Genomic DNA, 113,961 nt, shown 5'->3' with positions numbered 1-113,961 from the left:
TAGGTCAGGTCGGGACGATCGGGCAAATGGCCGGCAAACGGTGCGGCCGCGTCGAGCACGATGACCATCGTGCCCGGCGCGAGCTTGCTCTCGATGCTTGTCGCGACCTTGCCGATATGGGTGTCCGGCACGGCCAGGATCACCACGTCGGCGCCTTTCAGCGCCTCGTCGGCGCTGACCGTGTCGAAGCCCAGTCCGGTCTTCAGTCGATCACGCCCGGCCTCGCTGACCTCGACATGGCGGATCGTATAGGGCGAGCCGCGGAAATTGGTCGAAAGGCGGTAGCCCATTTTCCCGCCGGCACCGAACAGCGCAATCGTCGTCATCTAGCCCTTGCTCCCTGGTCGTGGACGATGGCGTTGCCGATCGTCACCTTATCTACTGGTATGATCACTCTACCACAACTTGGCAAGAAGAATCATCATCCGCTTGTCATTCCGGTCGGGCTGCCGTCGAGCTTGGCCCGGATTTCACCGTGCCGTCGTCGTCCGTGCGGTCGACGGCGGCTCGGCGCGACAGCACCTGCCGGCCGGCCAGCGCCAGAACGAAAATGACGACGATGCCTTGCACGATGTCCTGCGCACCCGGCGGCAGGCCGACGATCTGCATGGTGGTGACGATGAGGATCAAAAGGATGCTGGCGAACAGCGTGCCGACGGCGCTCGCCGAGCCGCCGAAGATCAGCGTGCCGCCCAGCACCACCGCGGCGATCGACTGCAAGAGATAGGGCTGGCCCATTTCGAGGAAGGCGCCGCCTATATAGGCGCCGAGCAGCAGCCCGTTGAGCGAAGCGAGCACAGACGAGATGACGAACGCCGACGCTATGACACGGTTGTTGCGGATCGCCGCCAGCCGCGCGGCGGTGCGGTTCTGGCCGACCGCCGACAGCAATTGTCCGAACACCGTGTAGCGCAGCACGAAGGCGGTCGCGGCCACGCCAACGATGGCGATGATGGCCATGATCGGCATGCCGGAGACGCGGCCCGTCGCTAGCGTCTTCAGCAGCGGGCTGACGGCAAAACCCGATATGGCGCGGTTCGATAGCAGTGTCGCGGTCGCGAGAACGTAGCCTGTCGCCAGCGTGGCGATGATGGCCGGTATGTTCAGCCCGACGACGAGCAGCGAATTCAAGCCGCCGACCGCGAGGCCGAGCAGGATCGCCGCACCCACGCCGATGGCAAGGTTGGCGTCCTGGCCCTTGATGGTGAGCAGCGCCACGAAGGCGCTGAGCGTGATCACCGACGCCACCGAAAGGTCGATATTGCCGCGCCCGGTGGTGACGACGAACATCTGGCCGATGCCGACGACGGTCAGGAACGAGGCCGACAGCATGATGCCCGACAGGCTGGAGAGGCTGAAGCGGTTGGTGACCACCGAGAGCACCAGCCAAAGCACAAGCACGCCGATCGCCGACCAGCCCCAGCGGTTCTTCTGCGCCCAGAGGCTGAAGGCGGCGAGGCCGTTCATTGTTCGCTCCTGCGGTCTGCGGTCAGGCTGCGCAGCGTCAGCAGGGCGATGAGGATCAGCCCTTGCGTTGCCGCGTTGAAGTCGCTGCTCACGTTCAGCGTGCCGAGCAGGGCGCCGATCAAGGCCAGCGTGACCGCGCCGGCGATGGCGCCGATCGGCGAAATGACGCCGCCCAGCAGCGAGCAGCCGCCCATGACCACGGCGGCGACGCTGAGCAGCGTGAACGAGTTGCCGGAATTGATGTCGCTTGCCGTGTTGATCGCCGTCAGCGACAGGCCGGCGGCAGCCGCGAACAGTCCGGCGACCAGGTAGCGCACCAGCGCATAGCGCGTCGGCGACCAGCCGGAGCGGATCATGGCGGTCGGATTGTTGCCGAAGCCGCGCAGCACCACGCCGAGCGGCAGCCGGTCGATCACCAACACCATCAGTGCGACCGTGGCGATGAGGATGACGGAGGTGGGCAGGAAGCCTAGCGACCAGCTGAACATCGCCGACAGCCATTCGGGGCTGGCGCCGCCCGGTGTCGGCTGCAGCGCGTAGCCCAGTCCCATCCAGATGAAGGAGGCGCCGAGCGTGACGACGATGGCCGGGATCTTGCGTGCCTGGATCAGGCCGCCGAGCCCGGCATAGGCGGCGACCGCCGCCGCCAGCGCCAGCGCGCCGAGCCATGGCTGATCGTAGAGCAGCGTGGCGGAGAGCACGCTGACGAGGCCGGCAAAGGCGCCGACGCCGAGGTCGATCTCGCTGCCGCCGACGATGAACATCTGCGCCGCCGTCACCAGCACCAGCGACAGCGCCGGCATCAACAGCAGATCCAGCCCGAAGATCGAGGCGACCGCCGGGTTGGCCGAGATCATCACCGCCAGCACGGCGGCGAGGCCGATGAAGGGAGCCGCGTTCACCAAGCGGCGGGCAAGCCCGGCGCTGGCGGTGCTGTGCCGCGCGTCGGCGCGGGTGTCCGCCTGCTGGGTGAAGGATGCGCCGACGACGGCCGATTCCGTGATCGCCTCGCCGCTCAATTCCTTGACGATGCGCCCGCCCGAAAACACCAGCACGCGGTCGCAGGCCAAAAGCTCGGCATCTTCGGTCGTGTGCCAGACCAGTGTGCGCCCGCTGCGCGCGATCTCGTTGCAGAGCTTGTAGAAGTCCTGCTTGGTGGCGATGTCGACGCCGCGCGTCGGATCGTCGAGCAGCAGGATCGGCGTGTCGGCGACGAGGGCGCGGGCGACCAGCGCCTTCTGCTGGTTGCCGCCGCTGAGTTCGAGGATGTTGGAGCCGAAGCGTTTGTCGTCGAGCCGCAGCCGGCTGCCCGCATCGGCCGCCGCCTTGCGGCTGGCGCGCTCCGAAACCAGCCCCAGTGCCGGACGGCGGGCAAGGCTGCCTATGCTGATGTTTCCAAGCACACTCCACAGCGGGAACACGCCTTCCTTCTGGCGGTCGCCGGCAATGAAACCGGCATCGCCGCTCCTGATGACCGCGGTTCCCCTGGCAGAATCCGGCTCGAAAATGGCGTGCAGCAAGTCCTTCTGGCCGCTGCCCTCGAGCCCCGCCAGTCCGATGATCTCGCCGCGGCCGATCGCGATGTCGCGGCCGAGGCCGGCGGTCAGAAAGCCGGACAATTTGACCAGCGCCTCGCCGCTGCTGGCGACGGCGGCGCTGTGCTGGTGGATTGAATTGGCGTCGCCGCCCATGAGCTGCACCAACTGGCCGATCGAAGTGTCGGCGACATCTCCGCGCCAGGCGGTACGTCCGTTGCGCAGCACCATCACCTGCGTGGCGATGTCGATGATTTCCTGCAGCTTGTGGCTGATGAAGATGAAGGCGAGGCCGTATCTGGCTCGTTCGCGGATGAACGACCGCAACTGCCTGGAGCGGTCGAGGTCGAGCGAGGAGGTCGGCTCGTCGAGCACGATCAGCTTGACGTCGGGCGTTGCGGCGGCGCGCGCGATCTCGACCATCTGCCGCTCGGCGATGGAAAGGTGGCCGACTTCGGCATTCACATCGATGCCGTTGGTGGGAAAGACGGCGTCCAGCGCTGCGCGGGCGCGGGTCCGGTAGAGTGCGCGCCAGCCCGGCCGGTTGGTCGCTTCGCCGGGCGTCTCCAGGAAGAAATTCTCGGCGACGGAAAGATTGGCGCACAGCGACAGTTCCTGATGCACCATGCTGGATGCCGCGCCTTTGCGCCTCGGCTGTGCCGTAGTCGGCGAAGCTCACGCCTTGTCCGGCGAACGAAATCGAGCCGAGGGTCGGCGACGTTGCCCCGCACAGGATGCGCATCAGCGTCGACTTGCCGGCGCCGTTGCCGCCGACCAGGCCGATGATTTCGCCGGCCGAGACGGCGAGGTCGATCTGCGCATTCGCCAACGTCGGGCCGAAACTCTTGGTGATCTGCGACAGCGAGACGACGTTGGGCCTGATGTCGGGCATCGTAGCGGCTGCGCCTTCCGGATCGGCTACGGCGAGATGGGACATTCGTCCTCCGTTTCTTTACGGACAAGGACCGGGCGCGGCGTTTGGCTGCGTCCGGTCCCTGGCAATGGCAGCCTTACTTGCTGAGCAGGTTCTGCTTGACCCAGTTGAGCGAATAGCTGGGGCTGATGATCTGGCCGCCCGGCAGCTTCGCATACTCCTTGAGATTGTTGGCATCGACGGTCGCTACCGGCATGATCATCAGCTTCGGTGCCTTGCCGCCCTTGAGCAGCGAAAGGCCGAGCCAGAGTGCGGCGCCGCCAATGCCCGGTGTGGTGTTCATCGAGACCGTCTGGTAGCCGTTCTTGGCATTCTCGTCGGCCCACCATTTGACGAAGTCGGTGCCGCCGCCGCCTTCGATGATCGGCATCTTGCCGGCATAATCGCCGCCATATTGGACGAAGGCCTGGGCAATGCCGACATCGTCGCTGCCGCCCTGGCCGAGCACGGCGTCGACATGCGGCAGCGAGGGCAGGACGTTGGCGATCGCCGCTTGCGCGACCGAGGCGGTCGCCTGGCCATAGACGGTGGCGACAACCTTGATGTCGGGATATTTCGCCAGCACCGACTGCTGCGCGTTGAACATGTCGTTGTCGGGCGCCGAGCCCTTCACGCCGCGCACCTGGATGACGTTGCCCTTGCCGCCGATCATCTTGAAGACGGCTTCGGCCTGGGCCGCCTTGTAGCCCTTGAAGTCGAAGTTGAGCTGGTAATTGCAGGGCGCCGAAGCAACCGAATCGAAGGAAACGACGATGATGCCGGCCTTGCAGGCCTTTTCGATGATGCCGTTGACCGCGGTTTCCGAAGCCGCGTCGACGGCGAGCACGTCGACCTTCTTGAGGATGAGTTCGGCGATCTGGCTGTTCTGTTGCGCCACCGAGCCGTCACCGTTCATGACGATATAGTCGGCGATCTGACCGGCAGCCTTGGCTTCCTTGGCCGAGGCCTCGAAAGCCTCCACCATCTGATGCCGCCAGGTGTTGCCGTAATAGGCGTTGGCGAGCGCGATTACCGGTGCGTCCGGCGACGCCATCGCCGGCAAGACCGAAACACTGGCGAACGCGGCGCCGGCAAGCGCCGCCACAATTGAAAACTTCATGATTTCTCCTCCCAAAAAACCCGGCCGACCTGATCGGCTCGTCCGTCATTTCGTGTCTCTTCCGAAAGACACCATACCAGCTGCATGTTATACCAGCATACCAAATAGGCAAGCCGGTCGGAACTCATTTGATTGCGTCGACGGAACCACGGCCTGCCGGGTTCTTCTGTGTCACCCTTGGCCAGTTGGGCCGGTCCGTTGCGGCATGTGCCGCGCTGACGTTGGCTATGGCTGGACGTTATGTCATCATATATGTAATGTCAAATAAATGCCGGGACCTTGCCTGTCGGTGCGACTCGGGATCGATTATGCCTGGGAACGATCAGGGGAGATGCGGATGGAGCCGGTCCAGAAGAAGAAGTTGTATGTCGAGGTGCTCGACCGCCTGATGGCGGCGATCTCGACGTCCGAATTCCCGCCCGGTTCCCAATTGCCGTCGGAAAAGGAGCTGATGACGATGATCGGCGTCGGGCGGCCGTCGATCAGGGAAGCGATGCTGACGCTGCAGCAGATGGGGCTCATCAGGATCTCGCACGGCGAACGTGCGCGTGTCATCAATCCGACGCCCGAAGTGATCGTCGACCAGGTCTCCGCGGCAATGGTCATGATGCTGGCGACGAACTCTCGTGGTCTCGAAGAACTCAAGGAAGTCAGGCTCTTGCTGGAAACCGGGCTGGTCCGGATAGCCACGCGGCGGGCCACCGCCAAGAGCCTGGAACGGCTTGCCGAGACCTTGCGCCACTTGCGCGACGCAAAGGGCGACCAGGCACGATTTGTCATTGCCGACATGGAATTCCACGCCGTCATAGCGGAGATGAGCGGCAATTCGATGATTGCTGCCGTGGCCAAGGGCATGCTCGAATGGCTGTCCCGCTTCAAGCGCGATCTCGTCGCCGTGAAAGGCGCCGAGCGCCTGACGGTCGAGGAGCACGAACGGATATACAAGGCAATCGCCAGCGGCGATGCGGAAGGCGCGAGCGCCGCCATGGCCGACCATATCGGTCGTGCCAATGAACTCTATTCGAAACTGGCCGATGGCGGTGGGGGCTGACGGCGGCCAAAATTTTTTGATCAGAAAACTCATGTGATGACATGATGTCTTTTTAGTGGTATCGCTCGCCGCCATGAAGTTCATTCCAGCCGGGAAACCTGCATTGACCGGTCGCCTCCGCGCCACCTACCTGATCGAAACCCGCTACCCGCCGGAGATTGCAGCGGCCGCGATGGCGGGCGAGCAATCGAGCGGGACGTTCCGCGCCATACCCGGGGAAACGCCGGAACTGTTGCGCCGGTTCGGAGCGCGCGTCGAATTCGTCGAGGATGTTGTCGAGGTTGACGGCGAGGCGCTGCCGTTTTCGCGTTCGCCCAAGAATGCCGCCGCCGCCATACCGCGCCGGGCCAAGGTGGGTCTTTCCTGGAACATCGAGAATACAGGCACCGTGCTGGCTTCGGTCTGGTCGACGGTCCTCGGCAATCTGTTCGAGCTGCATCATTTCTCGGCCATGCGCCTGCTCGACGTCACCTTTCCCGATGTCTTCGCGGATGCCTATCCGGGACCGGCTTTCGCCGTCGAAGGGACGCGTCGCCTGACCGGAGTCGAGGGACGCCCGCTGATCGGCACGATCGTCAAGCCGAGCGTTGGCCTTACGCCCGAAGAGACGGCGGGTCTTGCCGATACGCTGATCGCCGCCGGTCTCGATTTCATCAAGGACGACGAACTGATGGGAGATCCCCCGCATTCGCCGTTTGAACAGCGGCTCGAGGCGGTCATGGCGGTGATAGACAGGCACGCGGACAGAACCGGCCGCAAGGTCATGTATGCTGCCAACATTTCCGGCGACATCGACGCCATGCGCCGCCAGCTGGATCTGATCGAGCGCCGCAGCGGCACCTGCGCGATGCTCGTCCTGAATTCCGTCGGCCTGTCGGGTGTCGTCGAGATGCGTCGTCATTCCGGCGTTGCGCTACACGGCCACCGGGCAGGCTGGGGCCTCTTCAGCCGTTCCCCTGATCTGGGCATGAGCTATATCGCGTACCAGAAATTCTGGCGCCTGGCAGGCATCGACCACATGCACGTCAACGGGCTGTCCAACAAATTCTGCGAACCCGACGAATCGGTGATGGCCTCGGCCCATGCCTGCCTGACTCCGATGCTCGGACGGGCTGACCGCCCCGATACGGTCATGCCGGTGTTTTCGTCCGGACAGACAGCGGTGCAGGCGGGCGAGACCTACGAAAGGCTCGGCTCGAACGATTTCATCTATTGCTGCGGCGGCGGGATCATGGCGCATCCCGGCGGACCGGCCGCGGGCGTTCGAAGCCTGCATGATGCTTTCGAAGCCGCGGCGGTCGGCATTCCCGCGCGCGACTATGCCGCCACGCATCCGGACCTCGAGGCCGCGCTGCGGGCGTTCGGCTGAACCTGCGCCAACCGCGCCATCAAGATGAAATGGGAGAAGAGCAAATGTCGATATCGGTAGCGGTGCTTGGAGCCGGCGGGAAAATGGGCTTCCGCGTAACCGGAAAGCTGATCGGCGCTGGCTATGGTGTCCGTGCCGTGGAGGTCGGCGAGGCGGGCCGCAAACGATTGGCTGAATCAGGCATCGCCGCCGTTGCCATGGAGGAAGGTATTCCCGGCGCCAAGGTCGTGGTGATGGCCTTGCCGGACAACATCATCGGCCAGGTGACGCGGCAGATCTCGCCCATGCTTGCCAAGGGCACCATGATCCTCGTTCTGGATGCGGCCGCACCCTATGCCGGCGACCTGCCGAAGGACCGGCCGGACCTCACTTATTTCGTCGGCCACCCCTGCCATCCACCCTTGTTCGGCGACGAAACGGAGTGGGCCGCGCGTCGCGACTATCATGGCGGCATCGCCAAGCAATCGATCGTCTGCGCCCTGATGCAAGGTCCCGAAGAGCACTACGCGCTTGGCGAGGAAGTGTGCAAAGCGATGTGGTCGCCGATCATCGACAGCCACCGCGTCACGGTCGAACAGCTGGCGATCCTGGAGCCCGGCCTGTCCGAAATGGTCGCCATGCCTTTCGTCGACACGATGGTCGAGGCGGTCGAGGAGTGCGAGCGCAAATACGGTATTCCCAGGCAGGCCGCGCTCGATTTTCTGATCGGCCATTTGAACGTCGAGATCGCCATGTGGTTCGGCTTCTCGCCGAAAGTGCCGTCCGACGCGGCGCTGCGCTTGATGCGGTTCGCCAAGGGCGTCGTGGTCCGCGACGACTGGCGCGAAGCGCTGTCGCCGGCCAAGGTGAAGGAAGCCTCCGAATTGATCGTCTACGGCAAGGGGGCCTGAGCCCTGCCTTCGCGGATCATATCGGTATCGACCGCGCTCTTCGACGGCTACTCCATGGACCTGGCCGTCGAAGAGATTGCCGCTGTGGGTGCTGCCCATGTCGAGCCGGCCTTCATTCGCGGCTATGTCGATTTCGATGAAGGCATGTTTGCCGACGCGAACGCGTCGCGGTTGCGCCGGACGGCGAAACATGCCGGGCTTGGCATCAATGCCGTGTCGGCTCATCTCGACCTGTCTGGGCCTGATGCCATCGAGGCGTTGTCCCGGCGCATCGGCTTTGCCGCCGGCCTTGGCGCATCCTTCCTGATCACCAATGCCGGCCCGATGACGGACAGCGCGGCGATCCGCACGACGATCGATGCCGTTCTGCCGAGGCTGGAACAGGCTGACATCGTTCTGGCGCTCGAGAACCCCGGACATGGCTGCGGCAATCTGCTCGGCAGCGCGCGATCAGGGGCAAGCTTCGTCCGCGCCATCGGATCGCCGCACATCCGCCTGAACCACGACGCCGGCAACATTTTCACCTACAGCGGCGAGACGATGCAGCCGTCGCAAGATATCGCCGATGCCATCGACATGGTCGGCCATGCTCATCTGAAGGATGTCGTCAGCACCGGGGCAGGATGGGCGTTCTGCGCCATCGGCGACGGCTCGGTCGGCTATGAACCCTATTGGGCGATGCTTCCCGCGATGCTGCCGGTCAGCATCGAACTGCCATTGCGATTGGAGCGCCCGGGACGCCGTGATCCTGAGCGACGCAACACGCCCGTCGACATCGCCGCCATTCGCGGCGCCTTGCGGCGCTCGCTGGATTTCGTGAACGCGTTGGAGATCCCGGACGTCGAGTTCTGAGCGCGTCCCGACTATCCGCGTTCGGGGAACATGGCCTTCAGCCCTTCGCGCGAAGCCTTGGCGATGCCGCGCTCGGTGATCAGTCCGGTCACCAGCCGAGCCGGCGTCACGTCGAAGGCGGGGTTCCTTGCCGGCGTCGCTTCGGGCGATACACGCACCTGGGCGATCTCGCCCTCGGCGGTCTTGCCCCAGACCAGCGACACCTCGTCGCCCGAGCGCTCCTCGATCGGGATCTCGGCGAGGCCGTCGCCCACGGTCCAGTCGATGGTGGGCGAGGGCAGCGCGACGTAGAACGGCACGTCATTGTCGGCGGCGGCGAGCGCCTTCAGATAGGTGCCGATCTTGTTGCAGACATCGCCATCGGCTGTCGTGCGGTCGGTGCCGACGATGACCATGTCGATCGCGCCACGCTGCATCAGATGGCCGCCGGCATTGTCGACGATCAGCGTGTGCGGCACGCCGTGGCCAGCCATCTCCCAGGCGGTCAGCTGGGCGCCCTGGTTGCGCGGCCGTGTTTCATCGACATAGACATGGACGGGAATGCCGGCTTCGACGGCGAGGTAGATCGGTGAAGTCGCTGTGCCGTAGTCGACTGTCGCCAGCCAGCCGGCGTTGCAGTGGGTGAGGATATTGACCGCCTCGCCCGGCTGCTTGCGCGCCGCGATCGCCTTGATGATGGCGAGACCGTTCTCGCCGATGGCGCGGTTCAGCCCGACATCCTCGTCGGCGATTTCACTGGCGCGCCGATAGGCGGCCGCGGCGCGTTGTCCGGCCGGCAGCGGTCGCAGGAAACGCCGCATCTCGTCCAGAGCCCAGCGCAGGTTGATCGCCGTCGGCCGTGTCTCGTGCAGAGTTTCCCACACAGTGTCGAGCGCTTCGTCGGACGGATCGTGCGCCATCTGCATGGCGACGCCATAGGCCGCGGTGACCCCGATCAACGGTGCGCCGCGCACCCACATGTCGCGGATCGCGGTGGCGATGTCGGCGACCGTGCCGAGCTTCTCGATGCGGAATTCATGCGGCAGCCAGCGCTGGTCGATGATCTCCACCGAGCGGCCGTCGTCGCTGAGCCAGATGGTCCGATAGTGGCGGTCGCCGACGTTCAAATGCTGTTCTCCCGTTCGATCAGCGCGGCCAGTGTGTTGACCTCGTCGATGCTGTGAATCTGGCGCCGGTTGACGGCGATGTGACGACCGAATTTCAGCGCCTTCGACTCACAACTGGCGCGCAGATCTTCATCGGCAATGGTCTCGAAGTCGGCATTGTGGGCGAGGCCGAGGATGCGCCTGTGCACCTCGATGCCGGCAAAACCGAGCAGATCGTCCCAGATCTGGTGCAGGACATTATCGAGCGCCTGCTCGGCGCCCAGCCTGTCGCCCTGATCCTCGAACAGGCTTTTTTGATAGAGCATGCCGGCGCGCTCGGTGCGCCACAGATGCGAGAACTCGGCGCGGAACACCGCCCATGTCTCGACGACGACATCGAGCAGATAGGCGCGCATGGCGTCGCGCTTGCCCTTCTGCTCATGCCCGCGTTGCGAGAAGAACGACATCCAGAAATTGGCGAGCAGCATGCCGACATCGAAGGCCATCGGACCGTAGAAGGCGAACTCCGGATCGATCATCCGCGTTTCCTGGTCCGTGACCATGATCGAGCCGGAATGCAGGTCGCCATGCAGCAGCGTCTCGGCATTGGCGGCGAAGATCTGCTTCAGCCGCTGCGCCTCCACCTTGAGGTCACGGTCGGCCCGCAGTTCGGCCACCAGCCCGTCGAGCTGCGGACTGGTGTGGCGGTTCATCTTGGCGTCGAAATAGGGGTCTGAGAACACCAGGTTCTCGGTGATGTCGCAAAGTTCGACATTGTCGGCGAACAACGCCAGGTCCGCCTTGCGATCCTTGGTCGCCATCGACAGATCGGAACCGCGAAACAGCGTGCGGGCCATGAACAGGCCGATATCCCTGGCAATGTTGGGCAATTGGCGGCCGTCGATCAGGGCGCGCCTCAGAATGATGTGTGGCGGCGCCAGATACTCCATGATGATCAGCGCCTGGACTTCGTCGAAGTAGTAGATCGCCGGCACCGAGCCCGGCGCGCGCGCCTCCTGGCGGGTCAGCGCGTGATACTCGAAGAAGGAGCGTTTGAGCGGCAGCGGCCAGCTGTCGCCGACGAGGCGGACATAAGGCAGGGCTTGCTTGACGATGGCACCGCCACTGGCACCTTCGACGATGAACACCAGGTTCAGATTGCCGTCCCCGACCTCGCGGACCTTCCAGGCGCTAGCATCCTTGCCGATCTTCGCGCACAGCGCCTCGTTCGTACCGAGACGTGTTGCGAGGGTCTCCACTGACAATGCTTCGAACGGCAATTTCCCAGTCATCCTTGTCCCTCCCGCCGATGTGCTCCGATCATAAGGGAGCCTTGGCGGCGAGGCCAAGCTAGGAAGCTGTCTGGCAATTGTCAATCGTGTTGACAATTGCCGACATTGACCATAGCGTCATGGTCAGGGAGGAACGCATGGTCGGCAATGCCGTGTTCCGCGTAGAGGGACTGAGGAAATCCTTTGGCCGCAACGAGGTGCTTGGCGGCATCGCGCTGGACCTCCATGCCGGTGAAGTGACCGTGCTGATGGGCGCCAACGGCGCCGGTAAATCCACCCTCGTCAAGATCGTCAGTGGCGTCTACGAGCGTGGCGGCGGCAGCATGACGCTTGCCGGGCAGGATTTTACGCCGAACACGCCGGCGGAAGCGATCCGCGCCGGCGTCGTCACCGTGCACCAGAACATCAATGACGGCGTCGTCGCCGACCTCGATGTCGCCACCAATCTCACGCTCGACAGGCTGAGCGGCCGGGGCGTGCCGACCCTGTTCAATCCCGCTCGCGTGCGCCGTGAGGCCAAGGCGGTCGCAGACCGCATGGGGCTGGCCATTGATCTCAAGGCCCGCGTCAGCGACCTTTCGCTCGCCGATCGCCAGATGGTGGCGATTGCCCGAGCGCTCGCCCATCAGCCGAAGGTGCTGATCCTCGATGAGCCGACCTCGTCGCTCTCCAGTGCCGAAGCCGACAGGCTGTTCGCGCTGGTCGACCGGCTGCGCGAGCAAGGCGTGGCGATCCTCTACATCTCGCACCGCATGTCGGACATCAGGCGGCTCGCGGACCGCATCGTCTCGATGCGCGACGGTGTCGTCTCCGGCGCCTTCGACACCAAGCCGCTCGACTATGAGGGTGCGGTCAACGCCATGCTCGGCCGCAAGATCCATCTCGACCGGATCGTCGCCAGAAGTTCGGCCAGGGCGGTCCTGAGCGTCGAAGAGCTGCGCATCGCGCAGGGTGCCCGGCCGATCTCCCTGACGCTTGGCGATGGCGAAGTCGTCGCCATCACCGGTCTCGTCGGTGTCGGCAAGACCGCTCTTGCCGAGACGCTGTTCGGTGTGCGCCGACCGCTCGCCGGCACCATGACGATGAACGGCAAGCCTTACGCGCCGCGCTCGACGGGCGACGCGATCGCCGCCGGCGTGTTCCTCGTCGCCAAGGATCGCGCCACCAGCGGCATTGTCGGCGGCTTCAACATAGAGCGCAATGTCAGCCTGCCCTTCCTCAAGCGGATGTCCAGTCTGAGTGTCCTCAAACGCCGCCTCGAACGCGCCACCGCACGCCGGCAGATCGAGCAACTCGGCATCGTCTGCCGCTCGGAGAAGGATGAGATGTCGGCCTTGTCCGGCGGCAACCAGCAGAAGGTGATGGTCGCCCGCTGGATGGCGCAGAATGCCGCGCTATTCATCCTCGACGAGCCGTTCCAGGGCGTCGACATTTCGGCCCGGCGCGATATCGCAGCCAAGCTGAGGGCAAGCGCCAATGGCCGCGCCACGCTTTTGTTCGTCACCGAACTCGACGAAGCGCTGGAGACGGCCGACCGCATCCTGGTGATGTCGGAGCACACAATCGTCGGCGAACACCGCAACGCCGATGTCGATCTAGATCGCCTGCTGGCCGAGGTCGCGGGCGGGCCGCTGCACAGCGCCGCCTGAGCGTGGCGGACGATGGAATTGGAATGGAGAGATCATGGGTTGGAGTTGGGACGGCAGCGGCGCCGGGGTGCGCGCAATGACGCTGCGCGACTACGCCATCCGCTATGGGTTCATAGTGCTGTTGTTCGGATTGGTCGCTTATTTCGCGATCGCCGCCGACGGGTTCGTCTCGCCGCAAAGCGCCGTCTTCATCTTCCAGTCGGTCGCCATCACCGGCGTGCTGGCGCTCGGCGTTACCGCAACTTTGGTTGTCGGCGGCTTCGATCTGTCGATCGGTTCGGTCGCGACCTCGGCCATGATGGCGGCGGCCTATGTCATGGTGGTGCTGGAGCAGAACGCTTTCGTGGCGGTCATCGTCTGCCTGCTGATCGGCGCCATTGTCGGCCTGATCAATGGCTGGCTGATCGTCTACATGCGCGTGCCGGACCTGCTGGCGACGCTCGGCATGATGTTCCTGCTCGTCGGCCTGCAGCGCATCCCGACAGAAGGCCGCTCGATCGCCACCGGCATGACCATGCCCGACGGCTCGGTCGCCAACGGCAAGTTCTCCGATTCCTTCCTGGCGCTTGGCCGCCACCGCTTCGACTTCTTCATCCCGAACCTCATCCCGGTGTCGGTCGTCGTGCTTCTGGTGCTGGCCGTGCTGATCTGGTTCTTCCTCGAATATACCCGCTTCGGCCGCATGATGTATGCCGTTGGCTCCAATGAGCGCGCCGCCGAACTCGCCGGCGCGCCTGTCAAGGCATACAAGATCTGGGCCTACGTCATTTCAGGAGTTTTTGCCTCGATCGGCGGCATTTTGCTCGCCGCCCGGCTTGGACGCGGCGACATCGCCTCGGGTAATAATCTGCTGCTCGATGCGGTTGCCGCGGCGCTGATCGGCTACGCGGTGCTCGGCGCCGCCAAGCCGAACGCCTTCGGCACCGCCGTCGGCGCGCTGTTCGTCGGCATCTTGCTGCAAGGCCTGACGATGATGAACGCGCCTTACTACACGCAGGATTTCGTCAAGGGCGTGGTTCTGGTCGTCGCCCTTGTCTTCACCTTTGCCCTTTCGGGCAGGGGCAGGAGCTAGCATTCGGCCGGATAGGATTTTGGGTTCAACAAAAGTGGAGGAAAACAAGGTGAACATCACAAGAAGACTTCTGGGGAAGGTGGCGCTCGGGCTGGCCGGCGCAACCATGCTGATGCAGGTCCCGGCATTGGCCGCGGACAAGCCGGCGCCATTCGACAAGCCCGGCGTCAAGATCGCGCTGGTGCGCTATCTCTCGACCGGCGACTTCTTCCAGGCCTACCTGTCGGGCGTCGAGGCGCAGTCGAAGGCGCTCGGCATCGATCTGCGCGTGCTCGACAGCCGCCAGGACGCCGCCCTTCAGTCCGACATGGTCGACCAGGCCATCGCGCTCGGTGTGCAGGGCATCATCATCCAGCACGGCCTGACGGAATCGATGAAGGACGCCGCCCAGCGCGCCGTCGACGCCGGCATCAAGGTGGTGGCATTCGACGTCAATGTCGAAAACCCCAAGATCCCGCAGATCGAACAGTCGGACAAGGACCTGGCGCGTCTGGCCCTCGAGCAGGCGGTCAAGGATAATGGCGAAAGCTGGAACGCCGGCTATGTCTACGTCGCCGGCATCGCGCCGCTCGACCGCCGCAACGAAACCTGGGTCGACGTGAAGAAGAAATATGCCGGCATCAAGGAAGCCGCCATGTTTGGCACGCTCGACAATCCGATCGCCAACTCGGTCGCCAACCAGGCGCGCTCGGTGCTGTCGGCGCACCCCGACATCAACGTGATGTTCGCCCCTTATGACGAATTCGCCAAGGGCGTGAAGATCGCCGTCGACGAAGCGAGCCTGAACAAGAAGATCAAGATCTATTCGGCCGACATTTCGACGTCCGACATCGCGGCGATGCGCGAGCCTGACAGTGCGTGGGCGGCGACCGCGGCGACCAACCCGGCCGTCGTCGGCCAGGTCTCGGTGCGCGCCCTGGCGCAACTGCTCGCCGGCGAAGATCCCGGCCACAACGTCATCGTGCCGCCGACGCTGATCACCCAGAAGGAGCTGATCGACAAGGACATCAAGAACATGGAAGACCTGTCGGCCAAGCTGCCGCAGTTCGCCCATGCCGATGTCGCCATGCCTGCCTGGATGCCGAACCCGAACGCGAAGTAGCTTTCGGCACAAAACTCTTGCTGGTTGCTGAGTTGAGACGAAATGAAAGCCGCCCTGCAGCAAATCGCTGCGGGCGGCTTTTTCGATGACGTTCACTCGTTGAACAGGAACCGGTACGGGCAAGCTGCAATTCGTCGCCGACAACGCGGTAGATCAGGAGCCAGTCTGGTTCGATATGCGCGTCACGAAAGCCTTTCCAATCCCCTTTCAGAGGATGATCCTTATACATCGCCGGCAGTTCATGTCCGGCGATGAGCAGGCCTAACAGATCGCGCAACTTGCCCAGGTTCTTGCCACGTTTTTCCATACGCTTCACGTCCCGGCGAAATTGCCCGGAGTGAATGGGCACTGGCACGCTTAGATTCCCAAATCCTTGAACAACTCATCAGCCGAGGCAAAGCGCTTGCCTTTGCCTTTTTCCAACTCGGCCATGGCCTTTTGAGTGGTGGCGTTCGGCACTTTCACTGGGAAAGGGAATTCCTTGTCGGCGGCGACGCGCACCAGAAGCAGGCGAATGGCATCGGAGACCGACAAGCCCATGGCTGCCAAGGCCTCCGTTGCCTGATCTTTCGTAGCGCTGTCGATGCGAGCGCGGACCACTGAATCCGTTGCCATATCGTGGCTCCTTCATGTTGAGCCACAATGTAGCTACGATTCGCAACTCTTACAAGCGGATCGCTGCGAACGTTCAGGCAGCAAGCCTATCGCAGCGCCGCCGCGATGTTGCCGCCGTCGACCGTCGTCACATCGGCGGTCGTCCGGTCGGCCAGGGCATGGTGCAGGAAGGCCTGTGCCACATCCTGTGCCGTTACCTCCTGGCCGAGCAGATTGCCGGACATGTATTCCTTCTCCGACACGCCGCGCGCGCCCGAGCGGCTGGCGATCATGGCGTCGGTCAACAGCCCGGAGCGGATGCGGTCGGCGTTGACGGCGTTCGAACGGATGCCATGGGCGCCGTAGTCGAGCGCGTATTGCCTGGAGAGGAACAGTGTCGCCGCTTTCGGCACGCCATAGGCGCCGAATTTCGGGCCGGGGTTGACCGCCTGCTTGGAGGTGTTGAACAGGAGAGCGCCGCCGGTGCCCTGTTCGAGCATGATGCGCACGGCGTTCTGCGCCGCCGACTGGTGGGCGAAGAAATTGAGCTCGAAGCTCTTGCGCAGCAGCGCATCGTCAAGCTCGCCGATGCGGCCTTCCCAGGCAGCACCCGCATTGGACACCAATATGTCGACGCCGCCGAACACGGCCACCGCCTTGTCGAAGGCGGCGCGCATCTGAGCCGGGTCGGTGATGTCGGCGCCAACGCCGATCGAATTGTTGCCGGCCTTCCTGGCGGCGTCAGCGGCCTTTTCGGCGTCGAGATCGACGACGACGGCATGAGCGCCATTGTCGGCGAACAGTTTTGCCGTCGCCGCACCGATCGCGCCGGCGCCGCCGGTGATCAGCACCACCTGTCCGGTCAGCGGCTTCGGCTTGTTGGAAGCGAGCTTGGCCTGTTCAAGCGACCAGTATTCGAGCGGGAACAGGTCGGCCTTGGACAATGGGTGGAAGCGCCCGACCGCCTCCGCACCGCGCACTGCCTCGATCCACATCTCGCCGACGTCCGATGCGATCCTGGCATCCTTCAGCGTGCGGCCGTGGCCGAACATGCCGAGCCCCGGCACCAGCGTCAGCCGGGGCATCGGGTCGAGCATGGTGCGCTTGACGTCGTCGAGCGCGTCATTGGTCTCGAAATAGGCGCGATAATCGCTGGCGAAGCCGTCGACATGGCTCTCGATCACCACCTTGTAGTCACCGATTTTGTCAGCATCGGGCGCAGGCACGGCCATCGGCCCGGTCTTGATGCGGATCGACAGATCCGGCGTCGACACGCCACGTCCGGCATAGTCGGCGATCTCTGCCGAATTGATGAAATCGACGATCGCGTCCGAGGTGCGGAAATCGCTGATCATGCGGTCGAAGCGGCCTTCGCCGCGTGGCGCCGCGACAGCGCCGCGCAGCATCGGCGCGATCTCCGCCGGTGACGCGAGCCTTGCCGGCAATGCCGCCTTTGCAGCCTTGGGCTTGGCATGCTTGGCCACATAGTCCTCGGCGACGTTCACATAGTGGATCATCCGGTTATAGGCTTGCCTGGCGTCGTCGCCGAAGGTGAAGATGCCATGCTTGTCGAGGATCAGGCCTTCTACCGTTGGGTCGGCGTCGAAGACATCGGCCGCTGCCTTGGCGAGGTCGAAGCCCGGCATGATGTAGGGCACGTAGCCCATCTTTGTTCCGAACACCTTTGCCACCAGCGGCTTGCTGTCTTCCTGGTCGACAATGGCCAGGATGGCGGTCGAATGGGTGTGGTCGACGAATTTGTGCGGCAGGAACGCATGCAGCAGGGTCTCGACCGAAGGGTTGGGCGAGGCGGGGTCGATCAGGTTTGCCCGCTGCAGGGCGACCATGTCCTCGTCGGAAAGCCTGTCCAGCTTGCGCGCCTTGAGCAGGGCGCCCATCTTGACGGCGGGCAGACCCTGCGGCTCGATGACGGCCATGTCCCAGCCGCTGCCCTTGACGCACAGCACGTCCCACTCGTCGCCGACGAGGTCGGTCGCCTTGATCTTGCAGGAGGTGTTGCCGCCGCCATGCAGGACCAGCTGTGGCACGCCGCCCAGAAGCCGCGTCGTGTAGACACGCAAGGCCAAGTCGCGACCGACGCCCTTCTTCGCATAGTCGGCAACGAGTTTTTCGGCCGCGTCGTCGTTCCACAAATTCTTCATGTTCGCTTCGTCCAGTTGCTGTCTTTGATGGTGAAACAGGAATGCCACGACGCCTTGATGACGATGCGTCGGCAAAGGATTGGTTTTCAGGATGCCTTTTCTGCTGACGTTCCGGCATGATCGAGCAGCCGCTGCGCCATGCGTGCGCCGACCACCAGATGCGTGCAGAGGCCGCCGGCGATGGCCGCGAGCAGCGGCTCGAACTTACTGTCTTCCTGCACGACCATCAGCCGCTTCTCGATGACGCGCAGTGAGGCAAGCCCAGCCGAGATGACCCGCCGGTTGTAGCTGCAGTCGAGCAACTCGCCACCGGCGTCGATGATCTGCCCGGCAATGACACCGGCGGCACCTTCCCCGCGCAGTGCCGCCATCTCGGCTGCCGTCAGCGCGCCGCACTTCACCAGATGGCTGTCGGCATCGACCGCGCCGATGGAGTAGAGCGCAAGATCGCAGTCGCTGATCCCGGCAAGCTGATCGCGGATCACCGGCTCGGCGCGCAGGCCTTGCGCCAGTTCCTCGGTCGACAGCACCAGAGGCGCGTAGAAGTTGAGGCCCTTGGCATTGAGCCGCCGCGCGATTTCCATGGTGCACTGGTCGGGCCGGTAGGAATACGGCGCGCCGAGATTGCCGCAGAGCTGCACCACGGTGACGTCCTGCAGGTCGGCATAGGACATGATGTCGGCGATCGTGTAGACGGTGCGGCCCCAGGCGACGCCGATGCGATCGCCTTTCCTGACGAGTTCCAGGAAGACGCTTGCCGCCAGCACCGCGATATCGGTCGAGGGGTCGGCGAGATAGGCGCTTTCCGGCGCTATCCAGACGGCGTCGAGCTTCAGGGCGTCTTCCAGCCTGCGCGCCATGACGTCGTCGGTGAAGAGCTGCGTCGAGGTCGAGATGTTGACGATCCCCGTCTCGCGCGCCTTGCGCAGATACATGGCGACGGAAGCGCGTGAAATGTTGAGCTGATTGGCCACTTCGTCCTGGCGAAGCCCATGGGCATAGTAAAGCCAGGCCGCCTTGTGGATGAGCTGTTCTGCCGGTCGGATCGCCATGCCGCCTCCTTGGCTGACATTAGTCACGGCTCTCGACAAAAGTCAAATTCGGATGAACGGGAAGGGATCTTCTGCCGTCGTGGCACAATCGAGATCACCATTCCAGCAAGTCGGCGCAGTATAGCATTCTCAGCCCTTCAGGGGGGATAGCGTGACGACGAGCCCGGGGTTAGAAAGCTCGAAAAGACTTTGGGGAGGACGGGATGGCCAATCCCTACGAACAGGATCTCGACAGGAACGCCGCCAACCACCAGCCGCTGACGCCGCTCACCTATCTGGAGCGCGCGGCGAAAACCTATCCCGACCACATTGCCATCATCCATGGCGGCCAGCGCATCAGCTACCGCGATTTCTGGCGCCGCTCGCTGAAGCTCGCCTCGGCCCTTTCCAAGCACGGCATCGGCAAGTGCGATACGGTGACGGTCATGCTGTCGAACACGCCGCCGATGCTGGAGGCGCATTTCGGCGTGCCGATGACCAAGGCGGTGCTGCACTCGCTCAACACGCGCCTCGACGCCGCGGTCATCGCCTTCCAACTCGACCACGCCGAGACCAAGGTGCTCATCGTCGATCGCGAGTTTTCCGGAGTCGTGCGGGAGGCGCTCGGTCTGGCCAAGGTCAAGCCGCTGGTTATCGATTACGACGATCCCGATTACGCCGCTGACGCGCCCTATCCGAAAGGCGAGCGGGTCGGCACGTCGGACTATGAGGATTTTGTCGCTGGCGGCGACGAGGATTTCACGTGGTCGATGCCCGACGACGAATGGGACGCCATCTCGCTCAACTACACGTCGGGCACGACGGGCAATCCCAAGGGCGTCGTCTACCATCACCGTGGTGCGGCGCTGATGGCCTACACCAACACCATCCATGCCGGCATGGCCAAGCACGCGGTCTATCTCTGGACCTTGCCGATGTTCCATTGCAATGGCTGGTGTTTTCCTTGGACGCTCGCCGTCCAGGCCGGCACGCATGTCTGCTTGCGCTGGGTACGGCCGAAGCCGATCTATGACGCCATCGCGGACCACGGCGTCACGCATCTGTGCGGGGCGCCGGTTGTCATGTCGGTGCTGATCAACGCCAGGGAGGAAGACAAGCGCGCGTTTGCGCAGACGGTCACCTTCAACACAGCCGCCGCCCCTCCGCCCGAAGCCGTGCTGTCGGGCATGGCGGACGCAGGCTTTGCCGTCACCCATCTCTACGGTCTGACCGAAACCTATGGTCCCGCCGTGGTCAACGAATGGCACAATGCTTGGGACGCGCTCGACAAAGGGGCGAGGGCGGGCAAGAAGGCACGGCAGGGCGTGCGCTATGCCGCGCTCGAAGGCCTGACGGTGATGGATCCCGAAACCATGGCCGAAACACCCGCCGACGGTGAGACCATCGGCGAAGTCATGTTCCGGGGCAACATCGTCATGAAGGGCTATCTGAAGAACCGCAAGGCGACGGACGAGGCTTTCGCCGGCGGCTGGTTCCACTCCGGCGATCTTGGTGTCATGCACCCCGACGGCTACATCCAGCTCAAGGATCGCTCCAAGGACATCATCATCTCCGGTGGCGAGAACATTTCCTCGATCGAGGTCGAGGACGCGCTCTACAAGCATCCCGCCATCGCCTCCTGCGGCGTCGTCGCACGTCATGACGACAAATGGGGCGAGGTGCCTGTCGCCTATGTCGAACTGAAGCCGGGCAAGGAGGCGAGCGAGGCCGAGATCATCGAGCACTGCCGCGGTCTGCTCGCCCGCTTCAAGGTGCCGAAAGCGGTGATCTTCGCCGAGATACCGAAGACCTCGACCGGCAAGATCCAGAAATTCCGGCTGCGGGAAATGGCCAAGGTCGCCTGAATCCGTCCGGCGGCCTTTCGAGAGAATATTTTCAGAGGCCCGCATCCTGAGGGCGCCTTGTGACGTCTATTGGATGTCACCATCTGTCACCTATCGTACGCGTACATCGAATCTGCGTTGACACAGTGCTCTTTTCGATTTACGAGTGATGAAAATCGAAATTCGTCACTCGTTATTTGACAGAGAGCTATGTCCGAAGCCGCCAACATCGTCGCCGACGTCGCCCGACAGGAAAATGTGACGCGCATTCTCGATTGCGCCGAGCGCCTGTTCCGGCACTATGGCTACGGCAAGACCAACGTCGCAGACATTGCCCGCGAACTCGGCATGTCGCCGGCCAACATCTATCGTTTCTTTGCCTCCAAGGTTGAAATCCACCAGGCCGTCTGTGGCCGGATGCTCGGCGCCAGCTACAACATGGCCTACGAGATCATGCACCTGCCGGTCAGCGCCGAGGAGAGGCTGCGGCGCTACGTGCATGCACAGTACAAGATGACGATGGAGGTGATGCTCGACGACCAGAAGGTGCACGAGATGGTCATCGTCGCCCTTGAGCGCGATTGGGGCGTCATCGACAAGCATGTCGACAGCATCCACGATCTCTTCGCCGAGGTGATCCGCGAGGGTATCGAGGCCGGCGAGTTCAGGAAACAGGACCCGGTGACCGCGTCGCGCTGTTTCGGTGCCGCCACCGTCATCCTGTGCCATCCGCAGATGGTGGCGCAGTGCCTCGCCAAGACCAATCGGGCGATGCCCGACGACCTCATCGATTACGCAATCAGAGCCTTGAAATAGCCGCCGCCAGCCGGTGCCGGTGTCGACAGTCCGTCTCCAGTCGGGAGTATCACGATGTTTTTGCCCAGTTCCATCCTTCGCAAGCTGCCAGTTGCCGGCCTGATCGTCGCATCGCTTGGGCTCGCCGGCTGCTCGCAGGAAAAAGCGGAGGTGAAGGACATCATCCGCCCGGTCAAGGTCGTCGAGATCGCCCAGGCGCATGATACCCGCACGCTGTCCTATTCCGGATCGGTGCGCGCCCGCACCGAGAGCACGCTGGGTTTCCGCGTCAACGGCAAGATCACCGAGCGTCTCGTCGACATCGGCCAGCGCGTGGCGCCTGGCGATGTTCTCGCCCGCATCGATCCGTCAGACTACGACCTGTCGGTCAAGAGCGCGCAGGCCGCGCTGGATGCCGCCGAACGGCAGGTTGAAACCGTCGAACTCGCCCGCAAGCGCGCCGAGCAGCTATTCGCCAAGAACTTCGCGCCGAAATCGCAGCTCGAACAGGCGACGCTGACCTATGACCAGGCCGTCGCCACACGCGACTCCGCCCGCTCGACCCTTGCCCAGGCCAGGAACCAGGTCGGCTATACAGACCTCAAGGCCGACAGGGACGGCATCGTCACGGCGGTCAACGCCGATGTCGGCCAAGTGGTCGGGTCGGGCACGCCAGTGGTTACCGTCGCGGTCGATGGCGAAAAGGAAGTTCTGATCGCGGTTCCGGAAATGGAGATCGCGCAGTTCAAGCCGGGCAAGGACGTCAAGGCCGGTTTCTGGTCAGACGATGGGCTGAAGCTCGACGGCAAGGTTCGCGAGGTCGCCGGCAGCGCCGACCCGCAGTCGCGCACCTTTGCCGTCCGCGTCAGCCTGCCCAACGACCCGCGCGTGCTGCTCGGCATGACCGCCAATATCGAGGCGTCGGCAGCCAACGAAAAGCAGCTCGTGTCCATCCCGCTCAGTGCGCTCGCCGAGAAAGACAGCCAATCGATCGTCTGGACCGTCGATCGTGGCGCCGACACCGTTCATGCCCGTCCGGTCAAGGTCGCCGAGTTCGCCGCCGACGGCGTGCGTGTCGCGGAGGGATTGAAACCGGGCGATATCGTGGTCGCCGCCGGTACGCAGTTCATGACCGAGGACCTGAAGGTGAAGCTCGCCGGCGGCATCACACAGCAGTCCGCCTCGGCCGAGGGCGGGGAAGCCAGCCAGTTGCGCTGACGACAGACAGGTCGGCCGCGCGTTCCCGCGGCCGCAGGTTTCCGGGCGGCGTGCCCGAAAGGTCGAGACGTCAAGACCGATGTACCCCCGCATCGATCCTCGCGTCCCACCGCGATGAGTGTCTCTCCGCTCGAAGAGCGACGCCGCCCGGAAACCAGTACCGAACGCAGATGATTTCGTTTCGCGCGCCGCGCTTCTTCGGAGCACCTTCCTCGAAGCACAATGGCGCCGGCAACCAAGCAAAGTGGACCAGCACCGATGACGACCTCCACTGAAGAAAAGCGGCCCTTCAATCTCTCTCGTTGGGCAATTGGCCATCCCTCGATTGCGCGCTTCCTGTTCGGGCTGATCATCATCGCCGGCGCGCTCGGCCTGATGCGCATGGGCCAGAAGGAGGATCCCGACTTCACCTTCCGCGTCATGGTCGTGCAGGCGATCTGGCCGGGCTCCTCGATCCAGGAGATGGAAGACCAGGTCGTCAACAAGATCGAGCGCAAATTGCAGGAGACGCCGCATCTCGACTTCGTGCGTTCCTTCACCCGGGCCGGCAGCGCCATCATCACCGTGCAGATCAAGGGCGACACCAATGCCGAAGAAGTCAAGGACGCCTTCTATCAGGTGCGCAAGAAGGTCAGCGATATCCAAGGCGATCTGCCGCAGGGCCTGCTCGGTCCGTATTTCAACGACGAGTTCGGTGACACCTTCATCACGCTGCATTCGATCAGCGGCGACGGCTTCTCCTATCCGGAGCTGAAGAAGTTCGCCATCCAGGCGCGCGATATGCTGTTGACGACGCCCGGCGTCGAAAAGGCCGTCATCATCGGCGACCAGCCGGAAAAACTCTACATCGATGTCTCGTCCAAGGCGCTGGCCGAACGCGGACTGACGCTGACCGACCTGCAGAATGCGATCAAGGGCCAGAACAACGTCGACCCCGCGGGCTCCGTCGACACCGGCGCCAATTCGGTGCGCATCTCCGTCGAAGGCGACGTCGCCAAGGCCGCCGACATCCGCGAACTGCGCCTGCGCGCCGGCGGCCAGGTCACCCGGTTGGGCGACATCGCCACCGTGACTTCGGGGCTGGAAGACCCCTTCCAGCGCAAATACCGCTTCAATGGTCACGACAGCGTGCAGCTTGGCGTCGTCATGGCCAAGGGTTTCAAAGTCACCGACGTCGGCAAGGATGTCGAGGCGACCTACAAGCGCTTCGAGGAAGCGCTGCCCTATGGCGTTTCGGTCGACCAGATTTCCGACCAGCCTGAAGTCGTCAGGGATGCCGTCAGCGAATTCATGCATGCGCTCGGCGAAGCGCTGCTGATCGTGCTTGTCGTCTCGTTCCTGTCGATCGGCTGGCGCTCGGGCCTGGTGATCGCCATCGCCATACCGCTGGTGCTCGCCGCCACCTTCGCCATCATGTACGAGATCGGCATCGACCTGCAGCGCATTTCGCTGGGCGCGCTGATCATCGCGCTCGGCCTGCTCGTCGACGATGCCATGATCGTCGTCGAGATGATGGAGCGGAAGCTCGAGGAGGGGCTGGTCAAGATCGAGGCGGCGAGCTTCGCCTATTCCTCGACCGCCTTCCCGATGCTGACCGGCACGCTGATCACCACCGCCGGCTTCATCCCGGTCGGCTTCGCCGCTTCGACGGCTGGCGAATATGTGCGCACCCTGTTCTATGTCGTCGGCATCGCGCTGATCGTGTCGTGGTTCGTGGCCGTCTATTTCACGCCGTGGCTGGGGCATATGATCCTGAAGCAGCGCAAGCATGCCGGCAGCCATCACGACGCCTTCGACACGAGCTTCTATCGTCGGCTGCGCGCCACGGTCGGCTGGGCCGTGCGCCACCGCATCATCGTCCTGGTGATGACGCTGGTGACTTTCGGCACCAGTCTGTGGGCGTTCCAGTTCATCCCGCAGAATTTCTTCCCGCAATCGTCTCGGCCCGAAATCCTCGTCGACCTCTGGCTGCCGGAAGGCACCAGCATCAAGGAGGTCGAGGCACAGGCCAAGGCCCTGGAAGCCAAGATGATGGACGACAAGGACAAGCGTTTCATCGCCACCTACATCGGCGAGGGCGCCCCGCGCTTCTTCCTGCCGCTCGACCAGCAGCTGCGCAATCCGAACTTCGCCCAGATGCTTGTCATGGCCAATGACGAGCCGGCGCGCGAGCGGCTGATCGTCAAGCTGCGCACGGTTCTGGCGCAGGATTTCCCGTCGATCCGTGCCAAGGTCGACCGCCTGTTCCTCGGACCGCCGACCGGCTGGCCCGTGCAGATGCGCGTCATGGGTCCGGACCGCCAGGAGGTGCGCCGCATCGCCGACCAGGTGAAGGCGAAGTTCCGGCAGAATCCGCTGCTCGGCGCGGTGCATGACGACTGGCTGGAGCCTGTTCCGGCGATGAAACTGGTCATCGACCAGGATCGCGCCCGTGCGCTCGGCGTCACCTCGCAGCGCATCCGCCAGATGCTGCAGGCCGCGATGTCCGGCGCGCCGCTCGACGATTTCCGCGATGGCGAGGAGACGGTGTCCATCGTCGCCCGCGAGCCGGATGCCAGCCGCAGCCTGCTGTCGTCGGTCGACTCGGTCTATATCCCCACCGATTTCGGCGGCTTCGTGCCGCTGTCGCAGGTCGCCAAGGTGGTGCCGGTGATGGAGCAGGGCATAGAGTGGCGCCGCGACCGCCTGCCGACGATCAGCGTGCGCGCCACATTGCCCGACGGCGTGCAGTCCAACGACGTCGTCACCAAGATGTACAAGGACATGCAGGGCCTGCGTGACGGCCTGGCGCCTGGTTACAAGATCGAGATCCAGGGCGGGGCCGAGGATTCGGCCGAAAGCCAGGCTTCGATCGCCGCCAAGGCGCCGATCATGCTGGCCATCATCGTCGTGCTCCTGATGATCCAGCTGCAGAACTTCGGCAAGGCGATGCTGGTGCTGGCCACCGGTCCGCTCGGCATCATCGGTGCCGCCGCCGCTCTGCTGATCAGCGGCGCGCCGTTCGGCTTCGTCGCCATCCTCGGCGTCATCGCGCTGCTCGGCATCATCATGCGCAACTCGATCATCCTGGTCGACCAGATCGATCAGGACATTGCCAGGGGCATGGACCGTTCCGAGGCGATCATCGGCTCGGCGGTGCGCCGCTTCAGGCCGATAGTGCTGACGGCGATGACCGCGGTGCTGGCGCTGATCCCGATCTCGCGTGCCGTGTTCTGGGGGCCGCTCGCCTACGCCATGATGGGCGGCATCATGGTCGCCACCGTGCTGACCATCCTGGTGCTGCCGGCGGGGTATGCGCTCTTCTTCGGCCGCGAGCCCAAGAAGGCCAAGACCGACGAACATGCGCCGGAGCCAGGGGAGATCGAAGGCATCGAACGTCCGCAACTGGCATTGGCGGCCGAATAAGAAAAAAACCGGCCGGTCGATTTGCGACCGGCCGGTTTTTCTTGATGCAACAGCTTGGCCCGCCTGGCGGTCAGACCATCAGATGACGAACACCCAATTGGCGATGAGCATGACCGCCACGCCGGCGACCAGCGTCAGATAGGGCAGCATGCCCGCCTTTTTGATCGAAAGGTCGGCTCCCGCCATGCCGAGGTCGGCCAGCATGTGGTCGGGGAATTTGCCCTTGTCCTGGATGTAGTGGCGGAAGCAGAACACCGGGATGATCAGCGCGGCCGTGATCAGCCCCGCCCACAGCGCCATCGGGTTCCACACCTTGGCGCCTGCGCCCATGAAGATGGCGTTGACATAGGCGAAGATCGCCCCGATCCCCAAGAGCCAGCTCGGCGCTTTCCACGGCCGTGCGATATGGCCGTTGTCGATGCGATGGATCCAGCCGGCGTTGAGGTTGAGGAAGTTGAAGATGATGTAGCCGCAGTTCGACACGGCGAGGATGAAGAAGAAGCTCGTCGCGTCGGCCGACGCAATGGCCAGCACGATCAGGTTGAAGCAGAGGTCGGTCCACATGGCCCGCGTCGGCGCGCCGTGCTCGTTGACGTGGCTGAGATAACGCGGCAGCCAGCCGTCGACCGAGCCCTGGTAGAGCGTGCGCGACGAGCCGGCCATCGCCGTCATGATGCAGAGCACCAGCGCCAGGATCATCAGCATCACCAGAAGACTGTGGATCAGCCTGCCGCCGCCGACCATGCCGGCCAGCGCATCGGCCACGCCGGAGCCGTCGACGATCGGCGTTGCCAGCATGCCGTTCAGGCCCAGCACGCCCTGGAAGGTGAAGGGCACCAGGATGAACAAAAGCATGCACAGCAGGCCGGAATAGAAGATCGCCTTGAACGTATCGGTGCCGGGGTTCTTGAATTCCGACGTGTAGCAGACGGCCGTTTCGAAACCATAGGTCGACCACGCGGCGATGAACATGCCGCCGAGCGCCAATGTCCAGCCGGCGATGTTCCAGGAACCGGGCTCGGGTGCGTAGGCTGCGGCGAGCGGCACCAGCGGCGAAAAGTTCGACCAGTCGATCTGGCCGGTGAAGATCGGCACCACCCCGACGATCAGCATCGGGATGATGACCAGCAGTCCGATATATTTCTGCACGCTGGCGGTGCCCAGGATGCCGCGATGCTGGATCGAGAAGATGATCAACATCAGTACCGCGCCGATGAAGAAGGTGGCGTTGAGCGTGAACGAGACCGGACCCAGCGTGTGGCTCCACAGCGTCCAGTTACGGATCGCCGGCGTCGCGGCGGCCGTCACCGCAGTGATCGCATCGGCGGCACTCGTTCCGGCATGCGCGGCGATGTAGGCGACGACATCGGGCGAGGTTTCGGTGAACAGCGGCACCGGCGCCAGGGCGTTTAGGATGTAGGCGGCGGCGATCGAGCAGCCGAGCGAAAGGACCGGCGACCAGGCAAACCAGTTGCACCACACCGACAGCGGCGCGATGAACTTGGAATAGCGCAGCCAGGCCGTGGCGCCGTAGATCGAGGCGCCGCCGGACTTGTTCGGAAATAGGCCGGCGATCTCGGCATAGGTGAAGGACTGCAGGAAGCCCATGATCATGGACACCGTCCAGATCAGGAAGGCCAGCTTTCCCGTCGTGCCGGCAATGCCGCCGATCGAGAACAGGACCAGCGCCGGAACGCCGCTCGCCACCCAGAAGGCGCCGCGCCAGTCGATATGCCTGAGCAGCTTGCTTTCGGCAGGCTGGTCCAGGACCGTACTTATCGTGCTCATGTCGATGAGTTCCCCTTTTTCGATGCTCCCCGCCAGCGATGCCTCGGCTACGCGAAGCTTGCTCCCCGGCAAATGATCGTTCCGGCCGCAGTGTTTCCACTCAGTCGTATTTTTTTCTTAGGAGTGAAGATCGATCCGGCGCGCTTTCACGTCAAGCGATTTGTGAAGCCGTGCACATCACGCTTGCGCGCGTGGATGAAAAAGTGTCCGGCGGCGTGGCCGGCGGGCGTTTTGCGAACCCAAAAAGGGCAGGTCAGGAGCGCGGCTTGGTCTTCTGCGGATCGTAGTGGGCAAAGGCCACGACCCGCGCCGGCAGCCGCTTGGCATGGCCGTCGAGCTTGCCGATCTCGACCTCCGTGCCGACTGCCGCATGGGTGACGTCGAGCCGCGCCAGCGCGATGGTCTTGCCGAGCACCGGCGAGCGCATGCCCGACGTGACCACGCCGATCTGGGCGCGGCCGATATGGACGCAATCGCCATGGCCGACGGCGACATTGCTGTCTATGTCGAGGCCGACCAGTTTCGTCTGCGGGTGGTCCTTGCGCCGGATCAGCGCCTCGCGGCCGATGAAATCGTCGGTCTTGGTCTTCAGCGGCACGGTGAAGCCGATGCCGGCCTCGAACGGGTCGGTCTGGTCGGAAAATTCGTAACCGGCGAAGATCAGCCCGGCCTCGATGCGCACCATGTCGAGCGCCTGCAGGCCCATCGGCTTCAGCCCGTGCGGCTGGCCGGCTTCCCAGATGGCGTCGAACACCTTTTCGGCGTCGCGCGGATGGCACCAGATCTCGTAGCCGAGTTCGCCGGTATAGCCGGTGCGTGAAACCACGATGGGAATGCCGTTGCCACCGCCGATGCGCGCCACGGCGAAGCGGAACCATTCGAGTTCCTCGATCGATGGCTGCAGCGGCGAGGTCCAGATCACCTGTTTGAGGATGTCGCGGCTCTTTGGCCCTTGCACGGCGATGTTGTGCATCTGGTCGGTGGACGAGCGCACCAACACGTTGAGGCCGAGCTTCGTCGCCGTCTCGCGCAGCCATTCGCCGGATAGATCGTCGCCGCCGACCCAGCGGAAATTGTCCTTGCCGAGCCGCAGCAGCGTGCCGTCGTCGATCATGCCTCCATGCTCGTAGCACATGGCGGAGTAGACGACCTGGCCGACGCCGAGCTTCTTGACGTCACGCGTCAGCGTGTATTGCAGTAGCGCTTCGCCATCCGGACCGGTGACCTCGAATTTGCGCAGCGGCGACAGGTCCATGATCACCGCGTCCTGCCGGCAGGCCCAGTATTCGGCGATAGCCCCTTCTTTGGCGAACGAGTTGGCTAGCCAATAGCCCCTGTACTCGACGAAGTCGCGCGTGTGTTTGGCAAAGCTCGAATGAAAAGCTGTCTCGCGGGTCATTTTCGGTTCCGAATCGGGCGTCATGCGTCTGGCGATCGCTCGCGAGAATTCGTGCTGGCCGGAATAGGTCCGCACATGGATGTCGGTCAGGTCCCAGCCATTGGCCGGCGTCGTGTCGTCAGGACAGGCGGAGGAGACGCAGACGATGTCGGTCAGGGCCCTGAGCAGAACATAGTCGCCGGCCCGGGACCATGGCTCGTCCGACACCATCACGCCATGCGCGTCGATCGCCGTGTTGAAGAAGAAGTTGATCGCCATCCAGCCGGCGCGGGGATTGACGCCCTTGCCGGTAAGCGCGCGGTTGAAATTCTCCGAGCAGTTGGTGTGGCCGGGATAGCCGATGTCGTCGTAATATTTCGCCGCACAGGCGAGCGCGAAGGCGTCGTGCCGGCCGCACGTGTCCTGCACCACTTCGACCAGCGGCTCCATGTCCTGGTCGTAGTATCTGGAATGCAGGCCGGGCATCGGATAGCTCGCGCCCATCAGCGTGCGCGTCGTCGTGACGTCGAGCGGATGGTCGAGCCCCTTGTCCAGTTTGCGTGCCGAGAAACACTGGAAGTCGGTGCACTGGCGCCCGTCGACATCGATGATCTGCAGATAGTCGCCCGCCTTGACGAAATAGGATTCGGCCGTCGCCGAATGGACGCGCAGATCGAGCACCGGATCGACCAGTGGATCGGCAAGCCGGGATTTTGTTTTCGGGCGGATCGTGTTGCGCCGCACGATGGCGCTGAGCGGCGTCGCCGTGTCGTGGCCGTCGACCAGCATAGGCCCGCCGGGCGCGGCAATCAGCATCGCACCATCGCGCGCTATCGCGAATGCCTGCTCGGCACCGGCCGGAGTGGTGCCGCCAAACACGCGCACAGCCTTGGCCTGGTCGAGCTGAACCTGGCGACGCTCGAGGCCACGGCGCAGTGTGCCGAGACTGTCGTCGCCGTCGGCGAGCAGCGCCTTGATGCCGGCGGCATTGCTGTTTGATTTTTCGCCGAGAATGCCGGGATCGGTGACGCCCGACTCGTCCCAGGCCAGCAACTCGCAAGCCTGGCCGCCCTCGACATTGCGAACCGTGATCGTATCGCCGGCCTCGACCTCGATCAGCACCGCGCCGTTGCCCGGTACGGTATAGCGCTCCATGCCGGCCGGCAGTGCGATCTGGCCGGGCCGCAGGATCAGGCTTGGCCGGGGCGGTCCGGCTGTCACGGCGGGGTAGGGCGACTGGCTCATCTCAGCCTTGCGGTTCGAGAAACAAGTTTGCCTGTGCGTGAAATTATTTTAGCACCAAGAATAGCAGCGGAGCGGAGTTTGGCAAGGCGGCGGTAGAAGCGCGGTGCTACGCCAAGTCCTCCGAATGCCCGATCTCGATTCCATACTCGACAGCCGAGTCCAGCATCGTGTGCCACAGGCTTTCGGCGAAGGTCGCGAACACCAGGACGTTGAACACGGCCTGGCCGTCCGGCGCATCGTTGCCGCGCCACAGCGTGACGCTGGTGTGGTCCATCGAGGTGGCTGCCGCGGCTCCGACCGGGAACGTCGCCGGATACAGATCTATCGACGACAGCTTGGCGAGCAGGGCGCGCGCCTTGGCGCCGGAAATTCTGATCAACACCCGCGCATGTGACTGGTCCGACAGCGAAGCCGAGGCCGCGAAAACCGGGGACAGCGACGCCGCCTGATGTCTGCCGCCTTTCGACAGCACGAAGAACTGATCCGGTCCCGACCAGATGAGCGTGGCTTCGGCTGCTCCAGCCGTCTTCGGTGTTTCCGGCGCAGCAAGCCCAAAGCGCGCCTTGGCGGCCTTGGCCATCTCGGCCGCCTTGCCGCGTCGCGCCATCACCTGGACGAGATCGAAATTGCGGATTTCGGTCAGGGTGACGCCGGCCTCGCCTTGCGCGCCATACGGTCCCGAAACCAGCGCGCGGTCAAGCGGACTGCGGGTTTCCCAGAAAAACTCAGCCACGCTGGCGCCCTCCATCTGGATCGTAGAAGACGGGGTTGCAAATCTCGACGTCATAGTCTTCGCCGCGCAGCGGATCGTGCGCATGCACGATCTCGCCGATACGCTCGCGGCCGCGCTCGACGAGGGCAAGCCCGATCCATTGGTCTGATGTCGGCGAGAAGCAGACCGAGGTGACGTAGCCCTGGTCATTGCCGGGCCCGGGTGTCTGCCCCTTCGGAATGATGTGCGCGCCCGAACGCAGGCGCCGCGCCTTGTCGGTCGGCTTGATGCCGACGACGACCTGCCGATCCGGTGCGACCAGCGCCTCGCGGCCGGCCATGACGCGACCGATGAAATCCTTCTTGGTCGACATCATCTTGCCAAGGCCAAGGTCGGTGGCGGTTGTCGTGCCGCTGAGTTCCGGTCCGGCGACATGGCCTTTTTCGATGCGCATGACGCCGAGCGCTTCGGTGCCGTAAGGCGTCACGCCGAACGGCTGGCCCGCAATCATCAGATTGCGCGCGATCGCCTCGCCATAGCGCGCCGGCACCGAAATCTCGAACGCCATTTCGCCGGAGAAGGAGATGCGGAACAGCCGCGCCCTGACGCCGCCGCGCAACGCAACTTCGCGTGCGCCCATGAACGGAAAAGCCTCGTTGGAAAGATCTTCCGAAGGATCGACGATCTCTTTCAACAGGTCACGCGTTTTGGGTCCGGCGATCGAGAATTGGGCCCATTGGTCGGAAACCGAGGTCAGCTGCACATCGAGTTCGGGGAACAGCACTTGCCGGCAGAATTCGAGGTGCTGCATCACCAGCCCGGCCTTGGCCGTGGTGGTGGTCAGGAAATAGTGGTCCTCGGCCAGCCGCGACGTGGTGCCGTCATCGTAGACGATGCCGTCCTCGCGCAGCATCAGCCCGTAGCGCGCTTTTCCCACCGCAAGGTTGGAGAAAGTGTTGATGTAGACGCGGTCGAGGAAGGCGCCGGCGTCCGCGCCGTGCACGTCGATCTTGCCCAGCGTCGAGACATCGCAGAAGCCGACGCCGCTGCGCACTGCCTTGACCTCGCGGGTCACGGATTCCAGCCAGTCCTTCTCGCCAGCGCGCGGATACCATTGCGCGCGCTTCCACAGCCCGGTGTCGACGAAGATCGCACCCTGCTCGGCCGCCCAATGATGCGACGGCGTCAGCCGCGTCGCGTGAAAAGTCTCGTCGCGATGATGGCCGGCGAAGGCGCCGATGGCTACCGGCACATAGGGCGGCCGGTAGATTGTCGTACCAGTCTCTGGAATGGATTTGCCGGTGACCGCCGCCATGATCGCGAGGCCAGCGACGTTCGAGGTCTTGCCCTGGTCGGTCGCCATGCCGAGCGTGGTGTAGCGCTTCAGGTGCTCGACCGATTCAAAACCTTCGCGCTGCGCCAGCTCGATATCCGATGCGGTGACGTCGTGCTGCTGGTCGACGAAAGCTTTGCCCTTGCCGGCGACATGCCACAGCGGTGTGAGCGAAAAGGCCTCGTCATCGGCGACCGGCGTGGAACCTGAACCATTGCCGTGTCCGGCATCGCGTGCCGCCGCCGCGCCCGCCGCAAATCCTTCGCGCAGGCAGGCGCCAAGTCCGAAGGCACCGTTGGCGGCACCAGCCGCGACCATTCCCGGAGGCGCGCCGTCGGGCACGAAGGCGGCGATGTCATCGCGCCATTTCGGCCGGCCGCGATGATAGGAGGTGAGCCCGACAGCCGGGTTCCAGCCGCCGGAAACGGCAAGCCCGTCGGCTTCCACTTCGGCGCGCGCGCCGCCGGTGAGCGAGACGGAAATCTTGCGCACGCCATTCTTGCCGCCATCGATGCCGCTGACGGAGCCATGCAGGATGGGAAAGCCGCCCTTGGTGGCAAGCGAGCGGTGCTCGGGCGAGATTTCCGCGCGCGCATCGATCACGGCGGCGACCTGCAGCCCGGCGCCGAGTGCCGCCTCGACCGTGCGCCAGCCATCCTCGTTGTTGGTGAACAGCGCGATGCGCTTGGCCGGTGCCGCGGCGTAACGGGTGATATAGCTGCGCATGGCGGACGCCATCATCACGCCTGGCGTGTCGTTGCCGGCAAAGACGATTGGCCGTTCGAGCGCGCCTGCCGCGACGACGCAGCGCTTGGCCACGATCCGCCACAGTCGTTGGCGCACCTGGTGCTCCGGCGGCGAGGGCAGGTGGTCGTTGACACGCTCGATCGCGCCATAGGTGCCGCCGTCATAGACGCCGAACAGCGTCGTGCGGGTCATGATGCGCACGTCGGGCAGGGAGCCGAGTTCAGCCAGCGTCCGTGAAAGCCATTCGGCCGCCGGCATGCCGTCGATCGTGCCGCCATCGGCGAGCAGGCGGCCGCCGAGGACAAAATCCTCTTCGCACAGGATGACGCGGGCGCCGCTGCGGCCTGCTGCGAGGGCGGCCGCGAGGCCGGTCGGGCCTGAGCCGGCGATCAGCACGTCGCAATGCGCCCACGCCTTGTCGTAATGGTCGGGATCCGCGATGCCCGCGGCGCGGCCGAGGCCAGCGGCGCGGCGGATTGCCGGCTCATAGATCGCTTCCCAGAACTTCGCCGGCCACATGAAGGTCTTGTAGTAGAAGCCGGCGACGAAGATCGGCGCGAATAGTTGGTTGACCGACATCACGTCGAAGCCGAGCGACGGCCAGCGGTTCTGGCTGGCGGCGTCGAGCCCTTCATAGAGCTCCGCCGTCGTCGCCTTGGTGTTCGGCTCGCGCCGTGCACCGCTGCGCAGTTCGACCAGTGCGTTGGGCTCTTCGGACCCCGCGGTCAGGATGCCGCGCGGGCGATGATATTTGAACGAGCGGCCAACCAGCTTGACGCCGTTGGCAACCAGTGCCGAGGCAAGCGTGTCGCCCTTGAAACCGGAGAAGCTCTTGCCGTCGAAACTGAAATTCAGCGGCGCCGAACGGTCGACGAGACCGCCGGACGTGAGGCGATTGGGTTGAAAGGAAGTCACGATGCACGCCTCACAATCGGAAGGTCGGCGCTGCCCCTCATCGCCCTGCCGGGCACTTCTCCCCGTATAGTGACGGGGAGAAGGACGTCTTCGTCGGTGGTTTCGCCGATCATCGACGCTGCAGAATGGGCGCCGAAGTAGCAGCCAGCTCCCTTCTCCCCGTCACTATACGGGGAGAAGGTGCCGGCAGGCGGATGAGGGGCAGCGCCAACCTGACAGAAGATATTCATTTCGCAACCTGCCTCGCCCCAGCACCAGCGGCCGGTTCGACCGCCGAAATCTCGTGTTTCAGCGTGTTGCGAGTGACCTTCAGCCAGGCTCGGCAGCCGCCGCCGTGATACCAGTTCTCGTCCATCACGCCGGCGATATTGTCGCGCAGATAGACGTAATCGTAGACCTCGTCTTCCGATGCTCCAGGTGCCGGCCGCACCGGCTTGGCGTCGCCGAGGTAGGTGAATTCGCCGAGTTCGCGTTCGCCGCAGAAGGGACAGGTGATGCGCATGGTTCCAGCCGCCTTCAGTGCAGGTTCGGTTGGGCGCCCTGGCCCTTTTCGTCGATGACAGCGCCAGACCGGAACCGGTCGAGTCGGAAGCGGGCGGCCTCCTCATGCGATTCATCGCGGGCGAGCAGATGGGCGAAGACAAAGCCTGAGCCGGGTGTCGCCTTGAAGCCGCCATAGCACCAGCCGGCGTTGAGGTAGAGCCCGTCGACCGGGGTCTTGTCGATGATCGGCGAGCCGTCCATCGACATGTCCATGATGCCGCCCCACTGGCGCAGCAGGCGCACGCGGCCGATCATCGGCATCAGCGCCATGCCGCCCTCGCAGACATCTTCCATGACAGGCATGTTGCCGCGCTGGGCATAGGAATTGTAGCCGTCGATGTCCCCGCCGAAGACAAGCCCACCCTTGTCAGACTGGCTGACATAGAAATGGCCGGCGCCGAACGTCATGACGCCGGGAATGAGCGGCTTGATCGCCTCCGAGACGAAGGCCTGCAGCACATGGCTTTCGATCGGCAGCCGCAGGCCGGCCATCGCCGCGACGCGCGACGAAGAGCCGGCCACCGCCAGGCCAACCTTGCCGGCGCCGATCCTGCCGCGCGAGGTCTCGACACCGGTCACCTTGCCGTTGGCGTCCCTGACAAAGCCGGTGACTTCGCAATTCTGGATGATGTCGACGCCGAGTTCGCTGGCAGCGTGGGCGTAGCCCCAGGCCACCGCGTCGTGCCGCGCCGTGCCGCCGCGGCGTTGCAGCAGCCCGCCCTGCACGGGAAAGCGCGCATTGTCGAAATTCAGGAACGGGATCATCTTCTTGACCGCCGCCAGGTCGAGCAGTTCGGCGTCGATGCCGTTGATGCGCATGGTGTTGCCGCGCCGCGCATAGGCGTCGCGCTGCGCGTCGGAGTGGTAGAGGTTGATGACGCCGCGCTGGCTGACCATCGCGTTGTAGTTGAGGTCCTGCTCCATCCGCTCCCACAGCTTCATCGACAATTCGTAGAAGCCGGTGTTGCCGGGCAGGCCGTAATTGGAGCGGATGATGGTGGTGTTGCGGCCGGCATTGCCTGAGCCGATCCAGCCCTTTTCCAGCACCGCGACATTTTTGATGCCGAACTCGCTGGCCAGGAACCAGGCGGTGGCGAGCCCATGGCCGCCGCCGCCGATGACCACCACGTCGTAGCGATCCTTCGGGGCGGCGTCGCGCCAGGTGCGTTGCCAGTTCTTGTGGCCGGAAAGAGCGGCGCGGGCGAGCGAGAAAATCGAATATTTCATAAGATCATTCCAAGGCCACTCGCCCTACGCGTTGGAGGTCAGATGTCCAGCGTGTGGTCGCGCTCCCATTGCGTGAAGTGCGAAGCATAGGAATTCCATTCCTGTTGCTTCAGCTTTAGGTATGCCGACGAAAATTCCTCACCCAGCGCCGCCTTGAGCGATTTGTCGTGGTCGAACTCGCGCAGCGCGTCGAGCAGGTTGAGCGGCAGTTTCGGCGCATCCGTGACGGTATGGCCGAGCTGGTACATGTCGATGTCGTAGCGCTTGCCGGGATCGGCCTTGGAGCGGATGCCGTCGAGGCCGGCGGCGATGATGACGGCCTGCAGCAAATACGGGTTGGCCGCGCCGTCGGGCAGGCGCAGCTCGAAGCGGCCCGGCCCCGGCACGCGCACCATGTGGGTGCGGTTGTTGCCGGTCCAGGTCACCGTGTTCGGCGCCCAGGTCGCGCCCGAAATGGTGCGCGGCGCGTTGATGCGCTTGTAGGAATTCACCGTCGGATTGGTGATCGCGGCGAGCGCCGAAGCGTGCTTCATGATGCCGCCGAGGAAGTTCTTGCCCTTGGCCGAGAGGCCGAGTTCCATCGAGTTGTCGGCAAACACATTGGTCTTGCCCGTCTCGTCCCACACCGAGATATGGGCGTGGCAGCCATTGCCGGTCAGGCCCTGGAAGGGTTTGGGCATGAAAGTCGCGCGCAGCCCATGCTTTTCCGCGATCGACTTGACCATGAACTTGAAGAAGGAGTGCTTGTCGGCGGTCGGCAGCGCGTGGTCGAAGGCCCAGTTCATCTCGAACTGGCCGTTGGCGTCCTCATGGTCGTTCTGGTAGGCGCCCCAGCCGAGCGCCAGCATGTGGTCGCAGATCTCGGCGATGACATCGTAACGGCGCATCACCGCCTGCTGGTCATAGCAAGGCTTCGATGCCGTGTCGTATTCATCGGAGATCGCCTTGCCGTCCGGCGAGATCAGGAAGAACTCGGCCTCGACGCCGGTCTTGACATGCATGCCGTCGGCGGCTGCCTCGGCGATCAGCCGCTTCAGCGTGTTGCGCGGCGCCTGGCCGACCTCCTTGTCGTCCATGATGCAGTTGGCGGCGACCCAGGCGACTTCCGGTTTCCACGGCAGTTGGATGACCGAGGTCGGATCCGGCACCGCCAGCATGTCGGGATGCGCCGGCGTCAGATCGAGCCAGGTGGCAAAGCCGGCGAAGCCGGCACCATCCTTCTGCATGTCTGATATCGCCTGCGCCGGCACCAGCTTGGCACGCTGGCCACTGAACAGGTCCGTATAGGAAATCATGAAATATTTGACGCCGTTCTCTTTGGCGAATGCGGCGAGATCGTTCCCCATTATAGTTCCTCGCTATGTCTTTGGGTGTGTTCTAGAAGCCGTTCTTCCCCGGTATCCAGTTGGTGCCGGCCAGCGGTACGCCGGCCATGGCGGCTGCCTCGATCGTCAATGCGACGAGGTCCTCGGGTTCGAGATTGTGCAGGCTGTTCTTGCCGCAAGCGCGGGCGATGGTCTGCGCCTCCAGCGTCATCACCTTCAAATAGTTCGCCAGCCGGCGTCCGGCGGCCACGGGGTCGACCCGCTTCATCAGTTCCGGATCCTGCGTGGTGATGCCGGCAGGGTCTTTGCCCTCATGCCAGTCGTCATAGGCGCCTGACGTGGTGCCGAGTTCGTTGTACTCCGCCTCCCAGCGGGGATCATTGTCGCCGAGCGCCACGAGTGCCGCCGTGCCGATCGACACCGCGTCGACGCCGAGCGCCAGCGCCTTGGCGACATCGGCGCCGTTGCGGATGCCGCCGGAGACGATGAGCTGAACCTTGCGATGCATGCCAAGATCCTGCAGCGCCTGCACGGCTGGCCTGATACAGGCGAGCGTCGGCTGGCCGACATTTTCGATGAACACTTCCTGCGTCGCCGCCGTGCCGCCCTGCATGCCGTCGACGACGACGACGTCGGCGCCGGCTTTCACCGCAAGCGCCGTGTCGTAATAGGGGCGGGCGCCGCCGACCTTGACGTAGATCGGCTTTTCCCAGTCGGTGATCTCGCGCAGTTCGAGGATCTTGATCTCGAGATCGTCCGGGCCGGTCCAGTCGGGATGGCGCGAGGCCGAGCGCTGGTCGATGCCCTTCGGCAGCGTCCGCATCTCGGCGACGCGGTCGGAAATCTTCTGGCCGAGCAGCATGCCGCCACCGCCGGGCTTGGCGCCCTGGCCGACGACCACTTCGATCGCATCGGCACGGCGCAGGTCTCGCAGGTTCATGCCGTAGCGCGACGGCAGGTATTGATAGACCAGTTGCTTGGAATGGCCGCGTTCTTCCTCGGTCATGCCGCCATCGCCGGTCGTGGTCGAGGTGCCCGCCAGCGTCGCGCCGCGCCCGAGCGCTTCTTTCGCCGGGCCGGACAGCGAGCCGAAGCTCATGCCGGCGATAGTGATCGGAATTTTCAGCTCGATCGGCTTCTTGGCATGGCGCGACCCCAGCACGACTGACGTGTCGCAGCGCTCACGGTAGCCTTCCAGCGGATAGCGCGAGATCGAGGCGCCGAGGAACAGAAGATCATCGAAATGCGGCAGCTTGCGCTTGGCGCCGGCACCTCTGATATCGTAGATGCCGGTCGCAGCGGCACGGCGGATTTCGGAAAGCGTGTAGTCGTCGAAAGTCGCGGATTTGCGCGGCGTCGTCGGCGGGTTGCGATAGGTCATGCTGCCTCAATACGCGTCGGCGTTGTCGATATTGAAATTGTAGAGCGTGCGCGCCGAGCCGTAGCGCTTGAACTCCGACGGCTTGACGCCGGTCACGCCGGCGCGATCGAGCAGGCCCTGCAGCAACTCCAGATGCTCGGGCCGCATCTCCTTGGCAATGCAGTCGGCGCCCAGGCTGTCGACCTTGCCGCGTACGAAGAGCCGCGCCTCGTAGATGGAATCGCCCAGCGCGTCGCCGGCATCGCCCAGCACCACGAGGTTGCCGGACTGCGCCATGAAGGCCGACATATGGCCGATATTGCCGTGCACGACGATGTCGATGCCCTTCATCGAGATGCCGCAGCGCGAGGAGGCATTGCCCTCGATGACCAGCAGCCCGCCCTTGCCGGTGGCGCCGGCATATTGGCTGGCGTCGCCCTTGATGACGATCGAACCCGCCATCATGTTCTCGCCGACGCCCGGGCCGGCCGAGCCGTGCACGGTGATCGTGCTGCCCGAATTCATGCCGCCGCAGTAATAGCCGACGCTGCCGCGCACATCGATGCTGACGGGCTGGTCGACGCCGACGGCGACCGAATGGTTGCCTTTCGGGTTGAGAACTTCCCACGCCGTCTCGTTCGAACCGGGAGCCAGATTGTGCAGCGCCTGGTTGAGTTCGCGCAGCGACAGGATGTCGAGGTCGAAGACGCGCGCATGGCTGTCGCGCATTGCCTTGGAGGTTGCCGGCATGAACTCAATGCTCCCAGAAATAGACGGTTGCGGGCTCCGGTTCCCAGACCCTCGCATTGTCTATGCCGGGCAGTTTGGTCAGCGCGCGATATTCCGAGCCGAAGGCGACATACTGGTCGGTCTCGGCCATCACGGCGGGCTTGCAGGCGATCGGATCGCGCACCACGCCAAAACCATTCTTGGTACCGACGACGAAGGTGAAGAAACCGTCCAGGTCGGAGAGCGTGCCTTTCAGCGCCTCGCCGAGGTTCTTGCCATGCGCCATTTGCGAGGAAAGGTAGGCGGCCGCCACTTCGGTATCGTTCTCGGTTTCGAATTTCATGCCCTCGCGCACCAGTTCGCGGCGGACATTGTTGTGATTGGACAACGAACCATTGTGCACCAGGCACTGGTCGGCGCCGGTCGAGAAGGGATGTGCGCCCATCGTCGTCACCGCCGATTCCGTCGCCATGCGAGTGTGGCCGATGCCATGCGTACCGGTCATCTTGCGCACGTCGAAGCGATCGACGACGGCTTCGGGCAGGCCGACCTCCTTGTAGATCTCCACCGCTTCGCCGGCGCCCATGATGCGGATGTCGGGTCTCAGCGACTGGAGGGCTTCACGCGCCGCGTCGACCTTGTCGGGCGCGGTCCTGACCACCGCGTGGGTCGATTTCACCGCAATGCTGACTGGCGCTCCGAGAGCCCTGGCGAGTTCGGCGTCCAGGCCGCGGAAATCGCGTTCCGGCTTCGGCGACTGGATGGTGATCTTGGCCTCGTTGCCTGACGTCGCGCCATAGATGGCGATGCCGGCGCTGTCAGGGCCGCGGTCGCTGAGCGATACCAGCATCTCCGACAGCATCGCGCCGAGCTTCGGCTCCAACGCCTTGTCCTTCAGGAAAAGTCCAACGATTCCGCACATGTCAGCCTCCCGACGTTTGTGACTAGAGATGATGTACCGAATGAAATCCTTGAATTCAATGGGATGAAAAAAATTTTCCTCTGGTTACGCGTGCGGCTCGATGTCGCTCGGCACATCATCGCCCTCCGGTCGGGCATTGTGAGCCCATTTGGCGGTACGAATACGAGCGATCTTGTAGGCGTCGAGGATCGACAGCGCATAGATCAGGAAGCCGCCGGCGTGACGGCCGACGAAGCTGGCATCCGGCGGCGAAATCTTGGCGGTCACCCACGCGAGGATCACCATGAAGAAAAGGAACTGCAATCCGCGCACCGGCACGCCAAGAATGACATGACCGCTTGCCGGCAGCACGATTGCGGCGCCCAGGACGAGATAAGGGCTCACTGGTGCCGGCGAAGTGTTTGAAGTGCTCATGCGGCCTGCCGTTCGCTTCGGTTGATGGCGTCGCGCAGCTTCGAGAGAGAGACGAGCAGCCGCTCGATCAGCGTCGCATCGATCCGCGTGTCACCGAACGCGGCTTGCCGGAAGACACCGTAGCGTGCCCGCTCGGCCTCGGCTAGCAGCCACACGATGCGCACTCCGTTTGGCGTGATCAGCAGTTCCTTGGCGCGGCCATCCCCAAAGGCTTCGAGATGACCGGCGATGATGCCTTGGGGGAAGCGCGTGCCTCGGCGGTCCGTCCGCAGCACCGCCTCGGCTGGAAATCCCGGAGCTTTCGGCAGCGTATGGTCCAGATGATCGAAATTCGAGAACGTCGTCGGCGAGCCCGGCCGCATCATCATGTCGAAAATGGCTGACACCGCGACCTTCTCGGTGATCGAAACACTAAGCCAGCGCGCCGGCAGTTTCCGCGTCGCCAGCGTGTCGACGATGGTGCGCACCTGCACGCGTTGGCTGTTCCACGATCCTTCCCAGGTGATGACGCCGGCGGTGCCGTCAGAGACATTGGCCGCGTCCGCGACGACAGTGCGAATGCTGGCCTCGTCGGCGGCGAGCGCTGCCGAGGCCCTGTCGCGGCTGCGGCGTGCCAGCCACACAAAATGAAGGGCGAGAGCCAGGACGATTGCCCCGGCAAGCAGTGCTGATGTCACCTCGGACATTTTATTGTTCAAGGCCCGTCCAGATCCTGGGCGGGCCTACTCCCATCAATAGCCCTGCGGTTTCGGCCACGGCATGGTGAACTGGTCGCCGCGCCGCACGAATTTGTAGCGGTAGAAATGGAACCACAGCGAGATCAGGAAATAGAAGGCGACCATGGCGATCAACTGCGAGCCGAAGCCGAGGAAGATGGCGAAGAAGGTCACCACGCACAGGCAGAACAGGACGATTGCCGGCAGCGGATGGAAGGGGTGCGTGTAGCCGCGGCGGATCGAGCCCAGCGGCCACTTCTTCCTGAACATCATGATGTTGATGCTCATGAAAGTGTATTGCAGCACGCCCGACAGGATCGAGAAGGTGATCGCCTGGTTGAGATCGGCGATGAAGGCGAAAGCCAGCGCGATCGGCAGCAGGAACAGGATCGAGCGGTAGGGCGTGCGATATTTCGGATGCACCGCCGAAAACCAGCTCGGCAGATAGCGGTCGCGGCCGAGCGAGAACCAGGCGCGCGCCGCGTCGTTGATGCAGCCATTGGCGGAGGCAAGCGCGGCGAGCAGTGTCGCTATGAACAGAAGGTTCTCGAGCAGCGGGCTTCCGGTCAGCTTGCCGGCATCCCACAGCGGATAATAGGTGATGCCGAGATATTCCCAGGGCATCAGCGAGGCGCAGACATACCAGGTCATGGCGGCGGCGATCAGAAGCGTGATCATGCCGGCCATGGTGCCGTAGGGCAGCGAGCGTGCCGGCGAGCGCACTTCCTCGGCCGCCTGCGTGGTGCCTTCGATGCCGAGATAATACCAGATGCCGAACTGGAAGGCGGCGATGACACCGATCCAGCCATAGGGCAGCGCATTGCCTGGAGTGACCAGTTCGTTGAGCTTCAGCACCGCGCCTTGCGTCCACGGGCTGACCGAGAAGAACAGGACGACGATCGAGACATAGGCGATGGCCGTGATGACGAAGTTGACGTTGAGCGTCATCAGCACGCCGCGATAGTTGAGCCAGGCCAGGACCACTATGGTGGCGGCGATGAAGGAATTGTGGGTCAGCCCTTCGACTCCCGCCTTGGCGACGATGGTGTCGCCGAGCAGGATGGCGTCGGATACTTCCAGCATCGTATAGGCAAAGACCAGGAACAGCGCGACGTTGAAGGCCATCAGCGGGCCGACGATGTGCTTGGCCTGCGCATACTGGCCGCCGGCGGCGGCCACCGTCGACGTCACCTCGGAATCGATCATGGCCACGGAGGTGTAGAGCAGCCCGACGACCCAGCACACGATCAGGGCCGCCAGCGCGCCGCCCTTGTCGGCCGAGAAATTCCAGCCGGTGAACTCGCCGACCAGAACGATGCCGACACCGAGCGCCCAGACATGGGCCGGGCCAAGCACCCGAAGCAGCGATACACGGTCGCCGTGAATTGTGGTGGTGGTGGTGTTTTCAAGCGCGACCGTCATCGATCAATCCCCACTCAGATCCGGTGTTTTTCGGAAACAGCTTCGAGCTCGCCTTCACGCGACGAGGTCAGAACGTCCTCGGAGTAGTTCGTATCGACCTTGAACCAGTCGTAGAGCATCCACAGCGCGAGCACGATCGAGATGCCCCAGCATGCGTAAGAGAGTGCCACCCACATGATCGTGTCCCCAAATTCTTCGTCGCCAGACTTTATTTGTCGTCGAACTTTTCGTTGATGACATCGCGATATTCGCGGTCGGATGCCCGGAACAGGAACACGAAATAACCGATCAGCACGGCCGCCATGATGATCAGCGTCGGCCAGTCGATGATGTAGTGAAACCGGTTCTGGATGACGTCGTGCGCGGTCTCCGGCGTATAGCCGAGCTTTTCCCAGATCGACGCCATGGTCGGATTCTGCCCGAGCGCTTCCCAGGTCTTGGCATCGAGCGCGTCGATGGATTTCGCGGCACCGGCAAGACCAAGCTTCAGCGGTAGCCACAGCGCCACGAAAATGGCGACCACGACAACGGCGATGTCGAAGACTTGCCCGGCCTTGCTCTGTTCCGGCGGCGTATAGCGGGACATTGTTTCTCCCCTCAGGACTTGCGGTTGCGGGACGCGTCGGCGTTCTTGATGTCGAGCCCGTAGATGAACTCCTTGTCTTCCTTGTAGTGTTTGACCATCGCCAGGATGGCTGCCGTGTTGAAGATGAGCACCGCGGCGGCGGCCATGGCGACGACGGCCTTGATGCCGCCCTGCGGAATGTATGGCCATGTCATGAAGAGGACGAAGAGGATCGTCGCCCACAGGCAGACGATCAGGAGCGCGGATCCGCGCAAATCGGAGCGATACAGCGCCTCGATGCGCTGATGCAGGTCTGACATCGGTTTTCCCCTTCTTCGCCGGCGCCCGGTTCCGAATCCACCGCCCGCCGCTCTCTTTCAAGAGAGTGAAATTTGTTTCATAAACTCCGCCCGAATCCCGGACTTGTCAAGACGAATTTACGTGGCGTTAACCGCTCGTTTCGAGTGAACAATTTTGCCTGACAATGAAATTATTTGCTTCAAGGGGATTGCAGGCTTCCCGCGTTTGCGGTCAATATTCAATCCAAAGCTCCGGCCTTGGGCAAAGGAGCAGGGAACATCAGGATTTTCGAACGGAGGACGAGCGGATGACGGCATCCTGGAGATTTTCAACCCTGGCGGACCGCCATCGCGCTCTGGGGTCGAAACTCGAAGACTGGAGCGGCATGGGCACCGCCTGGACCTACGACAAGGATGCCGATGAGGAATATACCGCCATCCGCACCAAGGCCGGGCTTATGGATGTTTCCGGCTTGAAGAAGGTGCACATCACAGGGCCGCACGCCTCGCATCTCATCGACCTCGCCACAACGCGCGACGTCGAAAAAATCTATCCCGGCAAGTCGGCCTATGCCTGCATGCTGAACGAAGCAGGAAAATTCACCGACGACTGCATCCTCTACCGCACGGGACCAAATTCCTGGATGGTGGTGCACGGCTCGGGCACCGGCCACGAGGAATTGCAGCGAGCGGCGATGGGCCGGGACGTGTCGCTGCGCTTCGACGACAATCTGCACGATTTGTCGCTGCAGGGGCCGACTGCGGTCGACTATCTGGCCAAGCACGTGCCCGGCATTCGCGACCTCAACTATTTCCACCACATGCAGACGCAACTGTTCGGTTTTCCGGTGATGATCTCGCGCACCGGCTATACCGGCGAGCGCGGCTACGAGATCTTCTGCCGCGGCCAGGATGCCGGCACGATCTGGGACAGGATCCTCGACGAGGGCAAGAGCGCCGGCATCATTCCGTGCCGCTTTACCACCCTCGATATGCTGCGCGTCGAGAGCTACCTCTTGTTCTATCCCTATGACAATTCGCAGAAATACCCGTTCGAGAATGAAGGTCCCGGCGACACGCTATGGGAACTCGGCCTCGACTTCACCGTCAGCCCCGGCAAGACCGGTTTCCGCGGCGCCGAAGAGCACTATCGCCTGAAAGGCAAGGAGCGCTTCAAGATCTACGGCGTCCTGCTCGACGGCAAGGAGCCGGCCGACGAGGGCGCTCCGGTCTATCGCGACGGCAGACAAGTCGGCGTTGTCACCTGCGCCATGTATTCGCCGCTGGTCGAGAAATCGATGGGCATCGCCCGGCTCGACGTCGACTGCGCGGTCAAGGACACCAAGCTCGAAATCCGCAACAAGAGCGGGTCGATCAAGGCGACGGCGCAGCCCTTGCCGTTCGACGATCCCAAGAAGACCAAGCGCACGACGAAAGGCTGAGGCATAATCGACAGCGAGGGGTTTCGAGGCACAAAGACAGAATGGCAGCCAAGACCATCATCAGCCGGCCTATTTACGGGACCCTGTCTCCGCAACCCGGCAAGCATCATCTTTTCGTGGCGGATGCGGAAGGCGCGCTCGCGATAACGGACATGGCCGCGGAGGCTCCGGCCGGGTTCTTCGACGGCGCCGAAATCGTCTTCATTGCCGGTCCTGACGGCAAATATGGTGCCGCTCTCGAAGCGTTGAAGCCGGCGCAACTGCACATCGCGCCGTCCTTCGCCAGTCTGCTGCCGCGTCTGAAGCAGACGCTGGCCAACGCGCATATGGGTCTGCGCCTCTATCTCGCCGGCACCGAAGGGCTGATCGGCCAGGCCATGCAGGTGGCGCTCGAAGCCGGCATCGACCACACCTCCATGCAGACCGAGCATCGCGGCTCGCTGGCGCGGCGCATGCAGTGCGTGCACTGCAAGGGCATCACCGAGAACGTGACGACGCAGCCGGCGACCTGCTCGCATTGTGGCCTGCTTCTCCTGGTACGCGATCACTACTCCCGGCGCCTCGCCGCCTTCCAGGGCGTCTGCATCAATGCCGAAGACCGCAGTGAAATTCCTCCGATGGAGGAGATCTTCCGATGAGCACCGGAACCACCAAGCTCGACGTCGTCGTCAGCGATGTCGTCCCGGTCAACGAACTGGTCACCCGGTTCCATTTTCGCCGGCGTGACGGCGAGCTGTTGCCGACCTTTTCCGGCGGCGCCCATGTCGTGGTCGAGATGCGCGATGGCGAGCGCACCAGGCTCAATCCCTATTCGCTGATGGGCTCGCCGCTCGACACGCGCGAATACACGATCTCGGTGCGGCGCGACGATGTCGGCCGTGGCGGCTCGCTGTTCATGCACAACCAGGTCCGGCCGGGGCTGGAGATGGTGGTGAGCTATCCCGTCAATCTGTTCTCACTCGACCTGCGCGCCAAAAAGCACCTGATGCTCGCCGGCGGCATCGGCATCACGCCCTTCATGGCGCAGACCGCGCAACTGGCAGGCGAAGGCGGCAATTTCGAACTGCATTACACCTGCCGCACCGCTTCGCTCGGCACCTATGCCGATGTGCTGAGCGAACGCTACGGCCGTCGCGTCCGGCTCTATCATGACGACCGCGAGGAGCGTATCGAGCTCGACCGCCTGCTGTCCTCGCAGCCGCTGGGCACTCATCTCTATGTCTGCGGCCCCGCCGGCATGATCAACTGGGTGCGCGACCGTGCCGCCGCGCTCGGCTGGCCGCCGGAGACCGTGCATTTCGAGCATTTCGCGGCGCCGCAGCCCGGTTTGCCATTCGACGTGACGCTTGCCGTCAGCGGCAAGATCATCCGCGTCGGCGAGCAGCAGAGCCTGCTCGAAGCCATCGAGGCGGCCGGCGTCGATCCGCCTTATCTCTGTCGTGGCGGCGTCTGCGGCCAGTGCGAGACCAACGTCATCTCTTGTGACGGCAAGTTCATCCACAACGACCATTGGCTGAGCGAGGAAGACCACCGTTCCGGCAGGAAGATCATGCCGTGCGTCTCGCGCTTCGAGGGCAAATCGTTGGTCTTGGAAAGATAGGAGGCGAGCTTGGGCATCACCTTTCGCAAGGAAACGTTCCGCGACGACTTCACCTTCAGGAACAGCCCTGAGCACATCAGGCGGTTCCCGTTTCCGTTCCACGAAGACAGCTACATGTATGCGGTCAACATAGAGCCGCATGTCGTCGGCCCGAAAGGCTCGGTGCTGGAGAACCTGATCGACGTCGACGAGCACTATGTCGCCGAGATGCAGGACCGCGCGATGGTGCTGGCTGAGGATCCGCTGCGCTGCCAGTCGCTGCCGCACATGACGCTCGCCGGCTGGGACCTGCTCGAACTTTTGATGGAGCAGCAGGCGCTGGGCTATCCCGAGCATTTCACGCTGACGCGGGACGGCGATCGCTGGCGCTGGATCAACCGGCCGCTCGGCATCGACGACACCTTCACCTTCGGTGACACCTCGACTTTGCCTTACGGGCCGATGGAATACATTACCCGCCAGAGCCAGGGCGATTTCTGCATCCTCGACCAGCGCGACGGCAATCTGTGGATGGATGCCGGCATGGTCACCACCCAGGCCGACTGGTCGCTCGATTTCGACATCGGCATGAATTTCTTCGAGTGGCACGCGCCGGTGCCGCTGGCGCACGAGAAGGGGATTTTCGTCAGGGCGCTGAAATTCCTCACCAATATCCAGCAGGGCAAACCGGCGCGGCGGCTGAACTGGACGATGACCATCAATCCGCGCCTCGACACCAGCCCCGAAAATTATCACAAGTGGGGACCGGATCGTACGACCGTGACGCCCGAAAACGTCGGCGACAAGGTGCATCTGCGGGTCGAGTTGCAAAGCTTCTGGCGGCTGCCGCGTTCCAACGGCATCGTCTTCCCGATCCGCTGTTACCTGATCAAGATGGACGAGCTGGTGACGCAGCCGAAATGGGCACGGCGCCTGCACCGCGTGATCCGCGACCTGCCCGAGGAACTCGCCAATTATAAGGGGCTCACGCGTTACCGGCCGACGCTGGTGGAATGGCTGTCGAAGCTGGATGACGGCAGCCCGACATCAGCGGGATTTGGGCCGGATTGAAAGCAAGGCCCCCTCATCCGGCCCTTCGGGCCACCTTCTCCCCGAGGGGAGAAGAGACTTGGCGCCGGCGCACTCCTCTCCCCTAGGTCGGATTGCCCCGAATTGCTCTTCGCAATTCGGTTGGCAATCCGGGTGAGGGAGGCTGCGGCGGCCCGCCTAACCCGCACTGTTCTGCGGATAACAAATAATCGACAAATAGCGCATCGGCAGTTTCGTCAGTTGCTCCGGCCCATGCGGCGCGTCGGCGTCGAAGAACAGGCTGTCGCCGGGCTTCATCGGGTAGAGATTGCTGCCGTGCCGGTAAACGACCTCGCCCTCGAGCATGTAGAGGAACTCCATGCCCTCGTGCTGGAAGGTCGGGAACACGTCCGAATCCTCGGTCAGCGTGATCAGATAGGGTTCGACGACGACGCCGCTGGTGTTGGAACCGATATGGCCGAGCAGGTTGTACTGGTGGCCGGCGCGCGTGCCGCGGCGCTCGACATCGAGGCCTTGGCCGGCCTTGACAAAGACAGCACTTCGCTCCTCCTCGAAGCGGCGAAAGAAGGCGGTGACGGGAACGCCCAGCGCCCGCGACAGTGCCTGCAAGGTGGTGAGCGACGGCGAGGTGATGCCGTTCTCGATCTTCGACAGCATGCCCAGCGAAATGTCGGTGGCGACCGCGAGATCCGCGACGGTGATGCCGAGCTTCTTGCGGAAGGCCCGCACCTCGCGGCCGATCGCGACCTCCAGCACTTTTTCGCGGGTGTCGCGAATGGCGTGCGGGTTTTGTGTCAGCGGCGCGCGGATGGTCCTGCCGTCCGCCGACACCTTCGGCGACGGTTTTGCCTTTGCGCTCGCGGGAGCCTTGGTATCCGAAATTGCCTTTGCCATGTCGCCCCCCAATCGTCAGGATTTATTTCACTCAAGGTGAACATGTCAGGTGCCGATACGGAGCGCAACCGCAACGGCAAGCCATCTTATGTCGCACGCGGCAGTGCGGCCATCGCGGCCGCCGTGGGTTTTTCGCCAGGAATCCGCTGCGCGTAAACGCCGTTCCCGCAGATGTCTGTTGACAGCACCAAGCGGCCAATTACTGTCACTGCCAGTGAAATTTGTTTCGCTGGGGAAATCAAAAAAATGGAGGCCCGGAAATGAAAACTCGCGTTGCCGTCATCGGAGCCGGACCGTCCGGTCTGGCCCAGCTCAGGGCCTTCAAATCGGCGGCCGACAAGGGCGCCGACATTCCCGAGATCGTCTGCTTTGAAAAGCAGTCCGATTGGGGTGGCCTGTGGAACTACACCTGGCGCACCGGCCTCGACGAGCACGGTGATCCCGTGCACGGCTCGATGTACCGCTATCTCTGGTCGAACGGTCCGAAGGAGTGTCTCGAATTCGCCGACTACACCTTCGAGGAGCATTTCGGCCGTCCGATCGGCTCCTATCCGCCGCGCGCCGTGCTGTGGGATTACATCAAGGGCCGCGTCGAAAAATCGGGCTTGCGCAAATGGGTGCGCTTCAACAGCCCGGTGCGCATGGTCACCTTCTCCGACGAGACGAAGAAATTCACCGTCACCGCGCATGATCGCACCAACGACGTCACCTATTCGGAAGAGTTCGATAATGTCGTCGTCGCCTCAGGGCACTTCTCCGTGCCCAACGTGCCCTATTTCGAGGGCTTCTCGACGTTCAACGGCCGCATCCTGCACAGCCATGATTTCCGCGACGCCATGGAGTTCAAGGGCAAGGACATCCTGATCATCGGCCGCTCCTATTCGGCCGAGGACATCGGTTCGCAATGTTACAAATACGGTGCCAAATCGATCACCTCCAGCTATCGCTCGAAGCCGATGGGCTTCAAATGGCCCGAGAATTGGAAAGAGGTGCCGCTGCTGCAGAAGGTCGTCGGCAAGACCGCGCATTTCAAGGACGGCACGACCAAGGATGTCGACGCCATCATCCTGTGCACCGGCTACCTCCATTCCTTCCCCTTCCTCACCGACGATCTCAAGCTCAAGACCGCCAACCGCATGTGGCCGGACTCGCTCTACGAGGGCGTGGTCTGGGAGAAGAACCCGAAGCTTTCCTACATCGGCATGCAGGACCAGTTCTACACCTTCAACATGTTTGACGCGCAGGCCTGGTTCGCGCGCGACGTTATCATGGGCCGCATCAAGCTGCCCTCGGCCGAGGCGATGGCGGCGCACGGCGCGAAATGGCGCGCCCGCGAGGAAACGCTTGAGGACGCCGAGCAGATGATCTGGTTCCAGGGCGACTACACCAAGGAATTGATGGACCAGACCGATTATCCCGGCTTCGACGTCGAGGCGGTCAACCAGACCTTCATGGAGTGGGAGCATCACAAGGCGGATGACATTATGAGCTTCCGCGACCACGCCTACCGCTCGCTGATGACCGGCACCATGGCGCCGCTGCACCACACGCCCTGGCTACAGGCGCTGGACGACTCCATGGAGAGTTATCTCGAGGTGAAGGGCGTCGCGGCGGAGTAGCCGCGGCGCATCTTGCTGACTATCCCAGCCTTGCCCGGGCCTTCGCCGTCCACGCATTGAACAGCCGGTCGGCGACGATGCCGATGAAAGCGATGGCCAGGCCCGCGACGATGCCGCGGCCGGAATCGGCCTTCGATAATGCGATGAACACTTCCTGGCCGAGATCGCGCGTGCCGACCATGGCGCAGATGATGATCATCGCCAGCGCCATCAGGATGGTCTGGTTCACGCCCAGCATGATCTCCGGCAGCGCCAGCGGCAGCTGCACCCGAAAGAAGGTCTGGCGCGGCGTGCAGCCCGAAACCTTCGCCGCCTCGATCAGCGCCGGCGGCACCTGCCGGATGCCGTGATTGGTGTAGCGGATTGCCGGCACCACGGCGAAGGCGACCGTGGCGATCATCGCGGTGACGTCGCCGACACGGAACAGCATCACCACCGGAATGATGAAGCAGAAGGATGGCAGCACCTGCAACGTGTCGATGATGGGCGTGACGATCTTTTCGAAACGGTCGCTGCGCGCCTGCGCAAGCCCGATCGGAATGCCGACCAGGCAAGCGATGAAGGCCGAGATGCCGCAGAGATAGACCGTCGCCATGGTCTTCTCCCAAAGGCCTGTGATGGCGCAGAAGGCGGTGAGTGCCGCGACAAGTGCGGCCAGCCGCAAACCTGACAGCTGGTAGCCGGCAAGGCCGAGCAGGAACACCGCGCCCAGCCACGGAAATCCCTCGCAAAAGGCGCGCAGCGGATTGAGTACATTGAGGATCAGCGCTACCCGAAACGCTTCGATGACGTCGAAGAAGTTGATCGTCACCCAGTTCACAGCCGCTTTCCACAATGGCGCGGTGGTGAAGGTGATCGTCTTCGGCACGGCCGCGAAGGCCGGCACGAACAGGCCGAGCAGCGTAGTGACGACAAGGATGGCGATGGCCAGCGTCAGATTGGGGTAGCGCCGCGAGAAACCCGGGCTCGCGGACGACCGGTGGACATTGCCTGCTGCCTGCTTGTGGGCGATGGCCTGGCTCAGCCGGTCGAGCGCGATGGCGAGCGCGACGATGGCAAGACCGGCCTCCATCGCCTCGCCAACCTTCAGCGCGCGCAGGGCGAGCAGCACGTCGTAGCCAAGCCCGCCGGCGCCGATCATCGAGGCGATGATCACCATGTTCAGCGCCAGCATGATCACCTGGTTGACGCCGACCATCAGTGTCGGCCGCGCCGACGGCAGCAGCACGCGCCACAATTTCTGCCGCGCCGTGCAGCCGGCCATTTCGCTGAAATCATCGATCTCGGACGGCACCCGCGATAGCCCGAGCATGGTTGCCCGCACCATCGGCGGCGTGGCGAAGATGGCGGTGGCGATCATCGCCGAAACGGGGCTGTTGCCGAACAGCAGCAGCATCGGGATGAGATAGGCGAAGGTCGGGATCGTCTGCATCAGGTCGAGGGCAGGGGAGACGATGAACCGCTCCGCCCACGGCTTGCGCCACGCCCAGATGCCGAGGAATAGCCCGGTGACGATGCAGAACGGCACGGCGATCGAGATCAGCGCCAGCGTCAGCATGGCGCTGGTCCATTGGCCGAATAGCGCGATGTAGAGAAAGCAGCCGCCAACCAGCATGCCGAGTTTTCTGCCACCGGCCGCATAGCCGGCAAGGAACGCCGCCGCGCAGACGCCAACCCAGGACAAGCGCGGCAACACGAAAGCGTCGGCGCCATGGCCGAACTTGAAATTCTTGGCCAAGAGATCGAGCGCGAAGTCGAGCGACACGCCGAGCACCGCGGTGACCGAGCGGGTCAGCCAGGACAGGTTCGACTTGATCCAGCCCATCAGCGCGCTGACCCAGTCGGCGACGGGAACGACCGCCTCGACCGGATAGTTGACGGCCCATGGCAGTTTGTCCTGCAGCAGGAACACCACCAGCACGGCGGCAAGCGCGAGCACCCAGATCACCAGCCACCGCTGAATCGGCGGCCTTGCCTGGCTGGCGCTTGCCGTTACCGTCATGCGCCGGCTCGCTCGATGCCGGCCAGCAGATCGATCACCGCTTGCGGCGTCACTTCGCCGATCGGCTTGCCGGTGCCGTTGATCACCGCGAAAGGCTTGCCTGCGGCGACGATGCTGGCCGAGAAACTCGCTATCTTGGCCTCCGGCGCCACCGTGCCGCCATGCTCGGCGCCGTCGCAGGCACGCATCAGGCTGCGCGCCGAAATCACCTTGGCGCGGTCGACGTCGCGGGTGAACTCGGCGACATAGTCGGTCGCCGGATTGACCACGAGTTCCTCCGGCGTGCCGATCTGGATGACTTCCCCGTCCTTCATGATGGCGATGCGGTCGGCGAGCCTTATAGCCTCGTCGAAATCGTGGGTGATGAAGACGATGGTCTTGTGCAGCATGGTCTGCAGCCGCATCAGCTCGTCCTGCATTTCGCGGCGGATCAATGGGTCCAGCGCCGAGAAGGGCTCGTCGAGAAACCAGATCTCGGGTTTCGTCGCCAGGCTGCGGGCGATACCGACACGCTGCTGCTGGCCGCCGGACAATTCGCGCGGATAGAAATGCTCGCGCCCGCGCAGGCCGACGAGTTCGATGACTTCGCGGGCGCGCGCCTCGCGTGTCGAACGATCCTGTCCCTGGATGCTGAGCGGGAAGGCGATGTTGTCGAGCACGTTGAGATGCGGCAGCAGGGCAAAGTTCTGGAACACCATGCCCATGCGGTGGCGCCTGAGTTCTATCAGCGCGGCATCGGAAATCTTGAGCAGATCCTTGCCTTCGAACTCGACCTTGCCATGTGTCGGTTCGACCAGCCGCGACATGCAGCGCACCAGCGTCGACTTGCCGGACCCCGACAGACCCATGATGATGAAAATCTCGCCCTGCCGGATCTCCAGATCGACGGCGCGCACCGCGCCGACTAGCCCCGCCGCGGCTATGTCGGTCGTGCTGGCCTTGCCGTTACGCTCGCGGATGAAGTTGGCGGCGTTCGCCCCAAACAGTTTCCAGACATTATGGCAGGCAAGTTTTATCGGGCGGGGATCCTTTCCCGTCGCGTTTGATGCCTGTTCAATAGCTTCCGTCATTCAGTCGTCCTTCTGGAACACTAGGAATTGAGACCTAGCTAGTACCAGCCAGGTCTCCCTTTTCCAGTCGGAGCGATCACTGCGCCCAGGCTTTCCAGTCGGCCTCGTGGGCGGCGATCCAGGCGGCGGCGACGTCTTCCGGCGTCTTGCCGTCGAGGTCGATCTCGCCGCTCATCTTGTTCAACTCATCGGTATCGACCGTGTAGGCCTTGGCCACCTTGTAGGCGACCGGCCATTTGTCCTTCATGCCGTTCCAGGAGTATTTCCAGATCTCGCCATGCGGCTTGCCGCAGTCGTATTTGGCGTCCGGGTTCACGCCCCATTTCCGGTCGTTGTAGCATTCGGGAGTATATTCCGGGAATTGCACCCATTCGCCCTTGTATTTTGCGGGCGCCCAATGCGGCGAATAAATCCACAGCATGATCGGCGCCTTGCGCTGATAGGCGGAATCGAGTTCGGCGAACATCGCGGCATCGGTGCCGGCATGGATGACCGTGAAGGGCAGTTTCAGCGCCGCGACGCGTTCGTCGTCAAAACCTTCCCAGGTCACCGGGCCGCCGAGATAGCGCCCCTTCGGCGCCGTCTCGGCGGTCGAGAACGATGCCGCGCAGGTGGCGTCGAGCAGTGCATGCCAATCTGGCAAAGTCGGGCACTTTTCCTTCATATATTCGGGAAACCACCACTCTTCCTTTGCCTTCGGGCCGAGCTTGCCGAGCCGTTCGGTCTGGCCGGTGGCATCGGAGGCCTTCATGGCTTCGCCGGCCGTGGTGTCCCAGTACTCCAGGCCGACATCGAGGTCGCCATTGGTGAGGCCGGTGGTCAGGCTGGAGAGATAATCGGCGGTCGGGTATTCGACGGTGTAGCCGAGCTTTTCCAGGATGCCGCCGAGAATCTTGGCGTTGAGGTTGACGCTGGTCCAGTCGAACAGCGCGATTTTGATCGGGTCGTTGGATTCCGGTGCCGCTGCCTGCGCTGTTGGCGTCAGGACACTTGCCGCGGCAAATGCAAAAGCTCCCATTGAGAATTTCGAAATCACACTGCGAAGTGGCATTGCTTGGTTCTCCTTCAAGCTGTGACGGTTATCGGTCGTTCCCTTCTTGCGTCTTTTCTTGATTGTGTTGGAAAGGCTGGCTGTTGCGCAAGGCCGTTGTCGCCATGTCGCGGCCAAGGACGGCGCAGGCGTGATGATGCTCGATTTCGGTGATGACGGACGCTGCCGAGGCGGGCAGTCTCATGGCCGATCGATCGCCGCGATGGCGATCATCCGCGGATCAATTGCCAGTCCTGCGGCGCCCTGCAAGCTGCGAGCCATCAAGGTCCCATGATCCCAAGCATTCCGGCGGAATTGCTCTCGGCTATAGCCCCAGCAAGCCCCATCTCGCCAGCGCCGTTTCATAGGATGAAATTATATATACCAACGTTCATGCCGCGCAACGACTAACGCTATGTTCGCGGCGGAATTTCAGACTGCAAGCGAAGCCGGCCGACGCAGGCGGGACATGGCTGGCATGCCCTGTTTACCAGCAGACGTAGCCGCCATCGACGATCAGGTCGAGGCCGGTGACGAAGCTCGACGCGCGGCTGGCCAGGAACACTGTCGGCCCGACCATTTCCTCGGGCGCCGCCATGCGTCCCATCGGCGTGTCGCGTTTGAAGATCTTAACCTCTTCGGCCACCTCGGGGCGCTTGTTCATCGGCGTCAGCGTGTAGCCCGGGCTGACGACATTGACGCGCAGCCCGCGATCGGCCCACTCCATGGCGAGGCTCTTCGACATATGGATGACGGCGGCCTTCGAGGAATTGTAGTGCGCCTGCGTCAACCCGCGATTGACGATGGTGCCCGACATCGAGGCGATGTTGATGATCGAGCCCTTGCCCCGCGCCAGCATCTTGCGCGCTTCGGCCTGGCAGGACAGGAATACGCCCGCGACGTTGACCTCGTGCACTTTTCGCCACTTTTCCAGCGGCAGTGTCTCGGCTGGTTCCGAGCCGGCAATGCCGGCATTGTTGACGCCGACCGTCAACGCACCGAGTTCGGCTTCTACGCGATCGATGGCCGCCGCGAGATCGCTATCCGAGGTCACGGTGCCGGTCAGCACCAGCGCCCGGCGGCCGAGTGCCGTGATCCGGTGAGCGGTTTCGTCCAACCCGCCCTTCGACGTATAGCCGAAACAGGCGACATCGGCGCCTGCCTCGGCCAGCCCGATCGCGATTGCCTGGCCAATGCCGCTGCCGGCACCGGTGACCAGCGCGACATCGCCTTCCAGTTTGAAAAGATCCATTGGTAGCCCTCCCTTGTTGAGAGAGGTTATGCGCGTTGCCGTACTTTGATCAATCTCAGAAGTCGCAAGCCTTTGGGCGCCGGTCACCGGACCAGGCCTTGAGCGGGTGCGGTCATTGATCGACTGCACGCCGGTCCAGAAGGGCAGGCACATATGTTCGGCGCCGGCAATGTCGAAGGCGTCGCGGCCGACCAGCCGTTGGGCGAGAACATCATTGATGATGGCGGCGGCGGCCGGCGTCGGCGGCGTTGCCTTGGTGCTGCGGATCGTCAGCGGCCGATCTCGAAGAAGGGCTTGCCCAGCAGGCCGGGATCCACATCGATGCCGAGGCCCGGGCCGTCTGGAATGCCCATGCGGCTGCCGGTGACCGGCGGCGCATTCGACGCGGTGCGCACCGTGACCCATTCATGGAAGGCGATGGCGTGCAGCCGGCGCTCCTCTGGCGTCGACAGCGACAGATGCGCCATGGCTGATGTGTCGATCTCGGCGCCGCCGGTGTCTTCCACCGTGATCATGAAGCCGAGATCGACGGCGACGTCGCGGATCAGCCGCGTCTGCGTCACGCCGCCCAGCCGCGAGATCTTCAGCGTCAGCCCGTCGGCCGCGCCCCTGCGGTGGATTTCCAGCATCGCCTCAAGCGAGGTGACGGATTCGTCGAGCACCATCGGCTTGTCGAGCATGCGGCGCACCGACATGTTCTCGTCGATCGTCGTGCAGGGCTGCTCGAACGTATAGTCGATCGCCCGCGTCGCATCGGCGAACCGGCGCGCCTGGTACGGCGTCCAGCCGGCATTGGCGTCGCAGAAAATGACAGTGCCTTTCGGCACCGAGGCGGCGACCGCGGTGACGCGTTCGATATCGTCATTGACATTGCCGCCGACCTTGACCTGCAGCCGGTGAAAGCCGTCCTTGACGATGCGCCCGGCAAGTGCGGCCATTTGATCGACCGTGCCATGGGTGACGACCTTATAGAGTTCGGCCGTGTCGCTTTCCTTGCCGCCGAGCAGCGTCACCAGCGGCACGCCGGCCGCGCGGGCGGCGAGATCCCAGCACGCCATGTCCAGCGCGGACTTGATGTAGGGGTGGCCCTTGAACACGGTGTCCATCAGCCTGCCGATGCCGGCAAGTCCACGCGGGTCCTGGCCGATGAGATGCGGCGCGATTTCCGGCACGCCGGCACGCGTGCCGGCCGGGAACGCGGCCGAGTAGAAATTGCCGAGCGGCGCCATCTCGCCCCAACCGGTCACGCCGCTGTCCGAGGTGATGGCGACGATCACCGCGTCGAAGCAGTCGGCGACCCGCCCCTTGGACATGCGGTAGGGGCCGTCCACGAAGGGCTGCACGACGCGATAGGCTTTGATGGTTTCGATCTTCACTTTGCTGTCCGTTGTCCGCAGGGGTGTCAGTTCTTCGACGCGCGCTTTTCAAGGCTGCGCGCATAGGCGAGAAGCTCTTCGAAATCGAGGTCGATATGCTCGCGCGCATGGCGCTGGGCGGCGCGAATGTCCGAGCCCTTGAGCAGCGCCACATAGGTCTCGTGCAGGTCCTCTGCAGGCACCGGCTCGTTGCGGGCGCGCTGATGCAGGGCGAAATACATCTGCAGCCGGCTCGCCAGCCTTTGCCAGGTTTCCAGGAGCACCGAATTGTCGGCCCATTCATGGATCAGACCATGCAGTTGCAGCGCGGTTTCGATCTGCCTTGTGGTGTCGCGGTCGCGCGTCGCCTGCTTCACCGCCTCGTGGCGCCGGTCGAGTTCGTCGAAGAAACGCTGGTCGCGCTGCTTCCACATCCGCTCGATGGCGAACTCGTCCAGCACCTTGTTGAGCGAATAGGCGTCGTCGATGTCCTTGGCGGTGACATTGATGACGAAGGTGCCAGCATAGGGGACGCTCGTCAGGATGCCTTCCTGCGCCAGCTCGCGCATCGCTTCGCGCAGCGGCGCGCGGCTGACCCGCATCTGTTCGGAAATCCTGAGCTCGTTGAGCTTCTGGCCGGGCTCAAGCTGACCGGTCAGGATCGCGCGCCGCAGCAGTGCCACGATTTCGGCACGGCGTGTCGTGTCGGCAATCGGACCGAACTCCGTCTTCACCATCCGGCCCACTCCAGCGAGAACAGATGGCAAGACAATCAGATTGTCGACAATCTAACAAGAGGTCGTGGTCTGATTTCTCAGTTTCCGACGGCCGGCCGCGCAGACGTCGCCGCTCCGGGGCTTGCTCGTGAAAACGGCGCCCTCGGCCTGAGAAAAGGTCGAGGGCGCCGCGCGGAAACCGGGCCTGCGGGGGAGTCAGGTAGCCGGTTTCTGTGGGAGAGGCGAAATCGGCATTCCGGGGCCGATCTTCTGCAGATTGCCTGTGATCACTTGGTCGCCTTCGGCGACGCCGCTAAGGATGGCGACCATGTCGCCGCTGGTCGGCCCCAGCGAAACCAGCCGCTGGTCGACCGTATTGCCCTTGCCGACAACGTAGAGATATTTGCCGAGCTGGCTTGATCCCAGTGCGACCTGCGGCACCATCAGCGCATCGGGCTGTTGTTTGACGTGCAGCCGCACGCGAACATACTGGCCAGGCAAGAGCGTGAACTTGGCGTTGCCGATGGTGGCGCGTGCGGTGATCGTGCCGGTCGAGTGATCGATCGTGTTGTCGATAAAGGTGAGCTCGCCCTTCTGGTGGGCTTCGGTCTCACCCGGAAGCAGGACCTCGACCTCGATCGGGCCGGCAGCGCGCGCTTCCTCGATCTGCGCCAGATCCGTCTCGCTCGGATTGAAGGTGACGTAGATCGGATCGAGCTGGACCAGCGTGTTGAGCACGGTGCCGGCTACGCTGACCAGCGTTCCCGCGGAAGCCTGGTTGCGGCCCAGGCGTCCGGGGAACGGCGCGTGGATTTCAGCGTAGCTCAGATTGAGCTCGGCCGTGCGCTCGGCAGCCTGGTTGAGCGCCAGCGACGCCTGCGCCTCGCGCAAGGTGCTGGTGCGCTGGTCGAAGCTGTCCTTGTCCAGGTAACCGCTCTTGGCGAGCTCGGTACCGCGGCCGAGATTGGAACGCGCATAATCGAGCGTCGCCGTATCGCGCTGAACCTGTGCCTTCGCCTGGTCGAGCGCGGCCTGGAAATCGTCAGGCGAGATCTTGTAGAGCAGGTCGCCCTGCCGCACGTCGGCGCCGTCTTGCGCCGTCTGTTCCTGCAGGTAGCCGGGGACGCGCGCCTGCAGCGTGATGCTGCGGATCGGCTCGGTCCGCGCGGCATAGTCGAGATAGATCGGGATCGTCTTCTTGACCACGCTCGCCACCGGCACCGGCATGACGAACGCCGCTGGAGCGGGCGCCGCCCCGGCCGTGCCGGCATTCAGGCTGAGATTGCCCATGTCCAGCAGGTGGACGCTGGCCACCGAGATCGCACCCAGCGCGACTGCCGTTCCCAACGCGATTTTCCATTTACGCATAGTGAGTCTCCAATCTTATTCAGCCGCTTCCGCCAGGGGAGGGAAGGCGGGTTTGGCCGTTGGTTCAGTGTGTTGAGAGGCGGGCTCGTCGCCGCCGCGCCGTTCGCGCAGCTGCTCGATGACCGCGTAGAAGACCGGCACGAACACCAGCGACAGGATGGTCGCCGCGACCATGCCGCCGAACACGGTGGTGCCGATCGATTGACGGCTTGCGGCACCCGCGCCGGTGGCGATCATCAGTGGCACCACGCCGAGGATGAAGGCAAACGCGGTCATCAGGATCGGCCGTAGTCTCAGCCGCGCGGCCTCCATCGACGCCTCGATGATGCTGAGGCCTTCCTCGCGCCGCCGTCTTGCGAACTCGACGATCAGGATCGCGTTCTTGGCCGCCAGGCCGATCAGCATGACGAAGCCGATCTGCGAATAGACGTCGATCTGCATGCCGCGCGCCCAAAGTGCGGCGAACGCGCCGAACAGGGCGAGCGGCACCGCCAGCAGCACCATGAACGGCATCGCCCAGCTCTCGTACTGTGCTGCCAGGATCAGGAAGACGAAGACGATGGCCAGCGCAAAGACCACCGACGCGATCGATCCTGCCTTGAGCTCCTGGAAGGTGATGCCGGTCCATTCGAAGCCGAAATCCCTGGGCAGTGCTGTCGCCGCGGCCCGTTCCATGGCGGCGACTGCCTGGCCCGACGAATAACCGGGAGCAGCGCCGCCATTGATGGTGGCCGAGGCGTTGTTGTTGTAATGCGGCACGGTTTCCGGGCCGACGAACGGCACCAGCTTGCCCAGCGTGCTGAGCGGCACCATGCCACCGGAAGCATTGCGCACATAAAGCCGTGAAATATCAGCCGCACCCGCACGTGAATCCTTGTCGGCCTGGATGGTCACCCGGAAGGTGCGGCCGAACAGGTTGAAGTCGTTCACGTAGAGCGAGCCGAGATAGATCTGCAGCGTGTTGAAGACGTCGGGCAGGTTGAGGCCGAGCAGCTTCGCCTTGGCGCGGTCGAGATCGTAGTTGAACTGCGGCGTCGAGGTCGAGAAAGGCGAGAACAGCTGCTGCGGATTGATTTCCGGCTGCTTTCGCGCCTCGGCGATCACCGCTTGCGTGGCATCGTTGAGGGCCGTGCTGCCGCGGCCGGTGAGGTCCTCGACGACGAATTCGAAGCCGCCCGTGGTGCCTATGCCAGGGATGGAGGGCGGATCGAACGAGAGCGCGAAGGCCTCCGGAATCTGCATCAGCTTGCCGCGCACGTCGGCGACGAGCTTGGAGGCACTCTGGTCGGGGCCACGCTCCTCCCACGGCTTGAGGATGGCGAACTCGACCGCCGAGTTCGACTGTGCCGCGCTGGTCAGGAAGTTCAGGCCGCTGATCGAACCGACGATGTCGACGCCGGGCGTCGCCTGCAGGATGTCGCGCGCCTTCTGGGCCACCGCGTCGGTGCGCTCCAGCGAAGCGCCGTCCGGCAGCTGGATGACGACGAAGAAATAGCCCTGGTCCTCGACCGGGAGGAAGGTCGAGGGCAGCTTCTGCCAGACGAAGTAGGTGGCGACGAGGCCGGCAGCGAATAGGCCAAGCATGATCCAGCGCAGCCGGATAAGGATACGCACTCCGTGGGCGTAGGCATGCGACAGTCTGTCGAAGCCTGTGTTGAACCAACGGAACAGGAAGAATTGCGTCTCGCCGCGATGGCGCAGGAAGGCCGCACTGAGCGCCGGGCTGAGCGTCAGCGAGTTGAAGGCCGAAATGCCGACGGAGATCGCCACCGTCAGTGCGAACTGGTTATAGAGCTTGCCGGAGACGCCGGGAATGAATGCAACCGGCACGAACACGGCCATCAGCACCGCCGTGGTCGCAATGATGGGGCCTGTCACCTCGGCCATGGCGGCTTTTGTCGCCGCCAGTGGTTTCAGTCCGGCCTCGAGCTGTCGCTCGACATTCTCGACCACGACGATGGCGTCGTCGACGACAAGGCCGATGGCCAGCACCATGCCGAGCAGCGAGAGCATGTTGAGCGAGAAACCCATCATCTCCATGATGACAAGTGTCGCCACCAGCGACACCGGAATGGCGATGGTCGGAATGATGGTCGTGCGCCAGCTCTGCAGGAAGATGAACACCACCGCCACGACGAGCACCAGGGCTTCGCCGAGCGTGATCAGCACGTCATGCATCGAGGCCGAGACGAAGCGCGTCGTGTCGTAGTGCATCGCATAGTCGACGCCCTTGGGGAAACGGGCCGACAGTTCCTGCATCTTGTCCTTGACGCGCTGCTGCAGATCGAGCGCGTTGGAACCGGGCATCTGATAGACGGCGAGCACCACGGTCGGGTCCTTGCCGAAGAAGGCCGACGACGAATATTGCAGGGCGCCGAGCTCGATACGAGCAACGTCGCGCAGCCGCACCAGCGAACCCGTATCGGTGTTGGCACGCACGACGATGTCGCCGAATTCCTTGGGGTCGCTCAACCGGCCGACGGCGTTGACCTGCATCTCGAAGGCGGTGCCGGCGGGCGCCGGCGATTGGCCGATCTTGCCGGCCGCCACCTGGACGTTTTGTTCGGCGATGGCGTTCTGGACGTCGACGGCGGTGATGCCGAGATTGGCGAGCTTGTCCGGGTCGAGCCAGACACGCATCGAATAGCGCCGTTCGCCGAAGATCTGCACGTCGCCGACACCGGGCAGCCGCTTCAGCGGATCCACCACCTGCAGATAGGCAAGGTTGGAGAGCGCCACCGGATCGACGGAATGGTCGGGCGAGGTCAGGTTGACGATCAGGACGAAATTCGGGTTCTGCTTCTTGATCGTCACGCCGCCCTGGTTGACGATCGCCGGCAGCGACGAGGCCGCCTGCGAGACGCGGTTCTGCACGTCGACGGCGGCGGTGCTGAGCGAATAGCCGACATCGAAGGTGATGGTGATGGTCGACGAGCCGTCATTGGAGCTCGTCGACGACATGTAGGTCATGCCTTGCACGCCGTTGATCTGCTGCTCCAGCGGCGTCGTCACCGTGTCTGCCACCACCTGCGCACTGGCGCCCGGATAGTGGGCGCTGACCACGACTTGCGGCGGTGTGATGTCGGGAAACTGCGAAACGGGCAGCAGGAAATAACAAATCGTCCCGGCGAGCACCATGATGATGGCGATGGCCGAGGCGAAGATCGGACGATGGATGAAGAAGTTTACCACGACACGCACGCCTCTCCAGCCGCTCTTGCCCGCCCGAAGGCGCTGGCGACCTTGGACAACTGGCCGTGCCGTTCACGGGACCCTTCCCGTGAACGCAGCAACGGCACCTCGCGATGCTGCCCATCGGCGAGCGAGCGCAACATGTTCTCGAAGGCGCGGGGGTCTACCCCGTCTGCTTTCATGACCAGCCGGATCATCGGATCCCGGACGGCCTCATCTATGGTAAGATCGCGGCGCTGTGGCATTGGCCGGCTCCTTGTCTGTCGATTCGCAGCCCATGCTCGCGAATCGTTTTTCATCTCTTCACCGGCCGAAGCCGCATGATTGGCAGTCTTTTCGTCCATCTCGATCTGGTAGGACCAGTTCACGACCTTGTTATTGACGACGGACGTTATAGGTGTTACCAGTAAGTAACATTCTGGAAGTTACAGACCGGTAACACCCTAGTCAAGAGGTGGCCGAGGGTTTTTTGGAAACGAAAGGAGATCATGATGACAGACGGCGTCGTGGAGCGCTCTCGTCCCCGGGATCGGATTCTGGAGACGGCGCGTGACATGTTCCACAAGCACGGCATCAAGGGCGTCGGCGTCGACGCCATCACCGAGGCTGCCGGCACGAACAAGATGACGCTCTATCGTCACTTCGAGTCCAAGGACGAACTGATCGTCGAATGCCTGCGCGCCAACGCGTTGAAGGCTGGCGCGATGTGGGAAACGTTCGAGGCCGAGCATCCGGGCGACAAACTCGCCCAGCTTCACGCCTGGGTTCGCAAGGCCGCCGCCATGCTCAACACCGACGGCCGCGGCTGCGACATGGCCAACGCCGCCGCCGAACTGACCGAACCCGATCATCCGGCAAGGCGCGTGATCAAGGAACTCAAGGAAGCCCAGCGCGAACGCCTGGTCGGGCTCTGCCGGGATGCCGGCATCGGCCAGGCCGAACTTCTGGCCGATACGCTGTCGCTGCTGTTTGAAGGCGCGCGCGTCAGCGTGCAGACCGTCGGTGCCGAGGGCCCCAGCACGCAGTTCGTGCGCATGGCGGAAGGGCTGATCGTTTCCTTCCGGGGCACTGCCGCCGGTTAAAGTTTTGCCGTGGCTGTCGGTGATTTTGCCGGTCGCATGACCGAGGTGATGCCTGCTGCCCTGGCAGGCTGCGCAGCATTCCCGTTGACTGAACGAAAAAAGCCCGCTGCCGGGAGGAGGTGGCAGCGGGCTCGATTTCGAATGTGGTGCGGGAGGAGGTGCACCCCATTCAGCGTCGGCATCGCATCTGGGAGGAGTAGATGGCCGACAACCAGAAACTACGAATTGCCCAATGATTCGGCAACAATGAATTGTGCATAGCTGCTGTGCAGATTCGCCGTAACGCTGCGTGAATTCAGGAAGTGCGACCTCACTGCACCGGCACGTTTTCCCTGAAAATCAGTCGCGGCTCAATGAATTTGCGCGTGAGATAAGGCGCCGACGATGCGATCGAGCCGAGCAGTTGGATCACCGACTGCTCCGCGATCAGCCTGGCGTTCTGGTCGATCACGACGTCGGCGAGGTCGTCGACGAGATAGCCGCGTGTTTCCCTTGTCAGGTCGTGGCAGATGAACACCGGCTTGCGGTTGGGCCTGGCTTCCCGGATCGCTTTGGCAATTCCGGAGCGCCCGGCGCCGGCGCAATAGTTGCCGAGCAGTTCCGGTTCGTTGTGCAGCGCCTTCATGGTCTCGGCATAGCTTGCGTCCGGCTCGTCGTTGATCTCGACGGCGCTGCTTACGGTGAGGTTGGGAAACTCCTCGCCAAGCACGGAGCGGAAGCCCATTTCGCGCTCTTCATGGCCGCGATAGGAGCGCGAGCCGACGACCATCGCCAGCTGCCCCTCGCGGCCGCCGAGAAAGCGTCCCATCAAAAGTGCTGCCGTCCGTCCCGCCACGCGGTTGTCGATCCCGACATAGGCCGAGCGGGGTGCGGCCGGAATATCGGACACCAGGGTCACCAGGCGGATGCCGGCCTCGACCATGTCGCGCAGGATGTTGCGTGTCCTGGGGTGATCGACCGCGATGACGCCGACGCCGTTGGCGCGCAGCGACAGTCTTTCGGCCGCTGTCCGCAGCGCATTGGGCGAGATGCCGGCAAGATTGTGGATCCGGCAGGACGCCACAAGCGGCAGGCGCGAGGCGTAGTCCTCGATATGCTTTGCCAGGTCCTGCATGAAGGCGTTGCTGCCGATCGGCAGGAGGAATTCTAGAGCGGGATGAGATTAGTTTCGGTCATATCCGGAGTTTTCGAAGTAGTGTGAGCATTCTGTCGGTGTGATGCGGTTGAGAATTTGGCCGATCGCGTCGCAAACGGTTTGGACGGTGCGGCTTGCTGCCTTTCTCAGCCAGTGCTTGAGTTTTGAAAAGAGCTGTTCGATCGGATTAAGATCGGGCGAGTATTTCGGCAGGAAGAAGAGCCTGGCGCCGGCGGCGCGTATGGCGCGGCGCACCGCCTTGCCTTTGTGCGAGCCGAGATTGTCCATGATGACGATGTCGCCCGGCTGGAGGGTCGGAGCGAGAACCTTCTCGACATAGAGAAGAAATCTCTCGCCGTTGATAGGTCCGTCGATCAGCCAGGGCGCCTCGACGCGATCGTGGCGCAGCGCGGCCAGGAAGGTCATGGTCTTCCAGTGGCCATGCGGCACTTTGGCCTTGATGCGCTGTCCAACCGGCGCCCAGCCCCTTAGCGGCGACATGTTGGTCTTGGTCCAGGTCTCGTCGATGAAGACCAGTCGCGTCGGATCAATCCGGTCCCGATACTTCGTCCACTGCATGCGCCGTCGCGCGATATCGGGACGATCCTGTTCGACGGCGATCAGCGTCTTTTTTTGTGACTGAGCTTCTCGGCATGCACGAACTCCCACACCGAACGGTAGTCGACCCTCAGGCCACGCTCGCCAAGTTCGGCCACAAGCCCGCGCAAGGTGAAGTCCCTGTCGTGACAGCGTTCGATCAGCCAGTCGCGCCACGCTCCCGAGAGCTTCTTCGGTTTGTAGCCGCCGACCTGGCGAGGCGCAGCACTGCCAGTCTCTTCGACGCGCTTAAGCCACGCGATGGCCGCGCTGTAGCTGACGCCAAATCGAGCCGCCGCCGCGCGTCGCGAGAGCCCTTCCGTCTTGACCGCGGCGCTCGCACCGGGCCGATTGTTGAGCACCCTGTCGACCGTTGCGGTCGACAGCCCACAGTTCCTGGCAATGTCGGAAACGGTGGCCTTCATGCCGCGACCCTATGCGTCGATGCTCCTCAGTGCCCCGGCTTGCCGTCGGCGAGAGCGTCGCGGATGTCCTTGTCCGACATGCCGGTAATGATGCGCTCGACTTCCGTCACGGTCGTCGTCTTCGGATCGATGTCGTCGGCGACCACCTTGCCCCTGCGCATGACGACGATGCGGTCGACCACCTGGAAGACATGGTGGATGTTGTGCGCGATGAAGATGCAGGAGTGGCCGGAATCGCGGGCGTTGCGCACGAAGCTCAGCACCCCTTGTGTTTCGGCGACGCCGAGATTGTTGGTCGGCTCGTCGAGAATGATCAGGTCGCTGTCGAAATGCATGGCGCGCGCGATCGCGACCGCCTGGCGCTCGCCGCCGGAGAGCGAACCGATCGGCGTCGTCGGCGGGATGTTCTTGGAGATGCCTACTTGTTTGAGCAGATCGCGGGCGACCGTGTTCATGGCGTCCTGGTCCATGCGGTTGAGGAAACGCGGCGGTTTGATCGGCTCACGCCCCAGGAACAGGTTGCGCGCGATCGACAATTGCGTGACCAGGGCCGAGTCTTGGTAGATGGTCTCGATGCCATGCGCGATGGCGTCGCTGGTGCTGCGCAAGATGACCTTCTTGCCGCGGATGAAGATGTCGCCGCTGGTCAGCGGCACCGCGCCCGAGAGAACCTTGATCAGCGTCGATTTGCCGGCGCCATTGTCGCCCAGCAAGCCGACGATCTCACGCTCGTTGACATGGAAATTGGCGTCCACCAGCGCCTGCACGCGCCCATAGGACTTGCGGATGTTCTGCATGCGGATCAATGGCTCGGCCATGGTTCAAGTCCCCGCTTGGTGCCGGCGTTCCAGCCATGAGTGCAACGCCATCATGCCAAGGATGATCGCGCCGATGAAGATGTTGTAGGCAAGGCCGGGCACGCCGATAAGCACGATGCCGTTGCGCATGACGCGCAGGATCAGGATGCCGAGCACGGTGCCGATGATGGTGCCGCGCCCGCCGGTCAGCGCCGTGCCGCCGATCACCACCATGGCGATCACCTCGAGCTCGTAGCCGGTGCCGCTGTTGGGGTTGGCGGCGGATGTGCGCAGCGACGAGATGACGCCGGCAAGCGAGGCCATGAGCGACGATAGGACGAACAGGCCGACCTTGACGCGGTTGACATTGACGCCGCGTGCGCGCGCCGCGTTGGGATTGCCGCCCGCCGCCTGGATCCAGTTGCCGGTCCGGCTTTGCGTCAAGACATAGCCGAGCGCGATCGCCGCGGCGATGAACCAGAACAGCGACATGTAGATGCGGAACGGCCCGATGAAGAAGTCGCCGACCAGCGCCTCGGCCAGCCAACTGCCCTCGGCGCTCCAGGTGCGCTGCGGAAACCCGTCGGTGATGAAAAGCGCACTGCCGCGCACCACCAGGAGCATGCCGAGCGTCACCAGGAAGGACGGGATCTTGAGCTGCGTGACGAACCAGCCATTGACCAGGCCGATAAAGGCGGCAATCACCAGCGCGATGACGAAGCCCATCTCCAGCGAGGTGACGCCGGCATTGAACAGCGTCCACATCAGCACCGGCGAGAAGCCGAACAGGGACCCGACGGAAAGGTCGAATTCGCCCGACGTCATCAGCAGCGTCATCGCCAGCGCGATCAGGCCGAGCTCGACGGTGAAGGCCAGCGTGTTGGAGATGTTTTGCGGTGACAGGAAGTCGTGGTTGAAACCCCAGAAAACGGCGATCTCTACGATGAGCAGAACGAAGGGGCCGAATTCCGGCCGCGCGATCAGGCGTTGGGTGAGCGAATGATTTTCCACTGGGAACCCGCGACATGGTTGGAACGGGCAGCGACCTCCACCGCATCGGGTGGATATAGCCGCGGCACAGGAAGATGTCTGGCGCCGTGCGAGATGCGCGGCGCCAGGGATCGCGGACTATTTGCCGGACAGGATCTTGTCGTAGACCGCCGCGGTGTCCTTCTCATAGAGCGCGCCGGTGATGACGTTGAAGCCCGGAGGAATGCCGCTGGCCGCCATGTTGGCGAGCGATAGCGCCACATAGCTGGTCGCCTGCGGGTCCTGCCACTGGCCGGCATTGACGTAGCCGTTCAGCACTTCCTGGGTGGTGTCGAGCGAGTTGCCCCAGCCGACGACCGGGATTTCGCCCGGCTTGACGCCGACCTGGTCGAACACGCGCTTGATCGAACCGGTGACGAGGTCGCCCAGGCCGATGATGGCTTTGACCTTGCCCTTGTGGGCGGTGAGGTAGTCGACCATGCGGTTGATCACCTCGGCCTGGTCGAGCGTCGCTTCGGTTACTTCATAGGTGATGCCGAGCGGGCCGAAGACGCTCTTGATGCCCTCTTCTTCCTGCACGCCGTAGGTGGCGCCGGGGATCTCGACCGGCATCCAGACGAAGTCGCCCTTCTTCACCAGGCCCTTGTCGACCAGATACTGCGCCCAGTGCTTGCCGAAGGTGACGTTGTCGCCGCCGACATAGGCGTTGAAATTGGCCTTGGGATCGGGCGTGTTGAAGTTGATGATCGGGACGTTGGCCGCGCGCGCTTCCTTGACGATCTCGACCAGGCTGCCCGGATCGGGGCTGGTGGTGACGATGCCGTCGGCCTTGGCGGAGAGGGCGGCGCGGACCGCTTCCTGCTGCGAGGCGACGTCGCCATTGTGGAACGAGGTGTTGACGGTGTTGCCGGTGTCCTTGGCCCATTGCTTGGCGCCGGCGAGGAAGTAGGTCCAGACCGGGTCGGCCGGCCCGCCATGTGAAATCCAGTAGAACGTCTTGGCCTGCGCGGCTGCCGGAATGACCGTCAGCGCGATCAGCAGACCGTAGAGCATAAGTCTTAATCTCGTCAGCATTTGATTTCCTCCCGGTTGAAGATGATCCGTCCCTTGTTCCGGCTTCAGCCGGATTGCGTCTTTTGCCAGCGCCGCTCGGATGCCTAAGAGCATTCCCTTTTTCGGCGGATGGCAAGCCTCCATCTGCAGATGTAGTTGGCGCCTGACGGGGCGCCATCAACGACCCCATCAGATCGCATCAGTTGGGATCATTTTTTCCAGGCGGTCGGATGATTGGCGCCGAGGGCTCAGCCGGGCGGACTGTGCCGATCATGTTCGGGCAATCAGTTGGGGCGAAAGCCCCCGAAGAGCCGGTTAGAGCAGACCGGCCTTGGCGAGGTCGCGCATCAAATGGCTGGCTCCGTAGGTCCAGTGCGGGCAATCGGGCGATAGTCGCACACGGTTGACCAGCGCGCCGAATTTTTCAGACGAGATGGTGACGATGTCGCCGACCTTGTGCGTGAACCCCTTGCCCTTTTCGCCGCGATCCTTCGAAGGCACGAACATCGTGCCGAGATAGAGCGCCAGTCCGTCCGGATACTGGTGGTGCGGCCCCATGGCCGCGGCAACCAGTTCTTCCGGCGTGCGGCTGATCTCGGCCATCGAGCTTGCCCCCTCCAGCGAGAATCCATCGTCTCCCTCGACCTTCAGGCGCACGACGGCCCGCTTCACATCGGCGATGGAGAACGTGTCGTCGAACAACCGGATGAATGGGCCAAGCGAGGCCGAGGCATTGTTGTCCTTGGCCTTGCCGAGCAGCAGCGCCGAGCGCCCTTCGACGTCGCGCAGATTGACGTCGTTGCCGATGGTGGCGCCGACGATCCTGCCGCTCGAGGCGGCGATCATGGCGATCTCCGGCTCCGGATTGTTCCAGGTCGATACCGGGTGGAGACCGACATCGGCGCCGAAGCCGACCGAGGCCATCGGCTGGCACTTGGTGAAGATCTCGGCATCCGGGCCGATGCCCACTTCCAGATATTGCGACCAGGCGCCGCGCGAAATCAGCTTGGCCTTGATCTCCATCGCCTCGGGCGAACCGGGCTTGAGCTTCGAAAGGTCATGGCCGATCAGGCCGGCAATGTCGGCGCGGATGGCGTCGGCCTTTTCCGCCGAGCCGCGCGCCTGTTCCTCGATCACCCGTTCGAGCAGGCTGACCACGAAAGTGACGCCGGATGCCTTGATCGCCTGCAGGTCGACCGGGGACAGCAGGGAGGGTTTTGCCGGATCACGCGTGGCTTCGAAACTGTTGGCCGCAATATCGTTGAGCGGGCCGATCGGCGTACCCTTGGCCGAGCGCACATGGCCGGCAGGATCGGTCATTTCGCAGACGTCACGGGCGGTTGGCGCCGCGTTCGACGTGATGTCGAAGACGGTGCCGTCGCGCACCGTGACCACCATGGGATGCGAGACGGCCGGCAGTCGAGCGCGGCCGAGAAAGACACCGTCGCTAGGGAGGTTAATCGTGTTCGTCATCGTTCTCTCGTTGTTGGGCGGGACAATCCGGATTGTGAAATTCCGACGGCCTCTCTTCAAGTCAAATCGTGCCGAACGCTACACGCTTCTCCGGCATCAAAGCTCATGCCAGCGTAGTCGCATCCGCGAAGCCATCGATTCCCTCGGCTCGAGTGTCCTCAGGCCGCCGATGTGATGAGCATCCACCGTATGCGAGACAGGTTCGAAACAGAAGAAATCGGCGTTTCGCGCCGGCGAATAGAGAATGAAGACGCCGAGAGGCGGCGGCGCTTCGATCGAGACGACTATGGCATCATCGGGTTGGACGATCGAGGCGCGTCCATTCCATCCCTCAAACGCATTGTTTACCCAGGTATCGGGAAGCGGAGCACGTTTCGAGAAATCCCAGTTGTGGTGGTCGATGAGCGACACCATCCTGGTCGGCAGGTGGCGTTCATCCTCGAGCCAGACGCTCTTGGCCGATGCCTGGAGCGATGTGCGCGCGTTGCGCGGAAACCATGGATGGAAGCCAATGCCATAAGGCAGCCGGATCGCGGCCCGGTTCTCAATGGTCAAAGCAGCGCTCAACGCGCCGTTCTCCAGTGCGTAGAGCACGCTCGCATGATAGCGATAGGGTCCGATCGCCCCATCGCTCAGAACGAACTCCGCCTCGGTCCCCGTCCGCTGCGTCAGACGCCAAGGCTTTTGAAAGGCGTCGCCATGAAGCGGGAAGGGCTCGCCCTCGACGTTGGGTTCTATCGCATGGAAACGCTCGTCGAACTCGAAGCCGCCGCCGGAAATCCTGTTCGACCACGGCGCCAGCAACTGGGAGCCGAATTTCATCAATCCTTCCGACGGCTTTATCACAGGTGTGAACACGCCGTGGGAGCGAAGCGCGTCGTAGCGCAGGATCGCCGCGCCCTGGCGAGGGCTGACAACCACCCTGGCGCGTTCGTCGGCAAGTTCGATCGTGTCGATGTTCGTCATCGACGGAACGCTACCAACCACCGTCGACGTGGATGTCCTGACCGCTGATCATGTCCGCGGCAGGCGAAACAAGAAACAGCACGAGATCGGCGACGTGATGCGGTTCGATGCGGCGCTTCAGGCTCTGGTTGGCCATGATCCAATCACTGTATTCCTTGAGCCGCTCGCCGAACACGCGTTCTTCTGCTTCGGAAACGACGGCGCCCGGCGACACTGCGTTTACGGTGATGCCATGCGGCCCCAGTTCCCGTGCCAGCGATTTCGTGAGGCCCAGCATCGCGCCTTTCGATGCGACATAAGGTACATAGCCGTCCCACCGGCCATTGAGTGTGATCGAGCAGAAGTTCACGATCTTGCCATACGCCTTCGCCTTCATGCCCGGCGCGCAGGCGCGCACAAGCGCAAAGGCGGCCGAGGAATTGACCCTGATCTGATCCTCGTATTCGGACAGCGAGAATTCCTCGAACGGCCGGTTGATGATCAGGGCCGCGTTGTTGATCAGGATATCGATCCCCCCTTCCTTTTCCGCCAAGGCCGCGACAACCTCTTCCGCCCCGGCAAGCTTGTTGAGATCGCAGCCGACGAAGGCAATGTCGCCTTCGGCCTGCCCGGCGAGCGTCGCCGCGGTCTCCGGCCCGTCTTCGATATCGGGCCGGTCGAGCACCAGCACACGCGCACCGGCCCGCGCCAGCGTGACGGCCTGGGCCCGGCCGAGGGAGCCAAGGCCGCCGGTCAAAAGCACGACCCGATCGGCAAGAACCTTCATTGCCGCCACTCCTTACAAAACGCCGTGGACTTCATCGATCGAGGTATCCTCGATCCGTTTGTCCAGCACGACCTCGCCGCGCGCCATCGCCACCACACGGTCGCAGCATTCGAACACATGATGCATGTTGTGGCTGATGAAGACGCCGGTGACGCCCTGTTTCTTCAGGCTGCGTACGAACCCGATCACCTTCTTCGTCTCCTTGACCGAGAGATGGTTGGTCGGCTCGTCGAGGATCATCACCTTCGACTTGAAATGCATGGCACGCGCGATGGCGACGCCTTGCCGCTGTCCGCCGGAAAGTTCGCCGACAAGCGCGTCGGGAGAGCGCAGATGCAAGTCGACATTGGCGATGGCGCGAATGCTTTCGCTTGCCATCTTGTTCTGGTCGAGCAGGCCGACGCCAAGGACCGAGAACCGGATCGGTTCGCGCCCGATGAACAGGTTCCTGGCGATCGACATGGTCGGAACCATGGAATTGTACTGGTATATCGTCTCGATACCGAGATCCATCGCATCGCGCGGCTTGGTGATGCTGACTGGCCTGCCTTCGACCTGGATCTCGCCTTGATCCGCCGTGTGGACCCCGGAGAGGATGTTGATGAGGGTGGATTTGCCGGCGCCATTGTCGCCGACCAGTCCAAGTGCCTCGCCACGTGTGAAGTCGAGCGTCACGCCCTTCAGGGCATGGACGCCGGAATACCATTTGTGGAGGTTGCGGACCGAGATGATCGCGTCGGTCATCGTTCAGCCCTCCATCTTGATGGCCTTGGCGCGCTTGCGCATCCAGGCATTGGCGACGACGGCGAATATGGTCAGGAAGCCGATGGCGAACTTGAACCAGTTGGCATCGACATGGCTGAGCACGAGGCCATTGTCGATGACCCGGATGAGCGTGGTGCCGATGATGCCGCCCATGACGGTGCCGATGCCGCCGGCGAGCGAAGCGCCGCCGATGACGGCGGAGGCCACCGCCTGAAGCTCCATTCCCTCGCCGATCGAGGGCAGGGGCGAGCCCAGCCGCAGCACCTGCAGCATGCCGGCAAAGCCGGCGAGCATCGAACAGAGCATGAAGCAGGCGAGCTTGACCCTGGCGGTCGGGATACCCATCGAAGCGGCCGCGGGCAGGAAGCCGCCTGTGGCCTTGATCCAGTTGCCGAAATTGGTGTGCGACAGCATCAACGAGGTCAAAAGGGCAATGCCGGCAAACCAGACGAACGACATGCGGAACATGTTGCCCGGGCCAACGAAGGAGGTGAACAGCCATGTCGGCAGGTCCGCGGGCAGCAGCGGCGGGAAGCCGCCCGAGACGACAACGGTGAGCGAGCGCGCCATGAACAGCATGCCGAGCGTGGTGATGAAGCTCGGTATGGCAAAGCGGATGGTGACGTAGCCGTTGATGAAGCCGATCGCCGCCGAGACGAGCAGCCCGGCAAGCAGCGCCAGCGGGAACGGCCAACCATGCACCATCAGGACCGCCATCGTCATCGGCATCAGCGCGAAGACCGAGCCGACGGACAGGTCGAACTCGCCGCTGATCATCAGGATGGTAACGCCGATGGCGACGAGGCCGGCCTCCGGCAGGATGCCGAGGATGCCGCGCAGGTTATCCTGGTTGAGGAACACGCCTTGCGAGCGGATCTGGAACAGGACGATGAGCAGCACCAGCAGGATGAGGCCCGCCAGTTCCGGTTTTTCGAGATAGGTCTTGAACAGGCGCTTCAACTTAGGCTCCGGCATTTTGAGATTTCAGGCAGATCGGCGGCGCCGGGCGCCGCCGATCCAAACGGTTCGAAGCCGGAGTTCAGCGCAGACCCTGAGCGGAGAGCGCCATGATCCCATCGGCCTCCTTTGGCCGCACGATGCCCTGACCGGTGTCGATGTCCGATGGGGCAAGGCCGATCTTCTTGTTGAGATAAGCCTCCATCACCGGCATGAAGCCCTGCATGTAAGGCTGCTGGTCGACCAGCGCCTGAACATAGCCTTTCTGCATCTGCTGCAGCACCTCGGGCACCAGGTCGAAGCCGCCGAGCAAGACCTTGCCCGGCGCCACGCCGCGATCGGCCAGCACGCGTGCGACGCCGGCACACCAGAAGCCGGTGTCGAAATAGGCTGTCGTGTCGGGATGGGCGTTGAGATAGGCGCCGACACGGTCGGAGGTGATGGCGAGGTCTGTGCCGCTGTCGATGCGCTCCCACGACACCTGCCGGTCTGAATGGGCGGCCTTGTATTCTTCGAGGAATTGCATCACGCCGGCGCCACGGCTTTCCGACCAGTTCTGGCCGGGAGCAGAAATGCCTACCAGCACCTTGATCGGGCCGTCCTTCGGGAAGCTCTCGGAAATGGCCTTGGCGAGCGAATAGCCGGCGGGCTTGAAGCCTTGGCCGACGAAGGCCTGCCGGGCATTGCCCTTGGCGCCTTCGGTGTCGTCGACATTGACGGCGATCACCAGCACGCCGGCATCGCGCGCCGCCTTGATGACGTCGTCGAAAGCATGGTCGTCGACGATGGAGGTCAAGAGCGCGTCGGGCTTGGCGGCGAGCGCGGCCCGCATATTGGCGACCTGCTGCTCGACCGAGCCCTCGGTCTGCGTGAAGACCATGTTGCAGGTCGCCTCGACCTTGGCGCAGGCGTCGTCATAGCCCTTCTTAACGGCCTGCCAAAACGTGTTCGATGCGGACGAATGATGCGTGAAGACGATGTTGAGCCCGTCGGCGCGGGCGGATTGCACGCCGACAAGAGCGACGCCAAGCAGAAGCATTGCAGTCAGTTTTTTCATCGTAGTTCCTCCCTTTGGATTTCTCAGATGTCCGCCTTGTCGGTAACGCGGCGATGGACGGTGTAGGCGCGGCCGAGGTCCGGATTGAGCGCCAGCCCCAGCCCCGGTCCCGGCGGCACGGTGATCATCCCGTCCTTGACCTCCGGCAGCGCGGTCACCAGGTCGCGGTACCAGGTGCGGTAGAAGGCGCGCACGCTTTCCTGGACGAGCGCGTTGGGGGCGTTGAGCGACAGGTGCGTCGAAGCGGCGAGCACGACGGGACCGGTGCAGTCATGCGGCGCCACCGGTAGCCGCCAGGCTTCGGCCATCGAGGCGATCTTGCGGGCCTCCGACAGCCCACCGCACCACGAAATATCCAGCATGACGATGCCGGCAGCTCCGGTTTCCAGGAGGTCGCGGAAGGCCCAGCGGCTGCCAAGCGTCTCGGACGCCGAGATGGGCGCGGGACTGGCGGCCTCGTAGCGCTTGAGGTCGCCGAGGCTGTCCATGCGGATGGGATCTTCGTGCCAGTAGGTGCCGAAGGGCGTCAGCGCACGAGCTATCTTCATGGCGGGCAGGAGCTGCCACATCGAATGGAACTCGACCATGATGTCGATCTTGTCGCCGACGGCGTTGCGTATCTTTTCAAAAGGTTCGAGCGCGGCCTTGAGGTCTGTCGCCGAAATGTCGTTGCCGCGGGTCTTTTCGGCCGCGTGGTCGAACGGCCAGATCTTCATGGCGGTGATGCCGTCCTCGAGCAGCTCTTGCGCCAGTTCGCCGGCGCGCGTGAGGAAACCGTTGAGGTCATCATTGTCCCGCCTGGCCCCGATGCCGTAATTGGCGGTTGTCTGGCCCTTCGCGTCCTTGATGTATTCGGTGCCGGCGCAGGTATTGTAGGTGCGGATCGACTGGCGGCTGAAGCCGCCGAGCAGTTGCGCGACCGGCTGGCCGGTGGCCTTGCCGAAAATGTCCCACAGCGCGATGTCGAAAGCGGAGTTGCCGCGCACCTCGGCGCCGCTGGAGCGAAACCCGAGATAGCCGACCAGGTCGGCGGCCAGGAGATCGATCTGCAGCGGATCGCGGCCTATGACGCGTGGCGCGACATATTCGTGCAGGTATTCCTCGACGGTGCGCGACAGGAAGAAGGTCTCGCCGAGTCCGGTGATGCCTTCGTCGGTATGGACCTCGACCCAGAGCAGGTTGGGCCGTTCCTCGATCCGGATGGTTTCGATTGCAGCGATCTTCATGTCAGGCAATTCCCGCGTCGAGGAGCGCCTTGACGCTCTTGTCGAAATGTTGCGCCATATGTTCGGCGGCGAGCCGCGGATCCCCCTTGAGGATGGCTTCGGCTATGTCCTCGTGCCCCTTGATCATCTTGATCTGGTCCTCTTTCGACGAGCGGGTTCGCCAGCCGATCACCCAGGTGTTGCGTGTCACGCCGCTAAAGGCGGTGACGATCAGCGAGAAGACCGGGTTGTGCGAGGCAGCCGCAATCGCCTCGTGGAAAGCAATGTCGTGCTCCATGACAATTTCGGGGTTCAGGAAATTCTCGCGCATCGACCGAGCGGATTGCGCGATCGCGGCGGCTTCCGCCTCGGTGCGCCGGAGTGCTGCAAGCGCCACCGTGCGCATCTCGATCGTGCGCCTGACGTCATAGACCTGGTGAACGCTGATCTGCTGCGTGGTGATGCCGTGCTCGATCACCATCGACATCGCGCCGGTGTCCAGCTTGGCGACCGTGGCCCGGCGCCCGGCGCTCATGTCGATCAGGCGCATCGCCGAAAGCGAGCGGAAGGCCTCGCGCACGACGGTGCGGGAGACGTTGAGCTGGCGCGTCATGGCGGCTTCGCTGGGCAGGGGATCACCGGGCGCAAGACCTTCGGAGCGGATATGCCGGGTAATCGCCTGGATCGCCGTGCTCACCAGGCCGGGGCTCGGCTCACCCGCTGTGTCCATTGGATCCTGCATCTCACTCCCTCAAAACCTGTATGACAGGTTATTGTCTAATTGCTCATATGTCAGCTAGAAGATATATGTCAAGTCGATTTCTGGATGACCTGGCTGGAGGACCTCATGAGCGAAACGCAAGCTGCCCTGATCTTCGACGCGCGCGACGTGGTCGGTGAAAGCCTCGTCTGGGACGATCGCCGCGGCAGGTTGGTCTGGGTCGACATCATCGGTCGCCGGATCCACGGGCTCGATCCGTTGACCGGAGACCATGAAAGCTGGCCGACGCCGGATCTGGTCACCTCGGTCGGCCTGCGCAAGGACGGCGGCGCGATCGTCGGTCTGCGCAAGGAGGTCGCCTTGTGGGATTTCGATGGAGCATTCCGAACGATCGCCACGATTGAGCCGGATCGGCGAGCGACGCGGCTCAACGAAGGCGCCGTGGCGCCGGACGGTTCGTTCTGGGTCGGCACAATGGCCGACAATATTGGACCGGACGACGCACCGGTCGCCATTGCGCGGGACGAAGGCCGGCTCTATCGCATCGGTCCGGATGGCGAGGTTACAAGCCTGAGCGAGGACCGGTTCGGCATCACCAACACGATGGTGTGGGCAATTGACGGCCGCTTCATCACCGCCGATACGACGAAGAACGCGCTCTACAGCTATGCCTGGGACAGGAGTGCGTCGCAGCTTGGCAAACCACGACCCTTCTTCACCAATTTCGGCCGCGGCCTGCCGGACGGCTCCTGCCTGGACGCTGAAGGCTATATCTGGAACTGCCGGGTGGTGGGAGGAAGCTGCCTTGCCCGCATCGCGCTCGACGGCAGGCTGGACCGCATCGCGGAACTGCCTTGCAGTTGGCCAACGAGCTGCGCTTTCGGTGGCGAGAATCTTGACACGCTGTTTGTAACTTCAGCCCGATTTACCATGAGCTCGGATCATCTTGAGGCGAACCCGCAAGAAGGCGGCCTGTTCGCACTCCGTCCGGATGTCCAGGGCGCTCCAGCCAACAGGTTTGGATAAGTTCAACGACCCGTGGCGGCCGGGCGGGCGTCTCGGGCTTCAATGCCGGCTAGGTCATCCCTGGTCGAAATACGATCTGGAATGGCTGATCGCGCATGTTCGGCCGCGTAGCGATGACGCTGGATCATCTGCCGCACATCCGTGAACCGGAGCATGGGCTTCTAGCGGCGCCGATCAGGCGGGAGGTCGTGATTCAACTTGACAGTTTCATGAATATGAAAAAGGCTAAGGCGATTTCATAATCTTACAGGCAGGTCGATGTCGACCCTTGCAGCAAATCAGCCGTTGCCGGAATTCCGCTCTTCTCCGGTGTTCCGCCTCACCATGTTGCTGCCCGGTGCATTGGTCACCTTCCTGCTGATACTGTTCGCCCTTGGCCTCGTGCTTTTCCTTGCCTTACGCGGCAATGACGGCTCATTGCTCGGCGCCGGTTTCAGTCTGTCGAATTTCATCACCGTGGTCTCGGACCCACTCTATTGGACGGTGACGCTGCGCTCGCTGGTCATCGCCGGCCTGGTAACCATGGCGACCGTCGTCACAGCCTATCCCGTCGCTTACTATCTGGCCTTCCATGCCGGTCGCAGGCGCGGGCTGCTGCTGTTCCTGGTAACGCTGCCATTCTGGACCAGCTATCTCCTGCGCGTCTTCGCCTGGAAGATCGTTCTGGCCTACAATGGCGTGTTGAATTCGGCGCTGATCGAAAGTGGCATCTGGTCCGAGCCGACATTGGCCTTCCTCAACACGCCGGCCGCTGTCGTGGTCACGCTCGCCCATGCCTACGCGCCTTTCGCCATACTGCCGATCTATGTGGCGCTGGATACCATTCCGAAATCGCTGCTCGAAGCCGCTTCCGATCTTGGTGCAAGGCCATTCACCTCGTTCCGCCGTGTCATCTTGCCCAATTCGATGCCGGGCGTCCTGGCGGCGGCCCTCGTCGTTTTCGTGCCGACCGTCGGCGACTATGTCACGCCGGCCATGGTCGGCGGGCCGGCCAGCACCATGATCGGCTCGCTGATCCAGTCGCAGTTCGGCAAGGCCAATGACTGGCCATTTGGCGCCGCGCTTTCGGTCTGCGTCATGCTGGTCATCCTGCTCGTGGTGTTGGTCGCGCGTGGCGCCGACCGCCGGTTTGGCAGCCGCACATGAAAGCAGCGCGCGCCGGCATGAAACGGGACGGCCGCTGGCTCGGCCTCTATGTGCTTGCCTATCTGGTCTTCCTTTATCTGCCGGTCCTGCTGATCCCGCTGTTTTCCTTCAACGATTCCATCCAGGCCGCGTTTCCCCTGCAGGGTTTCACGCTGCAATGGTATGCGAGCCTCTACGGCAATCCGGCATTGTCGGGTGCGCTCGCCAACAGCCTCGTCATCGGCGCCGTCGCCGCCTCCGGCGCCACGCTGTGCGGCATCACCGTGTCCTATATGGACCTCTATGGACGCTCGCCGCTGGCCGCCACGATCAGTGCCGTCGCGCGGCTGCCGATCCTCATTCCCGGCGTCATCGTCGGCATATCGCTGCTGATCCTGGTCAACCTCATCGGCCTCGGACCGTCGCGCGTCGCCATCGTACTCGGCCATATCCTGGTCGCGTTACCGACCACCGTGGTGATCATGCGCAGCCGTTTCGCCGCCATCCCCAGGACAGTTCGCGAGGCGGCGCTCGACCTCGGCGCCTCCGACTGGACGACGTTTCGGCGTGTCATGCTGCCGCTCAGCCTGCCCGCCGTGCTGTCGGCCTTCATGCTGGCCTTCCTAATCTCCTTCGACGAATTCATCGTCGTCTTCTTCCTCGCCGGCACTGAGCCGACGCTGCCGCTCTACATCTGGAGCCAGCTGCGCTTTCCCCGCTCGCTGCCGACCGTCATGGCGCTCGGAACAGTGATCCTGGCCCTGTCCTTCATCATCGCCGGAACCGCCGAAATCCTGCGCCATCGCGGGCTTGGCGCCGCACGCCGCAATCCAGCCTGAAGCACAACAACGAGAGAGGAGAACGAAAATGATAGTCCACCTGAAATCGATATCGGGACACAAGGCCCGGGCCGGCCTCGCAGCACTTGCACTCGCACTGTCGTCGACCGTGGCGCTCGCCGCCGAGAAGCTGCAGTACTTCACCTGGTCGGGCTATGAGCTGCCCGATTTCAACAAGAGCTTCCTTGCCGCGCACCCCGATGGCGTCGAGGCCTCGATCTTCGGCGACGACGACGATGCCTTCACCAAGGTCAAGGCCGGCTTCCGGCCTGATATCGCGCACCCCTGCTACGACAAGGTTGCCCGCTGGAACAAAGAAGGCCTCCTGCAGCCGATCGACACCAAGCGCATCAAGAACTGGGATTCGATCTTCCCGGTGTTCAAGAACCTGCCCGATCTGCAGGCTGGCGACGGCAAGGTCTGGATGGTGCCATGGGACTGGGGCAACACCTCGATCCTCTACCGCACCGATCTGGTGAAGAACCCTGAAGCGAGCTGGAACCTTCTGTGGGACAAGCAATATGCCGGCCGTATGGCGACCATCGATGCTGTCCACGACACGCCGATCGTCGCCGCACTCCTGGCCGGCGTAAACCCCTTCGACATGACTGCGGAGCAGATGGACAAGGTCGCGGCGAAATTGCGCGAACAGCGCCCGCTGCTGTCGAGCTACACGACCGACATGACCTCGGTCGAGCAGGCGCTTGCCAGCGGCCAACTGGTCGCCGCCATGACCTGGAATGCGTCGGCCACCTCGCTCAAGAAGCAGGGCGTGCCGGTCGAGTTCATGAAGCCGAAGGAGGGCATGCTGACCTGGGCTTGCGGCTTCGTCATGCTGAAGGACGCCAAGAACGTCGATCTCGCCTATGACTTCATCAACAGCCGGCTGGATGCCGACTCCGGCAAATTCCTGATCCAGTCCTACGGCTATGGCAGTTCGCTGAGCACTGCCTTCGCCGGCGTGCCGAAGGACGAACTGGAAAAACTGCAACTGCCGTCCGATCCGGAAGTGATGCTGAAGAGCACCATCTTCACCGGGCCGATGAAGCAGAATGACGACGTTGCCAAGATGTTCGAGAAGGTGAAGGCTGGCGGCTAAGCGCGGTTCTTCCTTCTCCCCTTGTGGGAGAAGGTGTCGCCGAAGGCGACGGATGAGGGGTGTTCGAGCTTGGCACCGACGGTATTCCGTCACGCACCCCTCAACCGTCTCGGCGCTGCGCGCCGATCCACCTTCTCCCACAAGGGGAGAAGGGAAAAGCAACGAGGGTCGACGATGGACGTACTGGACGAAGCCGCTTCAAAGCCGAAGGACGATGCCGACGTTCGCGTCGGCCGCCGCGTGCGGGCGTTGCGACTCGAGCGCCGTTTGTCACTGGCAGAACTGGCGGCAAAAACCGGCATATCGATCGGCGCGCTCAGCCAGATCGAGCGCGGCATGTCATCGCTGCGCGTCAAGGTGATCTGGCCGCTTGCCGCCGCCCTCGACATCGAGCCGTCCGCGCTGATCGCAGACGACGGCGATGCCGTCAATGATCTCTATTGCGTGCGGGCCGACAAGCGGCGTTCGATCCCCGTGAAGTCGGAAGGCATCGCCAAGGCGCTGCTATCGCCGCCCGGCGCCACGCTGACCGGCATGCTGGTGACGGTGGAAGCCGGCGGCGGCACGGCGGAAGCCTATGCGCATGCCGGCCATGAGTTCGGCTGTGTACTCGCGGGCGAAGTCGAACTGGTGGTGGATTCGACGAAATATTTGCTGAAGACCGGCGACAGTTTTGCTTTCAAAAGCACGCTTCTGCATGCGTTCCGCAATCCCGGCGGCGAGCAATGCCGGATAATCTGGGTCAACACGACCAAGCCCTCCGAGGTTCGCGATGGCGCCTGATCCCCTTGTGCGGCTGCAGGCGGTGTCGAAGCTATTTCCGGGCGGCATCGTCGGGCTCGATACCGTCGATCTCGACATCGTCGGTGGCGAATTCTTGACCCTTCTGGGCCCGTCCGGCTGCGGCAAGACCACCAGCTTGCGCGTCATCGCCGGCTTCGAAAGTCCATCGAGCGGCAAGGTGTTGCTCGATGACCGCGACATCACCGCGCTGCGGCCCTTCGACCGGCCGGTCAACACCGTGTTCCAGGACTATGCGCTGTTTCCCCATATGAACGTCGCCGAAAATGTCGGCTTCGGCCTGTCGCTGCGCAAGCTGGCCGGCGGTGAACAGGCAAGACGCGTTGCCGAGGCTCTCGACATGGTCGGCCTTGCCGACAAGCTTCGCGCCCGCGTCTCCGAATTGTCGGGCGGCCAGCGCCAGCGTGTGGCGCTTGCGCGTGCCATTGTCTGCGAGCCCCGCGTGCTCTTGCTCGACGAGCCGCTGTCGGCGCTGGACGCGCATTTGCGCGAACAGATGCAGGTCGAATTGAAGCGGCTGCAGTCGCGGCTCGGCACCACCTTCGTCATGGTCACGCATGACCAGACCGAAGCGCTGTCGATCTCCGACCGCATCGTCGTCATGAACAAGGGCCGTATCGAGCAGACCGCACCGCCGGCGACGCTTTATGACCGCCCCGCCACCAAGTTTGTGGCAAGTTTCATCGGCACCATGAACCTCCTGCAATCGCGCTTTGTCGGCAGCGATGGCGATCGCCTGCGTTTCACCGCTGGCGCCTTGCCGCTGGAAGCTGTCCCCGACAGCGGCGAGCGGCCCCGCGAGGGCGAGATGCGCACCATAGGTGTGCGCCCGGAGGATTTGCTGGCGGCCACCGAGGCCACGCCCGGCACGGCGCCTGCGCGGGTCAACAGCATCGTCTTCCATGGCCGCACGTTGCGGCTTCACGCGGAACTGGGGCAAGGCATGCCCGTTGTCATAGACGCGCCGCGCCAGGCCGAGGGCTTTCAATTCAGCGCCGGCGACGTGGCGCATATCAGCCTTCGCCGTGGCGCCAACTGCCCGGTCCTGCCCGGATAGTTGTTGGACGCCGCTATGGGGCGGATTCCTTCCAGCAACCCGGTTCTATGTGGCCATCGCCACAGAAACAAAAAGAACATTGGAATTAAGTAGGAATTGACTCCTCAAGGCCTGAACCGAGCAGCCGACCGCGCCGAAATGTGCAGACCTTGGGCCTCGCGCACGAAGTCGGGCAGCTCATTCGTGTCCGGTGCCGGAACTGCAACATCACGCGGCACTACCTGCCCGGCGACCTCGTCAAGCTGGTCGGCGACATTCCCTTTTGGGACGTCGAACGGCATATGCGATGCGAGCGATGTAAAGAGCGCGAGCTTGACGCAGGCATCGTTCTGCCCAGCGCTGCCGAACGTCTGAAAATTCGTGTCAGGCGCCTTGTCGAAATCCGCATGGTTCGCCGAGTGATCTGGCGAGACGATGATTGAAGGAGGGGCAGACAAGCTGATCCTGGGCCCTAGAAAAGAGACCCTTGGGCTGGCGCCTGCTGCGGGAACTTAATCTGTGTGGGTGGCTTCTCAACGATCACCAACGCGTCGTCGGGAGCCGTCCGCTGCAAATGCCGGGCTTCCGTCCACGGCGCTGTCAGCCAGGTCTCCGTCTCGTCCAGTGTGGTCAGGATCACAGGCATGGCCTTGTCATGGATTGGCGCGATGAGGGCGTTCGGCTTGGTTGTCATAAAAGCGTATAGTTCAAAGTCGCCTGGCCCATCCTTGACTTTTCGAACGCCCCGCCAGCGAGTCCAGAAACCAGCGAAGAAGAATAAAGACCGGTTTTCGTCACGGGCAAACCAGTAATTTCGCTGGATCCCTGTTTCCGGGTCCTTGTCGTTCGCGTTAGGGCTGGGTTCGGCAAAGCTGGTCACTGGCACGACGCACCTGTGTTCGATGCCGACATACTGTTGCCAGTGCGAATATTGCAGATTGCGAACGTTTGTGGTGCCGTAGTCGGCCTTTCCTTTCATACGCTCCGGAGGCGTTGGCAAACCCCAAAGCAGTTTTGCCAGCTCACGCTTTCCGTCTGATGAGTTACGAACGACTGGGCCGGGTTGATTGGGATAGATGTCGACGGAAGGTTCAAGGTTGCCAATGACGTCGCGCAGTGCGCGCGTCCATTGGCGGATCGCCTCTTGCGTCGTGGTGATATTGTAGAGGTTACACATGAGCCTAGAATTGCGGAATTGGCTTGTGTCTGCAACTGAAGTCGCTCTGCCGATGAGGATAGCAGGCATCCATCCTGACAGCGCCATGTCAGCTATCGAGCGGTCCGGCAGTGGTCGGCCAGCAGGCTGTTTCCTATTTCCAATGCGTCGAACAGGAGGAACACAAATGACCAACGCGGAAATTGCCAAGGATTTCACCGAGCTTCTCAAACAGGGTGACAACGAAGGCGCTGCTCAGAAGTACAATGCCGACGATATCGTCAGCTACGAAGCCATGGAGGGGCCGATGGCCGTCTGCCGTGGCAAGGCGGCCGTCAAGCAGAAGGGCCAGTGGTGGCAAGACAACAACGAAGTTCATGGCGGCTCGGTCGAGGGTCCCTACGTCAACGGCGACCAGTTCGCGGTGCGCTTCACCTTTGACATAACACCCAAGGCCACCGGCCAGCGTGTCACCATGGACGAGGTTGGCCTGTACACGGTCAAGGGCGGCAAGATCGCCGAGGAGCGCTTCTATTATTGAGCTACCGGGCCGGAACGATCGGCTTCCGGCCCACTTCGCGCCTACGATTTGCTGGCAATGCTGGAAGGGCGGTTTTAGGCTGTGGGCGGATTCGACTTTCAGCCAGAGGACCACGCTTTGACGACCACCATGTACGGCATCACCACCTGCGACACGATCAAGAAGGCGCGCGTCTGGCTGGAGAGCCATGACGTTCCCTATCGTTTCCACGACTATCGCGCCGAAGGGATCGAGGCAGACAGGCTGGATGGCTGGGTCGGCAAGGTCGGCTGGGAAAAGCTGCTCAACAAGGGCAGCACGACGTTTCGCGAACTGCCGGAGACGGACAAGCAAGGTCTCGACGAGAAGAAGGCGAAAGCGCTGATGCTGGCTAGGCCGACGATGATCAAGCGTCCGGTGCTGGAGATAGGAGACAGCATCCTGGTCGGGTTCAAGCCGGATGTTTATGAGGGGGCGGTGGGCGGGAAGTAGACCCGACTCTCACCCGCGCCGCGATCCTTCGCCGGCGTCTCGATGTTACGCGTTGGCTCGCAAATACCCCGCCAGCGCCACTGCGTTGTTATGCGCTTCGTCGTGGGCGCCATAGAGCAGCGTCACCTTGCCGTCGCCGAGCAGGGCGCGAAGTTGCGCCACCGCCTTTTCATTCCCGTCCAGCTCGCCACGGTACCGCTTCTGAAACTCCGCCCAACGCGCCGGCTCATGCCCGAACCATTTGCGCAGTTCGTCGCTCGGCGCGATCTCCTTCAGCCACAGCGTTAGCGCCGCATCCTTCTTGGCGACGCCACGCGGCCATATCCGATCCACCAGCACCCGCTGGCCATCGTCGTTGCCGGGTGCTTCATAGACGCGCTTGACTGCGATATCGAAGGCCATCACACCTCAACTGGCCTCTCAGGCCCACTCGCCCTTGCGCATCACTGGCACGCGGCTGCCATCCTTGGCGACGCCGTCAATGTCGATCTTGTCCGACCCGATCATCCAGTCGATATGGATAAAACTCTTGTTGCCGCCGCGCGCCGCGATTTCGTCCTGGCTGAGCGAGGCGCCGTCGACGAAGCACTTCGAATAGCACTGGCCGAGTGCGATGTGGCAGGCGGCGTTTTCATCGAACAGCGTGTTGAAGAACAACAGGCCGCTGGCCGAGATCGGCGAGGAGTGTGGTACCAGAGCCACTTCGCCGAGGCGACGCGCGCCTTCGTCGGTGTCGAGCACTTTCTTCAGCACGTCCTCACCTTTCGATGCCTTGGCGTCGACGATCCTGCCTTCCTCGAAGCGCACCGAGATGTCGTCGATCAGCGTGCCCTGGTAGGACAGCGGCTTGGTCGAGGAGACATGCCCCTCGACGCGCCTCGCATGCGGCGTGGTGAAAACTTCCTCGGTCGGGATGTTGGGGTTGCAGGTGATGCCGTTCTTGGCGGTCGAGGCGCCGCCCATCCACTCATGGCCATCCGCCAGCCCGACCATCAGGTCGGTGCCCGGGCCGGTGAAATAAAGCGAATGGAAATTATGCTCGTTCAGCCATTCGGTGCGGCCGCGCAATGCCGCATTGTGCGCCTTCCAGTTGGCGATCGGGTCCTCCACATCCACCCGCGAAGCGGCAAAGATGGCATCGGCGAGCTTGGCCACCGCGACATCGTCGGCGTCATCGGGAAAAACCTGCTTGGCCCAGGCCAGGTCCGGATAGGCGACGATGTTCCAGTTGATGTCGAAGCCGGTGATCTTCTCCAGCGCCGGCTGGTAGGCCATCGAATTGGCCTTGTTGGCACGCGCCACCTTGGCCGGATCCTGTGCCGACAGCAGCGAAGGATCCTCGCCGCGCACGGCGAGCCTCGCCGCATTGTTGGAAAAGGCCTTCGCCATGCCTTCATAGAGCCAGCCGGCGGCGCGGTCGAAGCCGGCATCGGCGCCAAAACGGTAGCGCGCCAGCGTCATCTCGTCATCGTTGAAGATCGGCGTGACCAGTCCGGCGCCGGCCTTGTAGGCATGCTCGACGATGCGCCTAGTCAGCGGCAGGGCCGCGATCGAGGAGGTCAGTACCAGGTCCTGTCCGGGCTGCAATTGCAGCCCGACCTTGACGGCGACCTCCGCCAGCCTGTCGAGCTTCACCGGGTCGATCGTTGCGGAAACGCCGCGCGAATGTGTGGTCATGATCCTGCCTGTCGTCGTGGGATGTCTGATTGAACATAGACCGGTGCCGCTGTGCTTTCCACCGCGATCGCGCCGCCGCGCTCCGCGACCGACGATCCGAACTGCGCCATCGTCGCCACGATCTCCTCCTTGATCCAGATTTTGAAGTCCCGGACCTTGCGGCTCTCGGCCTTGGTGGTGGAGGTCACCAGCCAGTAGCCGAGTCCGCTCTGGGCGCGGATTCCGAACGGCGCCACCAGCCGCCCATCGGCCAGCGCATCGGCCGTCAGCAATTGCCAGCCCAGCATCACGCCATGGCCCGCGATCGCCGATTCCAGGCATAGCATCGGATCGGTGAAGCGCGCGCCTTTCTGGAAGGTGACGGCTTGAACGCCGGCGGCCGCGAACCAGCTCTCCCAGCTGATCATCGCCCGCTCGTCGGTGATGGCGCAGGTCTGCGCAAGGTCGCCGATCGACTTCAGTTTTCTTGCAATGCCAGGTGCGCAGACCGGGAAGACTTCCTGCGCCAGAAGCAGCTCCGCCTTTCCACCCGGCCATTTGCCGTCGCCAAGCCGGATGGCAATGTCGATGTCCGAGTGATCGAGATTGGCCAGTCGCACCGAAGCATCGATACGCAACAGCACGTTGGGATGCCGGTCGAAGTGCCGCGACAGCCGTGGCAGCAGCCATTTGGAGGCAAAGGCAGGAGCTGCCGAAACGACCAATGTGCATTGGGTGGCCTCGTCGGCCAGTGCCACGGCTTGGGCAAGCTCGCGAAATCCAGCGCCAAGGCGGGCCGCGAAGATGGCGCCGAATTCGGTCAGGACGAGACCGCTTGTCGTACGCTCGAACAGGGCCTGGCCGAGTTGCTTTTCGGTACGGCTGACCTGCTGGCTGACGGCGCTGACGGAAACGTTGAGTTCGCTGGCGGCCGCCGCGAGCGAGCCGAGACGGGCGACGGTTTCCACGGCGCGAAGGCCGTTGAGATGAACGCGGTTGAGCATGGCCATTTGAGATTTTCTAAACCGATCCGGTCGAAATCTCAATTGAAAGAGATATCGAAACGGCGAACTTTATCGATGGAGACAGGCCCCATGGAGCCGGAAATGCTGAGCATGTTGTCGTCGCTGAAGGTCCTGTTCGCCAGCACTTCGTCGGATGACGCGCGCATCGATACGCTGAGCTGGCTGACCGATCCGCTTGCCCATCCCGCGCTGGATGCGATGTCGGAGCGCGAGCTCGGCGATGTGCCGTTCCGCTTGACGGCGCGCCGGACCGTGCATGAGATCGTTTCACTGAATGCCGGTTGCGGCGGGCGCTGCTGAGCGCGCGATCCGGCACTGGCCCAACACAAGGCGGATTGTTTCACCCGCCCGCACATTTATTGTGCACTGCAATGACATCGGCCGCATCGACAGCGCTGCGTTACGCCTTCGCCGGCATGATCGCCATGGCCGTCGCCATGGGCATCGGCCGCTTCGTCTACACGCCGATCCTGCCCGGCATGATGGAGGAACTGCATCTGTCGCCGGCCGATGCCGGCTGGATCGCCTCGGCCAACTATCTCGGCTACCTCGTCGGCGCGTTGGTGGCGGCGGGCAACTGGGCGCATGGACGCGAGCGGTTGCTGATGCTGGCCGCCCTCGGTGCCAGCGCCGTTCTGGCCGCCTTGATGGGGCTGACCGACGCCATGGCCGCCTTTCTCGCCATCCGTTTTCTGGCCGGCCTGGCCAGCGCTTTCGTCATGGTGTTCATGGCCAGCATCGTTTTCAGCCATATCGCTGCGGCCGGGCGCGGCGACCTGCAGGCCTGGCATTTCGGCGGGGTTGGCCTCGGCATCGCGATATCGGCGGCGATGATGGCCGTGCTGGTCACCGAACACGCCGGGTGGGCGCAGGGCTGGCTGTGGTCGGGCGCGATTTCGGCTTGCGGCTTCGTCGCCGTGGCGTTGCTGGCGAACCAAGGTCCGCTCACCAATGGCGAAGCCCTCCATGAACCGGGGCTGCCGAAAGACCGGTCGCTGATCAAGGTGATCGTCGCCTATGGCCTGTTCGGTTTCGGCTACGTTGTGACGGCGACCTTCCTCGTCGCCATCGTCCGCCAGGGCGGCGGCAGCCGTGTCTTCGAGGCCGTAGTGTGGATGGTTGCCGGCCTTGCGGGTTTGCCTTCGGTCTGGCTGTGGCAAAAGTTAGCGGGGCGGATCGGGCTCTATGCCGCCTATGCCTTGGGATGCTTCGTCGAAGTTGTCGGCGTTACCGCGAGCGTCGCCGCCGGCGGCCGCACGGGGCCGCTGCTTGGGGGCGTGCTGCTCGGCGGCACCTTCATTGCCATCACGGCACTGGGCCTCCAGGCGGCGCGGCAGCAGGCGCCGGGGTCGCCCCGGCGCGTCTTTGCCCTGATGACCGCCTCCTTCGGTCTTGGCCAGATCACCGGCCCGATCGCGGCCGGGCTTCTGGCCCAGGCGTCGGGCGATTTCTTCCTCGCCTCGATCGTCGCCGCGGCCGTCCTGGTCGTCTCCGGCGCCGTCACATGGTCGGCCGCGCCAAAATCGCCATGATTGTGGTCTTGCTCTGCGCCTGAGATCGGGCAGGCATTTTCTTTCCCTCTAATGTGTGACCTTATGCCCGCCGAACCCACCTGATTTGCGCATAGATCGAGGAATTCGCCACAGTGTTCGTATCCTTCTTCCCGCAGCCGAAGCTCTTCTTCTCTTCGGCCGCCATCTGGAGCCTTGCGGCGATTCTGTTCTGGTTTTTCGGTGGCGAGCAGCTAGGCGCTGTCTTCGGTCTGCCGCCTGCCGCCGCCGGCGCACCTCCGATCATCGGCATCGCCGCGCTCGTGTCGAAGCCATTCCTGTGGTTCTACGTTTACTTTGCATTTGGAGTGGCCGTCTTCTACGGCTTCTGGCGCATCTACGCGCCGCACCCGTGGCAGAATTGGTCTATCCTTGTAGCCGCCTTGATCCTGTTCTTAATTTATTTCAATGTGCAAATCAGCGTTGCTGTCAACGATTGGTACGGCCCGTTCTTCGACTACATTCAGGGACTGATTTCCAAATCGATCGAATCGACCAATGCCGAGTTTTACGCCCGGCTGGGCACATTCGCCTGGTTGGCGCTGGTCGGTATGAATGTCAGCGTGGTCAATGCCTTTATCGTCAGCCACTGGATCTTCCGCTGGCGGATGGCGATGAACGACCACTTCATGACGAACTGGACCAGACTGCGCCACATCGAGGGCGCCTCTCAGCGCGTTCAGGAAGACACGATGCGTTTTGCCCAAATCATGGAGGATCTCGGCACCAGCTTCGTGCAGTCGATCATGACGTTGATCGCGTTCCTCCCGGTGTTGATCAGGCTTGAGGCTCACATCAGCGAATTGCCAATAGTCGGCGCTATTCCTCATCCCCTTGTGGTTGCCGCCATCGCCTGGTGCGTGTTCGGAACCATTTCAGTCATGATCGCCGGTCTGAAACTGCCCGGCCTCCAGTTCCGCAACCAGCGCGTCGAGGCAGCTTATCGCAAGGAGCTGGTCTATGGTGAGGATCATGCCGACCGTGCTCAACCGATTACGACGACAGAACTTTTCAACAATGTTCGCCGAAATTACTTTAGGCTATATTTTCATTACATCTATTTCAATGTGGTTCGTTACACTTATTTGCAAGCCGACAATATCTTCTCATTCTTTGTCATGGGGCCATCGATCGTGGCGCACCGGATAACGCTTGGCGTCCTGAACCAGATACCGAATGCTTTTGGCAGAGTGACGGGATCGCTGCAATTCCTGCTGACGTCTTGGTCGACCATCGTCGAATTGCAATCGGTCCACAAGCGGCTGCGCGCCTTCGAGGCGACGCTGCAGGGCGAACCGCTGCCCGATATCGACCAGCGCTATCTGGCAAGGGAGGGGGCCGAGGACCCGGCCTGAGCTTGGGTTTCTTCGAACGGGTTGGCGGTTCAGCCGCCAACCGCTGCCTGCTTCTGGACGCCATCCTGCCGCGAAATATAGTCGCGAAAACTGATGCATTCGACATCTGATTTGACGCAGACCTCGCCGGCAAAGCGTTCCAGCGCATTCCAGTAGGCGCCGTCATTCATCAGCGTGAAATGGAAGCCGAGTTCCAGCGGAATGCGCTTGCCCTGATATTGTGCTTCGAACGCAGTGCGAAACGCCTGATAGGTGCGGTCGGCGAACTCGCCGGCCTTGCTCGGCCGCTCGAAACCGGCGGAATGCCTGACATAGAGATTGTAATCCATGGCGATCACCGGGCGCGATGTCGGTCCCTCCGGGATCTGCGGCAGGGAAAAACGGGTGATGCCGCCGATGGTCGGCGGCAGGGCAGGGCCTTTTGAAACGCCGCTGGCATCGAACTGATAACCGGCTGTCGGCAGCGCCTCGTAGAGCGCCTTGCCTGTCGACAGATACGGCGCCCGGAAACCCACCACCGTATGCCGCGCGAAATCACGCCAGCCCTCGGGTTCGGGCGCAATGCCGTTGATCGCATAGGCGTCCTCGAGAATGTGCTCGAATGAGGCGAACTCTTTCAGCCAGTCGGCCTTGGTCCAGTCCTTGCCATCGAAATGGCCGCAGGCGTGGCTGGCGATGTCGTGGCCCTCATGGGCGGCGAGGCCGATCTGTTCCAGCCGCTCGGCCACTTCCTGCCTGGAGGCGGCAAAGCCGATGTTGGATTTGCCCGCGCTCTTGCCCGGCGCGGTGTATTGGCCGCGTGTCTCGGGCGACAGCAGGAAGACGCATGACAGGAAATACGTGAAATGCGCGCCGGTGCGCTGGGCCAGCGCCCGGCTGCGCTTCCACTGCGAGATGTCGCGCGCGCTGTCGAAGGAGATGATGACGACCTGCTTCGGCCTTGCCGGTGCTGGTGGCGCGGGCGGATCGGCCAGGGCCGCGCCGGCGGTGGCGAGCGAGGCAAGCGAGAACGCAACAACGCGGGACAAACAAGGCATCGGCAATCTACGGCTCCGGGTGACCGGCAAGCCGGCTATCGCGCAAATGTGGCGCCGGTGCGATCGGGTTTTCGTGGGTTTGCCCCGGCAATAGCCGATTTTCCGCTCGAACCCCTTCCATGCCGACAAAATTTCGCTAAAACGCGGGCTCATGAACCGCCCCGGCCCGGGGCAGGAATGGTTTTGATTGATGTCCGACGACAGTTTTATCCGTGAAGTCAATGACGAGATGCGTCGCGAGCAGGCGCAGAAGCTGTGGGACCGTTTTGGCCCGGCCTTGCTCGTGATTGCCGTCCTGGTGGTGCTCGGCACCGCCGCCTTCGTCGGCTATCGCTATTGGGACGAGACGCGCGCCAACCGCTCCGGCGATGCTTTCTCGCAGGCGCTGAAGCTTGCCAATGATGGCAAGAGCGATGACGCGCTGGCCGCGCTCGATCAGCTGGAAAAGGATGGCTACGGCGCCTATCCGCTGCTCGCCCGCATGCGCGCCGCGACCGTCAAGGCCAACAAGGGCGACGTCGATGCCGCCGTCAAGGATTTCGACGATGTCGCCTCCGACACCGCCATCCCCCAGGGCCTGCGTGACATGGCGCGGCTGAGGGCGGCGCTCCTGCTCGTCGATCACGGCTCCTTCGCCGATGTGTCGAGCCGGGTCGAGGCGCTGACATCGGACACCAACGCGCTGCGCCACAGCGCGCGCGAGGCGCTCGGGCTTGCCGCCTGGAAGGAAGGCAAGACCCAGGACGCGCTGAAACTGTTCGACCAGATCGCCTCCGATGACGGCGCCCCGCGCAACGCGCGCGAGCGGGCGACCTTGATGTCCGAACTGATCCGCGGGTCGGGCAGTGCGTCGTGACCTTCAAAGTCGCCATCATCGGCAGGCCTAACGTCGGCAAATCGACGCTTTTCAATCGGCTTGTCGGAAGGAAGCTGGCGCTTGTCGACGACACGCCGGGCGTCACCCGTGACCGCCGTGTCCATGCCGCCAAGCTTTACGATCTGCATTTCGATGTCATCGACACCGCGGGCTTCGAGGATGCCGGCGCCTCGACCCTGCCGGGTCGCATGCGCGCGCAGACCGAAATCGCCATCCGCGAGGCGGATCTGATCTTCTTCACGGTCGACGCCAAATCCGGCCTGCTGCCGGATGACAGGACCTTTGCCGAGATCGTGCGCAAATCCGGCAGGCCTGTCGTGCTGGTCGCCAACAAGGCCGAGGCAAAGGGCGCGCAGGGCGGCATGCTGGAAGCCTGGGAGCTCGGGCTTGGCGAGCCGATCCCGGTTTCGGCCGAGCACGGCCAAGGCATGCCCGACCTTCGCGACGCAGTCATCGAAGCCCTGGGCGAGGCTCGGGCTTTCGGCGAGGATGAAGACGGCGACGACGAAGAAGCCGCCGCCAGCGAAGTGCTGATCGGCGAGGACATCGCCGATCCGGATGCCGAGCCGGCCTATGACGACACCAAGCCGATGCGCATCGCCGTCGTCGGCCGGCCGAACGCCGGCAAATCGACGCTGATCAACGCACTGATCGGCGAGGAACGGCTGCTGACCGGACCGGAGGCGGGCATCACCCGCGATTCCATCTCCGTCGACTGGGACTGGCGCGGCCGCCGCATAAAACTGTTCGACACGGCCGGCATGCGCCGCAAGGCCAGGATCCACGAGAAGCTGGAAGTGATGTCGGTGCAGGATGGCTTGCGCGCCATCCGCTTCGCCGAGATCGTCATCATCGTGCTCGATGCCACCATTCCCTTCGAGAAGCAGGATCTGCAGATCGCCGACCTGATCATCCGCGAGGGCCGGGCGCCGGTGATCGCCTTCAACAAATGGGACCTCATCGACAACCCGCAGGAGCTGTTGGCCGAATTGCGTGAGAAGACCGAGCGGCTCTTGCCGCAGGCGCGCGGCATTCAGGCCGTGCCGGTCTCGGCCGAGACCGGACGCGGCCTCGACAAGCTGATGGATGCGGTGCTGAAGACGCACAAGGTCTGGAACAGCCGTGTTTCGACCGGCAAGCTCAACCGCTGGCTCGAAGCCATCCTGACGCATCATCCGCCGCCCGCTGTCGCCGGGCGCCGGTTGAAGGTCAAATATGTCACCCAGGCCAAGACGCGGCCGCCGGGCTTCGTGGTCCAGTGTTCGCGGCCGGATGCGATGCCGCAAAGCTATGTCCGTTATCTCTCGAACAGCCTGCGCGAAGCCTTCGACATGCCGGGCGTGCCGATCCGCATCGCGTTGAGGACGTCCGACAACCCCTTCGCCGGCCGGGCGAAGAAGCGCTGAGGCTGAACGCTTAAGCGACTTTCAGCAGCAGGTTCTCTTTCATCTCGGCGCCCTCGGGCAACGCCTCGAACGCCGATTGCACCAGGATGTCGGCCAGCCGCGCCGCGACCGGATCGAGCTCGGCATCCTTCTGATGCAGGTGCAGCGCCATCTTGGGCAGCGGCGGCAGTCCGAGCACTCCGGGCGCGAGCGCCCTGACATTTGCGGGCAGGCCGATATCGGTGCGGATCGTCAGCCCGAGGCCTGCCGCCACCGCCGCCCATATGCCGCCAAGACTGGGGCTGGAGAACGCCATGCGCCATGGGCGCCCGGCACGATCCAGCGTCTCGGTCGCCACGGTGCGCAGCAGGCAAGGCGCCTCGAACACCACCAGTTGCAGCGCCTCGTCAGTCTGGGGGCCTGCCTCCATCGGTTTCGCCGGGCCGATCCAGCGCGCCTGCACGTCGGCGACATGCCGGCTGTATGGCAGCGTCGTGCCATCATGCCAGGCGAGCGCGATGTCGAGGTTGCCGGAAAGAACACGCTCGGCCAATTCGTGGCTGCGCCCGATCCGTGCTTCGATCCGAACCTTGGGATGGGCGCGGGCGAAGCGCCCAAGCACTTCCGGCAACACGGCCTCGCCGAAATCCTCCTGCAGGCCGAGCCGCACCCAGCCCTCCAGTTCGACGTCGCGGATGGCCAAGGCTGCCTCGTCATTGAGCTCGATCAGGCGCCGCGCATAGCCGAGCATCGTCTCGCCGGCTTCGGTCAGTGACAGGCCGCGCCCCGCCTTGCGGAAGATCGGCGTGCCGGCCTGCTCCTCCAGTTTCTTCAGCTGTGCGCTGACGGCGGAGGTCGAGCGGCCAAGCCGTTCGGCTGCCCTGGCGAAACTTCCGAGCTCCATGCCGGTGACGAAAGTCCTCAGCACGTCGAGATCGAATGTGACGCGTCGCATGGTATCGTCCTTATTTTCAGGATTATTGATCAAAAACTTCCTGATTTTATGGATGAAGCTATGGCGCTACATCCCTCCCGTCAAGGCCGCTCGACCGGCGTCACGGGAATGGAACCATGTCTGCCACCGTCATTCGCAACGATTGCCAGCCATCTGGGCGAGGCGCTGCCGCCACCGCTGCCGGCCGGACCTTCGGGCCCAACCATCGCTGGAAGGTCCTGGGCATAGGGGTTGCCGCGAACGCCGGCTTTTCGGCCACTTTCTCCGGCATACCGGCAACGGCGGTCGTGCTTCGCCAGGGCTATCATTTGAGCAATGCCGAACTCGGCCTGGCGCTTGGCCTGCTCGGGCTGGGCGTTGCGCTCAGCGAACTGCCATGGGGTCTGCTTACCGACCGCTGGGGGGATCGCCGCGTGCTTCTGATCGGCCTTGGCGCGACGGCGGCGTGGCTGCTTGCGATGGCGATGCTCGTCGTGCCGACAAGCTCAGGCATTCCCGATGTCATGCTGCTGGCGGCAAGCCTGCTCGTCACGGGACTGCTCGGCGGCAGTGTCAACGGCTCGAGCGGCCGCGCCATCATGGCCTGGTTCCGGGAGAGTGAGCGCGGCTTTGCCATGAGCATCAGGCAGACGGCGGTGCCGCTCGGCGGCGGCCTCGGCGCGCTTGTCCTGCCTTCGCTTGCCCTGGCTTTTGGTTTTGCCGCGGTGTTCGGGCTTCTGGCGGCGGCATCCGCTCTCTCGGCACTGTTTGCCTGGCGTTGGCTGCACGAACCGCCGACAGCGGGTGAAGGTCACGCTGTCTTGTCTGATGGACCGGCGCCGTTGCGCAACGTCGAGGTCTGGCGCATCTCGACCGCGATCGGCCTGCTTTGCTTTCCGCAGGTGGCGGTCCTCACTTTCGCGCCGGTGTTCCTGCACGACTTCACCGGACTTGGCACGACGGCGATCAGCGCGAGCCTTGCCGCCGTACAGGTCGGCGCCATGGGCATGCGCGTGTGGAGCGGCCGCTTTACCGACCGCCACGGCAACCGCCGTCAGTTCCTGCGCTTGTGCAGTGCGCTGAGCGCGTTGGCCTTCGTGATGCTCTGGGTGCTGGTTCTGGCCGTTCCCGCAATGCCAGGCAGCCAATCCTTTCTGATCGCTGTCCTGCCCTTGGTGCTTGTCGTCGCCGGCATCTCGGTCTCCGCCTGGCATGGCGTTGCCTATACCGAGCTTGCCACGCTGGCCGGTGCCGGCCATGTCGGAACGGCACTCAGCCTTACCAACAGCTTTGTCTTCGTCGGCTTCTTCCTGGTTCCGGTGGCCATTCCGGGGCTACTGCACCTCTGGTCATGGCCCGGCGTCTGGCTGTCGGCCGCCGCCTGCGCCCTGGCCGCCTGGCCGATCTTCCTGAGGCGGACCTGAGCGCTTCCGCCGCAAAACCGCCCGACTTCGAGCCTCGACCTCCAACCGAATGGGAAAACCCGACCGATCCCGTTAACGTCCCATCAAGGTTAATGCATCATTTTGCTCTCCAGTGGGGTCAGTTGCGTTCCTGGAGAGAGTTCCGTGCATCGACGTGTGTTGAAGCGGCTGATCGCCGCCGCCGGTGAGAAACGCAGCCTTGTGTCTCCGTTCATCATCGGTCTCGGCATCTGGATCGGCTTCCCGACCGTCGCCGCCTACCAGGACATGACAAGCCTCGTTTCCGGCCTCGAAGCGCCGACGCGCTGGAACTCCTATGTCGAGAAATCGGTCGCCGGTTCGGTCCACGCGGCCGAGATGCCGTTCGTCGATTCCGACGTCACCGGCTCGATCTCGGGTTCCGGCGTTCGCCTTCCCGGTATCGGCTCCGTCTCGTTCCGTGGCAAGGGCGGCAAGGTCAGCGGGTCGCCCGACGAGGATCGCGTCGTGCGCGCCGACAAGAAGGGCCGCATCGTCCAGGTCTCTCCGGTGGCACCGCCGAAGAACTTCAATGCCGGGTCGATCTTCCAGCGGACCTCCTCGCTGATGCGGCCGAGCATGGACAGCGACCTGAAAATGGCCTTCGCCAAGCCTCAGATCAAAGGCAAGGAAATCCAGATCGCCGCCGCATTCCACGCGCGTGAGGACAAGAAGCCGGATCCCGGCGTACCGGCCATGCTTGCCGCCCTGGTCAACAACGACCATCCCGATGTGCTTGCGACCGCCTATGCGCAATCCGCGCCGGACTATGCCAAGGCCTCCCCCTTTGAAGCTCTGCTCCAGGACGAGCAGCCCAACAGCGGCCGCTTCATTCCGCCGATGGCCAAGGGCGATCACGCCTGGATCCAGAATCCGCTTCCGGCCAGCGTCTTCTCCAAGCCGGAGCAGAAATGCCTGGCCAACGGCATCTATTTCGAGGCACGCGGCGAAGCCGTGCGCGGTCAGGCCGCCGTTGCCCAGGTGATCCTCAACCGGGTCCGCAATCCCGCCTATCCCAATTCGATCTGCGGCGTCGTCTACCAGAACGACAGCTGGTTCAACCGCTGTCAGTTTTCGTTCGCTTGCGACGGCAGAAAGAAGCGCATCGACAATCCTGACGCCTACAAGACCGCGCAGGATGTCGGCATGGCCGTCACCGCCGGCAAGATCTTCATTCCGGAAGTAGGATCGTCCACCCACTATTATGCCAACTATGTCCATCCGGGCTGGGCGCGCACGATGCAGAAAATGACCAAGATCGGCCTGCATATCTTCTACCGGACCTATGGCGGCGGCTGGAGCTGAGTGGCCTGCTGCTCACCGCTCTCTTTGGTCGGTTGCACCGTCGATCGGAGAGCCATTGCCTGGGGGATTCGCGCGGCGCACCACCCCGATCGCAAAGGGCACGATGTCGCACCTTTCTAATCCATTGATTCTGCTATCTAAAATACCCGGTACGGAAGTTCCGCCCGTGGCTTGACGGGCGCAAACCCTCTAACTATGTTGCCGGCGACTTTAGAAGCGGACGGACGGTGACGGTCTGCCCGGGCAGGGGGGTTGCGATGGCCGAAAAAAAAGGGCCAGACGGAACCGGAGAAACCGGCCGCGGCAAAGAGCATGACCCCGAAATCCGCGACGACGATCTTGAGCGCCGTCGGCGTGAACTTGGAGCATCGCTTGCGACAAGGCTGCCGAACCGGCTCGAGGGGAAAGACGACGCGAAACCAGTGACCGGATACGGTCAGGCGATCAAACTATCCAGCGAGTTTATCGCCGGGGTGGTGGTGGGCGCCGGCATCGGCTGGATCATCGACCGTATGGCGGGGACATCGCCGTGGGGTCTGATCGTTTTCCTGCTGCTTGGTTTTGGCGCCGGCGTGCTCAATGTCATGCGTTCGGCTGGCGTTGTGGCGGAATTCGGACAAGGTGCGAAGCCGCGCCGTGACCGGGACGACAGCAAATGACCGCCTTCAGGCGGCATTTGGAAATAGCCGCTCATGCGGCAATGGTAATTTAGCCGTACGCGGCATTGACGGGGTTTGAACGTGGCAGCTGACAAGGTCGATCCGATCCACCAGTTCCATATCATCAAGCTGGTTCCGATCGAGATCGGCGGCTTTGATCTGTCTTTCACCAATTCCGCCCTGTTCATGGTCGCGACCGTGGTCGTTGCCGCTGCATTCCTGCTTCTGACGACGTCGAGCCGCAGCCTGGTGCCCGGCCGGCTGCAGTCGGTTTCCGAGATGGCTTACGAGTTCGTCGGCAATATGCTGCGCGATGCCGCCGGCACGCAGGGCATGAAATTCTTCCCCTTCGTATTCTCGCTGTTCATGTTCGTGCTGGTCGGCAATCTGCTCGGCCTGTTCCCCTATTTCTTCACCATCACCAGCCACATCATCGTCACCTTCGGTTTGGCCATCATGGTGATTGGCACCGTGATCGTCTATGGTTTCATGAAGCACGGCCTTGGCTTCCTGAAGCTTTTCGTGCCGAAAGGCGTGCCCCTCTTGATGATGGTGCTCGTCGTTCCGATCGAGGTGATTTCCTTCGTGTCGCGCCCGGTCAGCCTCTCGGTTCGTCTGTTCGCGAACATGCTCGCCGGCCACATCACGCTGAAGGTGTTTTCAGGGTTTGTCGTGAGCCTCAGCGCGCTGGGCGCACTTGGCATTGCGGGTTCGATCCTGCCGCTGGCCATGGCGGTGGCGTTGACGGCGCTCGAATTGCTGGTGGCGGCCTTGCAGGCCTACGTCTTTGCGGTGCTGACCTGCATGTACCTGAACGACGCCCTGCACCCCAGTCACTAAATTTCACCAGTCACTAAATTTCACCGGCGCGTGACGCCAACTACAAACTGCAACGACAACGGAACCACAAGGAGTTTGACATGGAAGTAAATGCAGCAGCTGCAATCGGCGCCGGCATCGCTTGCCTGGGCATGGGTGGCGCGGGCATTGGCCTCGGCAACATCTTCGGCAGCTATCTCTCGGGCGCGCTGCGCAATCCGTCGGCTGCCGATGGTCAGTTCGGCCGCCTGATCTTCGGTTTCGCCGTGACCGAAGCCCTGGGCATCTTCTCGCTCCTGATCGCGCTTCTCCTGGTGTTCAAGTAAGAACCACGGGCTGACGAAGGGGGGCGCATAGTGCGACCTTACCTTATGGACAGGGGAATGAGATGTTTGTGACATCTGCCTTTGCGCAAGAGACCGCGCCCGCCGCGACGGAAGGCGACACGCACTCCGGCACCGGCGTGCCTGCCGAGGCGCACGGCACGTTCCCGCCATTCGATCCGGCGACGTTTCCGTCGCAGCTTCTGTGGCTGGCGGTCACTTTCGGGCTGTTCTACCTCTTCCTGAAGAGGGTGGTGATGCCGCGCGTCGGCGGCATCATCGATGTTCGCAACGACCGCATCAGCCAGGATCTCGACCAGGCAGCCAAATTGAAGGGCGAGGCCGATGCTGCAGTTGCTGCTTACGAGCAGGAACTGGCGGAAGCCAAGAAGAACGCGAACTCGATCGGCCAGCAGGCCAGCGATGCGGCCAAGGCGGAAGCCGAGACCGCGCGTAAGAAGATCGAGGCCGCGCTCGACGCCAAGCTTGGCGAGGCCGAGGCACGCATTGCTTCCATCAAGGCCAATGCCATGAAGGAAGTCGGCGGCATCGCCGAGGACACCGCTTCGGCGATCGTCGAGGCACTCGTTGGCGGCAAGGCCAGCAAGGCCGAGATCGCGGCCGCGGTCAAATCCGTGGCCCGGTGAGGAGCGCATCATGGACGCTACATCTCTCGCAACGCTCTGGGCCACGATTGCCCTGATCATCTTCCTGGCCATCGCCGTCTACATCAAGGTGCCCGGCATGATCGCCAAGGCGCTCGACGCCCGCGCCGCCAGGATCAGCAGTGAGCTCGACGAGGCACGCAAGCTGCGGGAAGAAGCCCAGCAACTGCTCGGCCAGTACAAGAAGAAGCGCAAGGAAGCCGAGCAGGAGGCTGCCGACATTGTCGCGGCCGCCAAGCGCGAGGCCGAACTGCTGGCCGCCGATGCCCACAAGAAGACCGAGGACTACGTTGCCAGGCGCACCGCGCTTGCCGAACAGAAGATCGGCCAGGCCGAGCGCGAAGCGATCGGCGAAGTGCGCGCCAGCGCCGTCGACATCGCTGTCGAGGCGGCACGCGCATTGCTCGGCGCCAAGGTTGACGCCAAGGCCGGAGCCGACCTGTTCAAGTCCGCGCTCCAGGATGTGAAGGCCAAGCTGAACTGAGCTGACGACACCGAGTAAATCAAAGCCGCCTGGGAAACCTGGCGGCTTTTTTGTTGTGCGGTGCGTCAACGGGGCAATCTACCTGCTCGTCGGGGAGATGCCCGGCAGGGCAGAGGGGGCGCAAAGGATCGCCAGCGGTTTGATTTTCATCCGCCGCATAGAGTGAAATTTACCGAGGAACCTGGGCGCGACCGATTGACCGATTGATAGGCTGGCGGGACAGCGCCCCCCTCTGTCCTGCCGGACATCTCCCCCACAAGGAGGGAGATCGGCCGACACCGCTGCTTTCGCCAAACTCCAAGAAATAGCGTCGTCGCTCAGTCCAGCCCGGCGAAGCTTTCTTCTTCTTCTTCTTCTTCCATCACCTCGGCGCCACCCAGCCGGAACGGCGCAAACGAGGTGCGATGCAGCCGCGCCACCGGCCCATGCGCCTCGATTGCCGTGCGGTGCCGGACCGTGGCGTAGCCCATATGGACTTCGAAGCCATAACGATCGTGATGATTGCCGCAGCCGCACATCATGCGGTCGCGCATGACCTTGGCCACGATCGAGGCTGCAGCGATCGATTGCGAGCGCTGGTCGCCCTTGATCAGCGCGCGGCCCTCGCAGGGCAGTCCTGGCGGCACGTCGCGCCCGTCCGCGAGCGCGAGTTTCGGTTGAACCGACAGTCCGACCAGGGCGCGGCGCATCGCTTCCAGGCTGGCCTTGAGGATGTTGCTGCCGTCTATGCCCTCGGCGCTGATCGAGGCCATGGAAACTGCCTGGGCAGTGTCAAGAATGCGCAGGAACAGCGCTTCACGCTGCAAATGGCTAAGCCGCTTGGAATCGTCGAGCCCTTCGGGAATGTTGGCGGGGTCGAGTACCACTGCCGCGGCGACGACCGGCCCGGCCAACGGACCACGGCCGGCCTCGTCCATCCCCGCAACCGGCCACAGACCATCGACCATCGCCTTCGTCTCGAAGGAGAAATCGGGCTTCTCGACGATTTCGAAGAGAAGCGGAGAATCAGAACGCGCGCGAGCCATGTTGCGGCGAGGTTCGCATCGGCTCCGATTCTCCGCAAGTCCCTCCGGGTCGGGTGGGGCGCCGGACCGGGAGGGCACCGTCTGCAGGCCGGGGCAGGCCGGACGGGATTTTTTCGCCACGGCGGCAATAAACAGCCGCGGCGATTGTCGGTTCAGAGCAGCATCAACTGCTCCTGGTCCTTGCCGGCGGCGACGAACTGGTCGGTCCGCAGCGTGCGTCGTTCGGCATTGAGGCCGAGCCGCTTGGCGGTGATCTCGAAGCGCCGGCCGATCTGCCAGGCATAGGGTCCGGCGCCCTTCATGCGCTTGCCCCATTCCGAATCGTAGTCCTTGCCGTCGCGCATCGAACGGATCAGCGACATGACGTGACGATAGCGGTCGGGATAGTGGCGCAGCAGCCAGTCCTTGAAGATCGGGCTGACCTCCAGCGGCAGGCGTAGCACCACATAGCCAGCCTCGCGCGCACCGGCATGGTGTGCCGAGTCGAGGATGCGTTCCATCTCTTGGTCAGTCAGGCCGGGAATGATTGGCGCCACCATCACCGAAGCGGGGATACCGGCATCCGAAAGCTGCCTGATAGCCTCCAGCCGCTTGGTCGGCGTCGAGGCGCGGGGTTCCATCGTCCTGGCCAGCATGCGGTCGAGCGTCGTCACCGACAGCGCCACCTTGGCGAGCCCGCGCTCGGCCATGCGCGACAGAATGTCGATGTCGCGCACCACCAGGGCCGACTTGGTGACGATGCCGACCGGATGACCGCGCGCCTCCAGCACTTCGAGGATTTCGCGCATGATCCGGTACTGCTTCTCGATCGGCTGGTAGGGATCGGTGTTGGTACCGATGGCGATGGTGCGCGGCTGGTAGCCGTCCTTCGACAACTCCTTGTCGAGCAGGCGTGCCGCGTCCGGCTTGGCAAACAGCTTGGATTCGAAATCCAGGCCCGGAGACAGGCCCATGAACGAGTGCGTCGGCCGCGCGAAGCAATAGACGCAACCGTGCTCGCAGCCGCGATAGGGATTGATCGACCGGTCGAAGGAGATGTCGGGCGATTCGTTGCGGGTGATGATGGTGCGCGGCTTCTCCACCTGCACCTCGGTCTTGAACGGAGGCAGTTCCTCCAGCGAACTCCAGCCGTCGTCGAAGACATGCCGGCTGACGGGTTCGAACCGGCCGGATGGATTGATGCCTGCCGACCGGCCACGATTGCGGTCCGGACGGACCCGCATGCCACTCTGCTCAATCATGGCGTTGGCCATCTCGGCCCGTCCTGCTCCGAAGGCCGCAATGTCGGCGCGCATGATCGGTTCCATCTTCGCCCGCTCCCAGGGACTGTCCATGTTGTGTCGAATCGCTCTGCTCATGAAATTATTCCTATTTTGTCGATGAGAACAAAGCAAGAACTTTCTATGGTGCGCTGCAAAAACTGGCGTCGGTCAACGCTTTCCGCTATTCGGCTCACGATGCTTAGTGTTCTCATTGAAACGCATAATGACGAGGAGGGGCTCGTCCGCACGCTGGCGACGCTGATTGGCGGCGCGGTCGAGGGCGTGGTGCGCGAGGTCGTCGTCTGCGACACCGGCTCCACCGACCACACGCATCGCGTCGCCGAGCATGCCGGCTGCCACTATGTGGGGAGCGGCGGCATCGCCGCCGGCATCCGCCAGGCCAAGGGTGACTGGCTGCTGTTTCTCGAACCGGGTGCGAGGCTGGTAGAGGGCTGGATCGACGCGGTCGTCGCCCATACGGCCAGGCAGACCATGGCCGCCCGGTTCTCGCGAGCGCGGGGCAGCCGTCCGCCGTTCCTGGCCCGGGTCTTTTCGGGCAACCGTGCTTTGGCCGACGGGCTGGTGATCAGCAAGCGCCAGGCCGCTTCCTTGTCGAAAAGTGCCGGCAGCGCCGAGGCGCTGGCGCGCGGCCTGGCGACAAGGAAACTCGACGCCGAGATATGGGCGGCGCCGCCGAAGCACGGGCACCGCGCCTCGAAATGATTTTTTGCAACTGCTCTGTCCATTGTGCGTTGCACAAAGACTGACGCGGAGGTAGCCTTACGACGAGGTGGGTGAGTTGGGTTCGGGTCATGCCGCGCGGTAGCCGGTGCGGCATCGGTGGCGCCGTCACAGCCGAGGATCCAATGAAGCTTTCGATTCCTGACAAATCCGGCACTGCCAGTATCGAGGCCATCGCGCGCAATGGCAGCCTGCTGCGGCGCATCGCCGTGCGCGTTCCGACCTATTTCGCGGACCTGCGCGAAAACCCTGCCTGGCTGCCGATGTTCGTGCTGGCGCGCACCATGCCCGGGCGCCGCATGCACTGGCTGGGCGCAAAACGCGCTCGTCCGGTCGACAATGCGGGAAACACGATGTTTGCGGGTGTCGAGCGGAGCACGGTGGTCGATGCGCTACGCTCCCAAGGCCTGTTTTCAGGGCTCGTCCTGCCGGCTGTGATCCATGAAGAGATCGCGCGTTTCGCGGGGCGCACGCCTTGTTTCGGCAATTTCGACCGCCGCCTCGAATTCATGCCGGGCGAGCACGCCGAAGCCGAGAGACGATTGGGCCGCTCGTTGCTCAGCGGGCACTATTTCGAACGCATCCTCGACTGCCCGGCGGCACTCGCCGTACAGCGCGATCCGCTGCTTCTCGACATCGCCGCACATTATCTCGGCGCTCAGGCCAGACTGATCACAACGCGCGTCTGGTGGAGCTTTCCAACTGGCCAGGCCTCGGAAGCCGACAAGAACCTTGCCTCGCTCGGCAAGTATCATTTCGACCTCGACGACTGGCGGATGCTGAAATTCTTCTTCTATCTCAAGCCCGTCGACATCGATACTGGCCCGCACGTCTATGTCAGGGCCAGCCACAACAAACGTGCCATAAAGCATCAGCTCACCCTTCTCGTCGGCCATCCCGCCAAGGAGGTGCTGGACGTTTATGGCGAGCAAAGCCCGGTCACCCTGACCGGGGAGGCGGGTCTCGGCTTCGTCGAGGATCCCTTCGGTTTCCATATGGGCACGGTGCCGGCGCGCACGCCGAGGCTGATGATGGAAGTCGGCTTCGGTGTTTCGCGTCCCTCGCGTCGGCGCTTTCATGGCGAACCGGTCATTCGCTGAAAGCTGATTGTCTGAGGCCGTCTTTCTTGTCGTGACAGCTATATGGCCGTTTCACGAGAAGGTACTTTCCTCCAACATCCGGTTTGGAGTGACCTTTCGAAGACGCCGGTGCCGTTCCACCTTGTAAACGGTGCGTGCCTCGACTCTTATGGAGCGGTCTTCCCGCGCCGCAGATGTTCGTCCAGGCGCGGCATGATCTCGACGAAGTTGCAGGGCATGTGCCGGTAGTCGAGCTGTGCCTCGATGATGCCGTCCCAGGCATCCTTGCAGGCGCCGGGCGAGCCCGGCAGCACGAAGACGAAGGTGGCGTTGACGACGCCGCCGGTCGCCCGGCTCTGGATCGTCGAGGTACCGATCTTGTCGTAGGAGATGCGATGGAACACTTCCGAAAAGCCATCCATGCGCTTTTCGAAGATGGGCTCCAGCGCTTCGGGCGTCACATCGCGTCCGGTGAAACCGGTTCCGCCGGTGGTGATCACGACGTCGATGGCCTTGTCCCGCGACCACGCCAGAACGGTGTCACGGATTTTTTCGCGGTCGTCGGTGACGATGTCGCGGCCGGCCAGGATGTGGCCGGCCCCGGTGATGCGATCGGCCAGCGTCTGGCCGGATTTGTCGTCGGCGAGGCTGCGTGTGTCGGAAACCGTCAGCACCGCGATGCGCACCGGAATGAAGGCACGGCTCTCGTCAATCCTGGCCATCTCACTCAGCCTCCGATGCCATGCTGCGCGTTGCCGCGACGAACCAGTCGGGCTGGCGGCTGCGGATCTCGGCCGCCGCGCGCTTGGCGACATTGCCGGTCTCGAACAGGCCGAAGCATGTCGCGCCCGATCCGGACATTCGCGAAAACCCTGATCCGGCCTTATCAAGCCATGAAAGCGCCCTGCCTATGGCGGGCCGCATCGCAAGGGCCGCAGGTTCGAGATCGTTGCGGGTGATCTCCAGCCAGTTGCGCAGGCTGTGAAACTCGATGCTGCGCGGCAGCGGCGGCAGTGGCTCATTGTCGCGACGGGACAGTGCAGCGAAGATTTCCGCCGTCGAGACCGGTGTGCCCGGATTGACCAGCACCAGACCCAGCGCCGAAAAATCCGGCACCATCGACAGCTCCTCACCGATGCCGCGCGCCAGCAGCGGCTTTGCCGCCAGGCACATCGGCACATCGGCGCCAAGCGAGAGGCCGATCCGCGCCAGCTCGGCGTTGTCGATGTCCAGGCCCCAGCTGTCTGCCAGCCCGCGCAGCACGGCCGCCGCGTCGCTCGACCCTCCGCCTACGCCGGACGCGACCGGAAGGTTCTTTTCGAGCCTGATGGTCACGGGCGGCGTGCTCCGAGGACCAGCGGCCTGCCGTAACGCGTCGCGTGCCTTCAGCACCAGATTGTCGCCATCGAGCGGAACGTCCGGCGCGTAGCGGCCGGACACGCTGAAATCGTCGCCTTCAGCCGGCGCGATCTCGATCCTGTCGCCAAAGCGCGTGAACACGGCCAGGCTTTCGATGAGATGATAGCCGTCGGGGCGCCTGCCTGTGACGTGCAAGGCAAGGTTTATCTTGGCGGGTGCCGCCCATGTCCGGACACGCGGACCGGATTGCACAGTCTCGATCGCGAGTGAAATGAGGTCAGTCCTTGGCCAGCCGGTATTCGCCGGTCTTCGGATCCTTGACCAGCGTTCCCATCGTGCCGTTGGCCGCTTGTTTTTCGGTGCGCCGCACCTTGGCCGTCACGCGCTCGGCCTCGCGCACGAAAGTGCGGTAGCCGAAATAGGCGGCGATGCCGACGACGGCGAAGAAAATGAGCTGTGGCATGTCCAAACTCCTACCACGCTGGGCCGGTAAGGGCGGCCGGTCGGGTCTTTCGGGCAACCATGCTAGACGCTTTCATGGCTTTTTCAAAGCCCGAAGCGCGCCCACAATGCGCGCTCTTCCGCCGCATCGATGACGCCACTGGCCGCCGCGGCGGCGATATCGGGCGCTGAAAAGCCCATGCTCGAGCCGAACAGGCCGAAGCGGCCCAACAAACCACGCGGCGCTGTTATCAGCCTGAGTTCGGTCTTCGGACCGAAGCGGGTCTTCAGCACCGTACGCATGTCGCCAAGCGCATCGACGAGGCCAAGTTCCAGGCCTCTCTTGCCGGTCCAGAACAACCCGGTGAACAGGTCCGGATCGTCCGCCAGCTTCGTGCCGCGCCGCTCCTTGACCAGGTCGATGAAGGTCTCGTGCACTTCGAGCTGCAGCACCTTCAGCCGCTCGACGTCTTCCTTCTTCTCGGGCTTGAACGGATCGAGCACCGCCTTGTTCTGGCCGGCGGTGTGGACACGGCGCTCGACGCCGATCTTCTTCATCAGTTCCGGGAAACCGAACGAGGCCGACACCACGCCGATCGAACCGACGATGGAGGAGGGGTCGGCGAAGACCTCGTCGCCGGCGACAGCGATCATGTAGCCGCCAGACGCCGCGACATCCTCGACGAAGACAAGCACCTTTTTGTTCTTCTCGACCGCAAGGTCGCGAATGCGCTTGAAGATCAGCCGCGACTGCACAGGGGAGCCGCCGGGGGAGTTGATCGAGATCGCGACCGCGGGCGCGTCGAAGGAAAACGCCTTTTCGATCAGTCCGGCGGTGGACGCAAGCGACAGGCTCGGCCGGAACAGACCGCCGCCGGCCATGATGGTGCCGTGCAGCCGGATGACCGGAATGGTGACGACGGTGGAGCGCCAGGACTTCGGCAGCAGACGGTTGAAAAGACGTTTCACGATGACGTGGTCTCCGGCGATGGTTGCAGGCATGTAGGGATTTCCCGGCCAACGGCAATGTGCAGGCCGCGAACAGCTCAGTCTCCGAACAGGGAGGCGAGCCCGTTGGTTATCATTTCGCTGCGCTCGTCGGGGCCGTTGCCCGATCGCGCGTGAAGCATCAAGGGCGGACGGATGGCAAGCTTTCCCCGTGCCCCGAGAGCCGCCCGCACGATGATGCGGATTGCCGCCGCGTCCGGGCGAGGGTGCACGGCGAGCATCTCGGCTTCGCCGAAGCGGCCTGAAATCGCGTCGAGAATGGCGCCGAGCTGTTCGGGCCGGGCGATGACGGCAAGCCCGCCGCGCGGCCTGACAACCGCCGCCGCGCTGCGGATCCAGCTTTCGAACAGCCCATCCTCCATGACATGGGCCTCCTTTCGCAGACGGTCCGATGTGGCGCGGTCCCGTGCGGCGTTGAAAGGCGGGTTCATGATGACGAAGTCGAAATCATTGTCGGCAAGGCCGGCGACGGCCCGGGCCCGGCCCGAAACGGTGACATCGGCGACGAGCACGGCCGCGCGATCGCTGAGATGGGCATTGCCGGGATGGGCGAGCGTGGCCGCCGCGAAGGCCGCCATCTCGGGCGCGCGTTCGACCAGCACAGCCTGGGCGCCCGGACAGCGCGACAGCACCGCAAGACCGGCAGCACCGGCGCCGGCCCCGAAATCGGCGAGCCGCCCAGCAAAGGAGGATGGCACGGATGCGGCCAGCATCATCGCATCCATCCCGGCGCGATGGCCGCCATGCTTGGGCTGCACCAGCCAGAACCGGCCGCGATGGAAGGCATCGACCGTGTGAGCCGGCGTATCCGTGGCAAGGGCGGCTGGCGCGGCCGACATTATTTCCCCCGGATCTCGTTGGCGATGCCGGCATCGGTCAGGATGCGGCGCGCGGCGTCGGCCTGGTCGGCATCGATCATGACGCGCCGTGGCAGGATGCCGAGCGAGCCGTCGAGCACGCTCATGTTCTGGTCGGCGACGAAACAGCCGATGCCGGCATCGCGCATCAGCGATTCGACAAAGGAGATGATGACGGCGTCGTTGGTGCGGATGAGCTCTATCATCGCGAGAAACTCGCAGGTTGCAGCGTGCCTGTAAACGTCCGGCCGCATACCCGCATTTTCCCGACGTTGGCACGCTGTCGCCGCCGCCGCGCCAATTCGCCTCTTGCCGTGGCCGTGTCCGCCGCCCTAGAGTCCATGCCGGGACTAAGGGTGCCGTCGCACGCGTTATACCAAGACGGGAGTGATTGTCGTGGGTGTCGTTCTCAACATCGAAGACGGGAAGCGGGAACCCGCCTCCATCAAGGATTTGATCGATTTGACGGCCGCCGATATGGGGCGCGTCAACGAACTGATCCTGTCCAAGGCCGGCTCCGACGTCGAGATGATTCCCGAGGTCGCCAACCATCTGATTTCGTCCGGCGGCAAGCGGCTCAGGCCAATGCTGACGCTGGCTGCGGCGCAGATGTTCGGCTATGCCGGCGAGGGCCACGTCAAGCTCGCTACGTCGGTCGAGTTCATGCATACGGCCACGCTCCTGCATGACGACGTCGTCGACGAAAGCGGCATGCGGCGTGGCAAGAAGACCGCCCGCATGATCTGGGGCAACCAGGCCAGCGTGCTGGTCGGTGACTTCCTGCTCGGCCAGGCCTTCCGCATGATGGTCGATGTCGGCTCGCTCGAAGCGCTCGACATCCTGTCGAGCGCCGCCTCGATCATCGCCGAGGGCGAGGTCATGCAGCTTGCCGCCGCCAAGAACCTCGAAACCACCGAGGACGAGCACTTCGCCGTCATAAAGGCCAAGACCGCCGCGCTGTTTTCGGCCGCCGCCGAGGTTGGCCCGGTCATCGCCCAGGCGACCCGCAACGACCGTGCCGCGCTGCGCTCCTATGGCATGAATCTCGGTCTTGCCTTCCAGCTCATCGACGATGCGCTGGATTATGGCGGCACCAGCAAGGATCTCGGCAAGAATGTCGGCGACGATTTTCGCGAGGGCAAGGTGACCTTGCCGGTCATCCTCGCCTACCGGCGCGGCAGCAAGACCGAACGCACCTTCTGGAAGCGTGCCATCGAAGACAATGTCGTCGATGACGCCGGGCTGGAAAAGGCGATCGGCCTGATGACCCGCCACGGTGCCATTGCCGACACGATCGGGCGCGCCCGCCATTTCGGCGAGATCGCTCGCGACGCGCTGGCGCCGCTGGAAGAGACGCCGCAGAAATCGGCGCTGATCGACGTCATCGATTTCTGCATCAGCCGGGTGAACTGAGGCGGCCGGCTTTCACGGACGTCCTCCAGGCTGTGCCAGTGGAAAGAGAATTCGCCCCTGCCGTCTCGACAAGCGGCCTTGCCGCAAATTATCTATAAATCATGGCGAAGGGCACGGACGACACCATAGCGGTACGCATCAGCAAGGTGCTGGCGGATCGCATCATCTCCGGCGCGATAGAGCCGGGGGCGAGGTTGCGGCAGGATCATGTCGCGGAGGAATTCAACACCAGCCATGTTCCCGTGCGCGAGGCCTTCCGCCGGCTCGAGGCGCAGGGGCTCGCCGTCAGCGAGCCGCGCCGGGGCGTGCGAGTGGCGGCCTTCGACCTGGGCGAGGTCAAGGAGGTCGCCGAAATGCGGGCGGCGCTCGAAGTGCTGGCATTGCGCCACGCCGCGCCGCATCTGACTTCGGCCATTCTTGATCAGGCCGAGGAGGCGACCAAGGCCGGCGACAAATCCCGCGACGTCAGGTCGTGGGAGGAGGCCAATCGCGCCTTTCATCGGCTGATCCTGGCGCCGTGCGGCATGCCGCGCCTGCTTGCCACCATTGACGACCTGCACGCCGCAAGCGCGCGCTTCCTGTTCGCGGCATGGCGTTCGGAGTGGGAGGCGCGCACCGATCAGGATCACCGGGCGATCCTCAGCGCCTTGCGGCAGGGAAATGCCGAATCGGCTGCGGCGACACTGGGACGGCATGTCCAATGGATTGGCCGCAAGCCGGTCAGGACAGCGTCCGGCGCCACGCGCGAAGCCTTCGCGATCGTGGGTTAAGCGCCTTTTCCCGAGCCCGGGCTTGCTATCGCTCCAGAAATGTGGATTCGATAATAGATCGAAAGCAGAAATTATCTATAATTTTGGATCGACCGAAGGGAAGCCTATGACCAACCTTGCATTCTCGTCCGCCAGACCGTCTTTCAGCCCGCTGCGGCTGCAGCAGCGATCACTCGCCTGGCAGGCCGGTGCCGTCGTGCTCGGCACGCTGTTCCTGGCGCTGTCCTCCTACATCGAGGTGCCGATGGTGCCTGTTCCCGTGACCATGCAGACCTTCGCGGTAACGCTTATCGGCGCGCTCTATGGCTGGCGGCTTGGCGCGGTGACGATCGCCGCTTGGCTGGTCGAAGGTGCTGTCGGCTTCCCGGTCCTGGCTGGCGGCGCCGCCGGCATTCAGCATTTCGTCGGCCCGACGGGCGGCTATCTCTTTGCCTTTCCCATCACCGGTGCGCTTGTCGGCTGGCTGGCCGAACGTGGCTGGAACGGCAACAGCGTTTTGCTTGCCTTCGTCGCCATGCTGCTCGGCAACCTCGCCTGTCTGGCTCTCGGCACGGCCTGGCTTGCCGTCATGATCGGCGCCGAGAAGGCCATCACCTTCGGCTTCCTGCCGTTCATCGTCGGCGGGTTGCTGAAGTCGGCGCTTGGCGCTGCGACGCTGATGGCGCTCCCGCGCGGCAAGATGAACTTGCCGAAGCCGTGACGATCAGGCTTCGCGCCCACCATCTCCTTTGCCTGCTCACCTATGTGGGCAAGGGATACAGCCCCGCCTTCACCGCCAGTTATGACGGGATCGCGGAGCGCCTGAGCCGGGGCGAGGACATCCTCCTCGTTTCCGGCCCGGACGACATCTGTGCCCCGTTGCTTGGCGAGCCGGAACCGCACTGCCTGCGCGACAGCGCGGCCGGGCGCGACCGGCAGGCCGGCGATGACGTGGAAGCGCTGCTGGCTCGGCCGATTCGGGACGGCGTCCGCCTCGATCTTGATGCCGCGATCCTGATACGGCTGCGGCAGGCGTTTACGGCCGGCCACGTCCGCAAGGCGTGCCAAGGCTGCGAATGGAGCGGGCTGTGCAGCGCGGTGGCAAGCGGCGGCTATCGCGATACGCGGCTGCAACGGCCCGTCGAGACGCAAAACTGTCCCTTTTAGCCATGGTTTGTTAATCGGGTGACCCGATTGTGAATTTCGGGCGGATTGAAGCGCGACCCCAAAAAGGCCATGCTTTGCCTGGAAAGATCGAGTCTGGGTCGATCCCGCTGACGCGGAGATGGCGCCTGGCTGAAAGGGATATGATGCAGCAAGGACGTGCGCGCTGGCTGACGAGGCTGGCAATTGTGACGGGCATGGCGATCTCGGCTTTGCCGGCCTATGCCAAGCAATCCACCGAACCGGTCAAGATATCGTCGTTCTCGGGCGCCTATCTGGCTGCCCGGATCGCCGAAGGCGACAACGATCTCGACAGCGCCATCGCGTACTACAAGCAGGCCTTGGCTTTCAATCCGAGCGACACCGCACTGCAGCAGAGCCTGATGCTGTCGCTGATCGCTCAAGGGCGGTTCGACGAATCCCTGGTCTATGCCGACAAGCTCAAGGAAGTGCCCGATGTCGAGCGCTTCTCGCGCCTGGCGCTGGCGGTCGATTCCTTCCACAAGAAGGATTTCACCAAGGCACAGTACTGGCTCAAGCTGTCGCTGGAATCCGATCTCGACCGGCTGATCTCCGGCGTCATGTCCGGCTGGGCCGAACAAGGTGCCGGCCAGGCCAGCGAAGCAATGGCTTCGATCGACAAGCTGCAGGGACCTGACTGGTTCGGCCTGTTCAAGTCCTTCCACCGCGCCCTGATTGCCGATGCATCCGGCATGCCCGAAAAGGCCGAGGCGATCTACGCCGCGACGATGCAGGACACCACCGCCGGCGGTGCGGCGCCTGAAACCTGGATGCGCAACGCGCAGGCCTATGCCTCGTTCCTGGCCCGCAAGGGCGACAAGGCCAAGGCGCTCTCGGTGCTCGACCAGGCCGAGGCGTTTTCGCCGGGCAAGCTGGAAATCGTCGCCTTGCGTGACAAGATCAGCAAGGGCGACAAGATCGCGCCCTTCGTTTCCGGTCCGTCCGACGGTGCTTCCGAAATCCTGCTCGATCTTGCCACCGCGCTCAACCGTGGCGGCGGCGAGCCGTTCGTGCGCCTCTATTTGCAATATGCCTTGGCCCTGAAGCCGGACAGCGACGCGGCTCTCGTGCAACTCGCCGCCGTCGCCGAACAGTTGAAGGACGGCGAGGGCGCCATCGCGCTCTATCGGCGCATCCCCGACTCTTCGCCGCTGAAGGAGATTTCGGACCTGCAGCTTGGCCTCAACCTTGCCGATCTCGACCGCCATGACGAGGCGATCACGCATCTGAAGGCCTTCGTCGAAGCCCATCCCAACGACATGCGCGCCTATCTGGCGCTTGGAGGCGTCTACTCCTCGAAGGAGGATTTCCGCTCCGCCGCCAATCTCTACGACAAGGCCGTCGAGGTGCTGAAGACGCCGACCGCCGCCAACTGGAACATCTTCTATCAGCGCGGCATCGCCTATGAGCGGCTGAAGGAATGGCCGAAGGCCGAGCCGAATTTCCGCAAGGCGCTAGAATTGCAGCCGGACCAGCCGCAGGTGCTGAACTATCTCGGCTATTCCTGGGTCGACATGAACACCAACCTGAAGGAAGGCCTGGAGATGATCCAGAAGGCCGTCGATCTCAGGCCGAGCGACGGCTACATCGTCGATTCCCTGGGGTGGGCCTATTTCCGCCTCGGCCGGTTCGATGACGCCGTGCGCGAAATGGAACGCGCGGTCGCGCTGAAGCCGGAAGATCCGGTTCTGAACGACCATCTCGGCGACGCCTATTGGCGCGTCGGCCGCAAGCTGGAAGCCACCTTCCAGTGGAACCAGGCCCGCGATCTGAAGCCCGATCCCGACGTGCTGGCCAACCTGCAGCAGAAGCTGATGAAGGGCCTGCCGCCGATCGAATCCAACACGGCGCAGGAGACCCCTAAGGTCAAGCCGGAGCCGGTCCCGGCCCCGAAGGGCTGAAACCGCCTTTTTTGGAATGCGAACGGGGCTCTCAGAGCCCCGTTTTGGTTTTGAGATCCGTGCCGCTCAAACGCATGCCGACGCGCTGGAAACGTCCTCAGAACATCTTACGATAGACGACGAAGCCCGAGCGTTCGCCGACCTTGTCATAGAGCTTCATCGCCGTGTGATTGGTTTCATGCGTCAGCCAGTACACCCGGCCGGAACCCGCCGCCTGGGCGCGCTCGTAGACGCCTTCGATCAACGCCCGGCCGATGCCTTTGCCGCGCGAGGCCTCGTTGGTGAAAAGATCCTGCAGATAGCAGTTCGGCGCGATCGCCGTGGTGCTGCGGTGGAACAGGTAGTGGACGAGGCCAAGAAGCCGGCCCCCGCTCTCGGCGACCAGCGCATGGACCGGCTCGTAGGCGTCGAAGAAGCGCGACCACGTCATCGCGGTGATCTCGCTTGCCAGCGCCGTCTCGCCCGAACGGTCATAGAACGCATTATAGCCGTCCCACAGCGGCAACCATCGGTCGAAGTCCTGGCGCGTGACCGGGCGGATGGTGATCGGGTTGGACATGGCTGAACCTGCTGTGCTTGAAGCGGACGCTTTGTCGAATTGGATCGCGGACCGTGGCGGCGGGCAATGGGCCAGTCGCTGGCAAAGGTTTCAACATCGTCCGGTATGCTCACCGCGGCCTGCATCGG

The 113,961-nt window shown here is 63.4% G+C and carries 108 protein-coding genes and 1 pseudogene (1 of these 109 running past the window's edge); 45 read left to right on the top strand and 64 right to left on the bottom strand.

Translation table 11 applies throughout. The annotated features are described in order from the left end of the window. The 4 genes and pseudogenes from FJ970_RS27260 to FJ970_RS27245 form a co-directional block, all read right to left on the bottom strand. A protein-coding gene (locus tag FJ970_RS27260; RefSeq protein ID WP_140757665.1) for a phosphogluconate dehydrogenase C-terminal domain-containing protein crosses the window boundary here: on the bottom strand, positions 1-326 show its 5' end (the start). The gene continues 502 nt to the left of window position 1, outside the view; 326 of the gene's 828 nt are visible here — the first part of the coding sequence; its start codon is at positions 324-326; its stop codon lies beyond the left edge, outside the window. A gap of 106 nt (positions 327-432) precedes the next feature. After that, positions 433-1,467, bottom strand: coding sequence for an ABC transporter permease (locus FJ970_RS27255; protein WP_140757664.1), 1,035 nt, complete (start codon positions 1,465-1,467; stop codon positions 433-435). Next, positions 1,464-3,939 (bottom strand): annotated as a pseudogene (locus FJ970_RS27250) (ATP-binding cassette domain-containing protein). The gene FJ970_RS27255 and the pseudogene FJ970_RS27250 overlap by 4 nt, the downstream one beginning before the upstream one ends. Before the next feature lie 73 nt (positions 3,940-4,012). Then, on the bottom strand, positions 4,013-5,035 hold the full coding sequence (locus tag FJ970_RS27245) for an ABC transporter substrate-binding protein (protein WP_140757663.1): 1,023 nt from the start codon (positions 5,033-5,035) through the stop codon (positions 4,013-4,015). A 337-nt stretch (positions 5,036-5,372) separates the two neighbouring features. On the opposite strand from FJ970_RS27245, the gene nanR reads away from it, so the two are divergent. From nanR to FJ970_RS27225, 4 genes are all read left to right on the top strand, one after another. Next, positions 5,373-6,086: a transcriptional regulator NanR gene (gene nanR, locus FJ970_RS27240; protein WP_140757662.1), complete on the top strand. Its 714-nt coding sequence runs from the start codon at positions 5,373-5,375 to the stop codon at positions 6,084-6,086. A gap of 73 nt (positions 6,087-6,159) precedes the next feature. Continuing rightward, the gene (locus FJ970_RS27235) at positions 6,160-7,455 is read left to right on the top strand and encodes a ribulose-bisphosphate carboxylase large subunit family protein (RefSeq protein ID WP_140757661.1); all 1,296 of its coding nucleotides are present in this window, start codon (positions 6,160-6,162) and stop codon (positions 7,453-7,455) included. 44 nt (positions 7,456-7,499) lie between these two features. After that, positions 7,500-8,345, top strand: a complete 846-nt coding sequence (locus FJ970_RS27230) for a phosphogluconate dehydrogenase C-terminal domain-containing protein (RefSeq protein WP_140757660.1) — start codon at positions 7,500-7,502, stop codon at positions 8,343-8,345. 54 nt (positions 8,346-8,399) lie between these two features. After that, positions 8,400-9,197, top strand: coding sequence for a sugar phosphate isomerase/epimerase family protein (locus FJ970_RS27225; protein ID WP_140757659.1), 798 nt, complete (start codon positions 8,400-8,402; stop codon positions 9,195-9,197). Between the two features lie 11 nt (positions 9,198-9,208). Here FJ970_RS27225 and mtnA read toward each other — a convergent pair whose 3' ends face one another. Next, positions 9,209-10,303 carry an S-methyl-5-thioribose-1-phosphate isomerase gene (gene mtnA / locus FJ970_RS27220; protein WP_140757658.1) on the bottom strand — a complete coding sequence of 365 codons (1,095 nt, stop codon included), beginning with the start codon at positions 10,301-10,303 and terminating at the stop codon, positions 9,209-9,211. After that, on the bottom strand, positions 10,300-11,574 hold the full coding sequence (mtnK, locus tag FJ970_RS27215; protein WP_140757657.1) for an S-methyl-5-thioribose kinase: 1,275 nt from the start codon (positions 11,572-11,574) through the stop codon (positions 10,300-10,302). Before mtnK ends, mtnA begins: the two co-directional genes overlap by 4 nt. Positions 11,575-11,711: 137 nt before the next feature. On the opposite strand from mtnK, the gene FJ970_RS27210 reads away from it, so the two are divergent. From FJ970_RS27210 to FJ970_RS27200, 3 genes are all read left to right on the top strand, one after another. Beyond that, entirely contained in the window at positions 11,712-13,223 is a 1,512-nt protein-coding gene (locus FJ970_RS27210; RefSeq protein ID WP_140757656.1) for a sugar ABC transporter ATP-binding protein, read from the top strand. Positions 13,224-13,299: 76 nt separating this feature from the next. After that, on the top strand, positions 13,300-14,295 hold the full coding sequence (locus FJ970_RS27205; protein WP_140757807.1) for an ABC transporter permease: 996 nt from the start codon (positions 13,300-13,302) through the stop codon (positions 14,293-14,295). A 49-nt stretch (positions 14,296-14,344) separates the two neighbouring features. Then, the gene (locus FJ970_RS27200) at positions 14,345-15,397 is read left to right on the top strand and encodes a substrate-binding domain-containing protein (protein ID WP_140757655.1); all 1,053 of its coding nucleotides are present in this window, start codon (positions 14,345-14,347) and stop codon (positions 15,395-15,397) included. Here FJ970_RS27200 and FJ970_RS33960 read toward each other — a convergent pair. The 4 genes from FJ970_RS33960 to FJ970_RS27180 all read right to left on the bottom strand — a co-directional run bounded on the left by FJ970_RS33960 (position 15,303) and on the right by FJ970_RS27180 (position 19,205). Next, positions 15,303-15,704, bottom strand: coding sequence for a type II toxin-antitoxin system YafQ family toxin (locus FJ970_RS33960; protein WP_415752012.1), 402 nt, complete (start codon positions 15,702-15,704; stop codon positions 15,303-15,305). The genes FJ970_RS27200 and FJ970_RS33960 overlap by 95 nt on opposite strands. 50 nt (positions 15,705-15,754) lie before the next feature. After that, positions 15,755-16,012: a type II toxin-antitoxin system RelB/DinJ family antitoxin gene (locus FJ970_RS27190; RefSeq protein ID WP_140757654.1), complete on the bottom strand. Its 258-nt coding sequence runs from the start codon at positions 16,010-16,012 to the stop codon at positions 15,755-15,757. 86 nt (positions 16,013-16,098) lie between these two features. Next, the gene (locus FJ970_RS27185) at positions 16,099-18,153 is read right to left on the bottom strand and encodes a bifunctional aldolase/short-chain dehydrogenase (protein ID WP_140757653.1); all 2,055 of its coding nucleotides are present in this window, start codon (positions 18,151-18,153) and stop codon (positions 16,099-16,101) included. Between the two features lie 86 nt (positions 18,154-18,239). Beyond that, positions 18,240-19,205: a sugar-binding transcriptional regulator gene (locus tag FJ970_RS27180; protein WP_140757652.1), complete on the bottom strand. Its 966-nt coding sequence runs from the start codon at positions 19,203-19,205 to the stop codon at positions 18,240-18,242. A 203-nt stretch (positions 19,206-19,408) separates the two neighbouring features. On the opposite strand from FJ970_RS27180, the gene FJ970_RS27175 reads away from it, so the two are divergent. The 4 genes from FJ970_RS27175 (at position 19,409) to FJ970_RS27160 (ending at position 26,446) form a co-directional block, all read left to right on the top strand. Next, on the top strand, positions 19,409-21,049 hold the full coding sequence (locus tag FJ970_RS27175) for an acyl-CoA synthetase (RefSeq protein WP_140757651.1): 1,641 nt from the start codon (positions 19,409-19,411) through the stop codon (positions 21,047-21,049). A 189-nt stretch (positions 21,050-21,238) separates the two neighbouring features. Beyond that, positions 21,239-21,844, top strand: coding sequence for a TetR family transcriptional regulator (locus FJ970_RS27170; RefSeq protein WP_140757650.1), 606 nt, complete (start codon positions 21,239-21,241; stop codon positions 21,842-21,844). Between the two features lie 54 nt (positions 21,845-21,898). Continuing rightward, positions 21,899-23,041: an efflux RND transporter periplasmic adaptor subunit gene (locus FJ970_RS27165; RefSeq protein ID WP_140757649.1), complete on the top strand. Its 1,143-nt coding sequence runs from the start codon at positions 21,899-21,901 to the stop codon at positions 23,039-23,041. A gap of 258 nt (positions 23,042-23,299) precedes the next feature. Further along, the gene (locus FJ970_RS27160) at positions 23,300-26,446 is read left to right on the top strand and encodes an efflux RND transporter permease subunit (RefSeq protein ID WP_140757648.1); all 3,147 of its coding nucleotides are present in this window, start codon (positions 23,300-23,302) and stop codon (positions 26,444-26,446) included. Between the two features lie 78 nt (positions 26,447-26,524). Here FJ970_RS27160 and FJ970_RS27155 read toward each other — a convergent pair whose 3' ends face one another. From FJ970_RS27155 to FJ970_RS27080, 16 genes are all read right to left on the bottom strand, one after another. Further along, positions 26,525-28,234 carry an APC family permease gene (locus FJ970_RS27155; RefSeq protein WP_140757647.1) on the bottom strand — a complete coding sequence of 570 codons (1,710 nt, stop codon included), beginning with the start codon at positions 28,232-28,234 and terminating at the stop codon, positions 26,525-26,527. A 253-nt stretch (positions 28,235-28,487) separates the two neighbouring features. Continuing rightward, positions 28,488-30,857 (bottom strand): DUF1989 domain-containing protein, encoded by a 2,370-nt coding sequence (locus tag FJ970_RS27150; RefSeq protein ID WP_140757646.1) that lies wholly within the window; start codon positions 30,855-30,857, stop codon positions 28,488-28,490. A gap of 106 nt (positions 30,858-30,963) precedes the next feature. Continuing rightward, positions 30,964-31,590, bottom strand: coding sequence for a sarcosine oxidase subunit gamma (locus FJ970_RS27145; RefSeq protein WP_140757645.1), 627 nt, complete (start codon positions 31,588-31,590; stop codon positions 30,964-30,966). Further along, positions 31,583-34,564, bottom strand: coding sequence for a sarcosine oxidase subunit alpha (locus FJ970_RS27140; protein ID WP_140757644.1), 2,982 nt, complete (start codon positions 34,562-34,564; stop codon positions 31,583-31,585). The genes FJ970_RS27145 and FJ970_RS27140 overlap by 8 nt, the downstream gene beginning before the upstream one ends. Before the next feature lie 226 nt (positions 34,565-34,790). Further along, a complete protein-coding gene (locus FJ970_RS27135; protein WP_140757643.1) occupies positions 34,791-35,066 on the bottom strand; it encodes a sarcosine oxidase subunit delta in 276 nt (91 codons plus the stop codon). Positions 35,067-35,080: 14 nt separating this feature from the next. Beyond that, positions 35,081-36,334, bottom strand: coding sequence for a sarcosine oxidase subunit beta family protein (locus FJ970_RS27130; protein WP_140757642.1), 1,254 nt, complete (start codon positions 36,332-36,334; stop codon positions 35,081-35,083). Positions 36,335-36,372: 38 nt separating this feature from the next. Next, on the bottom strand, positions 36,373-37,680 hold the full coding sequence (glnT, locus tag FJ970_RS27125) for a type III glutamate--ammonia ligase (protein WP_140757641.1): 1,308 nt from the start codon (positions 37,678-37,680) through the stop codon (positions 36,373-36,375). A 31-nt stretch (positions 37,681-37,711) separates the two neighbouring features. Continuing rightward, positions 37,712-39,040 carry an FMN-binding glutamate synthase family protein gene (locus FJ970_RS27120; RefSeq protein ID WP_140757640.1) on the bottom strand — a complete coding sequence of 443 codons (1,329 nt, stop codon included), beginning with the start codon at positions 39,038-39,040 and terminating at the stop codon, positions 37,712-37,714. 6 nt (positions 39,041-39,046) lie between these two features. Next, positions 39,047-39,769 (bottom strand): GXGXG domain-containing protein, encoded by a 723-nt coding sequence (locus FJ970_RS27115; protein WP_140757639.1) that lies wholly within the window; start codon positions 39,767-39,769, stop codon positions 39,047-39,049. A 4-nt stretch (positions 39,770-39,773) separates the two neighbouring features. Next, a complete protein-coding gene (locus FJ970_RS27110; RefSeq protein WP_140757638.1) occupies positions 39,774-40,670 on the bottom strand; it encodes a class II glutamine amidotransferase in 897 nt (298 codons plus the stop codon). Positions 40,671-40,754: 84 nt separating this feature from the next. Beyond that, positions 40,755-41,084, bottom strand: coding sequence for a hypothetical protein (locus tag FJ970_RS27105; RefSeq protein ID WP_140757637.1), 330 nt, complete (start codon positions 41,082-41,084; stop codon positions 40,755-40,757). Beyond that, positions 41,081-41,770 carry a hypothetical protein gene (locus FJ970_RS27100; RefSeq protein WP_181178418.1) on the bottom strand — a complete coding sequence of 230 codons (690 nt, stop codon included), beginning with the start codon at positions 41,768-41,770 and terminating at the stop codon, positions 41,081-41,083. Before FJ970_RS27100 ends, FJ970_RS27105 begins: the two co-directional genes overlap by 4 nt. A 45-nt stretch (positions 41,771-41,815) precedes the next feature. Beyond that, positions 41,816-43,222 (bottom strand): APC family permease, encoded by a 1,407-nt coding sequence (locus FJ970_RS27095; protein ID WP_140507951.1) that lies wholly within the window; start codon positions 43,220-43,222, stop codon positions 41,816-41,818. Positions 43,223-43,236: 14 nt separating this feature from the next. Continuing rightward, a complete protein-coding gene (locus FJ970_RS27090) occupies positions 43,237-43,398 on the bottom strand; it encodes a hypothetical protein (protein WP_027142261.1) in 162 nt (53 codons plus the stop codon). A gap of 32 nt (positions 43,399-43,430) precedes the next feature. Then, positions 43,431-43,808 (bottom strand): hypothetical protein, encoded by a 378-nt coding sequence (locus FJ970_RS27085; protein ID WP_023771056.1) that lies wholly within the window; start codon positions 43,806-43,808, stop codon positions 43,431-43,433. A gap of 11 nt (positions 43,809-43,819) precedes the next feature. Beyond that, positions 43,820-44,107, bottom strand: coding sequence for a hypothetical protein (locus tag FJ970_RS27080; RefSeq protein ID WP_140757636.1), 288 nt, complete (start codon positions 44,105-44,107; stop codon positions 43,820-43,822). Positions 44,108-44,394: 287 nt separating this feature from the next. Here FJ970_RS27080 and FJ970_RS27075 point away from each other — a divergent pair, with 287 nt between their 5' ends. From FJ970_RS27075 to FJ970_RS27060, 4 genes are read left to right on the top strand one after another with little or no spacing between them, the layout of a single operon-like run. Next, positions 44,395-45,528: an aminomethyltransferase family protein gene (locus FJ970_RS27075; RefSeq protein ID WP_140757635.1), complete on the top strand. Its 1,134-nt coding sequence runs from the start codon at positions 44,395-44,397 to the stop codon at positions 45,526-45,528. 41 nt (positions 45,529-45,569) lie between these two features. Then, positions 45,570-46,166: a dimethylamine monooxygenase subunit DmmA family protein gene (locus tag FJ970_RS27070; protein WP_140757634.1), complete on the top strand. Its 597-nt coding sequence runs from the start codon at positions 45,570-45,572 to the stop codon at positions 46,164-46,166. Beyond that, entirely contained in the window at positions 46,163-47,128 is a 966-nt protein-coding gene (locus tag FJ970_RS27065) for a PDR/VanB family oxidoreductase (protein ID WP_140757633.1), read from the top strand. The genes FJ970_RS27070 and FJ970_RS27065 overlap by 4 nt, the downstream gene beginning before the upstream one ends. A gap of 9 nt (positions 47,129-47,137) precedes the next feature. After that, a complete protein-coding gene (locus tag FJ970_RS27060) occupies positions 47,138-48,178 on the top strand; it encodes a heme-dependent oxidative N-demethylase family protein (RefSeq protein WP_140757632.1) in 1,041 nt (346 codons plus the stop codon). A 156-nt stretch (positions 48,179-48,334) separates the two neighbouring features. Here the strand turns inward: FJ970_RS27060 and FJ970_RS27055 are convergent, their stop codons facing one another. Continuing rightward, positions 48,335-49,051: a helix-turn-helix domain-containing protein gene (locus tag FJ970_RS27055; RefSeq protein WP_140507935.1), complete on the bottom strand. Its 717-nt coding sequence runs from the start codon at positions 49,049-49,051 to the stop codon at positions 48,335-48,337. 260 nt (positions 49,052-49,311) lie between these two features. On the opposite strand from FJ970_RS27055, the gene FJ970_RS27050 reads away from it, so the two are divergent. After that, a complete protein-coding gene (locus FJ970_RS27050; protein WP_140757631.1) occupies positions 49,312-50,670 on the top strand; it encodes an NAD(P)-binding domain-containing protein in 1,359 nt (452 codons plus the stop codon). Positions 50,671-50,689: 19 nt separating this feature from the next. Here FJ970_RS27050 and FJ970_RS27045 read toward each other — a convergent pair whose 3' ends face one another. The 9 genes from FJ970_RS27045 to FJ970_RS27005 all read right to left on the bottom strand — a co-directional run bounded on the left by FJ970_RS27045 (position 50,690) and on the right by FJ970_RS27005 (position 63,023). Then, entirely contained in the window at positions 50,690-52,672 is a 1,983-nt protein-coding gene (locus FJ970_RS27045) for an ABC transporter permease (RefSeq protein ID WP_140757630.1), read from the bottom strand. Continuing rightward, positions 52,669-53,742, bottom strand: a complete 1,074-nt coding sequence (locus FJ970_RS27040) for a quaternary amine ABC transporter ATP-binding protein (RefSeq protein ID WP_140757629.1) — start codon at positions 53,740-53,742, stop codon at positions 52,669-52,671. Before FJ970_RS27040 ends, FJ970_RS27045 begins: the two co-directional genes overlap by 4 nt. A gap of 76 nt (positions 53,743-53,818) precedes the next feature. Continuing rightward, positions 53,819-54,793 carry an ABC transporter substrate-binding protein gene (locus FJ970_RS27035; RefSeq protein ID WP_140757628.1) on the bottom strand — a complete coding sequence of 325 codons (975 nt, stop codon included), beginning with the start codon at positions 54,791-54,793 and terminating at the stop codon, positions 53,819-53,821. A gap of 466 nt (positions 54,794-55,259) precedes the next feature. Continuing rightward, positions 55,260-56,024 (bottom strand): SDR family oxidoreductase, encoded by a 765-nt coding sequence (locus FJ970_RS27030; RefSeq protein ID WP_140757805.1) that lies wholly within the window; start codon positions 56,022-56,024, stop codon positions 55,260-55,262. Between the two features lie 269 nt (positions 56,025-56,293). Then, entirely contained in the window at positions 56,294-57,400 is a 1,107-nt protein-coding gene (locus tag FJ970_RS27025) for a mandelate racemase/muconate lactonizing enzyme family protein (RefSeq protein WP_140757627.1), read from the bottom strand. A gap of 26 nt (positions 57,401-57,426) precedes the next feature. Next, positions 57,427-58,116, bottom strand: coding sequence for a GntR family transcriptional regulator (locus FJ970_RS27020; RefSeq protein ID WP_140757626.1), 690 nt, complete (start codon positions 58,114-58,116; stop codon positions 57,427-57,429). Positions 58,117-58,311: 195 nt separating this feature from the next. Next, positions 58,312-59,463 (bottom strand): efflux RND transporter periplasmic adaptor subunit, encoded by a 1,152-nt coding sequence (locus FJ970_RS27015; protein ID WP_140757625.1) that lies wholly within the window; start codon positions 59,461-59,463, stop codon positions 58,312-58,314. 15 nt (positions 59,464-59,478) lie between these two features. Then, positions 59,479-62,655 carry an efflux RND transporter permease subunit gene (locus FJ970_RS27010; protein ID WP_140757803.1) on the bottom strand — a complete coding sequence of 1,059 codons (3,177 nt, stop codon included), beginning with the start codon at positions 62,653-62,655 and terminating at the stop codon, positions 59,479-59,481. Further along, entirely contained in the window at positions 62,649-63,023 is a 375-nt protein-coding gene (locus tag FJ970_RS27005; protein ID WP_224614186.1) for a hypothetical protein, read from the bottom strand. Before FJ970_RS27005 ends, FJ970_RS27010 begins: the two co-directional genes overlap by 7 nt. A gap of 123 nt (positions 63,024-63,146) precedes the next feature. On the opposite strand from FJ970_RS27005, the gene FJ970_RS27000 reads away from it, so the two are divergent. Next, positions 63,147-63,737, top strand: a complete 591-nt coding sequence (locus FJ970_RS27000; protein ID WP_015318879.1) for a TetR/AcrR family transcriptional regulator — start codon at positions 63,147-63,149, stop codon at positions 63,735-63,737. A 310-nt stretch (positions 63,738-64,047) separates the two neighbouring features. Here FJ970_RS27000 and FJ970_RS26995 read toward each other — a convergent pair whose 3' ends face one another. The 13 genes from FJ970_RS26995 to FJ970_RS26935 form a co-directional block, all read right to left on the bottom strand. Continuing rightward, positions 64,048-64,851: a substrate-binding domain-containing protein gene (locus FJ970_RS26995; RefSeq protein ID WP_265336199.1), complete on the bottom strand. Its 804-nt coding sequence runs from the start codon at positions 64,849-64,851 to the stop codon at positions 64,048-64,050. A 48-nt stretch (positions 64,852-64,899) separates the two neighbouring features. Then, positions 64,900-65,894, bottom strand: a protein-coding gene (locus tag FJ970_RS26990; RefSeq protein WP_227791928.1) for an IS630 family transposase whose coding sequence is annotated in 2 segments (ribosomal slippage) — positions 64,900-65,507 and positions 65,507-65,894 — 996 coding nt in all. Because the reading frame shifts where the segments join, the coding sequence is not laid out codon by codon here. A 26-nt stretch (positions 65,895-65,920) separates the two neighbouring features. After that, complete coding sequence (locus tag FJ970_RS26985) at positions 65,921-66,712, bottom strand: ATP-binding cassette domain-containing protein (protein ID WP_140759885.1); 792 nt, start codon at positions 66,710-66,712, stop codon at positions 65,921-65,923. Between the two features lie 3 nt (positions 66,713-66,715). Then, on the bottom strand, positions 66,716-67,702 hold the full coding sequence (locus FJ970_RS26980) for an ABC transporter permease (RefSeq protein ID WP_140759888.1): 987 nt from the start codon (positions 67,700-67,702) through the stop codon (positions 66,716-66,718). 117 nt (positions 67,703-67,819) lie between these two features. Next, on the bottom strand, positions 67,820-68,755 hold the full coding sequence (locus FJ970_RS26975) for a substrate-binding domain-containing protein (protein WP_140759891.1): 936 nt from the start codon (positions 68,753-68,755) through the stop codon (positions 67,820-67,822). A gap of 294 nt (positions 68,756-69,049) precedes the next feature. Beyond that, positions 69,050-70,207, bottom strand: coding sequence for a fumarylacetoacetate hydrolase family protein (locus FJ970_RS26970; protein WP_140759895.1), 1,158 nt, complete (start codon positions 70,205-70,207; stop codon positions 69,050-69,052). A 96-nt stretch (positions 70,208-70,303) separates the two neighbouring features. After that, positions 70,304-71,173 carry an aldose 1-epimerase gene (locus tag FJ970_RS26965; RefSeq protein ID WP_140759897.1) on the bottom strand — a complete coding sequence of 290 codons (870 nt, stop codon included), beginning with the start codon at positions 71,171-71,173 and terminating at the stop codon, positions 70,304-70,306. Between the two features lie 10 nt (positions 71,174-71,183). Further along, positions 71,184-71,939: an SDR family oxidoreductase gene (locus FJ970_RS26960; RefSeq protein ID WP_140759900.1), complete on the bottom strand. Its 756-nt coding sequence runs from the start codon at positions 71,937-71,939 to the stop codon at positions 71,184-71,186. Between the two features lie 12 nt (positions 71,940-71,951). Next, entirely contained in the window at positions 71,952-72,683 is a 732-nt protein-coding gene (locus FJ970_RS26955) for an ATP-binding cassette domain-containing protein (RefSeq protein WP_140759903.1), read from the bottom strand. A 3-nt stretch (positions 72,684-72,686) separates the two neighbouring features. Further along, the gene (locus tag FJ970_RS26950) at positions 72,687-73,664 is read right to left on the bottom strand and encodes an ABC transporter permease (RefSeq protein ID WP_140760060.1); all 978 of its coding nucleotides are present in this window, start codon (positions 73,662-73,664) and stop codon (positions 72,687-72,689) included. Positions 73,665-73,743: 79 nt separating this feature from the next. After that, entirely contained in the window at positions 73,744-74,718 is a 975-nt protein-coding gene (locus FJ970_RS26945; protein WP_140759906.1) for a sugar ABC transporter substrate-binding protein, read from the bottom strand. Positions 74,719-74,741: 23 nt separating this feature from the next. Beyond that, on the bottom strand, positions 74,742-75,944 hold the full coding sequence (locus FJ970_RS26940) for a mandelate racemase/muconate lactonizing enzyme family protein (RefSeq protein ID WP_140759909.1): 1,203 nt from the start codon (positions 75,942-75,944) through the stop codon (positions 74,742-74,744). A 1-nt stretch (position 75,945) separates the two neighbouring features. After that, positions 75,946-76,653: a FadR/GntR family transcriptional regulator gene (locus tag FJ970_RS26935; RefSeq protein ID WP_227791926.1), complete on the bottom strand. Its 708-nt coding sequence runs from the start codon at positions 76,651-76,653 to the stop codon at positions 75,946-75,948. A gap of 117 nt (positions 76,654-76,770) precedes the next feature. Here FJ970_RS26935 and FJ970_RS26930 point away from each other — a divergent pair, with 117 nt between their 5' ends. The 7 genes from FJ970_RS26930 to FJ970_RS26900 all read left to right on the top strand — a co-directional run bounded on the left by FJ970_RS26930 (position 76,771) and on the right by FJ970_RS26900 (position 83,013). Beyond that, entirely contained in the window at positions 76,771-77,670 is a 900-nt protein-coding gene (locus tag FJ970_RS26930) for an SMP-30/gluconolactonase/LRE family protein (protein WP_140759914.1), read from the top strand. A gap of 258 nt (positions 77,671-77,928) precedes the next feature. After that, positions 77,929-78,816 (top strand): ABC transporter permease, encoded by an 888-nt coding sequence (locus tag FJ970_RS26925; protein ID WP_140759916.1) that lies wholly within the window; start codon positions 77,929-77,931, stop codon positions 78,814-78,816. Continuing rightward, positions 78,813-79,634, top strand: coding sequence for an ABC transporter permease (locus tag FJ970_RS26920; RefSeq protein ID WP_181178668.1), 822 nt, complete (start codon positions 78,813-78,815; stop codon positions 79,632-79,634). Before FJ970_RS26925 ends, FJ970_RS26920 begins: the two co-directional genes overlap by 4 nt. A gap of 28 nt (positions 79,635-79,662) precedes the next feature. Next, a complete protein-coding gene (locus FJ970_RS26915) occupies positions 79,663-80,733 on the top strand; it encodes an ABC transporter substrate-binding protein (protein ID WP_140759918.1) in 1,071 nt (356 codons plus the stop codon). 174 nt (positions 80,734-80,907) lie between these two features. Further along, positions 80,908-81,516, top strand: a complete 609-nt coding sequence (locus tag FJ970_RS26910) for a cupin domain-containing protein (RefSeq protein WP_140759920.1) — start codon at positions 80,908-80,910, stop codon at positions 81,514-81,516. Continuing rightward, positions 81,506-82,591 carry an ABC transporter ATP-binding protein gene (locus tag FJ970_RS26905; RefSeq protein WP_140759922.1) on the top strand — a complete coding sequence of 362 codons (1,086 nt, stop codon included), beginning with the start codon at positions 81,506-81,508 and terminating at the stop codon, positions 82,589-82,591. The genes FJ970_RS26910 and FJ970_RS26905 overlap by 11 nt, the downstream gene beginning before the upstream one ends. A gap of 140 nt (positions 82,592-82,731) precedes the next feature. Next, positions 82,732-83,013 (top strand): hypothetical protein, encoded by a 282-nt coding sequence (locus FJ970_RS26900; protein ID WP_227791925.1) that lies wholly within the window; start codon positions 82,732-82,734, stop codon positions 83,011-83,013. A gap of 29 nt (positions 83,014-83,042) precedes the next feature. On the opposite strand, the gene FJ970_RS26895 is transcribed toward FJ970_RS26900, so the two are convergent. Continuing rightward, positions 83,043-83,747 (bottom strand): SOS response-associated peptidase, encoded by a 705-nt coding sequence (locus tag FJ970_RS26895; RefSeq protein WP_140760064.1) that lies wholly within the window; start codon positions 83,745-83,747, stop codon positions 83,043-83,045. Between the two features lie 166 nt (positions 83,748-83,913). Between FJ970_RS26895 and FJ970_RS26890 the strand changes: the two genes are divergently transcribed. Beyond that, positions 83,914-84,267 carry a nuclear transport factor 2 family protein gene (locus FJ970_RS26890; RefSeq protein ID WP_140759927.1) on the top strand — a complete coding sequence of 118 codons (354 nt, stop codon included), beginning with the start codon at positions 83,914-83,916 and terminating at the stop codon, positions 84,265-84,267. 117 nt (positions 84,268-84,384) lie between these two features. Then, on the top strand, positions 84,385-84,738 hold the full coding sequence (locus FJ970_RS26885) for an ArsC family reductase (protein WP_140759929.1): 354 nt from the start codon (positions 84,385-84,387) through the stop codon (positions 84,736-84,738). Between the two features lie 45 nt (positions 84,739-84,783). Here FJ970_RS26885 and FJ970_RS26880 read toward each other — a convergent pair whose 3' ends face one another. Genes FJ970_RS26880 through FJ970_RS26870 form a run of 3 tightly spaced genes read right to left on the bottom strand, consistent with a single transcriptional unit; the run spans position 84,784 to position 87,404 of the window. Continuing rightward, a complete protein-coding gene (locus FJ970_RS26880; RefSeq protein WP_140759931.1) occupies positions 84,784-85,140 on the bottom strand; it encodes a DUF488 domain-containing protein in 357 nt (118 codons plus the stop codon). Between the two features lie 18 nt (positions 85,141-85,158). After that, positions 85,159-86,415 carry an aminopeptidase gene (locus FJ970_RS26875; protein WP_140759933.1) on the bottom strand — a complete coding sequence of 419 codons (1,257 nt, stop codon included), beginning with the start codon at positions 86,413-86,415 and terminating at the stop codon, positions 85,159-85,161. Further along, the gene (locus tag FJ970_RS26870; RefSeq protein WP_140759935.1) at positions 86,412-87,404 is read right to left on the bottom strand and encodes a LysR substrate-binding domain-containing protein; all 993 of its coding nucleotides are present in this window, start codon (positions 87,402-87,404) and stop codon (positions 86,412-86,414) included. Before FJ970_RS26870 ends, FJ970_RS26875 begins: the two co-directional genes overlap by 4 nt. A 96-nt stretch (positions 87,405-87,500) precedes the next feature. Here FJ970_RS26870 and FJ970_RS26865 point away from each other — a divergent pair, with 96 nt between their 5' ends. The 3 genes from FJ970_RS26865 to sbmA all read left to right on the top strand — a co-directional run bounded on the left by FJ970_RS26865 (position 87,501) and on the right by sbmA (position 90,324). Continuing rightward, positions 87,501-87,719 (top strand): hypothetical protein, encoded by a 219-nt coding sequence (locus tag FJ970_RS26865; RefSeq protein WP_140759937.1) that lies wholly within the window; start codon positions 87,501-87,503, stop codon positions 87,717-87,719. Between the two features lie 71 nt (positions 87,720-87,790). Next, positions 87,791-88,951, top strand: coding sequence for a YbfB/YjiJ family MFS transporter (locus FJ970_RS26860; RefSeq protein ID WP_140759939.1), 1,161 nt, complete (start codon positions 87,791-87,793; stop codon positions 88,949-88,951). Between the two features lie 113 nt (positions 88,952-89,064). Next, a complete protein-coding gene (gene sbmA / locus FJ970_RS26855) occupies positions 89,065-90,324 on the top strand; it encodes a peptide antibiotic transporter SbmA (RefSeq protein WP_140759942.1) in 1,260 nt (419 codons plus the stop codon). A 29-nt stretch (positions 90,325-90,353) separates the two neighbouring features. On the opposite strand, the gene FJ970_RS26850 is transcribed toward sbmA, so the two are convergent. Further along, positions 90,354-91,361: a polysaccharide deacetylase family protein gene (locus FJ970_RS26850; RefSeq protein WP_140760066.1), complete on the bottom strand. Its 1,008-nt coding sequence runs from the start codon at positions 91,359-91,361 to the stop codon at positions 90,354-90,356. A gap of 190 nt (positions 91,362-91,551) precedes the next feature. Here FJ970_RS26850 and FJ970_RS26845 point away from each other — a divergent pair, with 190 nt between their 5' ends. Next, positions 91,552-92,217, top strand: coding sequence for a tetratricopeptide repeat protein (locus FJ970_RS26845; RefSeq protein WP_140759944.1), 666 nt, complete (start codon positions 91,552-91,554; stop codon positions 92,215-92,217). Beyond that, a complete protein-coding gene (der, locus tag FJ970_RS26840; RefSeq protein ID WP_140759946.1) occupies positions 92,214-93,644 on the top strand; it encodes a ribosome biogenesis GTPase Der in 1,431 nt (476 codons plus the stop codon). Before FJ970_RS26845 ends, der begins: the two co-directional genes overlap by 4 nt. 10 nt (positions 93,645-93,654) lie before the next feature. Here the strand turns inward: der and FJ970_RS26835 are convergent, their stop codons facing one another. Continuing rightward, a complete protein-coding gene (locus FJ970_RS26835; protein ID WP_140759948.1) occupies positions 93,655-94,578 on the bottom strand; it encodes a LysR substrate-binding domain-containing protein in 924 nt (307 codons plus the stop codon). 116 nt (positions 94,579-94,694) lie between these two features. On the opposite strand from FJ970_RS26835, the gene FJ970_RS26830 reads away from it, so the two are divergent. The 7 genes from FJ970_RS26830 (at position 94,695) to FJ970_RS26800 (ending at position 100,254) form a co-directional block, all read left to right on the top strand. Continuing rightward, complete coding sequence (locus FJ970_RS26830) at positions 94,695-95,981, top strand: MFS transporter (protein ID WP_140759950.1); 1,287 nt, start codon at positions 94,695-94,697, stop codon at positions 95,979-95,981. Positions 95,982-96,125: 144 nt separating this feature from the next. Beyond that, positions 96,126-97,304, top strand: coding sequence for a cell wall hydrolase (locus FJ970_RS26825; protein ID WP_140759952.1), 1,179 nt, complete (start codon positions 96,126-96,128; stop codon positions 97,302-97,304). 257 nt (positions 97,305-97,561) lie between these two features. Next, positions 97,562-97,963, top strand: a complete 402-nt coding sequence (locus tag FJ970_RS26820; protein ID WP_140759954.1) for an AtpZ/AtpI family protein — start codon at positions 97,562-97,564, stop codon at positions 97,961-97,963. An 81-nt stretch (positions 97,964-98,044) separates the two neighbouring features. After that, a complete protein-coding gene (locus FJ970_RS26815; protein ID WP_140759956.1) occupies positions 98,045-98,803 on the top strand; it encodes a F0F1 ATP synthase subunit A in 759 nt (252 codons plus the stop codon). 80 nt (positions 98,804-98,883) lie between these two features. Then, positions 98,884-99,108, top strand: coding sequence for a F0F1 ATP synthase subunit C (locus FJ970_RS26810; protein ID WP_010914827.1), 225 nt, complete (start codon positions 98,884-98,886; stop codon positions 99,106-99,108). A 62-nt stretch (positions 99,109-99,170) separates the two neighbouring features. Next, entirely contained in the window at positions 99,171-99,752 is a 582-nt protein-coding gene (locus FJ970_RS26805; RefSeq protein WP_140759957.1) for a F0F1 ATP synthase subunit B, read from the top strand. Positions 99,753-99,762: 10 nt separating this feature from the next. Continuing rightward, positions 99,763-100,254 carry a F0F1 ATP synthase subunit B gene (locus tag FJ970_RS26800; protein ID WP_140759959.1) on the top strand — a complete coding sequence of 164 codons (492 nt, stop codon included), beginning with the start codon at positions 99,763-99,765 and terminating at the stop codon, positions 100,252-100,254. 317 nt (positions 100,255-100,571) lie between these two features. Here the strand turns inward: FJ970_RS26800 and FJ970_RS26795 are convergent, their stop codons facing one another. Together FJ970_RS26795 and FJ970_RS26790 are read right to left on the bottom strand one after the other, a co-directional pair. Continuing rightward, positions 100,572-101,279 carry a ribonuclease HII gene (locus FJ970_RS26795; protein ID WP_140759961.1) on the bottom strand — a complete coding sequence of 236 codons (708 nt, stop codon included), beginning with the start codon at positions 101,277-101,279 and terminating at the stop codon, positions 100,572-100,574. Between the two features lie 152 nt (positions 101,280-101,431). Then, positions 101,432-102,586: a PA0069 family radical SAM protein gene (locus tag FJ970_RS26790; protein WP_023771004.1), complete on the bottom strand. Its 1,155-nt coding sequence runs from the start codon at positions 102,584-102,586 to the stop codon at positions 101,432-101,434. A gap of 150 nt (positions 102,587-102,736) precedes the next feature. On the opposite strand from FJ970_RS26790, the gene FJ970_RS26785 reads away from it, so the two are divergent. Next, positions 102,737-103,264 carry a glycosyltransferase gene (locus tag FJ970_RS26785; RefSeq protein WP_140759963.1) on the top strand — a complete coding sequence of 176 codons (528 nt, stop codon included), beginning with the start codon at positions 102,737-102,739 and terminating at the stop codon, positions 103,262-103,264. Positions 103,265-103,407: 143 nt separating this feature from the next. Continuing rightward, a complete protein-coding gene (locus tag FJ970_RS26780; RefSeq protein ID WP_140759965.1) occupies positions 103,408-104,382 on the top strand; it encodes a hypothetical protein in 975 nt (324 codons plus the stop codon). A 146-nt stretch (positions 104,383-104,528) separates the two neighbouring features. On the opposite strand, the gene moaB is transcribed toward FJ970_RS26780, so the two are convergent. The 6 genes from moaB to FJ970_RS26750 all read right to left on the bottom strand — a co-directional run bounded on the left by moaB (position 104,529) and on the right by FJ970_RS26750 (position 108,232). Further along, complete coding sequence (gene moaB, locus FJ970_RS26775) at positions 104,529-105,083, bottom strand: molybdenum cofactor biosynthesis protein B (protein WP_140759968.1); 555 nt, start codon at positions 105,081-105,083, stop codon at positions 104,529-104,531. Between the two features lies 1 nt (position 105,084). Next, positions 105,085-105,972, bottom strand: coding sequence for a 4-(cytidine 5'-diphospho)-2-C-methyl-D-erythritol kinase (locus tag FJ970_RS26770; protein ID WP_140759970.1), 888 nt, complete (start codon positions 105,970-105,972; stop codon positions 105,085-105,087). A gap of 25 nt (positions 105,973-105,997) precedes the next feature. Beyond that, on the bottom strand, positions 105,998-106,183 hold the full coding sequence (locus tag FJ970_RS26765) for a hypothetical protein (RefSeq protein ID WP_140759972.1): 186 nt from the start codon (positions 106,181-106,183) through the stop codon (positions 105,998-106,000). Positions 106,184-106,266: 83 nt separating this feature from the next. Beyond that, a complete protein-coding gene (locus FJ970_RS26760; protein WP_140760068.1) occupies positions 106,267-107,130 on the bottom strand; it encodes a S49 family peptidase in 864 nt (287 codons plus the stop codon). 77 nt (positions 107,131-107,207) lie between these two features. Then, a complete protein-coding gene (locus FJ970_RS26755) occupies positions 107,208-108,008 on the bottom strand; it encodes a tRNA1(Val) (adenine(37)-N6)-methyltransferase (RefSeq protein WP_140759975.1) in 801 nt (266 codons plus the stop codon). Beyond that, entirely contained in the window at positions 108,008-108,232 is a 225-nt protein-coding gene (locus tag FJ970_RS26750) for a DUF2007 domain-containing protein (RefSeq protein WP_140759977.1), read from the bottom strand. The genes FJ970_RS26755 and FJ970_RS26750 overlap by 1 nt, the downstream gene beginning before the upstream one ends. A 190-nt stretch (positions 108,233-108,422) precedes the next feature. Between FJ970_RS26750 and FJ970_RS26745 the strand changes: the two genes are divergently transcribed. From FJ970_RS26745 to FJ970_RS26725, 5 genes are all read left to right on the top strand, one after another. Continuing rightward, positions 108,423-109,439 carry a polyprenyl synthetase family protein gene (locus FJ970_RS26745; protein WP_140759979.1) on the top strand — a complete coding sequence of 339 codons (1,017 nt, stop codon included), beginning with the start codon at positions 108,423-108,425 and terminating at the stop codon, positions 109,437-109,439. A gap of 101 nt (positions 109,440-109,540) precedes the next feature. After that, a complete protein-coding gene (locus FJ970_RS26740) occupies positions 109,541-110,209 on the top strand; it encodes a GntR family transcriptional regulator (RefSeq protein ID WP_140759981.1) in 669 nt (222 codons plus the stop codon). A 106-nt stretch (positions 110,210-110,315) separates the two neighbouring features. Further along, positions 110,316-110,909, top strand: a complete 594-nt coding sequence (locus tag FJ970_RS26735) for a biotin transporter BioY (RefSeq protein WP_140759984.1) — start codon at positions 110,316-110,318, stop codon at positions 110,907-110,909. Beyond that, the gene (locus tag FJ970_RS26730) at positions 110,906-111,355 is read left to right on the top strand and encodes a DUF1284 domain-containing protein (protein WP_140759986.1); all 450 of its coding nucleotides are present in this window, start codon (positions 110,906-110,908) and stop codon (positions 111,353-111,355) included. The genes FJ970_RS26735 and FJ970_RS26730 overlap by 4 nt, the downstream gene beginning before the upstream one ends. A gap of 143 nt (positions 111,356-111,498) precedes the next feature. Continuing rightward, entirely contained in the window at positions 111,499-113,274 is a 1,776-nt protein-coding gene (locus FJ970_RS26725) for a tetratricopeptide repeat protein (protein WP_140760071.1), read from the top strand. Positions 113,275-113,371: 97 nt separating this feature from the next. On the opposite strand, the gene FJ970_RS26720 is transcribed toward FJ970_RS26725, so the two are convergent. Beyond that, positions 113,372-113,833 carry a GNAT family N-acetyltransferase gene (locus FJ970_RS26720; protein WP_140759988.1) on the bottom strand — a complete coding sequence of 154 codons (462 nt, stop codon included), beginning with the start codon at positions 113,831-113,833 and terminating at the stop codon, positions 113,372-113,374. Positions 113,834-113,961 lie beyond the last annotated feature (128 nt).

The sequence above is a fragment of the Mesorhizobium sp. B2-1-8 genome (genome assembly GCF_006442545.2).
In the GTDB taxonomy this organism is placed as follows: domain Bacteria; phylum Pseudomonadota; class Alphaproteobacteria; order Rhizobiales; family Rhizobiaceae; genus Mesorhizobium.
This window is presented reverse-complemented; position numbering and strand designations above follow the sequence as displayed.

Coding starts and splice junctions, on each gene's coding strand:
- FJ970_RS26925 (WP_140759916.1), top strand. CDS start 77,929: ATGTCGACCCTTGCAGCAAATCAGCCGTTGCCGGAATTCCGCTCTTCT.
- FJ970_RS26965 (WP_140759897.1), bottom strand. CDS start 71,173: ATGACGAACATCGACACGATCGAACTTGCCGACGAACGCGCCAGGGTG.
- FJ970_RS27245 (WP_140757663.1), bottom strand. CDS start 5,035: ATGAAGTTTTCAATTGTGGCGGCGCTTGCCGGCGCCGCGTTCGCCAGT.
- FJ970_RS26995 (WP_265336199.1), bottom strand. CDS start 64,851: ATGCAGGACCTGGCAAAGCATATCGAGGACTACGCCTCGCGCCTGCCG.
- FJ970_RS26985 (WP_140759885.1), bottom strand. CDS start 66,712: ATGGCCGAGCCATTGATCCGCATGCAGAACATCCGCAAGTCCTATGGG.
- FJ970_RS27100 (WP_181178418.1), bottom strand. CDS start 41,770: ATGTCCGAGGTGACATCAGCACTGCTTGCCGGGGCAATCGTCCTGGCT.
- FJ970_RS27155 (WP_140757647.1), bottom strand. CDS start 28,234: ATGAGCACGATAAGTACGGTCCTGGACCAGCCTGCCGAAAGCAAGCTG.
- FJ970_RS33960 (WP_415752012.1), bottom strand. CDS start 15,704: ATGGAAAAACGTGGCAAGAACCTGGGCAAGTTGCGCGATCTGTTAGGC.
- nanR (WP_140757662.1), top strand. CDS start 5,373: ATGGAGCCGGTCCAGAAGAAGAAGTTGTATGTCGAGGTGCTCGACCGC.
- FJ970_RS26890 (WP_140759927.1), top strand. CDS start 83,914: ATGACCAACGCGGAAATTGCCAAGGATTTCACCGAGCTTCTCAAACAG.
- FJ970_RS27030 (WP_140757805.1), bottom strand. CDS start 56,024: ATGGATCTTTTCAAACTGGAAGGCGATGTCGCGCTGGTCACCGGTGCC.
- FJ970_RS27090 (WP_027142261.1), bottom strand. CDS start 43,398: ATGTGGGTGGCACTCTCTTACGCATGCTGGGGCATCTCGATCGTGCTC.
- FJ970_RS26930 (WP_140759914.1), top strand. CDS start 76,771: ATGAGCGAAACGCAAGCTGCCCTGATCTTCGACGCGCGCGACGTGGTC.
- FJ970_RS26895 (WP_140760064.1), bottom strand. CDS start 83,747: ATGTGTAACCTCTACAATATCACCACGACGCAAGAGGCGATCCGCCAA.
- FJ970_RS26725 (WP_140760071.1), top strand. CDS start 111,499: ATGCAGCAAGGACGTGCGCGCTGGCTGACGAGGCTGGCAATTGTGACG.
- FJ970_RS26820 (WP_140759954.1), top strand. CDS start 97,562: ATGGCCGAAAAAAAAGGGCCAGACGGAACCGGAGAAACCGGCCGCGGC.
- FJ970_RS26870 (WP_140759935.1), bottom strand. CDS start 87,404: ATGGCCATGCTCAACCGCGTTCATCTCAACGGCCTTCGCGCCGTGGAA.
- FJ970_RS26805 (WP_140759957.1), top strand. CDS start 99,171: ATGTTTGTGACATCTGCCTTTGCGCAAGAGACCGCGCCCGCCGCGACG.
- FJ970_RS27120 (WP_140757640.1), bottom strand. CDS start 39,040: ATGACCTATCGCAACCCGCCGACGACGCCGCGCAAATCCGCGACTTTC.
- FJ970_RS27085 (WP_023771056.1), bottom strand. CDS start 43,808: ATGTCCCGCTATACGCCGCCGGAACAGAGCAAGGCCGGGCAAGTCTTC.
- FJ970_RS27020 (WP_140757626.1), bottom strand. CDS start 58,116: ATGGTGAAGACGGAGTTCGGTCCGATTGCCGACACGACACGCCGTGCC.
- FJ970_RS26915 (WP_140759918.1), top strand. CDS start 79,663: ATGATAGTCCACCTGAAATCGATATCGGGACACAAGGCCCGGGCCGGC.
- FJ970_RS26810 (WP_010914827.1), top strand. CDS start 98,884: ATGGAAGTAAATGCAGCAGCTGCAATCGGCGCCGGCATCGCTTGCCTG.
- FJ970_RS26865 (WP_140759937.1), top strand. CDS start 87,501: ATGCTGAGCATGTTGTCGTCGCTGAAGGTCCTGTTCGCCAGCACTTCG.
- FJ970_RS27050 (WP_140757631.1), top strand. CDS start 49,312: ATGAAAACTCGCGTTGCCGTCATCGGAGCCGGACCGTCCGGTCTGGCC.
- FJ970_RS27165 (WP_140757649.1), top strand. CDS start 21,899: ATGTTTTTGCCCAGTTCCATCCTTCGCAAGCTGCCAGTTGCCGGCCTG.
- FJ970_RS27135 (WP_140757643.1), bottom strand. CDS start 35,066: ATGCGCATCACCTGTCCCTTCTGCGGCGAACGCGAACTCGGCGAATTC.
- FJ970_RS27075 (WP_140757635.1), top strand. CDS start 44,395: ATGACGGCATCCTGGAGATTTTCAACCCTGGCGGACCGCCATCGCGCT.
- FJ970_RS26935 (WP_227791926.1), bottom strand. CDS start 76,653: ATGGACACAGCGGGTGAGCCGAGCCCCGGCCTGGTGAGCACGGCGATC.
- FJ970_RS26740 (WP_140759981.1), top strand. CDS start 109,541: ATGGCGAAGGGCACGGACGACACCATAGCGGTACGCATCAGCAAGGTG.
- FJ970_RS26790 (WP_023771004.1), bottom strand. CDS start 102,586: ATGGAACCGATCATGCGCGCCGACATTGCGGCCTTCGGAGCAGGACGG.
- FJ970_RS27110 (WP_140757638.1), bottom strand. CDS start 40,670: ATGTGCGGAATCGTTGGACTTTTCCTGAAGGACAAGGCGTTGGAGCCG.
- FJ970_RS26845 (WP_140759944.1), top strand. CDS start 91,552: ATGTCCGACGACAGTTTTATCCGTGAAGTCAATGACGAGATGCGTCGC.
- FJ970_RS26920 (WP_181178668.1), top strand. CDS start 78,813: ATGAAAGCAGCGCGCGCCGGCATGAAACGGGACGGCCGCTGGCTCGGC.
- FJ970_RS27160 (WP_140757648.1), top strand. CDS start 23,300: ATGACGACCTCCACTGAAGAAAAGCGGCCCTTCAATCTCTCTCGTTGG.
- FJ970_RS27115 (WP_140757639.1), bottom strand. CDS start 39,769: ATGCCGGCAACCTCCAAGGCAATGCGCGACAGCCATGCGCGCGTCTTC.
- FJ970_RS27175 (WP_140757651.1), top strand. CDS start 19,409: ATGGCCAATCCCTACGAACAGGATCTCGACAGGAACGCCGCCAACCAC.
- FJ970_RS27185 (WP_140757653.1), bottom strand. CDS start 18,153: ATGAAGAATTTGTGGAACGACGACGCGGCCGAAAAACTCGTTGCCGAC.
- FJ970_RS27255 (WP_140757664.1), bottom strand. CDS start 1,467: ATGAACGGCCTCGCCGCCTTCAGCCTCTGGGCGCAGAAGAACCGCTGG.
- FJ970_RS27000 (WP_015318879.1), top strand. CDS start 63,147: ATGACAGACGGCGTCGTGGAGCGCTCTCGTCCCCGGGATCGGATTCTG.
- FJ970_RS26905 (WP_140759922.1), top strand. CDS start 81,506: ATGGCGCCTGATCCCCTTGTGCGGCTGCAGGCGGTGTCGAAGCTATTT.
- FJ970_RS27080 (WP_140757636.1), bottom strand. CDS start 44,107: ATGTCAGACCTGCATCAGCGCATCGAGGCGCTGTATCGCTCCGATTTG.
- FJ970_RS26830 (WP_140759950.1), top strand. CDS start 94,695: ATGTCTGCCACCGTCATTCGCAACGATTGCCAGCCATCTGGGCGAGGC.
- FJ970_RS27105 (WP_140757637.1), bottom strand. CDS start 41,084: ATGAGCACTTCAAACACTTCGCCGGCACCAGTGAGCCCTTATCTCGTC.
- FJ970_RS26795 (WP_140759961.1), bottom strand. CDS start 101,279: ATGGCTCGCGCGCGTTCTGATTCTCCGCTTCTCTTCGAAATCGTCGAG.
- FJ970_RS26940 (WP_140759909.1), bottom strand. CDS start 75,944: ATGAAGATCGCTGCAATCGAAACCATCCGGATCGAGGAACGGCCCAAC.
- FJ970_RS26970 (WP_140759895.1), bottom strand. CDS start 70,207: ATGACGAACACGATTAACCTCCCTAGCGACGGTGTCTTTCTCGGCCGC.
- moaB (WP_140759968.1), bottom strand. CDS start 105,083: ATGGCCAGGATTGACGAGAGCCGTGCCTTCATTCCGGTGCGCATCGCG.
- mtnK (WP_140757657.1), bottom strand. CDS start 11,574: ATGACTGGGAAATTGCCGTTCGAAGCATTGTCAGTGGAGACCCTCGCA.
- FJ970_RS27095 (WP_140507951.1), bottom strand. CDS start 43,222: ATGACGGTCGCGCTTGAAAACACCACCACCACCACAATTCACGGCGAC.
- FJ970_RS26785 (WP_140759963.1), top strand. CDS start 102,737: ATGCTTAGTGTTCTCATTGAAACGCATAATGACGAGGAGGGGCTCGTC.
- FJ970_RS27070 (WP_140757634.1), top strand. CDS start 45,570: ATGGCAGCCAAGACCATCATCAGCCGGCCTATTTACGGGACCCTGTCT.
- FJ970_RS27045 (WP_140757630.1), bottom strand. CDS start 52,672: ATGACGGTAACGGCAAGCGCCAGCCAGGCAAGGCCGCCGATTCAGCGG.
- FJ970_RS26960 (WP_140759900.1), bottom strand. CDS start 71,939: ATGAAGGTTCTTGCCGATCGGGTCGTGCTTTTGACCGGCGGCCTTGGC.
- FJ970_RS26765 (WP_140759972.1), bottom strand. CDS start 106,183: ATGCCACAGCTCATTTTCTTCGCCGTCGTCGGCATCGCCGCCTATTTC.
- FJ970_RS26860 (WP_140759939.1), top strand. CDS start 87,791: ATGACATCGGCCGCATCGACAGCGCTGCGTTACGCCTTCGCCGGCATG.
- FJ970_RS27065 (WP_140757633.1), top strand. CDS start 46,163: ATGAGCACCGGAACCACCAAGCTCGACGTCGTCGTCAGCGATGTCGTC.
- FJ970_RS26910 (WP_140759920.1), top strand. CDS start 80,908: ATGGACGTACTGGACGAAGCCGCTTCAAAGCCGAAGGACGATGCCGAC.
- FJ970_RS26955 (WP_140759903.1), bottom strand. CDS start 72,683: ATGACCGACGCGATCATCTCGGTCCGCAACCTCCACAAATGGTATTCC.
- FJ970_RS26875 (WP_140759933.1), bottom strand. CDS start 86,415: ATGACCACACATTCGCGCGGCGTTTCCGCAACGATCGACCCGGTGAAG.
- FJ970_RS27225 (WP_140757659.1), top strand. CDS start 8,400: ATGGACCTGGCCGTCGAAGAGATTGCCGCTGTGGGTGCTGCCCATGTC.
- FJ970_RS27150 (WP_140757646.1), bottom strand. CDS start 30,857: ATGAGCCAGTCGCCCTACCCCGCCGTGACAGCCGGACCGCCCCGGCCA.
- FJ970_RS27035 (WP_140757628.1), bottom strand. CDS start 54,793: ATGCCACTTCGCAGTGTGATTTCGAAATTCTCAATGGGAGCTTTTGCA.
- FJ970_RS26780 (WP_140759965.1), top strand. CDS start 103,408: ATGAAGCTTTCGATTCCTGACAAATCCGGCACTGCCAGTATCGAGGCC.
- FJ970_RS27190 (WP_140757654.1), bottom strand. CDS start 16,012: ATGGCAACGGATTCAGTGGTCCGCGCTCGCATCGACAGCGCTACGAAA.
- glnT (WP_140757641.1), bottom strand. CDS start 37,680: ATGGGGAACGATCTCGCCGCATTCGCCAAAGAGAACGGCGTCAAATAT.
- FJ970_RS27230 (WP_140757660.1), top strand. CDS start 7,500: ATGTCGATATCGGTAGCGGTGCTTGGAGCCGGCGGGAAAATGGGCTTC.
- FJ970_RS26720 (WP_140759988.1), bottom strand. CDS start 113,833: ATGTCCAACCCGATCACCATCCGCCCGGTCACGCGCCAGGACTTCGAC.
- FJ970_RS26945 (WP_140759906.1), bottom strand. CDS start 74,718: ATGAAAAAACTGACTGCAATGCTTCTGCTTGGCGTCGCTCTTGTCGGC.
- FJ970_RS26735 (WP_140759984.1), top strand. CDS start 110,316: ATGACCAACCTTGCATTCTCGTCCGCCAGACCGTCTTTCAGCCCGCTG.
- FJ970_RS27180 (WP_140757652.1), bottom strand. CDS start 19,205: ATGGCGATCCGACCGGCAGAACAGCTCATCCACAAGGCGGCCTGGCTT.
- FJ970_RS27235 (WP_140757661.1), top strand. CDS start 6,160: ATGAAGTTCATTCCAGCCGGGAAACCTGCATTGACCGGTCGCCTCCGC.
- FJ970_RS27130 (WP_140757642.1), bottom strand. CDS start 36,334: ATGAAATATTCGATTTTCTCGCTCGCCCGCGCCGCTCTTTCCGGCCAC.
- FJ970_RS26975 (WP_140759891.1), bottom strand. CDS start 68,755: ATGCTGACGAGATTAAGACTTATGCTCTACGGTCTGCTGATCGCGCTG.
- FJ970_RS27210 (WP_140757656.1), top strand. CDS start 11,712: ATGGTCGGCAATGCCGTGTTCCGCGTAGAGGGACTGAGGAAATCCTTT.
- FJ970_RS26850 (WP_140760066.1), bottom strand. CDS start 91,361: ATGCCTTGTTTGTCCCGCGTTGTTGCGTTCTCGCTTGCCTCGCTCGCC.
- FJ970_RS26880 (WP_140759931.1), bottom strand. CDS start 85,140: ATGGCCTTCGATATCGCAGTCAAGCGCGTCTATGAAGCACCCGGCAAC.
- FJ970_RS27170 (WP_140757650.1), top strand. CDS start 21,239: ATGTCCGAAGCCGCCAACATCGTCGCCGACGTCGCCCGACAGGAAAAT.
- FJ970_RS27205 (WP_140757807.1), top strand. CDS start 13,300: ATGACGCTGCGCGACTACGCCATCCGCTATGGGTTCATAGTGCTGTTG.
- FJ970_RS27055 (WP_140507935.1), bottom strand. CDS start 49,051: ATGGCAAAGGCAATTTCGGATACCAAGGCTCCCGCGAGCGCAAAGGCA.
- FJ970_RS26835 (WP_140759948.1), bottom strand. CDS start 94,578: ATGCGACGCGTCACATTCGATCTCGACGTGCTGAGGACTTTCGTCACC.
- FJ970_RS26800 (WP_140759959.1), top strand. CDS start 99,763: ATGGACGCTACATCTCTCGCAACGCTCTGGGCCACGATTGCCCTGATC.
- FJ970_RS26755 (WP_140759975.1), bottom strand. CDS start 108,008: ATGTCGGCCGCGCCAGCCGCCCTTGCCACGGATACGCCGGCTCACACG.
- FJ970_RS26750 (WP_140759977.1), bottom strand. CDS start 108,232: ATGATAGAGCTCATCCGCACCAACGACGCCGTCATCATCTCCTTTGTC.
- FJ970_RS27040 (WP_140757629.1), bottom strand. CDS start 53,742: ATGACGGAAGCTATTGAACAGGCATCAAACGCGACGGGAAAGGATCCC.
- FJ970_RS27015 (WP_140757625.1), bottom strand. CDS start 59,463: ATGCGTAAATGGAAAATCGCGTTGGGAACGGCAGTCGCGCTGGGTGCG.